This is a genomic window from Paraglaciecola sp. G1-13 (genome assembly GCF_055809255.1).
The window spans coordinates 1498032-1613374 of the sequence record NZ_CM147903.1 but is presented as its reverse complement, the minus strand read 5'-3'; the positions used below and the strand labels follow the sequence as shown (position 1 = coordinate 1613374).

At 44.4% G+C, this 115343-nt stretch carries 91 protein-coding genes, 1 tRNA gene and 1 other RNA gene (2 of these 93 cut by a window edge); 40 read left to right on the top strand and 53 right to left on the bottom strand.

What is annotated here, in order from left to right; translation table 11 throughout:
• From AC0L6N_RS06820 to AC0L6N_RS06810, 3 genes are all read right to left on the bottom strand, one after another.
• On the bottom strand, positions 1 to 262 hold the 5' end (the start) of the coding sequence (locus AC0L6N_RS06820) for a SufS family cysteine desulfurase (RefSeq protein WP_473480041.1). The gene continues 1442 nt to the left of window position 1, outside the view; 262 of the gene's 1704 nt are visible here — the first part of the coding sequence; its start codon is at positions 260 to 262; its stop codon lies beyond the left edge, outside the window.
• A gap of 132 nt (positions 263 to 394) precedes the next feature.
• Positions 395 to 1009: a DUF6942 family protein gene (locus tag AC0L6N_RS06815; protein WP_473480039.1), complete on the bottom strand. Its 615-nt coding sequence runs from the start codon at positions 1007 to 1009 to the stop codon at positions 395 to 397.
• Complete coding sequence (locus AC0L6N_RS06810) at positions 1009 to 1401, bottom strand: DUF2750 domain-containing protein (RefSeq protein ID WP_011574582.1); 393 nt, start codon at positions 1399 to 1401, stop codon at positions 1009 to 1011. Before AC0L6N_RS06810 ends, AC0L6N_RS06815 begins: the two co-directional genes overlap by 1 nt.
• A 164-nt stretch (positions 1402 to 1565) precedes the next feature.
• Between AC0L6N_RS06810 and AC0L6N_RS06805 the strand changes: the two genes are divergently transcribed.
• The gene (locus AC0L6N_RS06805; RefSeq protein ID WP_473480036.1) at positions 1566 to 6371 is read left to right on the top strand and encodes a PDC sensor domain-containing protein; all 4806 of its coding nucleotides are present in this window, start codon (positions 1566 to 1568) and stop codon (positions 6369 to 6371) included.
• On the opposite strand, the gene recD is transcribed toward AC0L6N_RS06805, so the two are convergent.
• The 6 genes from recD to AC0L6N_RS06775 form a co-directional block, all read right to left on the bottom strand.
• The gene (gene recD / locus AC0L6N_RS06800; protein ID WP_473480035.1) at positions 6360 to 8543 is read right to left on the bottom strand and encodes an exodeoxyribonuclease V subunit alpha; all 2184 of its coding nucleotides are present in this window, start codon (positions 8541 to 8543) and stop codon (positions 6360 to 6362) included. The two genes, AC0L6N_RS06805 and recD, sit on opposite strands and share 12 nt — an antisense overlap.
• On the bottom strand, positions 8537 to 12499 hold the full coding sequence (locus AC0L6N_RS06795; RefSeq protein ID WP_473480033.1) for a UvrD-helicase domain-containing protein: 3963 nt from the start codon (positions 12497 to 12499) through the stop codon (positions 8537 to 8539). The genes recD and AC0L6N_RS06795 overlap by 7 nt, the downstream gene beginning before the upstream one ends.
• Entirely contained in the window at positions 12496 to 15996 is a 3501-nt protein-coding gene (gene recC, locus AC0L6N_RS06790) for an exodeoxyribonuclease V subunit gamma (protein WP_473480031.1), read from the bottom strand. The genes AC0L6N_RS06795 and recC overlap by 4 nt, the downstream gene beginning before the upstream one ends.
• Positions 15997 to 16227: 231 nt before the next feature.
• A complete protein-coding gene (locus AC0L6N_RS06785; RefSeq protein WP_473480029.1) occupies positions 16228 to 16884 on the bottom strand; it encodes a peroxiredoxin-like family protein in 657 nt (218 codons plus the stop codon).
• A gap of 271 nt (positions 16885 to 17155) precedes the next feature.
• Positions 17156 to 18316 carry an L-dopachrome tautomerase-related protein gene (locus tag AC0L6N_RS06780; RefSeq protein ID WP_473480028.1) on the bottom strand — a complete coding sequence of 387 codons (1161 nt, stop codon included), beginning with the start codon at positions 18314 to 18316 and terminating at the stop codon, positions 17156 to 17158.
• A gap of 258 nt (positions 18317 to 18574) precedes the next feature.
• Complete coding sequence (locus AC0L6N_RS06775; protein WP_473480027.1) at positions 18575 to 19576, bottom strand: zinc-binding alcohol dehydrogenase family protein; 1002 nt, start codon at positions 19574 to 19576, stop codon at positions 18575 to 18577.
• Between the two features lie 245 nt (positions 19577 to 19821).
• On the opposite strand from AC0L6N_RS06775, the gene AC0L6N_RS06770 reads away from it, so the two are divergent.
• A complete protein-coding gene (locus tag AC0L6N_RS06770; protein ID WP_011574574.1) occupies positions 19822 to 19998 on the top strand; it encodes a hypothetical protein in 177 nt (58 codons plus the stop codon).
• A gap of 290 nt (positions 19999 to 20288) precedes the next feature.
• Here the strand turns inward: AC0L6N_RS06770 and AC0L6N_RS06765 are convergent, their stop codons facing one another.
• Positions 20289 to 20747 (bottom strand): DUF6789 family protein, encoded by a 459-nt coding sequence (locus AC0L6N_RS06765; protein WP_232283309.1) that lies wholly within the window; start codon positions 20745 to 20747, stop codon positions 20289 to 20291.
• Between the two features lie 391 nt (positions 20748 to 21138).
• Between AC0L6N_RS06765 and AC0L6N_RS06760 the strand changes: the two genes are divergently transcribed.
• Positions 21139 to 23121, top strand: coding sequence for a PAS domain-containing hybrid sensor histidine kinase/response regulator (locus AC0L6N_RS06760; protein ID WP_473480025.1), 1983 nt, complete (start codon positions 21139 to 21141; stop codon positions 23119 to 23121).
• A gap of 127 nt (positions 23122 to 23248) precedes the next feature.
• On the opposite strand, the gene AC0L6N_RS06755 is transcribed toward AC0L6N_RS06760, so the two are convergent.
• Together AC0L6N_RS06755 and AC0L6N_RS06750 are read right to left on the bottom strand one after the other, a co-directional pair.
• The gene (locus tag AC0L6N_RS06755) at positions 23249 to 24166 is read right to left on the bottom strand and encodes a histone deacetylase family protein (protein ID WP_473480024.1); all 918 of its coding nucleotides are present in this window, start codon (positions 24164 to 24166) and stop codon (positions 23249 to 23251) included.
• A 2-nt stretch (positions 24167 to 24168) separates the two neighbouring features.
• A complete protein-coding gene (locus AC0L6N_RS06750) occupies positions 24169 to 26004 on the bottom strand; it encodes a GNAT family N-acetyltransferase (RefSeq protein ID WP_473480022.1) in 1836 nt (611 codons plus the stop codon).
• Between the two features lie 261 nt (positions 26005 to 26265).
• Between AC0L6N_RS06750 and AC0L6N_RS06745 the strand changes: the two genes are divergently transcribed.
• Positions 26266 to 27669, top strand: coding sequence for an MBL fold metallo-hydrolase RNA specificity domain-containing protein (locus AC0L6N_RS06745; protein ID WP_473480020.1), 1404 nt, complete (start codon positions 26266 to 26268; stop codon positions 27667 to 27669).
• A 209-nt stretch (positions 27670 to 27878) separates the two neighbouring features.
• On the opposite strand, the gene ydiJ is transcribed toward AC0L6N_RS06745, so the two are convergent.
• Positions 27879 to 30920 (bottom strand): D-2-hydroxyglutarate dehydrogenase YdiJ, encoded by a 3042-nt coding sequence (gene ydiJ, locus AC0L6N_RS06740; RefSeq protein WP_473480018.1) that lies wholly within the window; start codon positions 30918 to 30920, stop codon positions 27879 to 27881.
• Positions 30921 to 31184: 264 nt separating this feature from the next.
• On the opposite strand from ydiJ, the gene AC0L6N_RS06735 reads away from it, so the two are divergent.
• Positions 31185 to 31403: a PGPGW domain-containing protein gene (locus tag AC0L6N_RS06735; protein WP_041713582.1), complete on the top strand. Its 219-nt coding sequence runs from the start codon at positions 31185 to 31187 to the stop codon at positions 31401 to 31403.
• A gap of 166 nt (positions 31404 to 31569) precedes the next feature.
• Here AC0L6N_RS06735 and ppsA read toward each other — a convergent pair whose 3' ends face one another.
• Positions 31570 to 33945: a phosphoenolpyruvate synthase gene (gene ppsA / locus AC0L6N_RS06730; protein WP_473480017.1), complete on the bottom strand. Its 2376-nt coding sequence runs from the start codon at positions 33943 to 33945 to the stop codon at positions 31570 to 31572.
• A gap of 211 nt (positions 33946 to 34156) precedes the next feature.
• On the opposite strand from ppsA, the gene ppsR reads away from it, so the two are divergent.
• From ppsR to AC0L6N_RS06715, 3 genes are read left to right on the top strand one after another with little or no spacing between them, the layout of a single operon-like run.
• Entirely contained in the window at positions 34157 to 34969 is an 813-nt protein-coding gene (gene ppsR / locus AC0L6N_RS06725) for a posphoenolpyruvate synthetase regulatory kinase/phosphorylase PpsR (RefSeq protein ID WP_011574565.1), read from the top strand.
• Positions 34969 to 35139 carry a hypothetical protein gene (locus AC0L6N_RS06720; RefSeq protein ID WP_473480015.1) on the top strand — a complete coding sequence of 57 codons (171 nt, stop codon included), beginning with the start codon at positions 34969 to 34971 and terminating at the stop codon, positions 35137 to 35139. The genes ppsR and AC0L6N_RS06720 overlap by 1 nt, the downstream gene beginning before the upstream one ends.
• 42 nt (positions 35140 to 35181) lie before the next feature.
• Complete coding sequence (locus AC0L6N_RS06715) at positions 35182 to 35865, top strand: DUF2461 domain-containing protein (protein WP_473480013.1); 684 nt, start codon at positions 35182 to 35184, stop codon at positions 35863 to 35865.
• A 40-nt stretch (positions 35866 to 35905) separates the two neighbouring features.
• Here the strand turns inward: AC0L6N_RS06715 and AC0L6N_RS06710 are convergent, their stop codons facing one another.
• Positions 35906 to 36232, bottom strand: coding sequence for an RnfH family protein (locus AC0L6N_RS06710; protein WP_011574563.1), 327 nt, complete (start codon positions 36230 to 36232; stop codon positions 35906 to 35908).
• Entirely contained in the window at positions 36229 to 36660 is a 432-nt protein-coding gene (locus AC0L6N_RS06705; RefSeq protein WP_011574562.1) for a type II toxin-antitoxin system RatA family toxin, read from the bottom strand. The genes AC0L6N_RS06710 and AC0L6N_RS06705 overlap by 4 nt, the downstream gene beginning before the upstream one ends.
• 125 nt (positions 36661 to 36785) lie before the next feature.
• Here AC0L6N_RS06705 and smpB point away from each other — a divergent pair, with 125 nt between their 5' ends.
• Positions 36786 to 37262, top strand: coding sequence for an SsrA-binding protein SmpB (smpB, locus tag AC0L6N_RS06700; RefSeq protein WP_006992410.1), 477 nt, complete (start codon positions 36786 to 36788; stop codon positions 37260 to 37262).
• A gap of 91 nt (positions 37263 to 37353) precedes the next feature.
• Here smpB and AC0L6N_RS06695 read toward each other — a convergent pair whose 3' ends face one another.
• On the bottom strand, positions 37354 to 37584 hold the full coding sequence (locus tag AC0L6N_RS06695) for a hypothetical protein (RefSeq protein ID WP_473480012.1): 231 nt from the start codon (positions 37582 to 37584) through the stop codon (positions 37354 to 37356).
• Positions 37585 to 37643: 59 nt separating this feature from the next.
• Positions 37644 to 37817: a hypothetical protein gene (locus tag AC0L6N_RS06690; RefSeq protein WP_473480010.1), complete on the bottom strand. Its 174-nt coding sequence runs from the start codon at positions 37815 to 37817 to the stop codon at positions 37644 to 37646.
• Between the two features lie 321 nt (positions 37818 to 38138).
• Between AC0L6N_RS06690 and ssrA the strand changes: the two genes are divergently transcribed.
• Positions 38139 to 38495, top strand: a transfer-messenger RNA (tmRNA) gene (gene ssrA, locus AC0L6N_RS06685).
• A gap of 543 nt (positions 38496 to 39038) precedes the next feature.
• Here ssrA and AC0L6N_RS06680 read toward each other — a convergent pair.
• Entirely contained in the window at positions 39039 to 40370 is a 1332-nt protein-coding gene (locus tag AC0L6N_RS06680) for a hypothetical protein (RefSeq protein ID WP_473480008.1), read from the bottom strand.
• 217 nt (positions 40371 to 40587) lie between these two features.
• On the opposite strand from AC0L6N_RS06680, the gene AC0L6N_RS06675 reads away from it, so the two are divergent.
• The 5 genes from AC0L6N_RS06675 (at position 40588) to AC0L6N_RS06655 (ending at position 44550) form a co-directional block, all read left to right on the top strand.
• Positions 40588 to 40755, top strand: a complete 168-nt coding sequence (locus tag AC0L6N_RS06675; RefSeq protein WP_473480006.1) for a transposase — start codon at positions 40588 to 40590, stop codon at positions 40753 to 40755.
• A gap of 38 nt (positions 40756 to 40793) precedes the next feature.
• Positions 40794 to 41777, top strand: coding sequence for a transposase (locus tag AC0L6N_RS06670; RefSeq protein ID WP_473480004.1), 984 nt, complete (start codon positions 40794 to 40796; stop codon positions 41775 to 41777).
• A gap of 192 nt (positions 41778 to 41969) precedes the next feature.
• Entirely contained in the window at positions 41970 to 42896 is a 927-nt protein-coding gene (locus AC0L6N_RS06665) for a tyrosine-type recombinase/integrase (RefSeq protein ID WP_473480002.1), read from the top strand.
• 27 nt (positions 42897 to 42923) lie between these two features.
• Positions 42924 to 44042, top strand: a complete 1119-nt coding sequence (locus AC0L6N_RS06660) for a hypothetical protein (RefSeq protein WP_473480000.1) — start codon at positions 42924 to 42926, stop codon at positions 44040 to 44042.
• A gap of 7 nt (positions 44043 to 44049) precedes the next feature.
• A complete protein-coding gene (locus AC0L6N_RS06655) occupies positions 44050 to 44550 on the top strand; it encodes a hypothetical protein (protein ID WP_473479998.1) in 501 nt (166 codons plus the stop codon).
• A gap of 306 nt (positions 44551 to 44856) precedes the next feature.
• Here AC0L6N_RS06655 and AC0L6N_RS06650 read toward each other — a convergent pair whose 3' ends face one another.
• From AC0L6N_RS06650 to AC0L6N_RS06635, 4 genes are all read right to left on the bottom strand, one after another.
• On the bottom strand, positions 44857 to 45648 hold the full coding sequence (locus tag AC0L6N_RS06650) for a hypothetical protein (RefSeq protein ID WP_473479997.1): 792 nt from the start codon (positions 45646 to 45648) through the stop codon (positions 44857 to 44859).
• Between the two features lie 334 nt (positions 45649 to 45982).
• Positions 45983 to 46144, bottom strand: a complete 162-nt coding sequence (locus AC0L6N_RS06645; RefSeq protein WP_006994792.1) for a DUF1328 domain-containing protein — start codon at positions 46142 to 46144, stop codon at positions 45983 to 45985.
• Positions 46145 to 46494: 350 nt separating this feature from the next.
• Positions 46495 to 46692 carry a CsbD family protein gene (locus AC0L6N_RS06640; protein ID WP_011574555.1) on the bottom strand — a complete coding sequence of 66 codons (198 nt, stop codon included), beginning with the start codon at positions 46690 to 46692 and terminating at the stop codon, positions 46495 to 46497.
• Positions 46693 to 46970: 278 nt separating this feature from the next.
• The gene (locus tag AC0L6N_RS06635; RefSeq protein WP_473481275.1) at positions 46971 to 47465 is read right to left on the bottom strand and encodes an MmcQ/YjbR family DNA-binding protein; all 495 of its coding nucleotides are present in this window, start codon (positions 47463 to 47465) and stop codon (positions 46971 to 46973) included.
• A gap of 364 nt (positions 47466 to 47829) precedes the next feature.
• Here AC0L6N_RS06635 and AC0L6N_RS06630 point away from each other — a divergent pair, with 364 nt between their 5' ends.
• The gene (locus tag AC0L6N_RS06630; RefSeq protein ID WP_473479995.1) at positions 47830 to 48363 is read left to right on the top strand and encodes a YHS domain-containing (seleno)protein; all 534 of its coding nucleotides are present in this window, start codon (positions 47830 to 47832) and stop codon (positions 48361 to 48363) included.
• Between the two features lie 224 nt (positions 48364 to 48587).
• On the opposite strand, the gene AC0L6N_RS06625 is transcribed toward AC0L6N_RS06630, so the two are convergent.
• On the bottom strand, positions 48588 to 49145 hold the full coding sequence (locus AC0L6N_RS06625; protein WP_006994798.1) for a phosphoribosyltransferase: 558 nt from the start codon (positions 49143 to 49145) through the stop codon (positions 48588 to 48590).
• A gap of 155 nt (positions 49146 to 49300) precedes the next feature.
• A complete protein-coding gene (locus AC0L6N_RS06620; RefSeq protein ID WP_473479994.1) occupies positions 49301 to 50512 on the bottom strand; it encodes a lipoprotein-releasing ABC transporter permease subunit in 1212 nt (403 codons plus the stop codon).
• 362 nt (positions 50513 to 50874) lie between these two features.
• On the opposite strand from AC0L6N_RS06620, the gene AC0L6N_RS06615 reads away from it, so the two are divergent.
• The 3 genes from AC0L6N_RS06615 to AC0L6N_RS06605 are packed head-to-tail and all read left to right on the top strand — an operon-like array spanning position 50875 to position 56392.
• Positions 50875 to 51471: a PilZ domain-containing protein gene (locus AC0L6N_RS06615; protein ID WP_473479993.1), complete on the top strand. Its 597-nt coding sequence runs from the start codon at positions 50875 to 50877 to the stop codon at positions 51469 to 51471.
• 5 nt (positions 51472 to 51476) lie between these two features.
• The gene (mfd, locus tag AC0L6N_RS06610) at positions 51477 to 54959 is read left to right on the top strand and encodes a transcription-repair coupling factor (RefSeq protein WP_473479991.1); all 3483 of its coding nucleotides are present in this window, start codon (positions 51477 to 51479) and stop codon (positions 54957 to 54959) included.
• Positions 54959 to 56392: a CsiV family protein gene (locus AC0L6N_RS06605; protein ID WP_473479989.1), complete on the top strand. Its 1434-nt coding sequence runs from the start codon at positions 54959 to 54961 to the stop codon at positions 56390 to 56392. The genes mfd and AC0L6N_RS06605 overlap by 1 nt, the downstream gene beginning before the upstream one ends.
• A 94-nt stretch (positions 56393 to 56486) precedes the next feature.
• Here the strand turns inward: AC0L6N_RS06605 and AC0L6N_RS06600 are convergent, their stop codons facing one another.
• The 4 genes from AC0L6N_RS06600 to AC0L6N_RS06585 form a co-directional block, all read right to left on the bottom strand.
• The gene (locus AC0L6N_RS06600) at positions 56487 to 59117 is read right to left on the bottom strand and encodes a TonB-dependent receptor plug domain-containing protein (RefSeq protein ID WP_473479987.1); all 2631 of its coding nucleotides are present in this window, start codon (positions 59115 to 59117) and stop codon (positions 56487 to 56489) included.
• Positions 59118 to 59218: 101 nt separating this feature from the next.
• Complete coding sequence (locus AC0L6N_RS06595; RefSeq protein ID WP_473479986.1) at positions 59219 to 59728, bottom strand: RidA family protein; 510 nt, start codon at positions 59726 to 59728, stop codon at positions 59219 to 59221.
• 18 nt (positions 59729 to 59746) lie between these two features.
• The gene (locus AC0L6N_RS06590; protein WP_473479984.1) at positions 59747 to 60361 is read right to left on the bottom strand and encodes a c-type cytochrome; all 615 of its coding nucleotides are present in this window, start codon (positions 60359 to 60361) and stop codon (positions 59747 to 59749) included.
• Complete coding sequence (locus AC0L6N_RS06585) at positions 60351 to 61940, bottom strand: flavin monoamine oxidase family protein (protein ID WP_011574545.1); 1590 nt, start codon at positions 61938 to 61940, stop codon at positions 60351 to 60353. The genes AC0L6N_RS06590 and AC0L6N_RS06585 overlap by 11 nt, the downstream gene beginning before the upstream one ends.
• Before the next feature lie 414 nt (positions 61941 to 62354).
• Between AC0L6N_RS06585 and AC0L6N_RS06580 the strand changes: the two genes are divergently transcribed.
• Positions 62355 to 63353, top strand: a complete 999-nt coding sequence (locus AC0L6N_RS06580) for a LysR family transcriptional regulator (protein WP_473479983.1) — start codon at positions 62355 to 62357, stop codon at positions 63351 to 63353.
• 46 nt (positions 63354 to 63399) lie between these two features.
• Here AC0L6N_RS06580 and AC0L6N_RS06575 read toward each other — a convergent pair whose 3' ends face one another.
• The 3 genes from AC0L6N_RS06575 to nagZ form a co-directional block, all read right to left on the bottom strand.
• On the bottom strand, positions 63400 to 63726 hold the full coding sequence (locus AC0L6N_RS06575; protein WP_473479981.1) for a YunC family protein: 327 nt from the start codon (positions 63724 to 63726) through the stop codon (positions 63400 to 63402).
• A gap of 267 nt (positions 63727 to 63993) precedes the next feature.
• Positions 63994 to 65370 (bottom strand): SLC13 family permease, encoded by a 1377-nt coding sequence (locus tag AC0L6N_RS06570; RefSeq protein WP_473479979.1) that lies wholly within the window; start codon positions 65368 to 65370, stop codon positions 63994 to 63996.
• A 107-nt stretch (positions 65371 to 65477) separates the two neighbouring features.
• On the bottom strand, positions 65478 to 66497 hold the full coding sequence (gene nagZ / locus AC0L6N_RS06565) for a beta-N-acetylhexosaminidase (RefSeq protein WP_473479977.1): 1020 nt from the start codon (positions 66495 to 66497) through the stop codon (positions 65478 to 65480).
• Positions 66498 to 66749: 252 nt separating this feature from the next.
• Between nagZ and nadK the strand changes: the two genes are divergently transcribed.
• From nadK to AC0L6N_RS06545, 4 genes are all read left to right on the top strand, one after another.
• On the top strand, positions 66750 to 67625 hold the full coding sequence (gene nadK / locus AC0L6N_RS06560) for an NAD(+) kinase (protein ID WP_011574540.1): 876 nt from the start codon (positions 66750 to 66752) through the stop codon (positions 67623 to 67625).
• Positions 67626 to 67717: 92 nt separating this feature from the next.
• Positions 67718 to 69391, top strand: coding sequence for a DNA repair protein RecN (recN, locus tag AC0L6N_RS06555; RefSeq protein WP_473479975.1), 1674 nt, complete (start codon positions 67718 to 67720; stop codon positions 69389 to 69391).
• Positions 69392 to 69504: 113 nt separating this feature from the next.
• Complete coding sequence (locus AC0L6N_RS06550) at positions 69505 to 69861, top strand: outer membrane protein assembly factor BamE (protein ID WP_011574538.1); 357 nt, start codon at positions 69505 to 69507, stop codon at positions 69859 to 69861.
• A 442-nt stretch (positions 69862 to 70303) separates the two neighbouring features.
• The gene (locus AC0L6N_RS06545) at positions 70304 to 71890 is read left to right on the top strand and encodes an ABC-F family ATPase (protein ID WP_041713575.1); all 1587 of its coding nucleotides are present in this window, start codon (positions 70304 to 70306) and stop codon (positions 71888 to 71890) included.
• Between the two features lie 115 nt (positions 71891 to 72005).
• On the opposite strand, the gene AC0L6N_RS06540 is transcribed toward AC0L6N_RS06545, so the two are convergent.
• Positions 72006 to 72173, bottom strand: coding sequence for a hypothetical protein (locus AC0L6N_RS06540; protein ID WP_006994188.1), 168 nt, complete (start codon positions 72171 to 72173; stop codon positions 72006 to 72008).
• Between the two features lie 368 nt (positions 72174 to 72541).
• Here AC0L6N_RS06540 and AC0L6N_RS06535 point away from each other — a divergent pair, with 368 nt between their 5' ends.
• A complete protein-coding gene (locus AC0L6N_RS06535) occupies positions 72542 to 73018 on the top strand; it encodes an NYN domain-containing protein (protein ID WP_473479972.1) in 477 nt (158 codons plus the stop codon).
• A gap of 71 nt (positions 73019 to 73089) precedes the next feature.
• Here AC0L6N_RS06535 and feoB read toward each other — a convergent pair whose 3' ends face one another.
• From feoB to AC0L6N_RS06515, 4 genes are all read right to left on the bottom strand, one after another.
• On the bottom strand, positions 73090 to 74907 hold the full coding sequence (feoB, locus tag AC0L6N_RS06530; protein ID WP_473479970.1) for a ferrous iron transporter B: 1818 nt from the start codon (positions 74905 to 74907) through the stop codon (positions 73090 to 73092).
• A 114-nt stretch (positions 74908 to 75021) separates the two neighbouring features.
• Complete coding sequence (locus tag AC0L6N_RS06525; RefSeq protein ID WP_006994185.1) at positions 75022 to 75255, bottom strand: FeoA family protein; 234 nt, start codon at positions 75253 to 75255, stop codon at positions 75022 to 75024.
• An 83-nt stretch (positions 75256 to 75338) separates the two neighbouring features.
• Positions 75339 to 76682 (bottom strand): class II 3-deoxy-7-phosphoheptulonate synthase, encoded by a 1344-nt coding sequence (locus AC0L6N_RS06520; protein ID WP_011574532.1) that lies wholly within the window; start codon positions 76680 to 76682, stop codon positions 75339 to 75341.
• A 300-nt stretch (positions 76683 to 76982) separates the two neighbouring features.
• Complete coding sequence (locus tag AC0L6N_RS06515) at positions 76983 to 77474, bottom strand: low molecular weight protein-tyrosine-phosphatase (RefSeq protein ID WP_473479968.1); 492 nt, start codon at positions 77472 to 77474, stop codon at positions 76983 to 76985.
• A 70-nt stretch (positions 77475 to 77544) separates the two neighbouring features.
• Between AC0L6N_RS06515 and AC0L6N_RS06510 the strand changes: the two genes are divergently transcribed.
• The 7 genes from AC0L6N_RS06510 to AC0L6N_RS06480 all read left to right on the top strand — a co-directional run bounded on the left by AC0L6N_RS06510 (position 77545) and on the right by AC0L6N_RS06480 (position 84561).
• A complete protein-coding gene (locus AC0L6N_RS06510; RefSeq protein WP_473479966.1) occupies positions 77545 to 78753 on the top strand; it encodes a paraquat-inducible protein A in 1209 nt (402 codons plus the stop codon).
• A 2-nt stretch (positions 78754 to 78755) separates the two neighbouring features.
• Positions 78756 to 80420 (top strand): intermembrane transport protein PqiB, encoded by a 1665-nt coding sequence (gene pqiB, locus AC0L6N_RS06505; RefSeq protein ID WP_473479965.1) that lies wholly within the window; start codon positions 78756 to 78758, stop codon positions 80418 to 80420.
• A gap of 85 nt (positions 80421 to 80505) precedes the next feature.
• Complete coding sequence (locus AC0L6N_RS06500; RefSeq protein WP_473479963.1) at positions 80506 to 81015, top strand: PqiC family protein; 510 nt, start codon at positions 80506 to 80508, stop codon at positions 81013 to 81015.
• Positions 81016 to 81037: 22 nt separating this feature from the next.
• Positions 81038 to 82150: a GGDEF domain-containing protein gene (locus AC0L6N_RS06495; RefSeq protein ID WP_011574527.1), complete on the top strand. Its 1113-nt coding sequence runs from the start codon at positions 81038 to 81040 to the stop codon at positions 82148 to 82150.
• A 23-nt stretch (positions 82151 to 82173) separates the two neighbouring features.
• Entirely contained in the window at positions 82174 to 83970 is a 1797-nt protein-coding gene (locus AC0L6N_RS06490) for an ABCB family ABC transporter ATP-binding protein/permease (protein ID WP_473479961.1), read from the top strand.
• Positions 83963 to 84181 (top strand): DUF3820 family protein, encoded by a 219-nt coding sequence (locus AC0L6N_RS06485; RefSeq protein ID WP_473479959.1) that lies wholly within the window; start codon positions 83963 to 83965, stop codon positions 84179 to 84181. The genes AC0L6N_RS06490 and AC0L6N_RS06485 overlap by 8 nt, the downstream gene beginning before the upstream one ends.
• On the top strand, positions 84181 to 84561 hold the full coding sequence (locus AC0L6N_RS06480) for a hypothetical protein (protein ID WP_011574524.1): 381 nt from the start codon (positions 84181 to 84183) through the stop codon (positions 84559 to 84561). The genes AC0L6N_RS06485 and AC0L6N_RS06480 overlap by 1 nt, the downstream gene beginning before the upstream one ends.
• Before the next feature lie 188 nt (positions 84562 to 84749).
• Here AC0L6N_RS06480 and rpsO read toward each other — a convergent pair whose 3' ends face one another.
• The 10 genes from rpsO to AC0L6N_RS06430 form a co-directional block, all read right to left on the bottom strand.
• On the bottom strand, positions 84750 to 85019 hold the full coding sequence (gene rpsO / locus AC0L6N_RS06475) for a 30S ribosomal protein S15 (protein ID WP_006994175.1): 270 nt from the start codon (positions 85017 to 85019) through the stop codon (positions 84750 to 84752).
• Between the two features lie 109 nt (positions 85020 to 85128).
• The gene (gene truB / locus AC0L6N_RS06470) at positions 85129 to 86082 is read right to left on the bottom strand and encodes a tRNA pseudouridine(55) synthase TruB (protein WP_473479958.1); all 954 of its coding nucleotides are present in this window, start codon (positions 86080 to 86082) and stop codon (positions 85129 to 85131) included.
• A 3-nt stretch (positions 86083 to 86085) separates the two neighbouring features.
• The gene (gene rbfA, locus AC0L6N_RS06465) at positions 86086 to 86502 is read right to left on the bottom strand and encodes a 30S ribosome-binding factor RbfA (RefSeq protein ID WP_011574522.1); all 417 of its coding nucleotides are present in this window, start codon (positions 86500 to 86502) and stop codon (positions 86086 to 86088) included.
• Between the two features lie 107 nt (positions 86503 to 86609).
• The gene (gene infB / locus AC0L6N_RS06460) at positions 86610 to 89219 is read right to left on the bottom strand and encodes a translation initiation factor IF-2 (RefSeq protein ID WP_011574521.1); all 2610 of its coding nucleotides are present in this window, start codon (positions 89217 to 89219) and stop codon (positions 86610 to 86612) included.
• Between the two features lie 23 nt (positions 89220 to 89242).
• Positions 89243 to 90736 carry a transcription termination factor NusA gene (gene nusA / locus AC0L6N_RS06455; RefSeq protein ID WP_011574520.1) on the bottom strand — a complete coding sequence of 498 codons (1494 nt, stop codon included), beginning with the start codon at positions 90734 to 90736 and terminating at the stop codon, positions 89243 to 89245.
• Positions 90737 to 90784: 48 nt separating this feature from the next.
• A complete protein-coding gene (rimP, locus tag AC0L6N_RS06450) occupies positions 90785 to 91243 on the bottom strand; it encodes a ribosome maturation factor RimP (RefSeq protein ID WP_011574519.1) in 459 nt (152 codons plus the stop codon).
• A gap of 160 nt (positions 91244 to 91403) precedes the next feature.
• A tRNA-Met gene (locus tag AC0L6N_RS06445) sits at positions 91404 to 91480 on the bottom strand.
• A 195-nt stretch (positions 91481 to 91675) separates the two neighbouring features.
• Positions 91676 to 91981, bottom strand: a complete 306-nt coding sequence (locus tag AC0L6N_RS06440) for a 4a-hydroxytetrahydrobiopterin dehydratase (protein WP_473479955.1) — start codon at positions 91979 to 91981, stop codon at positions 91676 to 91678.
• A 175-nt stretch (positions 91982 to 92156) separates the two neighbouring features.
• Positions 92157 to 94841, bottom strand: coding sequence for a TonB-dependent receptor plug domain-containing protein (locus AC0L6N_RS06435; RefSeq protein WP_473479953.1), 2685 nt, complete (start codon positions 94839 to 94841; stop codon positions 92157 to 92159).
• A 281-nt stretch (positions 94842 to 95122) separates the two neighbouring features.
• Complete coding sequence (locus AC0L6N_RS06430; RefSeq protein WP_473481273.1) at positions 95123 to 95569, bottom strand: MaoC family dehydratase; 447 nt, start codon at positions 95567 to 95569, stop codon at positions 95123 to 95125.
• A 298-nt stretch (positions 95570 to 95867) separates the two neighbouring features.
• Here AC0L6N_RS06430 and AC0L6N_RS06425 point away from each other — a divergent pair, with 298 nt between their 5' ends.
• Together AC0L6N_RS06425 and AC0L6N_RS06420 are read left to right on the top strand one after the other, a co-directional pair.
• Positions 95868 to 96653: a M23 family metallopeptidase gene (locus AC0L6N_RS06425; RefSeq protein WP_473479951.1), complete on the top strand. Its 786-nt coding sequence runs from the start codon at positions 95868 to 95870 to the stop codon at positions 96651 to 96653.
• A gap of 280 nt (positions 96654 to 96933) precedes the next feature.
• Positions 96934 to 99189, top strand: a complete 2256-nt coding sequence (locus tag AC0L6N_RS06420) for an acyl-CoA dehydrogenase (RefSeq protein ID WP_473479949.1) — start codon at positions 96934 to 96936, stop codon at positions 99187 to 99189.
• 104 nt (positions 99190 to 99293) lie between these two features.
• Here the strand turns inward: AC0L6N_RS06420 and AC0L6N_RS06415 are convergent, their stop codons facing one another.
• The 3 genes from AC0L6N_RS06415 to AC0L6N_RS06405 form a co-directional block, all read right to left on the bottom strand.
• A complete protein-coding gene (locus AC0L6N_RS06415; protein ID WP_473479948.1) occupies positions 99294 to 100616 on the bottom strand; it encodes an aminotransferase class V-fold PLP-dependent enzyme in 1323 nt (440 codons plus the stop codon).
• 300 nt (positions 100617 to 100916) lie between these two features.
• Entirely contained in the window at positions 100917 to 102092 is a 1176-nt protein-coding gene (locus tag AC0L6N_RS06410; RefSeq protein WP_011574512.1) for a mandelate racemase/muconate lactonizing enzyme family protein, read from the bottom strand.
• A gap of 48 nt (positions 102093 to 102140) precedes the next feature.
• Positions 102141 to 102908 carry a class II aldolase/adducin family protein gene (locus AC0L6N_RS06405; protein ID WP_473479946.1) on the bottom strand — a complete coding sequence of 256 codons (768 nt, stop codon included), beginning with the start codon at positions 102906 to 102908 and terminating at the stop codon, positions 102141 to 102143.
• A gap of 346 nt (positions 102909 to 103254) precedes the next feature.
• Between AC0L6N_RS06405 and AC0L6N_RS06400 the strand changes: the two genes are divergently transcribed.
• On the top strand, positions 103255 to 103530 hold the full coding sequence (locus tag AC0L6N_RS06400) for a peptidylprolyl isomerase (protein WP_011574510.1): 276 nt from the start codon (positions 103255 to 103257) through the stop codon (positions 103528 to 103530).
• An 8-nt stretch (positions 103531 to 103538) separates the two neighbouring features.
• Here AC0L6N_RS06400 and AC0L6N_RS06395 read toward each other — a convergent pair whose 3' ends face one another.
• Both AC0L6N_RS06395 and AC0L6N_RS06390 read right to left on the bottom strand, forming a co-directional pair.
• Positions 103539 to 104366, bottom strand: a complete 828-nt coding sequence (locus AC0L6N_RS06395) for a phytanoyl-CoA dioxygenase family protein (protein ID WP_473479944.1) — start codon at positions 104364 to 104366, stop codon at positions 103539 to 103541.
• Positions 104367 to 104426: 60 nt separating this feature from the next.
• Complete coding sequence (locus tag AC0L6N_RS06390) at positions 104427 to 106109, bottom strand: sensor domain-containing diguanylate cyclase (RefSeq protein WP_473479942.1); 1683 nt, start codon at positions 106107 to 106109, stop codon at positions 104427 to 104429.
• Between the two features lie 231 nt (positions 106110 to 106340).
• Between AC0L6N_RS06390 and AC0L6N_RS06385 the strand changes: the two genes are divergently transcribed.
• Positions 106341 to 106961, top strand: coding sequence for a hypothetical protein (locus AC0L6N_RS06385; RefSeq protein WP_473479940.1), 621 nt, complete (start codon positions 106341 to 106343; stop codon positions 106959 to 106961).
• A 92-nt stretch (positions 106962 to 107053) separates the two neighbouring features.
• On the opposite strand, the gene AC0L6N_RS06380 is transcribed toward AC0L6N_RS06385, so the two are convergent.
• Positions 107054 to 111628 (bottom strand): EAL domain-containing protein, encoded by a 4575-nt coding sequence (locus AC0L6N_RS06380; protein ID WP_473479939.1) that lies wholly within the window; start codon positions 111626 to 111628, stop codon positions 107054 to 107056.
• Between the two features lie 264 nt (positions 111629 to 111892).
• Here AC0L6N_RS06380 and AC0L6N_RS06375 point away from each other — a divergent pair, with 264 nt between their 5' ends.
• From AC0L6N_RS06375 to AC0L6N_RS06360, 4 genes are all read left to right on the top strand, one after another.
• A complete protein-coding gene (locus AC0L6N_RS06375; RefSeq protein WP_473481271.1) occupies positions 111893 to 113236 on the top strand; it encodes a M28 family metallopeptidase in 1344 nt (447 codons plus the stop codon).
• A 735-nt stretch (positions 113237 to 113971) separates the two neighbouring features.
• On the top strand, positions 113972 to 114421 hold the full coding sequence (locus tag AC0L6N_RS06370) for a DoxX family protein (protein WP_011574504.1): 450 nt from the start codon (positions 113972 to 113974) through the stop codon (positions 114419 to 114421).
• A 23-nt stretch (positions 114422 to 114444) separates the two neighbouring features.
• Positions 114445 to 115140 (top strand): pirin family protein, encoded by a 696-nt coding sequence (locus AC0L6N_RS06365; protein WP_473479937.1) that lies wholly within the window; start codon positions 114445 to 114447, stop codon positions 115138 to 115140.
• A 102-nt stretch (positions 115141 to 115242) separates the two neighbouring features.
• A protein-coding gene (locus AC0L6N_RS06360) for a LysR substrate-binding domain-containing protein (protein ID WP_473479935.1) crosses the window boundary here: on the top strand, positions 115243 to 115343 show its 5' portion. 802 nt of this gene lie beyond the right edge of the window; the window shows 101 of its 903 coding nt (coding positions 1-101); the start codon lies at positions 115243 to 115245; the stop codon falls past the right edge of the window.

Here is a 115343-nt window from a genome sequence, read left to right as displayed (position 1 = left end):
AAATGATTTCTTTTTCACTGCTGGCATTGATCAATGCAGCGACATCTTTACGCACTTGCTCAAAGGCGTTTGTGGTGTCAGCAGATACTCGGTGGCTAGCACGGTGTACATTCGCATTTTGCTGGGAGTAAAAGCGACTTATGGTATCAATAACTGGCTGCGGCTTTTGTGTGGTGGCACCATTATCGAAATATAGCCAAGGCGATCCGTCATTTTGTTGGTGAAAAATGGGAAATTGCTGACGTAAAAACAACTCAGACATAACACGCTCAAACATAATCAATAAAGGCTGCGAATTGTTGTTAATATCAGCGGCTTTATCAAGTCAATTTGGCTATTTACGCCCACTAATAAAAAATAACTGCGCGCTTTTCTAAAAGTAGAAATCAAATGGCTATTGATTAAGCGATTTTAACAATTCAACTAAGCGGATAATTTTAATATTGGATAACTGGCGGTAATCAAAGTATGGGCAAACCACTGTGCGGGCAATCTGATCAATAGCAAACTCTTCACCGTGCCATGTTAAGTTCAAACCTGCAGTCTGAACTAAAGATTTTGCATAAGTACGGCCCATTATAATGTGATACGCATTATGAATTGTGCCCGTTATAGCGTTATCAGCGCAGCCGTTGCCGTAATTAGGCAAGCCTTGCTGTGGTAAGGGCGGGCTAAAAAGCAAAGCGGTCTGACTGTCTTTTTGCAGCAAGACTTTATCCCTATAGACTTGCCAGCTTGCACAGCCCGCACCGGGCAAACATGTATCTAATACGGGATCAGCACTTCGCCAAGCAAACACTAATTTTGCATAAACATTAAAGACTTTACGCCAGCCATTACCACACTGTCGATTGAGCGCTTCAATGTCCCCCGTGCAAAAAGGGCGCATTGTATTTAGTAGAGATAAATCTTGGTAATTTGGCCGATTGGCGATATAGACGTTGATGCGGGCGTGGTTAACCCCTAGGCCCGCATCATCACTAGCCTCAGCATAAAGACAAGACGTCACTAGGATTCTGTTTGCAGTTCCTCATTAATACATTCAAGCATTTCCTGGGCTTCAAGCATGATCCCTTCTTCGTCTTCACTCAATGGGAACACCAACACCAAGGTACCATTTTGTTGCATACCGGGTAACCACACCTGATGCCACTGGGCAAAGTCAATTTGCTTCGGCTCACAATCTGGGAAGTCATTTTTAACCCAAGCTTGCGCAAATTCAGCGTAAGGCCATACGGGTATACAAGCATCATCTTCAGCTTTAAGCATTAGCCAGCCATTGTCGCCGAATAATCCCCACAAATGTTGACGCTCAATCATACGAGTAATAGCGTAATCAAAACGCTCTTCTGGTAATAACTTGCTAAGGGCAATAAATTCTTCCGCTGAAATTTCCGTCATGTTGAGTTCCTGAATTTTGAATGAAAGTAATGAGTTACTACGCACCAATGCGCGCTATTTTAGTGTGGCGCACGTAGCAGACTTGCGCAAATTTTAAGCCTAAAACTTGATTTTTCCTTAGTTTTGACCTGTTGTTTAACAACACAAGGAAGAGGTGCAAGTCAATGTCGGAAAAATCGGTGGCGCAGAATACCCCATCCCCGTCTAAAACGCCAAAAAGACGCCTATTTTTGTTGTTTATTATTCTGCTTTGTGCGGCGGGGTTATATACCTATTTGTACTACAGCAATATCGAAGAAGGCTCAAGTAACAACAATCTGTACCGGATCCTGTACGAAGCATCCAATACGCTAAACGAAAATCTAGATAAAATTAAACGCGCTCATGATTATAGCGAAAGTGAAACCTCGATACGCTCCCTTATGCCGAGCTATCAACGCACATCTGACAACTTAACCAGAGAAACGGCAACAACGCTGCTTTACCAATTATCGGCGCAGCAAATTCACATTAAAGATGTTAGTGAAACAGCCACCGCAAGTACACTAGAAGCGAAAGCCCTCGAAGAAACCTCCCCTTCAAGCAACAGTGAGTTTGATGCGAGCGACGCCTCCCCAGCGACTAAAATCGAACCAGGAATACAAGCTCAAGGGAAAATTACAGACTCAAACGCCTTGGGCGATAGCGCAAACGTGAGTGATAACACCATATCTGCAACTGGCACTGATAGCGAACAACTTCCAGAAACGACACCAAAATTACAAAAAAAGTTTAGCGCAACATTAGATGTAGAGGACATTCTGCCGACCCCGCAAGCAGGTTTTAGCCAATATTTATTTGCCAGTAAAGAAGGGGAAGTACTCGCCTCGGTGGGTCATGAAAAAACCATATCCATTGTTGATTTAACCAGCATTAACCGTGCCTTCTTACGCCAAGAGTCGCGCTCTTTGTTGTCCATGGCTGAAGAGGCTGATATTAAAGGCAAAGTCCCTTTGCCAAGTTACAGTAGCCATATCGATATCACTCTGTCTTATGGAAAATATCGCGTATTTGCTTTCCCTTTCGCACTAGACATTCCTTTGCAGTATGAGCACGAGGGTGAAACCAACACCTTAAATCATCTGTATCTCATTGGGCTAATGCCCAGATCCAAACTAATCCAACAAAGCACAACCAGTTGGAATGCGTCATTATTGGTCGTCAGCATTGTGAGTCTGCTATTTATGTTGGCCCTCGTGCGTTTGTTTCTGTTGCCGGTTACCCATTCGATCACCCCAGCCACACGTAATCTCACCCACCTCATCAGTTACGCTTTCTTTATCGTGGTTTTGTCTTTGCTTTTAGCTTATTTGCAAAAGTACGTTGTACGCTACGACAAAGACCTGCGGGCCATGGATTATGGCTCAACAATCGCTCAAGAAATGGAGCACGACGTCTACGAAGTATTCAACAAACTCGCCCAGTACCGTACTTTTTACCAAATCCTGCAAAAAAGCACAGATACATATAAAAATGACGGCCAAACGCGAGCACGTGATAAGCGACAAACTCAGCTCGACTTATTAGACAATTTCCATCAGGGGTTGCTGAGTATCACAGATAACCCGTGCCTCAACGTTGAAGTTCACAAACTTGCGCCAAATGAGCTTAAACGTGCTCAAGCCGAGCATGGTGCAAGCAATAAAGCGCCGCCCAATTTCAGCAATTTACCCAACGCAGCCGTCAACGCAAAAAATAAATTCTTTATTCGTTACGCCTGCGAAGGTACACAGCTTACAATTGAAAGCGATCTTCACAAGGCTAACTTGTTCGACTATTTAAACGATGATGACACCTTGCCTGACGACGCGCAGATCATCGACTTTTTCGCACAAAATTTAGCTCTGGAACACTCTCCCGATGAAAGTCTAGACACATACGTTGCCTCATCACCGCAAGCAAATCCCCCGCTAAAAATACTCAATATTTTTCTGCTCAACAAAGATGGCTTTATTTTGACACCGTCCTTTTACTTTGTTGAAAACAATGTATTACCTGCAGGATTTGAGTTATCTAACCGAGACTATTTCAAAAAAATTCGCGACCAAAAAGGCTGGCGATTACCCCCTAAAAATGACGATACTCTTCAATCTAATGGATACAACCAAGTCTTCATTCAGCGCCTGCTCAACGTCAATAATGCGACCCGTGGCACCACCATCTCGATGCCGCTTCACGATGGCAGCAATGCAGGCATTCACAGTCACGCCAGTGGGTATAACGTCCAAAGCGAGCCCAGCAATAAACGCTATGCCGATGTGATTGCCGCCGATGTATTGCTACCCAGTATTAGCCTAGCCAAACCGGCCCCAATGGACATGACGTTCATGGTCGTCGACAGAGATAACGGTGACGTATTATTTCACAGTGACGCTAGCCGCTCCTTAGTGGAAAACCTTTATTATTCAGGTAATCACAGCCCTGTACTCAGCCAACGGATCCGCGCAGCACTGGACAATACGGATGCTGAAAATTCAACGGTTAACCAAGCAATCGACGGGTTTTATCACGGCCAAGCAGGCCGCTTTTTTGTACGACCCAGTGTGATTGATCAGTGGGCGGTGGTGGTGTTTTATCCCAACGACAGTCTAGATGCGCTGATGACAAGTCAGTTTATGTTTCTGTGCATTAGTTTTGCCGTATTTGTGACCTTCTTAGCATGCACGAGTTGGTTGCTTGGCCGACTATTCGATACCGATAGACTCAAGCAAGTAGTGAATTTACCCGCCACCTTTGATACCAAAGAAATGCTGCATATAAGCTCCACGCTCATTGGCATCATGTACTGCCTTTTCACGTTTACCCACCTCGCTATTTATCCGCAAGAGAGTGCTGGATATTGGGTGACATTTATCGCCATTGGTACCCTACTGGTCATATTTTATTTTGGTTACCGTGGGTACAAGTTACTTTTCGAATCCGCAGGAGAAAGTTTCTCTATTCATGGTAAGGGAACAAAAGGTGCTGTCTTTTTAGCGTTAGGGTTAGGCGCTCTCGCTCTAGTACAAGCACTATACCTTAAGTCCGTCATGACGATCCCGTTGAAAAATTTAGCGCATTATTATCAATATCAAGATTGCAATAAGCTGAATCGAGAGCGAGCAGAAATTGCCGCTTTAGGTCTCACGCGTTTTCCAAATTCTATCACCAAGCATCGTATGAAAGCCGCGGCTTTATTGAAAGGTAGTGGCGAGACCAACAAGCCAATGACACAGCAAACAAACATGCGCAGTTTAAAGAAACAGTGTGAGCACTACTCCACTGCTGTAACCCCAAACGACTTCCCTAATGCGCTGGATTTGATAAGCGCGACTCAAGATTGGCCTTGGTTAGACTCCTTTATTGCTTTTTCGCACACACCTGAGATGAACGAACCTCACGAGCAGATTGATGAAGGAAAATCCAACGAAACGCAATATACCGAAGGCGACGTTGCTACAACAGGTGGCGAAACCATTAAAAGCGCTTATGATCGTTTAGCGAATTACGATCTCACTATGCCCGTTTGGGCAATGATATTAGGGGTCATTGCGATTACGCTGATGCTGATCGCTTGGCTTCACTTTAATCGAGTGACGTTGTGGCAAAGATTGTATTACTCGTCGTTTTTTTTACGGCACATCCGTGGCCTAAATTTACCCATGCGCAATGAGGACTGTGAGCAAATTTCACCGCATTTAACGCTCAAGGTAGACTCAGCCAAGCCTAACGGTATTGATCTAACCACGTTGCTTCACTTAACACCGCTAGCTGAAGAAGGCGCAGTGTCTAAGCCGCATATAATACTTCAAGAAACACAACAGAAGGTGGAACAAAAAAACCAAGGTAAAGAGACAACAGGAGCACAGTCATTGGCCTGCTTTGCTTTATTACTGCAAAACAGCCCATGTTTGCAACATTTTAAGCAAGAAAAAGTCGATTTACCCAATGTGAAAATGGTGCTGCATATCGGCCCTGAAATGACGGGGTTCGCTATCGAAATGTGGGATATTGAGGTGTGTTTAGAAGTCCCCAAACTCAGGAATGAGCTACTGGGTTTACTCATGGAGCTTAAATCACTGGTGCTGCTCGGTAAAATTGAATGCTTAACCCTGTACGCTGGTTTCTATAGTTTGCAACGAGTTAAAATGAAAGATCCCCTAGGTCAGGTAAACGATACAGCCAAATTAGCCCACGCTGATTACTTATCTTGGGCTGACTGTTTGCTGGATTTCAATGTCATCTTACCGGCGAAAATCACTCAGCAAATCGACCAAGACGTACTACACGACGAAATAGACATGTTCAGAGATTTAGCCTGCTTGTTCGCTATAACAGAGCCGCGTGATGTGCCCACTGATGAACTGGTACTTCCTCTTAAAGGGCCCAGTTTTAGCTCGTTTTCCAGAGCACTCAACTGGTTCGCTAAAGAGAACCTGCATCGGGTATACGACAACGTAAAACAACCGCCTAGCAAGCTCTACAGTACCCGATATTGGGCCACCATTAATTACATATTGTTAAAAGCAGGGGCATTGTATCGCTACAAGTGGGAGTTATGCTCCAACGCTGAAAAACTCGCTTTATACAATCTTGCAAAAGGGCAATATATCAACCCTAAAAATAGCGAAATGATAGAGCACCTCGCGCTAGCGGGCTTAATAAAAGTTGAACGCCGACATGTGGCTATTATCAATCAAAGCTTTGCGCATTTTGTGTTACATGCCGAAAGCCCAGAATCCATGAGTCAGTTAGTGAATGACGGAGAAGCAGGCACATGGAAAAGCTATAGAGTACCGCTAGGCTTGCTGTTGGTCTTAGTCATAGGTGCTGTCGCTCTTACCTCTGGTCAGTCGCTGTACATCATCGCCGCTTCATTAGCGGGGGTGATTGGTACCATTGCCAGTTTAACCACCAGCGCCAATATGCTGCGGGGGCACTTACGGGAGTAAACGCTTAGCTAGCCCACTCCCTCGCTGACAACGCCTTGCCACACTGATCGACAAGGCCTGCTCGTCACTATACAAGTTGAACGATTTCTTCGCCCGCGTAAGGCCTGTGTACAGCAGCTCTCGGCTGAGCAATCTCGCTTGAGAGCGCGTTTCAATGCGTGGCAAGCACAAATAAACATGATCAAACTCAGACCCTTGGCTTTTGTGTATCGTCATGGCGTAAACCGTATCATGGGGAGGTAACCGACTGGGCAACACCCCGCGCAAGGTGTTTTGCTCAGTAACGAACCACACTTTCATCAGACCTTCGTTTTCCTCGTCAGGCATGGCAATACCAATATCACCATTAAACAAGCCTAAACTATGGTCGTTTTGCTTAAGCATAACGGGCCGGCCAATATAGAAATCTCGACCTAGTTCAATGGCTCCGTGTTTATTCAGCTCAGACTCAATCAAGACATTCATTTGTTTTACGCCCCAACTCGCCTCTTTTTGCGCGCACAAGACTTGTTGTTGCTGTAATAACGCAAAGACCTCAATACCCTGCGTGCTAAGGGTTCCTTGGGCGCAGATCTGCCTTACGCGCTCGAAATATCGTTGGTAATCCGGCAGCAGTCTATTCACCAAGGCTTTTGGATCATCACTGGTTTGCCATACTACATCTTGGTAAACATCATCTGAAAATAATGCTTTGGCATTCGCCAATCTCCCCATGTTAATAGCCCGCGCTAAGCGGCCAATACCACTTTTCTCACTGAAACGATAACTCTTGTGCAGCAGGGCAAGGCTATTGCTAATCGGCGCCTTATTTAGGGTATTGATGTTTAACTCAATCTGGCACAGGTCTTTTACCACACCAAGTGCTTGATCACTGTATGGCGGGGATTGATTGTAGACAGTAGGCGAAAAATTCAATGCCGCAGAGCAGATATCAGACAGCACACTGCCCGCCTCTACCGAAGCGAGTTGGTCTTTATCACCTAATAAAACAATCTTTGCATGCCTAGGCAAAGCCGCAAATAGCTTACTCATTAAGGGTAAATCAACCATGGACGCTTCATCCACTATCAGCACATCGACGTGCAAGGGGTGTTGCTGGTTAAAGCGAAAATAAGGGCTATTCGGGATACTGCCCAATAACCTATGAATAGTGCTGCACTGACTAGGTAAATCAGGCTTTAAGGCGTCCGGTAGTTTGTCCATGGCGGCACTGATAGACTGGCTCAAACGCGCAGCGGCTTTTCCTGTTGGCGCAGCCAGTTTAATTTGCAGTTTTTTGCCTTTATGTCGCGCCAAGCCCTGTAAAAGAGCCATCAACCGGATCACAGTGGTTGTTTTCCCTGTCCCTGGTCCTCCGGTGATCACACTCACGCTTTGGCTCGCCGCAAGACACACCGCCACTTTTTGCCAATCTATTTCAGGCTCTCGTTGGGCGTGGCCATGACCACTTTGACGGTTTACATCATTAAGGTCTCTTTCATCACCTACATCATCGGGTGCTGAAACAAACAATTGCCCTAGCAATGCTCTGCCCTGTTCAATATCTAAGGTACTCGTGCGCCCTGTCATGCTGTTTATTTTTTCTGCCAGTTGCACTTCGTACTGCCAATAACGCTGCATGTAAAGTTCATGCCCCTGTAAAATCAAAGGCTTACTTTGAGACTGATGTTCCTGCGCCTGATGAGTGTGTAACTGCTGGGCCGAAGAATAACGATCATGCGATGAAGTATTGTTACCTGTATCAGAGCGGGTATCTGAACCGGCCACAACATCAGATGCTTGATTAGAGCGAGGCTCTTCAACTACCGAAACGCAGCTAGATGCCTCTAAAGTAGACATAAGCACAGGCGCAGAATCGAAACGATAAAAGGGTAAAAATGGCTGATAAAATCCATCGAGATTGAGGCAGCTATCTTGCTCGCCTAATCGACTGCTGAGATAAGCAGCGAGTAAACCCAGTACGTGAATGCCAGCGGTGTTTACCGCCGATTTATCACGCTCGTGAAGCATAATAAACTCAGCAAACGCCACGTCTAATGGGCGAATACGACCTACACTCAACAAGCTTTGTAGAATACTGGCTGTCGTGGGCGGCTCCGGTGATGCCTGAACTTGTGTTTGCTGACTCTGTGGGCTTGATACATCATTTTTTATCATCAATTTGCTTACCATAAGTCTAACTGTCCTTGCGCAGCGGGCGCATCATCGCCGTTATCCTTGCTGTTTTTAGCTGCCGTTGACGATGCAAGTGGAGGCTCACTGTTAACCTGATATTCGCCATTAAACAGTGCATCTAAATCTACTATCAAGGCTTGCGCTGGCATCAAATAAAATACTCCATTTCCAGGCTTTTCACTGTGCATTCCACGCAAGAAGGTGTAATAGGCACCGCCTATGTCATCAGCGTAGGCATAATCCGATTTTTTACTTTTAAGCCAACGATGCAGCGCTAAGGTATAGAGAATGGCTTGCAAATAGTAATCATGCTCTTCCATGGCATTGGCCATGGCTTCACCGTGATAATCAGCAAATTCTGCACCCAAATAGTTCGATTTGTAATCCAGCACGTAAAATTTGCCTTGGTACTGCAGCGTTAAATCAATAAAGCCTTTCAACATGCCGTTGAGTTGCTCAAATTGATAATGATGTTGACGCTGTGGAATATGCTGATTAAGGATGTGATTAAACGTCTGCGCTTTTACCTCTAAAAGCGGCAGGTAAAATTCCATTTCAATCAGCACTTGGTTTTTAGCAAGCGCTGATAAACTAAGATGTTCTCCGTTTTGCTGGATACTTGAGGACACGGCGGTCAACTTGGTCTGCAGCACATCGCGCAGCCACTTATCAACCACAGCAAACCACTTTTGTTCAATGCCATACCAAGTGCCTTTTTCAATGATCACGTCCATTAAATTAATCGGGTTGGTGAAATCGATAGACTCAAGCACGCCGTGCAAAAATGAACCCGCTTGGGCGCCCTTCACAAACGTAAACTGATCCAGCACCTCTTGCTCTGCGCCTTCTTCATCAATATCGCTAATACCATCTATATCATCGAGAACACGATTAGGCTCATTTGCTTGTGGCAAGGCAGTCTCATCGTCTGACAGCATCTGCTCGCTGTCGTTATGTGCTTCAACGCCTGGGTTGTCTTGTGTTGCTTCAGCCGCCATTTGCGGCGCAATATATTCACCAGCCTCTGGTTCAGTTTTAGACTGTGTATTGGCGCTAGCGTAGGCACTGATTACATCCAACTTATCTGCGCCCTCATCTTGACCTGGGGCAACGAATTCATGATGCTGCTGGCTACTGATGGCTGAATAACTGGTTAAACGCCAGCGCCGAGTAACAGGCTTAGGCAATACCGCAGCGCGCAGCATGGCGTTACTGTTAGTTTGAAGACTTTCTTTGCTATCTTGCGACAGTAAGAACTGTTTAAACTCAGTCGCTTTTCGCTCGGCGTCTTGCGCGGTAAACCCGAGGTAGTCCACATCAATCGTCTGGCTTAAATCGACTAATCGCTGAGTAATCACAGCATCACTCACCTGTGTGCCTTGATTAAACAGTACTCGGCCCAGCGCAGTTTGCATCAACTGTGACTCTTTCTTACGCTGTGGATGACTGTTATTCCACAAGCCGATAAAACAATAATGTACCGCGCGGGTCAGCGCTACATACAACAGACGTATGTCTTCAGCGAGACGTTCGTGATCGGCCAAAGCAAGGTTTTCGTCTGCGCCTAAAAAGTCGATCACCAAACCGTCTTTTTCATTGTGATAAATCGCTTCTTTCATCTCTCGGCAGCGGCTGGCAAAAGGAATAAATACCAAGGGATATTCCAATCCTTTGCTGGTATGTTGGGTGATGATTTGCACCAAATTCTGTTCAGTTTCCAAGCGAATTTGTTGGCCTTCGTTGTCATTATCTGGCTCGGCCAAATGCGCTTGAAACCAATGTAAAATCTGACTTTCACCTGACATCAACTGGCTTTGTACTTGTAATAGCTCCACTAAGTGACGCAGGTCGGTCAAGCGGCGCTGGCCATCATGATATTGGCCGACAAGGCGCTCAGCGATTTTAAAATGGCGCATTAAAATATTCAGCGCCATCATTAAACCTTGTCGCTGCCATAACTGATGCCAATAAGCGAATTGTTCTACCAACTTTTGCCACTGCCATTCATCGCTGAATAGCGCATCTAAGGTGGTGGCGTCGTAGCAAAATAACTCACTGGCGATTGCGCCCCGTAAATAACGGTCATTACTGGGATTTGCCAACGCTTGAATAATCGCAAATAAATCCACTGCGGTTTGACTCGCAAACACACTTTTACGCGCTAAAAACATACTATCGACACCCAGCGCAGCAAGGGCCTGTTTGATGGTGTCCGCTTCGTTTCTGTCTCGTACTAAAACGCAGCAATCCCCTGGTCTCACTGGGCGCTGCCTAATTTGGGCTTCACCAGAGGCGCCTTGGTGAATAAACTGAGCAATACTCAACGCACACTGTTGAGCAAGAGCACGTTGTGCCTCCCCCCAACCAATCGGGAGTCCATCATCACTGGTCAAGTGATGAAAGGTTAAGCTTTTATGAGCTTGACCATTAACCTGTAAACCGCTTTGTTGCTCAACGCTTGCCACCGCTTGAAACGGAATGCTGTCTTTAAATAAGAAACCCGCTTCGCTTTGGGTAAAGAGTGTATTAACCCCCTCCACTAAGCTCGGCTGTGAACGCCAATTGGTGCCCAGCGTAAATTGTCGCGAGGTATCCACCAACTCTTTCGCTGCAATGTAGGTATGAATATCAGCCCCGCGAAAGGCGTAAATCGCTTGTTTAGGATCGCCAATCGCCACCCAACACGGCGTAATATCGCCAAACTGCTGGGTGTAAATAATGCGGAAAATATCGAACTGCACTGGGTCAGTATCTTGAAACTCATCAATCAATGCCGCTGGGTAACTAAGTTGTATCGCTTGAGCCAGTGACTGGTGAGCGGTGTCGAGCTTATCACGGTGACTTAGCCCGCTGTCTGGCTCGATAACCTGCCCACCGTTCGACTCGACTTGGGCTAGCAAAGCGCGGTGCAAGCTACTCAGTAAGTCATCTGGCGAGAGCAACTGTAGGCGTTGCTTATTGGAGGCTAGGTTAGTACTGATATGCTTAAGTGCATCTAAACTGTACGCTAACAAGAGCTGGTCGTGGCACTGCTTTTGTAAATGAGCAAGTGTTTCAAAACGGGAAAAGTCTAAGTGCGCTAAGCTCTTAGACGTCTTCTTCATCGCGCTGAGTACTTTTGCTGGGCTAAAGGTGGTCCATAAGTCTTTATCAAAATCAGCACGACTGTCATCGCTTAAGCAAAAAGCCTGCATTTTGGCAATAAAATCCGCTTTGCCTAGCTTGGTATTCGCTTTGAGGTCAGCATCGATAATTTGCTGAGCAACCTCGTTCTCTCGCCACCAGCGTTTGGTGTCTTGCAGCGCTTTAATGTATTTATCAACGCTTTCGTGACCCGTCTTAACATCCACTGTTTGCAAAGGAGTCACGTGGCGATATAGCAACGAACGCAAGGCAGATTGCAACGCCTGGGGGCTGTGCCATATATCCAGCAACTCGTTCAGTACCTGACTCGGTAGATGCACAATATGCCCGCGCCAGTAATCTTCAACCGCCAGTTTTAACCACTGTGACTCATCCAATACGAGACTCTGCTCATACATTGCGCCGCTTTCAAACGCATGCAAACTCAGCATACGCTGACAGAAGCCATGTATGGTATATACAGCCGCATCATCCATCTGCTTAATGGCCAATAACAGTCGATGACAGTCGAGCTCAATATTGTCACTTCGCTCAATGAGATATTGAGTGAAATCATCACTGCTGACCCCAGCATAAAAATCTAAATAAGCACGTTGTAATCGCTGGCGAATGCGCTGTTTTAGTTCCGCCGTCGCGGCGTTGGTAAAGGTCACGACTAGAATTTTATCGACGCTTAAGGGTGCGCACTCGTCCCCTAGCAACAAGCGCAAATACAAGTTTACTATGGTATAGGTTTTACCGGTACCTGCACTGGCCTCAATCAATGATGCCCCAGTGAGCGGAAAGGTTTTGGTGTTTAACGGGATCATGAGGTCTCTCCCAATGCGTCAAACAGCGGGTCAAATAAAGCATGGCTGACTTCACTGAATGCACAGAAGTGCTGGTTTAGATCTGGGCAAACCCGGCGAATATGTGGCTCCTCCCCTTCTCCTTTGGCGAAATAGCTGCCATAAAAGGCGTTTTTCGCCTTCATCAGTGCTTTTGCTTCATCACCGACACTCAGCCATTCGTAAGCGGTTTTAGGATAAAAGTGTAAAACCTGCAGCTGGCCTAATCGCCAATAACGTATGAATATCGCCAGTTGGGTTTTCGCTTCATCTTTATCGACAGCACCAATGCTAAAGGGCTCTTTATCCTCCACGCCAATGTAATAGGCGCGTTGGTGTTTTGCCACACTGCCATTAGCACACAGGGCTAACCAGGTTAGCCATAATTGCAATACGTTATTGCCTTTGACTTTGCCCGGTCGCCATAGCACCAAATTACCACCGTATAGATTGTCTACCCAGCCGGTTATCTGAATACGTTGAGTACTTGTTGCTGACACCGAATTTTGTGTGGATGAGTTCGTGTTGGCATTTAGTTCACTTGCCGGGACGGGTGAAATATCCAACAAGTAGCTCAACTCAAAGTTAACTTCTGCTCGCGTGGGCGGCACCTCATCCAGCGGCCCGCCAATCAATGCCACCAACGCATCAATTAACGCTCGGGATTGTTTACGAATGGGCTGCAAACTTATGTCGGCAATATTTCCTGTGGGCAATTTACCCTCTGCCCGTAAACGCGTTGTCCAATCCTGTTGCTGCGTGGTGACAAAACGCTCGTTCAACACATAGCGCGACAACGCATCAAGCTCAAACGGCTCATCGTCACTTTGAACGTCATAAACACGGGTCAAACGGGTTTGCCAGCGCTGGCTGAAAAACGCCTTCGCGGGATTGCTAAAGAACATCAACAATTCGTCTAGTTCGACCTCTGTCACTTGGGCAAGCTCAGGCAAGGCAAATAACGGCGCAGGACAAAAATCCACTTCTTTATCACTGTGCACACTGCCATCCGTCAGCTGCTGCGCTAATGCCAGCCAAGGAGTTTGAAAACTAGCCATCGCGCTTGGCAACGGTTCCTCTTCGTGAGCATCGCGTTTACTCGCAAAATACACAGGATTAAATGGCTGCAATGCATGCTCATGATAAATATGCTTTGCTAAATTATCGGCGCATGTTTTGGTTTCTAAGCTCTCATCACCTGCCAAGCAGAAGGTTTGTTGTGTGTACTCAAGTAACTCGCTGAGCAAAATTGATGGGCTACGCGGCGAGTTATCTTTAGCGCTAAAGCCCTGAAAACTTAAATACAGTCGCTTACGCGCAGATAAAATGGCCTCTAAAAACAGGTATCTGTCATCTAGCCTGCGAGAGCGGTCTCCCCTACGCCCTTTGCCGATGCGCATTAAATCGAAACCAACCGGCACCACTTGCCTTGGGTAATCACCATCATTTAACCCAAGCAAGCACACCACTTTAAACGGCACACTGCGCATGGGCATTAAGGTACAAAAATTCACATAACCGGCTAAAAAGCGCTGGCCTACGCCTTTGCTGGATAAACTTTGCTCTAGCTCAGCGAGGAAAACATCATGCACAATTTCACCACTGAATTGATGCTCGTGTACTGTCATTTGCTCCAGTGATTGGCGCAGTTGTAGCACATACGTTTGGTCATCATCGTCAGGCAAATACAGCTGTTCAATGAGTGACAGAGCACCTTTGATTTTCGCATGCAAACTGGCCGCACTTTGGCAAAAGGCTAACGCGTTGCCAAGCTCGCGACTGAACAAATAAAACTTACCTAAAGCCACAACGTGCTGGCCTTCGATGTGTTCATTAGGTGCAATTGGCTCATGAGCACCATCAAACATGCTTTCACCGCCCATGGCATATCCGGCCAACAAACGTTGTAAACCAAACAACCAGGTATTTTGCGGCTCGTTGGGCAATGCCCAGCGTGTTTTATCTTGGCCATCCCAGCCCCAACGCACACCTGCATCAGCTAGCCATACACTTAATAAGTCAAATTCTTCCGGGGTGATATCAAATTTTCGCTGTACTGCTGGCACTTCACACAAGGCCAGTACATCGGATAAACCGATACGGCTTTGATGTAGCGACATCAGTTGAATAAAGCTATTGAGTAGAGGCGACTCTTGCTGGGCGTTGCGATCGGAAATAGCATAAGGAATATGCAGCGCTTTGTCTGTGCCGCCAAATACACCATCAATGATCGGCGCATAGCTTGCCACGTCCGGCATCATTACAATCACATCCCCCGGGTGTAGCTCAGGATGATCAGCAAAAAGGTGCAATAGCTGGTCATGTAAGACTTCGAGCTCACGTACTGCTGAATGACACGCATGTACTTGCAAGGTCATGTCGTCTTCAGCCAGAGGTATCTTAGGGTATTCTTCACCGTTTGTTAGCAGCTCTTGTGCGGGTAGTGGCTCTATCGCCCCGCGATGAGTTAACGCCAATACTTCGTGCTGCATATGTTCAAGCAAGCTTTCGGGCTCTTGCTCGATAAACGCATCATGCAATTCAACCTCTAAGCCCAAGATCATGTCTTGGTAGTCTCGCCCTTGCTTGCCCCAAGAGGCGAGCAACGGGTTGCCAACCAATAGGTAATCATCCATACCGCTTAAGCCACTTTGGGCATCTTCACTTGCTTGGGCGAGTAAGCTTTGCAATTTGGCTTGCAGTACTTGTTTGTTGTCTACTATATCGCCCCAGTAATGGGCGCTGGGGTTAAACCAAAAAATGATCACGTCGCGACTCTTCGCTAACGCGGTGAAGATTTCAAGTTGTTGCACAGGCATCGCTGACAGGCCAAACACAAACAAGGGTTTCAGCTCATCTTTGCTGCTTTTAGTGTCCTCAAGCTCGGCCATTAAGCGTGTATGCAAATTCGCCCTATGATAAGGAGACTCATCCAGTTCTTTGGCATATTCAACCAAAGCTCGCCATAAAATGGGTTGCCAAGGTTGGGCGGACACGTCGGTATCGGCTACGTTATTTTCGCCTTGTTCCCAAGCCAGGATCCACTCTGGGCGATAGACCAAATATTGATCGTAAATATCGGCTATTTTTTGGCATAACTGATAAAGCTTAAGCGGCTGTTGATCATCTAAATACTGGGCAATGCTGGCAAATTCAGTTTTATCACTCATTTCAGGCAAGATGCTCATGAGCTTCCACGTCATGTTGTCTTTAGTAAAGGCAGACTGCTCAGGTAAATCGTTTACGTGGCCTTTGTATAATTGCCAGATATAGCTTGAGGGTAACGGGAAATCGATATTGGCAGAAATACCCAGTGCTTGGGCAATTTCTATTTTTAACCACTGTGCCATACCGGGGCTTTGCACTAACACCACGTCGGGGGAAAAGATATCATCTAGGCTGCTTTTACTCTCGCCTAACCACCCGATGAGATAAGCGGCGAGACTTTCCATTTTATTAGACTGAACCAGATGCAACATAGCTAACTACACTCGGGAAATTGATGCCCAAGTGTAGCAAAAATACTGTTTATAAAACCACTATTGATTACTGAATTAGCATTCGTTGCACAGTGAGAAAAACGAACGAGGTCAATAGGTTGAACACGCCTTAACTGGCTATTCAAAGGACAGAAAGTCGAGACCCACTGTTCGTTCGCACCGTGCTGGCTCTTGGCGTTTTAACAACGGGTCATTTAGGAAATTATCGGCTTAGGTAATTTGATTTGCCTTCAATGCCGCAATAATGTCTGCTGGCTCTGCTCGGGTGCGGTAATCTACATCCACAAAGCGCCAAATCACTTTAGCGTCGGCATTTAATACGAATGTGGCAGGAATAGGTAGCATGCTGCCATTACCATTATTGATGCTGGCTAAGTCTAAACCGCGATCTTTACGCATATGCTGTAATATTAGCTCGGGTACTTCCCAGGCCACACCATAGGACGCAGCTACGCGGGCATCCTGATCTGATAACACCTGAAACCCTAATTCACTTATCTCACTTTTACTTAAGCTGTCGTCGGGCACTTGCGGGCTTATAGCGACTAATTCAGCGCCTAATTCGTGAATATCACCCAATATCGACTGAAGGGCTCTTAGCTGTAAATTACAATAAGGGCACCAGTCGCCGCGATAAAACGTGACCACTACTGGGCCTTTCGTGCGCAAATAGGATAACGCCACGTCTTGACCTTGGGCATTTGGCAACGTGAATGTTGGCGCCTGCTGGCCGATTTCGATAGCCTCGCTGCCTTGTTCAAACTCATGAGCTTTGGCCATTAACTCATCCATTGCTTGCATAAATTCAGGTTTGGCTTGTCGTGATTTAGCGACTTGCGCCTCGGTTTGTTCTTTTAAAGTGGACATTTTTCTCCTTATCGTGCTGTCGTAATCATGCTGTCGTTCTGGGCATTGCGGTATTCGGTAAGTGACTAGCCCAATTTGATATGCGGTAATCGATATTTGATATGCGATATGCGATACACATAGATTTCCGCGCCACACAGATAAATCGCTTAGGTGTATTTACCACATAAATAAAAGGCGCGAGCAATAAAAAAGCGCCATGTTCACACTGTCAGAGTGAGCATGGCGCTATTTGTTCCGCACTGGCTAACATTCAAATAAAATAATAATCCTAGCGACCTGTTTTTCCTTTCACTAATGCAGGAAAGCGCATGATCTTGAACTCTCCTTTACTGGCATTTTCACCACCGTTTAGCACCGCAGAGCGATGCAATTCATTAACTGTAAAGTAGATATAATCATCCGGTCCATAAGCAAAGCCATCGGGCCAAACGATGCGCTGATCTTTATACAAGGTGCGGCTGTTACCTGCGCTATCCGTTACTTCAATGGCACCTTGGGTCACAGAGGTGACATACACATTACCACCACCATCAATGGTAATACCGTCAGACAATGATTTATCACCGTAACGCTGTATTTTGTCTTCAAGTGCATCCATATCAAGACTTAAATCCACTAAATCATCGGTTTTCACGCGATAGATAGACGTACCTGACATGGCACCGAAATACAGCCAATTAGAATCAACATCAATAGTGATCGGGTTGACGCCTAGTCTTGCAGGCTGACCAACTAAGGTAATCACTCTGCCTTCCACTATCATGTCCACATCTTCGGCTTGAGTAAACTCACTGCCTTCTAGAACACGTCTGGCTTGCCCCGTTTTGATATCGACTATCACCATGGCGGCGCGGTTATCTGACGCGGTATCTGCAAGGTATATTTTGCCGTGTTTGTTGTCTATCGCCAAATCATTCAAAAAAGAGCCCGGCGTGATCATGGGCTTGGCAATATAAATAACTTTTTCAAGGGTTTCGGAGCGTGTGTTCCAGCCCACTAAACGACCTGCGTGGTCATCTGATGATGTATCTAGCATCCACAACACGCCGTTTTGATCCACATTCAAACCCAGCACATCGTACAAACCGATTTGGTTCTCATCCGGTTTAGATGCCCACGCTGCGCTTGGGTAAGGTTTCACCGAACCATCATTAAACAGTTCGACAATCTTCACCGGCTGACCATAAAAACCGTGCACACTTAAGAATTTACGTCCATCTGGACCAATGGCAATATTCCCAGGAGGAGTCGTTCCATCAAGCGATGCATATGTTTCCAACTCGTGGCTGATTTCTTGTTGGGCATGGGACTCTGTGGGTGCTTGGCTTTGTGCCAAGGCAACGTGTGAATTCAGTGCAGCCACGCTTAGCAAGGTAAGCGCTGTGATAGTGGAGCGGAATTCGCGGAATGAACTAACCGTTAATGTCATATAAGTTCTCAATGAGTGTTTTTAAATTAGTGTGTTCAAATTAGTGTATTTAAATGAGTGCGTTTAAATTAGTGCGTTAGCGTACATGTATTGATATGTGTAGCTTACTTATACTCATGGCGTTTTTGCACATGGCGTACCAGACCTTATTAAGGCCAAACGAATTTCATTGGATGTTATTAATGATGTTATTAATAAAAGCGTTACTTGAGGTGAATCAAAACCTTGCTGGTCGCAAAGCTAAAACCGGCAGTCGCTCTAGAAGCCCGCTAACACCAGTTTACCTACCATCGTTTGAGACTCGAGCAATTGATGCGCTTTCACTAAATTTTCAACGTTGATTATGCCTAACTCCCTACCCAATGTGGTCATCAAAGTACCGTTATCAACCAACAGAGCAATTTGATTTAATATGTCGTGCTGGGTTTGCATATCGGTTGTTTCAAATAACGAGCGAGTAAACATGAACTCCCAATGCAGTGATACGCTTTTACGTTTTAATGCCACCACATTTAATGACGCGGGGTCATCTATCAAAGCAAACTTACCTTGCGGGGTAATGCACTGGACTATTTGTTCAAAATGCTGGTCGGTATTGGTCAAACTAACAATGTTATCGACAGAGTCAAAACCCAGCGCTGTGAGCTGTTCCGCCAACGGTTGATGGTGATTTATCACATGGTCGGCACCTAATTTACGTACCCAATTTGCGCTATTTTCACGAGATGCGGTGGCAATGATGGTCACACTCGTCAGCTGTTTCGCCAACTGCAGCATGATCGATCCCACACCGCCTGCTGCGCCAATGATCAACAAGCTTTGCTTGCTGTCTCGGTTGAGTTGCAAACGATCAAATAGCAATTCCCATGCAGTTATCGCAGTCAGCGGCAAGGCCGCAGCTTGTGCATCGGAGATTGAGGTGGGTGCTAAGCCAACAATACGTTCGTCAACAAGTTGAAATTCAGCGTTACTGCCTTGACGTGACATATCACCTGCATAAAAAACCCGGTCGCCCACATTAAAGAGTGTCACGTTCTCACCCACGGCTTTTACAATACCGACACCGTCATAACCCAATACTTTTGCATCTGGCGATGGGTTAATTCTGCCGCGCAATTTTGTATCCACTGGGTTAACGGACACGGCTTTGACTTCAATTAACAAGTCTCTCGCTGATGGGACGGGCATGTCGAGGGTATATTCTTGCAACGACTCAGCAGTCGCGATTTCACTTGGTTTTTTATAACCGATGGCTTTCATCACACTCTCCAATCATTCACTCAGTTATTGGCTATAGTTGCATGGCATTGTAAATCACTTTCATTGGATAAAAAGGACGTCTTGCACGAAACATTTTCAAAAAATTATTGTAAGTGCAGCATGAGTCCTCTGGCATTAGTAGTAGGTAAAAACAGTAGGTAAATTTACTTCCAAAAAAAACTATAAATGTATATACATTTGCTATACATTAAAAGCTGATAAATCACGATTCGGATGACAACCCTTTGAGCGTTAAAAAGGCGAAGAAGAAAAATAGTCAGTTAATTGTCCGCATTAATGACCAAGAGCGCGCTGAGTTTGTAAACTTATGTGAAGAGCTTGATACCAGTGCGGCCCGTGAAGTGCGTAGATTTATCCGTCAGTTCATCAATGAGCAGAATCGCCCTTCGATCGACACATAAAATCAAGAAGCGACTGCTTACATGACACCTTTCTCGTATATAAAAAAGGAATACTCTAATGGCTAAATCAAATACCAAAGCGCTTAAGAAAGAAATTAAAAACCGCAAAGCTAAAATTGCTAAGCAAGAAAGCAAAGTGAAGAAGTTAAAAAAACAACTTAAGAAAGCAAAATAGGCGCACTGCGCATACTAGCCAGAAGGGCCTCTCCCTCTGGCTTTTTATATTAGTTAATGAACTGAACCGATTCTCCCTCTTCGATTAAGCCAGTTTACTTTTTCCTACAGTAAGATTAATCAGAGGTTCCGAGTAATTTAGCGAATGTAAATCCCATTGCCGCGCCAAACACAAGGTGCAAAATAAGGGTCATGACAGGCGCCATTATACCCATGCTCAACCCGAATAGACCTGCACCACTCATAGGCATAGGACCTATCATCATTAATAACCATGCCAAGATACCAAATGTCATTCCTTTAGCTACTTGAGAGCCTCCGGGAAGGATACCGTTAAAAACAGCAAATGCCCCGCCCCAAGCAACCGAGCCAAGCACAAAATGCATTATCCACCCAGTAGTAAGACTAATCTGTGTACCCATTTTCTCAGCTGCCATGGTTGACATCATATGAATCGGATCTAACTCTGGCATCACGCCCATGTTCTTTTTCACCATCATCAATCCCGTTAGCACCAATGTACCGACGAAACCTGCAATAATCCCTTTAACAAAGACTGATATATTAAACGACATGTACTTGACCTCTTTAATTTGTAATGTATGTAGTGACAATAGCATTGACGACCAAGCCTTAGGTTGATGTTTATAACCTTCTTCTAGATAAGAACGTGAAGTTGCTAACTATCTTACAAATAAATCATTCGCTTAAAAGCACGAACCGAGCTCACTCATTACCCAAAACATCCTTAAGACAGCGTGAGACATCGAACCAAAGCGTGTTGATTATTCGTTTGTAGCGACATTTTAGTGGTTATTTTTGGTAGTTATATAATATGCTATTACACAAAATTAAAAACCTCTGTTGAGTGGGTAGCATTTGAGTGTATTACGTAATGAATACAATGTATGTTAAGCGTTGAAAGGGGATAACAACGTCAATAACTGTAAGCAGGAAATAACGTAAATGACTTATACGCCTCAATCCAAATCCGCTTTAAATTTTATCGCCGGCGGCGGGGAAATGGGCGCTAGAATACGCGCATACGATTGGCAGTCCTCCCCGATTGGACAGCCCGAAGATTGGCCGCAATCTTTAAAAACCAGCGTAAGACTGCTGTTATCCAGTGGCCATCCCATGTTTATTTGGTGGGGTGAACATCTTATTCAATTTTACAATGACGCTTACGCCAGTACGCTAGGCCCAGAACGCCATCCCAGTGCGTTAGGCCAACAAGGCCGAGACTGTTGGGCCGAAATTTGGCCTGAAATCGCCCCGCAAATGGAGCAGGTTTTAACTGGAAAGGGCCACACTTGGCACGAGAACCAACGTTTGTTCATTACACGTAATGGTGTGCGTGAAGAAATGTATTGGACCTATAGTTACAGCCCAATTGACGATCCAAATTCGGCAAACGGCATCGGTGGTGTTTTAGTCGTGTGTAACGAGACAACCGAGCAGGTGTTAGCAGAGCACGCCATGAAAACGGCCGAAGCTCGTTGGCGCTCATTGTTCGACCAAGCTCCCAGTTTTATGTGCATAGTGCAAGGGCCTGAACACCGCTTTGAATACGCCAATCTCAACTACTTCAAACTACTAGGCAAACAAGATTTTCTAGGCGAAAAGGTAATTGACGTGGTTCCTGAGGTCGACGCTCAAGGGTTTATCGCCCTACTAGACAAGGTCTTTGAGAGCGGTGAAAGCCACCACGGTATTGAAATGCCCCTCGTTGTGGGCAATGGCGCCCCTATCTATATCGACTTTATTTATCAGCCAATAATGAACGCGAGCGGTCACGTCAGCGGAATATTAGTAGAGGGCAATAATGTCACCGAGCGCGTTATGGCGAATCGCTCACTGCAGGAACAAGACAAGCTTAAAGACGAATTTCTCGCCATGCTAGCCCACGAGTTACGTAATCCATTAGCCCCTATTCGCAATGTGAGCGAAATATTGCTCAACATGGAGCAACGGGATCCAAAGCTAAAAAACATCGGTGATATTCTGGCCCGCCAAGTACGTCACATGACTCACCTCATGGATGACTTACTGGATGTGTCTCGTATCAGTCAAAACCTAATCAATTTGCAGCTTGAACCTACCAACTTCTCTGATATCGTCGATTTAACCATAGAATCTCAGCAAAGTGCGCTGGATACCAAACAACATACCCTTGAGGTAGTCGATACCCCGCAAGATTTATATGTTAACGGCGACAGCACTCGCTTGGTTCAATCTTTAAGCAACGTGTTAAACAACGCCATTAAATACACACCTGAAGGTGGCCACATTACACTTGAGTGTGTGGCAGACATTGAAACTGTGCAGGTAATTATTAGTGACAATGGCTACGGAATTTGCCCTTCGATGCAAGGTAAAGTGTTTGAACTTTTTGCCCAAGTACAGCAAACGTTAGATCGCTCCCAAGGGGGCTTGGGTATTGGTCTAAATATCGTTCAGCGTTTAGTGCAAATGCATAGCGGGTCTATCTCGGTGAGTAGCCAAGGTCTGGGTCATGGTTCATGCTTTACCATTACCTTGCCTAGAATAACCGCCCCTCAACAAACGGCTGCCGAGGCCGCATTTGCCCTAAAAGCAGAGAAACGAATTTTGATAGTCGATGACAACAAAGATTCTGCGGATACTCTATCAGAGTTATTAGCGATGCAAGGGCACAAAGTGACTGCCGTTTACACCGCTCATGATGCACTCAGTGATATTGAAAAAATAGAACCTGATGTTGTCTTACTCGATATAGGTTTACCCGATATGAATGGCTATGAAGTTGCCCAGCAAATCCTTGCCAAAAAGTTGAAGCCTCTGTTGGTTGCTCTTACAGGATACGGTCAAGCCGAGGATGTACGCAAAGCCAAGGAAGCAGGGTTTGATTACCATTTCACTAAACCCGTGAATTTCAGCGAGCTGAATCACATTTTTGCGCAAAAATAATCCGCATCAACACAGATTAAACAGGCACTCGTCATCAAGAGAGATTACCCCAAGAACACAATATTTAAGTAATGTGTTGCGCATATAAACGCCCAGCCTGGTGGCTCCGTCTTAATCTAGCGTTGAGTCAATCCATCATCCCTTTTATATGCGCCGCTACGCTGCGCCCCAGCGCATTCAGCACATAGCCGCCCTCCAAGGTAGACACCATCTTGGCATTGCAATGCTTAACGGCCAGTTTTTTAAGCTCCGCAGTTAACCAGTAAAAGTCCGTTTCGACCAAATTAAAGTGCCCCATATCATCTTCATAGTGGCTGTCAAAACCGGCAGAGATTAAGATAAGTTGCGGAGCAAAGGCATCTATTTTAGGCAACCACTGCTCGCTAATGGCTTGCATAAATTCATCACCATAAGTCCCCGCGGGCAAAGGCAGGTTTAAAATATGCTCGTTCCCTGGCCCCATGTTATAAGGGAAAAAAGGCGACTCAAATGATGAGCAAAACAGCACGCGTTTATCGTTGAAAAAAATGTCTTCAGTACCGTTACCGTGGTGTACGTCAAAATCAATAATGGCGACACGCTCTAGACCATATTGCGCCATAGCGTAAGCCGCAGCTACCGCAATATTATTAAAAAAGCAGAAGCCCATGGCTTTGGCATGCTCGGCGTGGTGACCCGGCGGGCGCACTGCGCAAAACGCCTGTTCGGCCTTGCCTTGCATCACTAAGTCCACGGCCATCACATTCGCTCCAGCTGCATATAACGCCGCGTGTAAACTGTGCTGCCCTAATTGGGTGTCGGGTGCTAACTCTATAACGCCTTCTTTGGGGGCACTGGCGAAGACATGATCCACATAGGCTTTGTCGTGTGCTAAATACAACTGCTCTTTTGTGGCTTGAATTGCCTGTTGTTTATCAATAATAAAATCGAGCCTTGACGCAATAAGCTGATCGTTAATCGCATGTAATCGATCTGGGCTATCTGGGTGATCTGTGCCTGCCTCATGCAAACCGCAACCCGGGTGGCTTATAAAAACAAAACTCATTATTACTTGTCCAAATTCAAGGTTAGATTAACTTCGCCCATCTCTTGTGAAGGTTGGCGCTCGAAATGCGCACTTTCGAAAACTCTAATCATATTGCGGTTATCCGCCCTGACCACCGCTAACATTCTTGTTAACCCCCTTTGCTTTGCAATAAGGATCATTTCTGCCAGTAGTTGTTTAGCCATGCCCTTTCCGTGAAACGATTCTCGGGTGACAAATGCCGCTTCACAACTTTTATTGTCAGCACACAAGTAGTAACGCCCCACGGCCTGAATTTCTGACGCCGAACCTTGCTGCCTAACAATGCACAAGGCTAAGTCGTGACTCTGATCAACACTGACCAAATTACACGACTTTTCACGGGTCATTTGTGTGGGGTAATGGTTATACCGGTAAAACAGGGTTTCTTTGGTATGGGAATAGAAGAACTCTTGCAGACGACGTTCGTCTGCGGGGTTGAGTGGCCGTAGGTCAAACGATTGATTATCAATCTTCATCGTCTTAAACCCTAGTGGACCGAGTTCAGGCACATCTCGGGGATAATTCTTTTGATAGTTCGGCACCCAATAATGCTCACGCACTTTGGCCAACAGTTGTTCACGAAATTTAGGGTGCGCTACACGAATTAGCTCCAGCGCTCGCTCTCGAATACTGCGCCCCTTAAGAGATGCGACACCAAATTCGGTAACTACATAATGCACATGGCCGCGGCTCGTCACCACCCCACTTCCCTCTGTGATAAAAGGCACAATACGCGAAATAGTGCCTCCCTTTGCAGTAGAAGGCATGGCAATAATCGGTTTACCTCCAGGCGACATAGCAGCACCACGAATAAAATCCACCTGCCCGCCAATGCCACTATAAAACTGATAACCAATGGAATCGGCCACCACTTGGCCCGTTAAGTCCACTTCCAGTGCGCTGTTTATCGCCACCATTTTATGATTACGCGCAATATTCGCCGGCGAGTTCAGATAATCACTGGGGTAGAACTCCACGTGGGGATTGTTATCAACAAAGTCATATAGCTTTTTGCTGCCTAAACAAAAACTCGCCACTGTTTTACCGGGGTGAAAGGTTTTTTTACGGTTGTTGATTACGCCCTTAGCAATTAAATCGATAATACCGTCTGTAATTAACTCACTGTGCACGCCTAAGTCTTTGTGGTTCTGCAAGTAATACAGCACCGCATTGGGTATTTTCCCCACTCCTAGTTGCAGCGTGGCGCCATCGTCAACCAACATGGCAACGTATTGGCCGATACGCTCTGTGATTTTATCTGGTTCGTAAATAGGCAGCTCTGGGAGCGCCTGCTCCACCTCGATGCATGCCGCTATGTCGTCAATTCGAATAAACGTATGGCCGCTGGTACGTGGCATCGACGTATTAATTTGAGCAATCACGTACTTGGCTTTTTTAACTGCCGCCAGATTCACATCAACGGCCACACCTAACGAACAATATCCGTATTTGTCAGGCGGGCTGACCATGATAAAGGCGGCATCTAAAGGCAAGATATCCTGCTCAAACAGTGAAGGGACTTCAGATAAAAAACACGGCGTGTAATCGACCCGCCCCTCAGCTACCGCTTGACGGACTTTTTCGCCGCCAATAAACAAGGCGTTTACTTTGAATAAATCACTGAACTGCGGGTCAACCCAACGACTGTCTGACAATGCATTAAATTGCACCAGCTCTATGTCTTTTAAATCTCCGCTATTGGCGATTAGATCATCAATGAGTGCGTTAGGAACGGCAGCATTCGAGCCAATAAAAATACGATTGCCAGACTTAAGTAATGCTTGCCAGTCAGGCCTATTAGGTAAGGCGGTTTTCATAATCACTCCTTAGATATACTCACATCGACTATGCCACAGAGTATCGGTGTCGGCATTAAGACGTTGGTCTGTCGTCTGTGGCAAGGCCACAAATGTTGATGACGTATTATTCGATAGAACACCGAGGTAAGTCACGCATTTAAGCAGCACAAACTTGATGTGAAACAAAGTCTGCCGCCTAAAATGCGCTACATTAAAATGACGTTTTAATTACATTTCATTTTCAATACGTCCGATGTATTGAACTGAAAAAGGATTGTCATGGCTATTATCTATTTTTGGGGTGCAGCGCAGGAAGTGACTGGCTCGTGTCATCTAATTGAGTCTGCAAGCTTCGGTAAAATCCTGCTTGATTGCGGTATGCATCAAGGGGGGAACTCAATTGATCGCATTGGTGACGAAGGCTTTCCGTTCAATCCTGCATCCATTGACGCAGTGCTGTTATCCCATGCCCATCTCGACCATAGCGGCATGTTACCCAAACTCGTCCATGATGGGTTTACCGGCCCCATATACTGCACCTCAGAAACGGCGGATTTACTGGTGGTAATGTTGCAAGACTCGGTCAGCATTTACATGGGTGACTTAGCCCGTGAAAACCGCCGGCTAGCCCGTAAAGGTAAGCCTCTCCTTGAGCCTGAATACTCAGAAGAAGATGTCATGCAAGTCATCGCTCAGTGCGAGTCGCAAAGCTACAATCAGGCGCTTAAGCTTGCAGAGCAAACCACAGCGTGCTTTCACGATGCTGGACATATTCTCGGCTCAGCGATTATCGAACTTAGCTTCGAAGAAAGAGGCGAGCAGAAAAAATTGGTCTTCTCTGGGGATTTAGGCAACAAAAGCGCCGTATTAATGAACGACCCAAGCATACTGACCAAAGCCGATATTGTATTAATGGAAAGCACCTATGGCGATCGCAATCACAAGTCTATCGATAATACGGTATCTGAGCTTAAAACCATTTTAAAGGATACCGAAAACCGAGGCGGCAATATTATGATCCCTGCGTTCGCAGTAGGACGTACCCAAGAAATACTGTTCTACCTTGGTCAATTACACCAACAAGGTTTATTAGACAATTGGCAGGTTATTCTCGACAGTCCCATGGCAATTGAAGTGACGCGCGTTTACGACAAATGGTTTAGTGCGCTCGATAGTGACGAAATTGAACAAGCCAGCCCTAACGCACACTCCATATTAAAAGACTTCATTCCGCGCTTGTTTTTGTCCGTGTCACCGGATGAGTCCATGATGATCAATAAAATTAAAAAAGGGGCGCTAATTATTGCCGGCAGCGGCATGTGTACCGGAGGACGGATACGCCACCATTTCAAACAGCGCATTTGGGATTCACGCAACGCCATTATCTTTTGTGGATACCAAGCAAATGGCACCCTCGGTAGGTTGCTGGTTGACGGCCTACAGCATTTAAAATTGTTTGGTGATGATTACGTGGTCAAAGCACAAATAGAAACGCTGGGAGGCTTTTCAGCTCATGCAGGGCAAAATGAACTCGTAGAATGGGTGAGTCATTTTGAGAACAACCCGAAAGTTGTGTTAGTGCATGGTGAGCCTAAAGCCCAAGAAGCGTTAGCGCAGAAATTATGGGAAGATAAAAACATCAGAGCCGTGATCCCCAGTCTGGGCCAAAGCTTAGTGTTTTAAAGTCGTACTGCTTTTGCGCTTCGTGCAGTCTTTCAAGCAGGTCGCGAAAGGAATTTGCCGACAAAAAAGCAGTCAATACTGAGTATTCACTGCTTATTTTAACGTCATATTTTTAGCACTTAGCTGTTACCAAGTCTCTTTAATCCAGCCTTTTTAAAACATTCATTCTAGTGCGCACATGTTAAGGCGTGCGCGTTAGAACAAGCGTGTTAAGAGAGGTGCGCGAGCATCGCTTGCAATGGATGTTTAGGTTTTTCACCTTCTATACGCGCAACCTGGCTGCGACATGAATACCCAGTGGCTAAGATTTGAGAAGTCTTAAATTTCGCCACAGCCTTTTCCCAGCTCAGAGCATAAATGCCTTTTGATTGTTCTAGGTGGCTTGCTTCATGACCAAACGTGCCAGCCATGCCGCAGCATCCCACTGAAATCGGCGTAAGTGACATGCCCATACGCTGGAACAGTTGCTGCCAATGTTTCTCACTTTCAGGCAGAGCCGTTTTCTCTGTACAGTGACCGAAGAATGCATACTCGGTATCAGGCGTGTTGCCGTGTTCGGGCAAGGTAATTGTCGCTAACCATTCGTGAACTAACTTCACCTCAAAGTTGCCTCTGGTATCACCTAACACTTTTTTGTATTCATCTCGATAGCACAGCACTAATGACGGGTCGACACCCACCATAGGTATGCCCAGCGGTGCTAGCTTGTTTAAAAAGTCTGCACTGTCTTTTGCCGTCGCGGCAAATTCTTTCAAGAAACCTTTCACATGTTGGGGTTTACCATTGGGCATAAAGGGCAACAGAATAGGCTCGAATCCTAGGCACTCAACGAGTTTAACCAAATCATGCAGCAAACCTGCTTCATAAAAGCTGGTGAAAGGGTCCTGTACAATCAACACTTTCTTGGCCCGCTCGTTCGCGCTCAAGGCTTGCAACGTCCCTAAATTAAAATGACTGGCTTCGTGACCTGCGAGTTGCTTTTTCAATGACGGGGAAGACAATAACGGCGTGTCTACATAACCCACCGTTTTCTTAATAAGCTTGTTCATCCACGCCTGTTTTAAAAAAGCATTTACCAGTTTTGGCGCTTTGGCCATCAGCGGCGCCATGGCTTCAATATTACCCACCAAATAATCTTTTGCGGGGCGCATATAACGTTGATAGTAGATAGATAAAAAACGCGCTCGGAACGTGGGTACATCCACGCTCACAGGGCATTGGCTAGAACAAGCCTTACATGCTAAGCAGCCATCCATCACTTCTAACACTTCATGGGAAAAGTCCTTAGATTGGGCTTTTCCCATAGAATTATTCAAGCGCTTTAAGAGGTTCTGACTCTTGCCTTGTAATTCAAGGGCATTCACGTCTACCTGATTACTGGCTAACAAACGCAACCATTCACGCATTGCCCCTGCTCGTCCTTTGGGGCTGTGGCGACGGTCAGAGGTGATTTTACTCGATGGGCACATAGTGGATGTGGTGTCATAATTGAAGCATAAACCATTGCCGTTACAGTTCATCGCTGGCTCAAATGCATCGCGCACGCTAATAGGTATCTGGCGGTCAAACTCACCGCGTTTCACGCCACCAACACTGACTAAAGATGCATTGCTTTCAATCGGTGTGCAGATTTTTCCTGGGTTCATTTTGTTGTGAGGGTCAAACGCCGCTTTTATTTTTCGTAGCTCTGCATATAACTCTTCACCGAAAAATGCCGGCGCATATTCACTGCGATAGCCTTTGCCATGTTCGCCCCATAATAATCCGCCATATTTAGCGACCAAGGCCGAAACCTCATTAGATATATCTGGGATTGTCGCTTCTTGCTCAGGGTCGCACATATCAAGCGCAGGGCGCACATGTAACACCCCAGCATCAACGTGACCAAACATGCCGTAATGTAAATTACGGGCATCAAGTAACGCCCTAAACTCCATAATAAAATCAGCCAAATTCTCTGGCGGTACGCCTGTATCTTCGACAAACGCCAAGGGCTTTTTACGGCCCTTCGTTTTACCCAATAACCCCACAGATTTTTTACGCATCGCATAAATTTTGCCAATATCGGCGTTGTCATAAGTGATTTGATAACCAATTACGCCGCCTTCATTGCCTTCAAGCGCTGCATCTAATTTAGCGCTCAGCAAGGTGATTTTTTCTCGCAACGCTTCTTCTGAATCGCCATTGTACTCAACCATGTTTAGGCCCAGCACTTCCTTGTTTTCCACCTCATTAATGAGCTCTTTGACTTGATGCCAAATGATATCTTGCTTCGCTAGGTTTAAAACGTTGCTATCAACTGTTTCTACAGATGTTGCGTTTGCCGCCACCATATGCGGCGCATGGCGCAGCGCTGACTCGAAAGAATCGTACTTAATATTCACCAAGGCTTTGTGTTTAGAAATAGGAGTGACGTTCAGTTTGGCTTCTGCCACAAACACCAAGGAGCCTTCAGAGCCAGTGATAACGCGACTAATATCGACTTTGGTTAAATCGTCATTTAACGCATGCTCTAAATCGTAACCGGTTAAGAAGCGGTTCATACGAGGAAATTTAGCTAAGATCTGTTCGCGCTTGTCCACACAGGTTGTCAAAATTTGTTTAACTAACCTACCCGTAATGTTCTGTTGCTGTGCAACCTGCTTGGCCTGCTCCATGTCCATTGGGGCGGTCTCTAGCAATGTGCCGTCAGCCAATACAGAGGTTAAGCCTAAAACGTGATCGCTGGTTTTACCGTACACCAATGAGCCCTGCCCTGAAGCGTCAGTGCTGATCATACCGCCAATGGTCGCACGGTTGCTGGTCGATAAATCTGGCGCGAAAAACAAACCATAAGGGCGAAGCGCGTCGTTTAACTGATCTTTCACCACACCTGCTTGTACTTTTACCCAGCGTTCTTGCGGATTAATTTCAAGAATGTTGTTCATATACCGTGACACGTCAACAATAACGCCTGACGTCAAAGACTGCCCGTTGGTACCCGTACCGCCGCCTCTCGCGCTAAAAGCAACATCGATATATTGACTAGCAAGCTCACCAATTACTTGTAAATCAGCCACTGACTTGGGTAGCACCACCCCTTGAGGCAACGCTTGATAAATAGAATTATCGGTCGCCACGGCAAGACGGCTGGCATAGCTAAACTCTATGTCGCCACTAAATTCACTGCGCCTCAAAGCCGAGAAAAAAGCGTGATAATTGGATTGCGGGCCGGATTCAACGTCTAAAGCGGGTAATTCGTGCTGGGGCATAATGTTCTTTTTTCTCACGGTTTAACAATTGCGCGCCATTGTACAACCTAAGCGCCTCTAACATCTAATACGCGAAAGGAATTATTTAGTTTTTATCTAGGTTAATTATTCCGTACAGCCCAATTTTTTGCGCAAATTGTGCCCTTATCCCATACTCTTGTAACGCCTGCTACTTGCTTACGTCATACTCGGTAACAAGTATGCAGTTGCAACTTTCCTATTCGTGTCGTAAAAGTGAACCCTGAAAAAAGGAATATATGCAAAATGAAAAATCTACGTATTGGGTTAGGCGCACTATTGGTTATTGCAGGCATTGTGCTGTTTATCATCCCAGGCTCAATGTTGCTAGTATTAGCAGGTTTATTGTTGCTCAGTGTTGACGTACCTGTTGCCAGAACTTGGCTAAAACGTTGCCAAACGAGTATGGCTCGCTCATCCGCTAAGCTTGACCGCGTATTGCTTAATCGAAAATTACGAGATTAAGCTTCTTTTCGTCGACTTGGTTATCTTTCTTAAGCCTTTCTCCCCTCCATTAGCACAATATTTTTTAATAAAAAGTCCAAAAAAAAAGCTGTCTCATGACAGCCTTTTTACCTGTAGGGCACTGATTTTATTATTATTGTTATTCAGCGGTGTATTTTAGCGCCTGTTACTTCTTGTGCTTTTCCCCTAAGTACAACCAGGTTTCAACGACTGTATCTGGATTTAATGATACGCTGTCGATACCTTGCTCAACTAACCATGCGGCTAAGTCTTCATGATCCGATGGGCCTTGGCCACAAATGCCCACGTACTTACCGCGTTTTTTCGCTGCTTGAATCGCCATTGCGAGCAACGCTTTAACCGCAGGGTCACGCTCGTCAAACAAATGAGCAATCACACCTGAATCTCGGTCAAGACCAAGGGCTAACTGGGTCATATCGTTTGAACCAATTGAGAAACCATCAAAGATATCCAAGAACTGATCAGCCAATAATGCATTCGACGGTAATTCACACATCATAATGACGCGTAAACCGTTTTCACCTTGCACTAAACCTTGCTCTTTAAGCAATTCGATAACGCTGCGACCTTCTTCAAGCGTACGCACGAATGGGATCATGATCTCGACATTCGTCAAACCCATTTTATTACGTACCCGCTTAATGGCTTCACATTCAAGTGCGAAACAGTCACGGAAGCTTTCAGAAATATAACGGCTCGCACCACGGAAACCCAACATAGGGTTTTCTTCATCTGGCTCGTACTGATACCCGCCCACCAAGTTGTAGTACTCGTTGGATTTAAAGTCAGACATACGCACAATGACTTTCTTAGGTGAGAAAGCAGCACCGATTGTGGCGATCCCTTCTACCAATTTCTCAATATAAAACTCAACTGGCGATGCGTAACCCGCGATCATTTCGCTGATTTCTTCTTTAAGTTCAGAAGGCTGGGCATCAAAGTTAAGCAAGGCTTTTGGATGCACGCCAATCATACGGTTTATGATGAACTCTAAACGTGCAAGGCCAACGCCTTCATTCGGCAAGCGAGCGAAATCGAACGCTCTGTCAGGGTTACCCACGTTCATCATCACTTTAAGAGGGATTTCAGGCATAGAATCGATGCGAGACGTCACCACGTCGAAATCGAGCACGTCACCATAGATAAAGCCTGTGTCGCCTTCGGCACATGAAACGGTAATATTGTCACCGTTGTTAATCAGGTCTGTGGCGTTGCCACAGCCGACAACAGCCGGAATACCCAACTCACGAGCGATAATAGCTGCGTGACAAGTACGCCCGCCACGATTGGTAACAATCGCTGAGGCTTTTTTCATGATGGGCTCCCAATCAGGGTCGGTCATATCAGTTACCAACACATCACCGGCTTGAATTTTGTCCATCTCTTCAATGGAACCAAGCACTTTTGCCACGCCAGCACCAATTTTATGACCGATAGAGCGACCTTCACATACAACACTCGCTTTGCCGTTTAAGCGGAAGCGCTCAATCACTTGAATGTCTTCTCGGCTGCGAACTGTTTCTGGGCGTGCTTGTACGATATAAAGTTTACCGTCGATGCCGTCTTTAGCCCATTCGATATCCATCGCGCGTTTGTAGTGTTTCTCGATGATTTGCGCTTGTTTGGCTAACTCTTGAACTTCGTCATCTGTCAGTGAGAAAACCACACTGTCGGCTTTGTCGATATCAACAATTTCCACTTGCTTGCCATGGCTCAAATCATCAGAGTAAATCATCTTGGTTAATTTACTGCCGAGATTACGACGTACCACTGCTGGCAAGCCTTTGTCTAATGTTGGCTTGTGCACATAAAATTCATCTGGGTTAACGGCACCCTGCACCACCATTTCACCCAAACCGTATGATGACGTGATAAATACCACATCTTCAAAACCTGATTCAGTGTCAATGGTGAACATCACGCCTGACGCGGCGCAGTCACTGCGTACCATGCGTTGAATACCTGCAGATAATGCCACGCCTTTGTGGTCATAACCTTGGTGTACGCGATAAGAAATGGCACGATCGTTAAATAAAGAGGCATAAACGTGCTTGATGGCAACCATCACGGCATCAATGCCCTTTACGTTTAGAAATGTTTCTTGTTGTCCGGCGAATGAAGCATCAGGCATGTCTTCAGCCGTTGCAGATGAACGTACGGCAAATGACGCTTCGTCTCCTGCATCACCCTGCAAGGTTTTGAATGCAGATGTAATGTCTGCTTCTAGTTCAGGCAAAAATGGGGTGTCGATGATCCACTGGCGGATCGTTTTACCCGCTTCGCCCAAGGCAGGAATGTCATTCACGTCCAACGTATCAAGCAAATCGTGAATGCGGGCCTCAAGGCCACTTTGTTCTAAGAAAAGATTAAACGCTGACGCAGTCGTAGCAAAACCACCGGGTACTTGTACACCAGCATTTGAAAGATTCGAAATCATTTCGCCAAGGGATGCATTTTTACCACCGACAACGCCCACGTCGTCCATTCCCAATTGCTGATACCAAAGCACATTTTCTTGCATTTAATTCGTCTCCAAGATGAACTCAATTGTAAAAGCTGCCAACGATGACAACCCCAGATAGTTAGTCAAAATGACGCCTGCTAAACGTCGAAAAAAATTATATTTCTCAAGTGCCTAGCTTTTTACGTGAGGGATTTTAGAATGCAGTTCAGAAGAAAGTAAAATTTAATTTATTTATGTAATTATATTACTACATTGTTAAGGAAATGTTATGCGAACGGCTTACTATATTTCAGACGGAACAGCGATAACTTCGGAGGTATTTGGCCATGCATTGCTGTCATTATTCACGATCGAGTTCGAACATATCACGGTTCCTTTTGTTGAAACTGAAGAACAAGCGAAACAAGTTGTTAAAAAAATATCTGAAAGTTTTCAAGATGATGGTCAGCGCCCTTTGGTGTTTTACACGATAGTGAATACCGAAGTGCGCAAAATAATCTCTAAATCGGTGGGCATTAACTACAATTTTCTCGACCAATTTGTTGCCCCATTAGAAATCGTTTTGGGCGTGCCTTCAAAACCGGAAAAACATCGAACTCATAGCATTCATGAAAAAACCTATGACATCAGAATAGAAGCAGTTAACTACGCCTTGGCGAACGATGATGGATCAAATTTACAAGAGTATGACGAAGCCGATATTATTTTGGTTGGCGTATCACGCTCAGGTAAAACCCCCACCAGCTTATATTTAGCGCTGCAATACGGCATCAAGGCGGCAAACTACCCTTTCACCGAAGAAGACATGGGAGATATTTTAAAAATGCCCCCTGCCCTTAAACGCTACAAAGACAAAATGTTTGGCTTAACCATTGAAGCTCAGCGCCTGCATCAAATACGTTCTGAGCGCCGTGCCAACAGCCGTTATGCGTCGCTGCAACAGTGCCGCATGGAATTGCGCGAAGTAGAAAACCTTTACCGCAAGGAAAAAATTCCTTTTCTAAATAGTACTCGTTATTCCATAGAGGAAATTTCAGCGAAAATCTTGGCTACCACAGGCCTACAACGTAAGAAGTACTAGTGAATAACGCACCGTTTACTCATAAGGCACTCAAAGGTACTGGAAGAGTTACGGTAAGAGGCACTCAAAAGTTACTTTACGAAGCTCAAGCAAAGTATGTTGCTGACATTTATTACCGTACAAAAGAATCTGTAACAATTGTCACAACCACTGTTATTGATTTGCCATAACCAATGAGTAAGCTGGTCGCAAACATTCTATAAGGCCAGCTTATGTTTACCCACTTCGACCCATCCCTATTTACGTTTTTACAGCAACTAGAAAAAAACAACGACAGGGAGTGGTTCAATGCGAATAAACAGCGTTACGAAGACTTAGTGCGCGGGCCTGCGCTTGAATTTATTACCGAGATGCAGAACTGGATCCCGATGATTTCTCCCCATTATGAAGCCACGCCCAAGAAAATGGGAGGCTCATTAATGCGGGTATATCGAGACGTGCGCTTCTCAAAAGATAAGTCCCCTTATAAAACCAATGTGGGCATACAATTTCGCCACGAAATAGGCAAAGACGTGCAATCGCCTGGGTTTTATATGCATATTGCCAGTGAAGAATGTTTCCTTGCTGTGGGCACATGGCACCCGCAACCCGATGCACTGCGCGCTATTCGAGAGCATATTCAGCGTAAACCTTCGGTCTATCAAGATGCTATCGAGCACGCCCCGTTTACTGAGTATTACCATATGGCAGGCGATTCCCTTATCCGCCCACCAAAAGGCTACGACACTGAATCGCCAATGATTGAAGAAATTAAACGCAAAGATTTTATTGCTATTTGCCCGCTGGATAAAAAGCAGTTATTAGAAGGTAATGTGTGCGAGTTGGCCGCGACCCGTTATGGCCGAGCGCAGCCTTTACAGAAGTTTTTATGTGATGCACTAGGGCTAAGGTTTTAGGCTAGCTAACTACATTTAAGCCCTAAGCGCGTAAAGATGACTACGCGCGCCCACCAGTGACTTTATTGGCGCGCCCTTCCTCTTTGGCTTTTTCTGCTCGGCGGCGACGCGCTTCTTTAGGGTCGGCAATTAGCGGGCGATAAATCTCGATTCGGTCACCATCTTGGGGTACATCACTTAACTTACAGGTACGATTCCAAATACCGACTTTGCTTTTTGACAGGTCAATATCGTCAAAGCGCTGCAATATACCTGATGCCTTTATCGCCTCTTCAACGGTGTGGCCCATTTCAACCACCACTTCTAACAAGGCTTGGCGATCCGGCAACGCATAGGCTACTTCTAGATTAATTTGTTTGTCAGTCATGTATAAATCTCTTTAGCTCGCTGTGTAAAAGCGACCACCATATTCGCTGCAATCGCATTAAAAACACGGCCAAAGGCCATTTCCACTAAGCGACTCGAAAAAGCAAAATCTAGATTTAATTCAATTTTACACGCGCTGTCAGAAAGTGCCTTGAAGGTCCAACCGCCACGCAGTTCTGAGAAAGGCCCGTCGACCAAGTTCATTCTAATGTACTCACCGCGAGATAACTCGTTACGTGTACTAAACCATTGTTTGATACCCGCTTTTGAAATCAGCAAAGAGGCTTCCATGCTGTGTTCATCTGCATGGGTTACTTTTGTCTGAGCACAACCAGGTAAAAATTCTGGATAACGTTGCACGTCATTTATCAAATCAAACATTGATTCAGCACTAAACGCTACCAGAGCGCTGCGGGTCACATTAGGCATCAATTCCCCTTGAAATGGGTCAGTCGGTTTTTATAGGCGCAAAATACTAGCATAAAATCAGATATCTATTTCAATATCAGTGATTTTTGTTGTACCCCGTTAGACAACCATTATAATACGGCGCCATGAAATCAAAGAAGTCAAAATCAACTAACAACACCATCGCATTGAATAAAAAGGCGCGGCACGACTATATCTTGCAAGATAAAATCGAAGCCGGCATTGAATTACAAGGATGGGAAGTTAAAAGCATTCGTTCAGGCAAAGTCAATTTGTCTGACAGCTACGTTACCTTACACAAAGGCGAAGCCTTTTTAGTGGGTAGTACTATTCAACCTCTTAACCAAGCATCAAGCCACGTAGTATGTGAGCCTTTGCGTCAGCGCAAACTCTTACTCAACAAACGTGAGCTCGACAAATTGATAGGCTCAGTCGAGCGCCAAGGCTACTCAATTTTAGCCACCGCCATGTACTGGAAGAAAAACTGGGTAAAAGTCGAAATTTACTTAGGTAAAGGTAAGCACGAGCATGATAAACGTGATGCCGTGAAAGACCGAGATTGGGCGAGAGACAAAGAACGCATGATGAAGCATAAAGTCTAGGCTTTATGCCCCATGCGGTGAACTATATACATTCATTGTCACAAAAGCCGCAAAAAAAGGCGCAACAGCGCCTTTTTAACCCAGCCCATCACTAAATCGTTTGCCATGCCGCTTCGTTAGCTTGGCCGCGAATTTGATCCAATATCAGGCTGATTAACGTTGATAACTTCCCTTTGGGTTTCCACTCGCCTACTCTGCGATTTGTCTGTTCACCAATGCCATGGCTGCCAATCCTGACAGGGATTGTCTTTCCATGTGACCTTGGGTAACGCCCTCGTAACAGCAGGGTTATCTTGCCACTGATTGAGTAAATGAGGCCCAATCCACTTCAGTCCATTTACGATACTGGGTGAGTAAGGTGCTAGTACGATACCCGGTGAGTTAGGTTTGAGAAAACACCTGCTCAGTGATCCCAAGGTTTTCTTTCGTTGCAGCTTTGACTAGGCGATTTTTTACCTTTAAGCCACTTGGTAAACGAAAAGCAAAAAATACACCAAAGCTAGCGTGCGCCAAATACAGCTGATGAGATACTCTCTCAACGTCTGAGTTTTCCATTAGCTGAAATACCCTCAGCTGCCACAACAGAAGATGGCTTTGGTCATGGCTTAATCCTTAAGCGATTTAACGCTAAACGCCAAGAAGCACAGCCGTTACTGGCTGAAATACAACGTCAATCAGATCGCGTCGATAAGCTCATCAACCTATTGAACAAAAAATAGGTAAATGGCTAATATTTGTCTGAACAAACTTTAAGCAAGATTTGAGTAAACTGTGCAATGAAGCGAATTATTAGCTGCTTTCGCTACGCATATTAGTGATTTCCCCCGCGTCTATGGTACAATGCTCCCCGTTGGTAGTTTGCAACCAACAACATTTGGGGCTGATTTTGGATTCGACAAGATTCTTGAGGCTTTAGGTGCATGCAGAGGAGCGGTTTGCCTCTTAAAAAGCCGCATTTAAATAGTCGCAAACGACGAAAACTACGCTCTAGCCGCTTAATAACCGGCTAAGCCCTTCCACTCATACTCTTTCTGCTAGTAGAGGTTCGGAAGGTCATCCCAGCAGAATAGCGAGGGAACCTTGTCTAAGGGTGAACCGCGAAATAGTATTAGGCCCGCTATGAGAAATCCTGTCTGCCGGAGTTCGAAATAGTTAAATAAAAGACAGAATAAGCATGTAGTACCGACGGTTAACGTTTTTTGGACGCGGGTTCAACTCCCGCCAGCTCCACCAAACATCGCGATGAAAAGGCTCTTCAGAAATGAAGAGCCTTTTTTGTTTTTAGAGTACTGAGATACCTTGTCAGAGTGATTCTAATAACGCGCCCTTCTCTATTTCAAAATCTCAGCGTCAGGCATCTGACCGATAATCCTCTGAGATTTATTGCGGTTAACTTTTAAAATCAGTTTACTTTCTTATCTTGGGTGTCTCTGTAATTAAAAATTAAGGCTTTGGAATCGGATAAGCAGAGACTTTTGCTTGAAACGCAAAAAGCGCTAGAAGTTGCTGAGCAAAAAGAGACACAAAACCAAGAATTACTAGAACAATTGGAAGATTTGCAGGCAAAAATCTCTATGTTAGAACAGTAGAACTTAAGCTGATCTTCCCCTAACTTTATCTTCCATAAAACCTCCTTCTAGTAAATGCCCAACTAAAACGCACAGAGAATTAGTGTTCAGGCAGTTTTATGTCATTGTTTGGACTAATAGAACGTTTCATCTAGCCGTATAAATGATAAAGATTCTGTCTTTCTAGTATTAGTATGTTGTGTTTAGACTAATAATAGTCATTACAGTCATCTAACCTGTTATTTTGATCTCTACTAAGAGAGTAAGTTGAATTGGGCATATCTTTTGGTATTCCATATTCTTCAGCCAATAAATACTTGTCACTAAGCGTTTCTGCGTAATGTTTTCGAAAACATGCCCTCCGGACCTCCAAATGTCCTTTTTTAGACCAAAAATGATTATTGACTGATAGAAGGATATTTCTAAGCCGTGAGAGTAAAATAGTAGCTTCTGTATATTTGTTACCCGCTTGAGATTCTGAGGTAACCAATCTTCGAATTTCCTCGTTCTTCTCTTCTATCTGTGACCTTAAACTTTTTTCCGTTGCTGATTGCGAATCTCTCGAAGCAATTTCTCGGTCTAAGTTTGTTTGTGCGCTTGTTAATTTTGTTTTCAAACTATTGATTTCACTTTCTAAAGAACCAATTTTCTTTAATTGTTCTTCTTCGCGTTTAAGAAATCCTGTATTGGCATCAGTTTGAAAGGTAAGAAGTTGTTCTGAAAACTCTTTTTCGCGTTTTTTTAGTTCTTCTTTACTAGATTCTCTTAGTTCTCGGAGTTCAACCGTAAGCTCTCCAAGTCTACTTTCAGAAGCATCTAGAGATGTTTCCAAACTTTTCTTATCTAGTGATAAGTTCTGATAGTCATTCTTATAGGGTAATAGGGCTTGATAATCCTGCTCCGATTTCTTTAATTTTTTTAATAATTGAGCTGATGTTTCTTTTTCACTATCGTAATTTCCTTTCCAAGTTGTTCTAGCATAAGCCCCATAAGCTATAGATCCAGAAACTATACTGATGATGATAATGGCTGCTGCAAGAGGAGTCATTTCGCCAAATATTTTTGCCAATACAATAGTTGGATATCTCAAAAACCAAGGCGCTGAGCTAATGCTTTCATTAACTACTTCTTTCGTGTAAGTTCTATCGATAGAGCCTGTCGGTACACTTGTATCTGTATAATCATTGTCTATTTTTTCAACGTCAACTACTTTGGCATTGTCACTTTTATTCTCTAAAAAGTTAGCAGTTCCCCAGTTGGAGATTGGTTCGACCCAAAAATGGCCAAATTTCTTAAGGTTTTCCGCATTAATCAATCCGGCAGCTATAGTCTTTGTTTTTTCATGCGCTATTTCTGTATTTTTCTTTTCTACATTAACTCTCAAGTCTGCGACTTTATTTTTCGCCTTGTCTAACTCAAGTAGATAAATTCCGTGAGCTGCGTTAATCGCGTTTCGCTGGGCGCTAGTTAGTTCTACTCTATTGAGTGCCGTTAGCACCATTTTTTCAAACTTTTCCAATTTCAGTGGATTAACAGCCATGTTGTTTTTCCTCACTTTTATAGCATGAATTTGGGGGGAGCGTAGCTAATACTCGCAAACATATTTTCTATTTACGGGACTTGATACTTCTCCTTAAAAGTGGCCCGTAAATTATAATTCAGAAGTCTAGCTCGTATTTAGTCGGACTGACAAATTGATCTTCCCCTAACTTTGTAGACACTTTTTACTTAGAAATCGAAGTAAGGTAAAAAGCGTTATGAATAAAAAATATCCAGACGAATTCAAACAAGAGGCCGTGCGCCAAGTAATCGAAAAAAGTCATTCAGTGCCTGATGTTGCTAAGCGATTAGGCATATCGGATAAGTCACTTGATTTATATGAAGACACCCATGATAAAAATGGTCAATTTTCAGGGCTGAACTAGACTTGGTTTGTGTCTCATTTTTATCAGGTCGATGGATTATGCCTCAACCTCGAAAAAGCCAAATTAGTTTAATCGATACGCCTTATTACCATTGTGTTTCCCGCTGCGTAAGGCAGTCGTTCTTGTGCGGAGTCGATACGCATTCTGGGCAAAGTTACGAGCATCGCCGAGGCTGGGTTGAAGAGCGTTTGTTGTTTTTGTCTACGGTATTCGCCATAGATATTTGTGCCTATTCGGTCATGAATAATCACACGCACGTGGTGCTATGTGTGAATAAAACAATGGCTGACAATTGGAATAGCGATGAAGTGTTGAGGCGCTATCACAAGCTACACAGAGGCACTTTGCTGACTCAGAAATTTATGAACGGCGATACGCTGAGCCAAGGAGAGCTAATCACCTTTGATGAAACCGTTGAAACCTATCGGCAACGTTTGTACGATATAAGCTGGTTTATGCGTGACTTGAATGAATATATTGCTCGCGAAGCCAATAAAGAGGATGGCTGCACCGGTCGTTTCTGGGAGGGGCGATTTAAATCACAAGCGCTGTTAGATGAAAGTGCGGTGCTAGCGTGCATGGCCTATGTAGATTTAAACCCCATTCGCGCAAAAATAGCAGAAACACCTGAAACGTCAAAGCACACCAGTATCAAAAAGCGCATTCATGCCGCTAAGAATCAACAATCACAACCGTGCATTTTAATGCCCTTTGTAGGTAATCCTCGTGAAAACATGCCCAGAGGTATCGCATATTCACTCAAAGACTATTGTGAATTGGTAGACACAACAGGCCGATGCATTCGAGATGATAAGGCCGGTCATATTGATAACACTCACAGTCCTATGCTTCAAAGGTTAGGCTTAGATGCTGCTCAGTGGCTAACGTTAACGACCGAGTTTGAAAAACACTTCTGCTACGCAGCAGGTGCGGAGCAAATGATGAATGCATTCAAGCGCCATACCCACCATCAACGGCTGCGAGGAATGACCAAAGCGAGAGAGTTGTTAAGGCGCGCCTAAATCAATTTCGAACACTACATATCATGCATATCTTGTAGCCTACTCCCTTGCCCGAAAATTGACCTTGCGCTCCGCTTCTTTACTCAACGCTCAATATTTCAAGAAAAAATTCAATCTGCCGGGCCAAAAATCAATCTAATTATTTTAGGAGAGTTCCATCTTGGATATGGGAGTAATTGTTGCCTGCAAATTATGATGGGTGTCTATGTAATTGGTTTTGCCGCTCGATTCCCTAACAGCAAAATAATTCAAAAAGCGTTTGGCAAAGAGAGCGACAGTTTCACCATAGATCAATATTGCGGTATCTGGTTCAAACAAAAGCAACGAAACTGGTCACACACTACGATTCGAGGTTACACGCAGAAATATAATTCATATATCCAACCAAATTTTGGACACATGCGCCTAATAGACTTTAAAGCGAGCATGTTCGACGAATGGGCTTCAAAACAAACACTTTCAGGTAAATCAATCAATGAAGCGAGAAACGTGCTAAATCAAATTTTTAAGCGGGCATTCTTCGATGGTGTGATTGATTCAAACCCAGTTGAACGTGTTGAGCGTTATAAACAGGATCACAAAGAACCTGAGCCATTTAACAAAGACGAAATCCAAAAAATTCTGTCTGCATTAGAGACCCCTTATCGGGAGTTCTTTCAATTTGCTATATGGACTGGGCTAAGAACTGGCGAGCTTTTAGGCATACGTTGGCAAGATATAGACCTAGATAAAGGGCAAGCCCATATACGTACCAACATTACCCAAGGTCGAGAAAAAGTTCCTAAAACCAAGGGAAGTATTAGAACGATTGAAATGCTGCCAGAAGCAATTAACGCATTGATTCAGGTGAAAAATTCTGAATATTTCGACAATTACAGAGTATTTATTGACCCAAACACGAAAAAAACGTACAAATACGCTGACGGGTTACGCAAATATGTTTGGATGCCCACGCTAAAACGAATTAATGTGAAGTACCGTTACCCGTATCAATGTCGCCACACCTTTGCTTCCATGATGCTCTCATCAGGAAGAAATCCTATGTGGGTAGCCTCTCAAATGGGCCATGCCGATTGGGGGATGATTAGAAAAACTTATGGCCGCTGGATTACCGATTAAATTATATAATAAGGAATTTTTACTAAAATGGAAAAAGCTTTAATCACTTACTTCGATATAAAAAAATCAGGATTCTATAAACCCCAAAAAGGTAAACAACCTAAAAAAATTGAAGGTACATATTCAGATATACTCCAGAGTGTATATGAGTGGATAAATAATGAAGACGATTTCGTAAACTGTATTCCTTGGTCCTCAGATGTGCATAAAAATCGAACGGAAATTTACTCACGGTCAACACATTTCGACAAAGATACCGGAGATTACATCTTTGTTTTTTGGAGAAAAACTACAAATAAATCAGGACGGTTGGGCGGTATCTCTGAGGATGCAAAAAATAAAGAAACAAATGGGGATGCTTTTTCGGTAAACACAGGTAAAAAAAATGGTAAGAATTTAATTGTCGGCCAACCCATGTATTACTGGTTCATTCCCGAATTTGACATTCTAGCCACAATAAAATTTCCAGACTCACTAATTGAAACTCAAGCTATTTGCTCCTACATCAAGAGGGCAGTTGATAATCGTGTGGCTCACCCTTGCAAGGTTACAACACATTCAACCAGACCACATCCCACCAAAGGGGATGATATTGTTGTTAACACTACTAGATATCAAAGTACCGACGGGCAGCATAAAAACTTAATGTTCAGCTTCGAAGCCAGTGAAAAAAGAATTAACATTTACAGCGCAGACATAGATAAATTGGCAAAAAAAATTACACATATAGTTGTTAGAGATGTCATTGCGACGAAAGTAATTGAAGATGAGCGGCATCCTATTTTAAAACTTTTCGAAAGAGTTCTTGAAAACAAGGGGGATAACATTTTCAACAGACATGTGGAAGTTGAAACAGAGATTAATCTTACTGGTGACGAGTTACAGAACCTCGTTGAATTATACGGTGAAGAATATGATCCCGTAAATACATGGGTAAATATAGGATTCAAGGAAGAAGGGGAAGATTCGCCGCGCTTTTTTAATAATTATTTGGAAAGAACTTCTATCTTAGCTGACCCAAACAAAAAGCACGATGATATACACTATACTGCCGTGTACTTATCCAATATATTAAAAGCTGAAAGGGCTAGCCTTCTAGCCTCATTTGAAGACGATGCTAGAAAGTTGATCAAGGACAACAGGTAAAATCCAGATGCATTTTATTTTAAGACTAATAGTTACCTTGGTTATCAGCGGCAGTCTTGGCTATCTCTATAGCACATTTCTAACAGCAGATAATTTCAAGAATATAGCTTCTGTTTTAATCAACTCATCTGCGGCCACTCTAGCGATTGCGGGGCTTTGGATATCCCAAATTTATCCTGAAGCGATAAAAGCATTTAGCTTACCGAATGTATCAATTATGGAAGCTGGTGAAAAAGCCAAAAGAATTGAGGCTTTGATATTAGTTATTGTTACTTCAACAGTTATTATATCGGTATTATTGATATTTCAATATATATATCCATTAGAAGCCTTGGCTCTCGGGACAATTTATGCGGGATATTATGACTGGATAAAAGCGTCAAGTTTTATTTTCCTGACACTACTTCAATTATTCGCATTATTGAAACTCACATATGCTATGTTTGTTTTCGCTAATCAAATTCATCGAAAAGTTAAAGAGTTTAAAGCCCAAAAGCGATTGAACTGACAAAACAATCATAACATACAGGTTAGTTATTGATATGCATGAAGAATTTCCGGGTTCAACTCCCGCCAGCTTCATCAAACGTCAAGATGAAAAGGCTCTTCAGAAATGAAGAGCCTTTTTTGTGACTTGTAACAGATTCTGTGGAACTGCCATTTAGGTAATGTGCTTTTCGTGTCGCCCCAGTTAATCATTACTGGTGCACTTATTATCTGAATTCGGACGTATTTCGCCTGAAGAAATCTGAACCAATATTAAGTCTATTTTTCGACGTTTTGGTTTTGAAAATGAATAGCTAGCCATTTTTGACTATAAATGGTCTATATCAATTTTTATTTCGCCACATTGTTTGCGTATTTCAGTCTTCCATTGACTTATAGCTTGAGAAATACTGTCTTTTTTAGTTTCACTGTCAAGAATATCTGCACTTCCAGATATAGACTTTATCGTTGGGAATGCTTTAATGATTTGCTCTATATTCACCCCAGTTCCTTTCGCAACGGCCTCAAAATGCGGAATTGCTCCAAAATGCCATATAAACAAATAACTACTAGTTCCCGCGATCAATGCGACACACTGTGTTTTTTTTCCAGTCCCTAGCTCAATATTGTATAACGGAGTACGGCCCTCAATAATTGCAGACGAAAGCCTCTTAGGAGAATGCGAGATCTCATTTACGCCTGCATAAACAAAAGATGCCATAATGCTAATTATTAAAAAACCGACGATTAGTTTAGTAATTCTTTTAAACTTAGTCGTTTGTTTTTCCGACGGAATGAAAGCAATTACACTGATAACTAGGTATACAAAAAGAAATAATAATGCCGCGTACATTCTGCCGGAGTTTAACCCCCATGCAACTTGATAAATATCAATGAAACTTCCATAGTGGAATAGGTTAACTCCATTGAATTGCTTTATATAATTATCAGCAAGAAAATAGCTGTGAACTGTGAATACAAATGCAAGTCCTGATAGTACAAATAACTTTTGTTCGTATATGAACGTTGCATATGCATTAAACCTCTTACTTGCCCGATTCTGGGAAGTTACTTCTTGTTTTTTTTCATCATTGTGGCTTTGAGCAGAATTTTGCGGCATGAGTTTAAAATCCATTCACGTATTATTAAACTTAGTATGACCTAGAAAGGCACTATATTACGATTTAAATGAGAGCATGACAGTTCAGCTAAATAGGATCATGTTGCAGGCTTAATTGATTTGAGGTTAGACAAACATATATTTTTCTTAAAGCTAATTTTAAATTATTGTGTTGAAGAATGGGTAATCAACTCAATAAGTGACTTATTCATAACGCGCTTTCTTTATTCATATGTCTAAACACATCGGCTAGAGGACTCTCTGATACCTGATTATCAATAAAAAAACCAAAAAAAAGGCTGCGCATTGGCAGCCTGATCATGAATTAAGGTAGCTAGACTTTCCTTCTGCCCATCACCACTGAAATAACCAGTAGGACTAAAAATACGAAGAAAATGATTTTTGCGATACCGGCTGCAGAGCCTGCAATTCCGCCGAATCCCAACACTGCAGCAACCAGTGCGATAACTAAAAATATAACAGCCCAACGTAACATAACTATTCCTTTTAACAATGAGTGGACTTTAACTAATGCTTCAAACGTGCCAACGGACCCTATAGGTAGAAAAACGCATATAAAACGTGGGGTTGAGCCTAGGCTCGTTTATCAAAAATCGCTTCACTCGGTATTGATTTCATGAATAATTTTATTACCTCGTTGTAAGATTTTCACGTGTTGAACATCGATGATTCCGTGTCGGTGTGCATCACCAAAGCGGCCAGAGGGGGTTGAATTGAAAACCAGTAAACGTAAAAAAGAAGGGTGAGTGAAAAAGAAAAAGCGCGTGAAGAAACAGTTCTTCACGCGCTTTCAATGGTAATTTTAATGGTGCGAATGGCCGATGATTAATGACTATCGAAGAAGTCGTCTACCTCGCGCTCTGCTTCTTCCTTAGACTTGCCGTACTTCTCTTGGATTTTGCCCACCAGTTCGGTGCGGCTGCCTTTCATTTTGTCTACGTCGTCATCTGTAAGATCGCCCCACTTCTGCTGGGCTTTACCTTTTAATTGTTTCCAATTTCCTTCAGCTTGATCTTGATTCATCATTATCTCCTTTGTTGAGAAAATATTGCGAAAATCGCCTGAACACCCGTTGCGCACAGACGTGCTTCAATAAGTAAGCAGCAATGACTATGCCAGCGTGAATACGACAGCGTGAATATGACAGCGCTTTTACCTACATCAGTGTTTCGTTGGGGCGCACCGAGCAAAGCTGGATCAAGTGAGTCCCCACCGCTAACGAAATTTTCAGCTAGACATTTTCAAGTGGGTACATTTAAGCTAGGCACTTTCGAGCTGGGCGCTTTCAAGCTGGGCACTAACTATAGGTGAAGCAGAATAGATACCTGTGCTTTCTTCGGCAGCTTATTCACCACCAGCATAAAGGACTGTTTAATCATTCGTTGAAGTTCGCCGGCTGGCAGGCTGCCGTCCAAAATAACGGTATTCCAATGTTGTTTATTCATGTGATACCCGGGGATGACTGCGCTAAAAACGTCTCGCAGCATAATTGCCTCGTGAGGATCGCACTTTAGGTTCATCCAATACACCTTACTGCATTCTTTACTACCCTCTTTACTGCATCTGTTAGTGCTCTCATCACTGTCCTGCGCTTGCTCATCGTTAATGCTAGCAGTGTGAGAATTTGCACGGGGAGCCGCTTTGCCCAAAGAGAGCGTAGCGAACATTTTACCTTTGACTTTGAAAACCGCTACCTCAGGCCCAAACGGAAAGTCTTCGACTGTATCGGGGAAGTCTAATAGCCACTGACGCGCTTGAGCATAGATTTGGCTGTATGCTTTTTCATGACTGTGCATGTGTTCTTGCCCTTGTTGTTTTTCTTGCTCCTGTGCTTGCTTCTGTTCTGGCGCTGTCTTTGAAGTTATTTTAGAAGCATTTTGTGAGGCCGTTATTTTCATCGTAAACCTAGCGTAAAAGCAAACAGAGGTAAGGCCTAATATAGCGCTATTTTCATTTAGGCTACCACCTGTTTGACGGCATGTTGCTAAACCTTAGAAGCCACTAGCGGAAGTATTTGCCATTGGCGTGCAATATTATTGGCGCTGACCTTGTCTTTACTTATACAAATATCTGGTTCGTAACAAAAACGCTCCAAGAAAAAGCTGAATAGAACGCTATATAAAGCGTTAGATAAAGCGCAGTTCAAAAAGGAATACACACATGCTAGGCAAGAAAATAATGAAAATCACAGGGTTACTTTTTGGGTTTTACCTTTTAACAATGAATACCGCGTTCGCCGAATCGATCGACAGGGCCACTGTTGAAAAACAAGCGACATTAGCACTACAAGGGTTTGACCCCACAACCTACTTTAATCTAAGCGGCGCTAAACAGGGCAACGATGCGTTTCAAGCCGTGTATATGGGTCAGCGCTATTTATTCGCCAATGAAGAGAATCAGCAAAAATTCGCTAATAACCCCGCACAGTACTTGCCGCAATTTGGCGCGCTTTGCGCCCACTCTTTAGTAATGGAAAAAGACGTCATCGCAGACCCTTCAATTTACACCATTGAGGCAGGTAAGTTGTATATGTTCGTTTCACAAGAAGCGAAAAGTGAATGGATTAAAGACAGTAGCAAAAACCTTATTGCCGCCACCAAGCATTGGCAGTACAAATCAGAAAAACGTTTCGAGCAGATCGCGGCCAAAAAACGCTGGAAAAAAGACAATAACGTTGAGTTGTTTACTTTTTAGCAGCCCTGGCTAAAGCTTGCTTGACTAAGAAGAGCTAGCGAAAGCTTGCTTGATTTAGAATGCCTAGCGAAAGCTTGCTTTATTGATTCGAAGGTTTTGCATTTGCGCTAGCAAGCGAGTCAAAGTGGCTTGAACAATACCTGTAAAAAGCTTAAAAAATCACAAAAAAAAGGAGCAACTAGGCTCCTTTTTCAATCCCCTTTACACAGACAAACGCGGCGTTATTACACCAATATGTCGCGTACGTTGGCTAAATCTGTTTTGCCATTGATGATTTCGTCTGGGGTTAAGCCTGAAATCTCATGAGGGAATACCAACCACTCGGCACTTTCGTGTACAAAGTAGTCTGGCACTATGTCCGTTTTATTGTTTTGCGGCTTATAGTAAGGGCAAGCAATACGAATGTTTTTCGGCATATTCGCGCGAGACAACTTCTTAATTTGCTTAATCAGCGCATCAACACTGCGGCCTGAATCAAACACGTCATCAACAATAAGCAAGTCATCTTCGGCATTGGCGTTTTCAATCAAATAATGCAAACCGTGCACTTTGATGGTTTTTGATTGTTGATCGATACCGTAATAAGACGATGTACGCACGGCAATGTGGTCTGTCTCTACTTTTTTAAAATCGAAGTATTCTTGAACCGCGATACCAATTGGCGCACCGCCGCGCCAGATGCCAATAATAAAATGCGGACGAAAACCATCTTCGTACACTTTTGATGCTAAGCGAAATGAATCTTCTAGTAATTGCTGAGCGGTAATAAATGTTTTTTCCATCGAAAAACCCTTTAAAGCGTGGAGTGCCACTGACTGCCTAAGCTAACAAATCAGCGTGCTAATTTTAAATCATCGCTCATTATACACTGAAATCTTATGATAAGAGATGGCGATTATGGCAAATTTGTGACGAGTTACCTGACTCGGCAATAAAACTATTCATATTTAAGCGCACTGGCTGGGTCAACCTTCACCGCTCGATAAGCAGGATAAATACTGGCAGCAAAGCACAGCAGCAAGGAAAACAGAATGAGCATCAACACCTGATGCCAATGCATGACTATGGGCAACCCTGCCCCGCCGGTAGCCGCCATAATCGGCACATTAAATAAGCTCAACAAATTGTTTAGTTGGCTGACAAGTAATAAACCGCCCGCGGCGCCAAACAGCGTTCCTTTGATACCGTTATATAAGCCATTAACCAAAAAGACCTGCATAATGCGCCCGCGCGACAACCCTTGGGTCAGTAAAATAGCAATATCGCCTTTTTTCTCAGTCACCACCATCACCAGCGCCGACACAATATTAAACGCCGCCACCGCGATGATAAGCAGAAGCATTAAGGCCATCATGTTCTTTTCCATCTTAACGGCATCAAACAACGGGCCTTGGCGCGTGCGCCAGTCGTCGCTTTCAAGGCCAAGCTCAGTAACCTTGTCGACCACCGTTTTATATTCAAACGGATCTTGTAAAAATAACCGCGTTTGAGCAATACGGCTGACCTTATTGCGCATCAGCTTAGCGCTGTCATTGATGTTCATTAAAATCACTTTGGCATCAAGCTCTGAGCCCACATCAAACACACCTACCACAGTAAACAAGCGCTGGCTCGGCATTTGCCCAAACGGCCCAAATACACTGCCCTGGGCAGATAAAATACGTGTTTGCTCACCTACCCTTAACCCTAAACGGGTTGATAATGCTCGACCGACGATAATGCCATAACTGCCAGGGGTTAAATCTGCGATCTGCCCGACCAACATATTCTGGGCTATAATAGAGTGTTCATGGGTGGTTTGTGGCTCAACGCCTTGTATCATCACGCCTTCTAAGCTGCGCGGTGACTGCACCACGCCTTCAGACTCAATAAAGTCACTGGTGGCGGTAACGCCCGGTAATTGTGACAAGCTCGAAATGATCTGCTCGTTTTCACCCCGCGTATCTACCACTACGTGCGGCGCAATACCGAGAATGCGATCTTTCAGGTCCCCCTCGAATCCGTTCATTACAGACAAAACCGTAATCAAAGACATTAAACCAAGGGCGATGCCAATAGCAGAGAAGGCGTTAATAAAGGCGATAAATTGATTACCTTTGGACGATTTTGCATAACGCAAACCGATAAATGCAGAAACAGAGTGAAACATGCTAGCAATGGACTCTTAGCAAAGGGTTAGAGATAATTCGACGTGCAAGTTACATCACGCGGTGGCTCATTTGACTGTGTTTATTAACGTTTGTTTGGGTAAACTGAATTTATTTAACCTGACTTTGTTTTAACTGACTTTATTTAAACAAAATGCACAGCATAAATGACTACAGTCATAATCGTTTAACTCATGGTAAAGTAAAACGTTTTTTGAATAATACGCTCTGGTCATAGCGCAAACAAGGTTACAATAGGCCAAACTATGTTTTGCCGCCTAAAATGCTAAATTAACCGTTAGCCGGCCGATAAAGACAGGCCCTTGAGCCACAGTGAATAACGATACTCATTTTCGGAGAATACATGCACGGCATTAGCCTCGAAGAAAAACAGCAACAATTCAATGAATTTTTCACCATAGAGCATGCCATACGGGTTAACTTTAAAGCCGTTGCGGCTGGCTTTACTTTGCCCCATGTCGATGACTTAGGGGAGCACATGCCCTACGCGTTTCGAGTGGCTAGTGAAGCAACCGCCATTGATGCCCAAGCCTTACGCCCACTGCGTAACATGGGGGAACATGCTGTCGAGCTGGCCAACTTTTTAAATGCGCAATCTCGCAAAATTGATTTGTTAATGTCCTTGGTACTACAGCAACAAGACGACCCAAGCTTAGCTTACGAGTCAGTAAAGTTCGGCGGTGGCGGCATTATCGTTAAGTGCGATGAAGCCTACGAGCCCGAGCAAATCGTTGAATTAAAACTGTTCCTAAAGGAAGAGGCCTCCGCCATTTTTTGCTATGGCGAAGTCATTGAGTGCCAGCAGGCAGGCGAGCAATATCATGTGTCACTTATTTATAACTGCATTCGTGAAGAAGATCAGGATCTTCTGGTACGTGCCAGTTTACATCTTCAAACAGCGCAATTACGCAAACGCGCCAAGCAACAAAAGAACGACTAATTTAGATGACAGCAAGTATTTTTAATCCGACCTTGGCCAAAGGCCAACGAGATGCAATTCACTGGGGCAATTTACACGGCAGTAGTTTGGCAATGTCTATTGCCAACGCTGCGGGCAAGACCAAAGGCCCTATTTTGCTGGTAACGGCAGATACCCCAAGCGCCATGAAATTAGAAAAAGAACTCAGCTTTTTCTTACAAGGTAAAAACGTCCAGGTGCAGCTTTTCCCCGATTGGGAAACCCTGCCCTACGACAACTTTTCCCCTCATCAAGATATTATTTCACAGCGCTTAGAAACCTTATACCGCCTCACTCAGGCGGAGAACTGCGTCTTCATCGTGCCGGTTAATACCTTGATGCTGCGCATGGCACCAACAGATTACCTCAGCAAGTATTTGTTATTTTTAAAGGTCAATCAAACCTTAGACATAGACGCGTTCCGTTTAGGGTTAGAGCGCGCTGGCTACCAACATGTCAATCAGGTGATGGGCCACAGTGAGTTTTCGATTCGCGGTAGCATTATCGATTTATTCCCCATGGGCAGTCAGCAGCCGTTTCGTATCGACTTATTCGATAATGACGTCGACAGCATTCGTTATTTCGACCCCGACAGCCAGCGCTCAGGGGATAAAATTGACGAAATTAAGCTGCTACCGGCGCGTGAGTTTCCTACTGATCAAGACGGCATAAAACTGTTTCGCCAGCAGTACTTAGAAAAATTCGACGCCAATAATTCTAAAGAGTCTATCTATTACCAAGTCGGTAAAGGCATGATGCCTGGCGGCATTGAATATTACTTACCGCTGTTTTTTGAGCAAAGCGCCACCCTGTTTGATTATCTGCACCCAGACACCTTGCTCATGATGCACGGCGATTTAGCCAAGGCCTGTGACTTCTTCTGGAATGATGTGAACGAGCGCTACGAGCAACTGCGCTACAACCTCAGTCGCCCGCTTATGGCACCCGCAGATTTATTTTTACGCAATGAAGAACTCTTCGGCGCGTTAAAGCAGTGGCCGCGGATCACCATAGAGCAAAATGCCAAAGAGCAAAAAGCCGGCGTCACCAATTACGACACCCGCACGATTGGTGATATCGCGATAAAATCACAAAACAAAGTGCCCTGGGCAACGCTTAAGCAACGGGTTGCTGATTGGCAAAAAAGCGGCAGTAAAGTGCTGTTTAGCGCGGAATCTCAGGGTCGCCGTGAAAGCCTGCTCGATTTATTAGGTAAAGCGGGCATCAAACCCAAAGCGTTTGAACACCTAGATGCATTTCAAAAAAGCAAAGAGCTAGTAGGTATTACCATTGGCTTGGCCGAACACAGTTTCGTGCTCTTTGAAGACAACAAAGAACTGGCGTTTATTACCGAAACCGAATTGCTCGGTCATAAGATCAGTCAGCGCCGACTGCGTGACAAACGCCAAGCCACTGACGAAAACGCCGTCATTCGTAACTTGGCTGAACTGGCCATTGGCCAGCCTGTGGTGCATTTAGATCACGGCGTGGGTCGCTACCTCGGCTTGCAAACATTAGATGCTGGCGGGATCACCACAGAATACCTCACCATTGAATACGCCAAAGAAGCCAAGTTATATGTGCCGGTATCCGCGCTGCATTTGATCAGCCGCTACAGTGGTGGTGATTTAGAAAAAGCCCCTCTGCACAATCTAGGCACCGAAACTTGGAGTAAAGCCAAGCAAAAAGCCGCCGAGCGCGTGCGAGACGTGGCCGCACAATTACTTGACGTATACGCTAGGCGCGCAGCCAAGCCCGGTTACTCTTATAAAATTGCCTGGGACGAATACCAAGCTTTCAGCGACAGTTTCCCCTTTGAAGAAACCTTAGATCAGCAACAAGCCATCAACGCTGTTATTCAAGACATGGGTAGCAGTAACGCCATGGACAGACTCGTTTGTGGTGATGTGGGCTTTGGTAAAACCGAAGTCGCTATGCGCGCTGCCTTTATCGCAGCGAATCAAGGTAAACAAGTGGCCATCTTGGTCCCCACCACTTTGCTTGCTCAGCAACATTATGAAAACTTCAAAGACAGATTCGCTGATTGGCCGTTTAAGATAGAAGTAATGTCACGTTTTGGCAGTGCCAAAGACCAAAAAGGTGTCATGGCCGGACTCGACGATGGCAAAGTGGATATTGTAGTGGGCACCCATAAACTGCTGCAAAGTGATGTGAAATTTGATGACTTGGGCTTAGTTATTATCGATGAAGAGCACCGATTTGGCGTACGCCAAAAAGAGAAATTTAAAGCTCTGCGCTCAGACGTAGACATTTTGACCTTAACCGCCACGCCCATACCGAGAACGCTTAACATGGCGCTTTCCGGCATGCGCGACTTGTCAATTATTGCGACGCCGCCAGCCAAACGTTTGGCGATCAAGACCTTTGTGAACCAACGTAGCAAAGAGCTTATCCGCGAAGCCATCATGCGGGAAATTCTACGCGGTGGTCAGGTGTACTTTCTGCACAACGAAGTAGAAAGTATCGAGCGTACCGCTGACGAGATTGCCGAAATGGTGCCCGAAGCACGTATTGCCATAGGCCATGGCCAAATGCGCGAGCGGGAACTTGAAAAGGTCATGGGGGATTTCTACCACCAACGACACAATGTGTTGGTGTGTACCACCATCATTGAAACCGGTATCGATGTGCCCTCAGCGAATACCATTATCATGGACAGAGCGGATCATCTTGGTCTTGCACAGTTACACCAATTGCGTGGCCGTGTGGGTCGTTCTCATCACCAAGCTTACGCCTATTTATTAACGCCGCACCCTAAACGCATGACCAAAGACGCCAAAAAACGTCTGGATGCCATATCCTCACTGGAAGATTTAGGCGCAGGTTTTGCCCTTGCTACTCACGATTTAGAAATACGCGGTGCCGGTGAATTGCTCGGGGACGACCAAACCGGTCAAATCACCACGGTCGGCTTTACCTTGTACATGGAAATGTTAGAGCAAGCGGTTGAAGCGTTAAAAGAAGGCAAAGAGCCATCACTTGACACCGCCCTTGCTAATCAAACGGAAATCGAATTGCGCTTGCCTGCACTATTCCCAGAAGATTACATCAGTGATGTGAACACCCGTTTGTCTTTGTATAAAAAGCTCGCTAGCTGCAAAAACGAGAGACAAATCAATGAAGTGCAAATTGAATTGATCGACCGCTTTGGCTTACTGCCTGATGCCGCTAAGAATTTAGTGCAAATCAGCCAGATGAAATTAGTAGCCAAGAAAGTCGGTATTAATAAGGTTGAAGCCAACAATGCAGGGGGAGCGATTGAGTTTTCAGATAAAACCCAAATCGACCCAAGCTTTATCATTAAACTGATACAATCACAGCCGCGCATTTATCGACTTGAAGGCGCCAACAAATTGAAATTTAATGTACCAACACAATCCGCCAGCGATAGGCTGCAACTTATCCTGGATATGTTAAATGAGTTTAGCCAGCAATTAAGAGCCGCTTAATGCCAAATATGTTTAGTTTTGTTAACACCAAAAACCAATCTACCACAGCGCGAAAGCCAAAGCTTGGCATGACACTGCTCGCCTTAAGCTGCACGTTAGGCCTGCACAATACCGCGCACGCTAACGACTGGTGGTTTGATGTTGAAGTGATTGTGTTTAAGCGAGATATTGCGGCACAAAGTATCGCTGAAAGCTTTGCCCATAAAGCACCAGAATTTGCTTCGCCAACGGCATTCGATTTACTCAGTGATTATATTACGCCGGATCTGACCTACATGAGTGCTGGCTTACCTTCGTGTGATGCCAGTGTTGAAGTAAATCAAAAAGAACAACATGAGCGCCAATTCACCTTAGCAAACACGGTATTTACAGAAACGGATTATTCTTATCTCGATGTACAAGATGAGCCGGCAGCAGACGAAACCACGGCCTTGATTGATCAGCTACGGGGCGCACAAAGCAGCTCGGTAGCAAATAACCCAACAAGCCCCATTGATACCCGGGTCTACACTGGTAGCGATGATGTCAGTCAAAGCGGCGCACAAGTTACGCCTAGCACGAGTCCTACTTTAACGGAGCCAACCTGGGTTAAATGGCAAATTCCTCAATCGCTTCCTTGCGCGTTCGAACAAGACCGCGTGTTACTGGCAGGCCCTTATGACAAGCCTATTGATGTCAGTCAACCTGAGCGAATACCCCGCAATATTGATGGCGTGGAATGGCCTAATCGCCAAAGCCCATACCTGTTGCCTAAATCTGCTCAACAGCTAGAAAAACTTGAAGAACATATCCGCTGGCAAAAAGATCTCACCCCGATTTTGCATTTAACATGGCGCCAGCCTGTGGTATTTGGCAAGGACAACGCCCAGCCGTTTAGATTAATTGCCGGTGAAAATTACGCGCAAGCGTATGACCAAGATGGTCAACGCAAAGAAGAAACGCCGTTAAACGAAGTGTTAGATCCACGTTTTATGAACACGCAGCAAAACGAAGATAACACGGAGAAAGGATTATCTAATCAGGCCTTATTTGCGCAAATCAATGCAGCGCTCGCTTCGCCAGAGCCTGCAAAGGTCATTGATTTCAGCCAGAGCACTACTGCTGATGCTGAGGCCAGTATCGACGCAGAAGATTTTATTCAAGTAGCGGAGAAACCGCTTTGGCAGTTAGAGGGTGACTTTAAGGTGTACCTAGAAAATTTAGGTCGCACGCCCTACTTGCACATTGACAGCAATCTAGACTACCGAGCGCCTATTACCCTGCGCTTACCCGGTGATACCGATGTGCAACCGAATAACTTTTTACAAAGCTTTCACTTTGATCAGTTACGTAGAGTAATTTCTAAACAGTTACACTATTTTGATCACCCTTTATTTGGCATGGTGGTGCAAATACGCCGTTATGACCCAACAAAAGAAACTGACACTGATTAAGTGATAACAACAACACAGAAAAGCGGCTCAATTGAGCCGCTTTTTTTATGAACGAATAGTAAGGTCGTTCGTTAACTGCTATGCATAGGTATACCTAGAAAACAGTATTCAAACGCATGTAGTAGTAACCACCTTGCCAATCAACGATGTTGCTTGACCAGTACACTGCGCCACAACATTCATCACGACTAAAGTTACCGTCAACCGTTACGCCATCGCTGTCTGGGTATTCGTCAAAGATGTTACGTGCACCGGCTGCAATCGTTACATTCTCGCTGATTTGATAGCTCGCTTCGAGGTCGAAGAATACGGTTGGATCATATTCTTGCTTAATCGTTGCGTCTGAATCAATAGCGTTAGTATATGATCCGTAGACGTTGGCACGTACCAATAACGTAAGGTCTTCAAAACTGTGTTTCGCTGACGCTACACCGCGCCACTCTGGAATGGCATTTTCTAAGTCAAATTGATCTTCAGCGTTTAAGAACGCAGAGGCATCAGAGTCAATTTCTGTCTTGTTGAAGTTAACAGACGTACTCAGTACCGTGTCACCCATGGTGTAGGTCATCACGAAATCCATACCGTTGGTCACTGTATCAAACGCATTTTGGAAGTAGTTAACACCACCAATGGTGTTTGCACCTGCGACACCGGCCGCTTCTAGCTTCAAGAAGTTAGCATAGGCATCTGCATCTGTTTCATCCGTGGATACATCCAAGGTCGATACCGCATAGAAGCGATCTTCAAGCTCAATGCGATAGAAATCCAAAGTCACGTTCAAGTCATCAATATTGCCAGTTACACCAAGGCTGTAGTTCAATGATTTCTCAGGTTTCAGCGCTTCAGCACCCAAGGCTTGGCCTACTGCACTTAACGCAGGGAATAAACCTGTGGCTACTGGTAGCCCGTCAGGTAAACGGGTGGATACGTTGGTAGTACCTTGTTGACCAGGTGTTGGCGCTCTAAAGCCCGTACCCACTGAACCGCGCATATTAAAGTCGTCACTCAAGGTGTACTTAAACGCGACCTTACCGACGAGTTCAGAACCGAAGTCCGAGTAATCTTCGTAACGCATAGCGGCTTGTAGGAATAACGCTTCACTTACGTCACTGCTTAAATCGGCATAAATACCATGCATATCGCGCTCGTATTTACCTGAATATTCTGGAGAATAACCAGGGAAACCGTTAGAGCCGACACCCACGACTTGATAAACTGGATCATCACTGTTCGAGCAATCTAGGGTAGAACCACCACCGATGACCGCTAAACCTGCTGCTGTCGTGCCGCCTGCATCATCACAGAATCCCCATGGATCAGATGTGGCGTAAGGGCCCGCTGAGTATGACTCTTCTTCCCCACCGGTGAGCTCGTAGCTTTCTTCCATGTAGGTGGCACCAAATGCCAATAACACATCGGAATACAGGCCAAAATCAAGGTACTTAGTAAAGTCAGCAGAGAACTGAGTTTCTTCGTTGGTTAAGTCACCTGGGCGGAATGACGTAGGTGAATCAGCTCCTAAAGAGGGGTTAATAGTATTTTTTAAAGTGTACTGGATTTCGTTAGAGCCAAAACGACCACTGAAATCATAGGTGATACCATTTGCGAACTCGCCTTCTAAGCCTCCAACAAGTGAGAAATCAGTAATATCACCAAAGAAGCGCGGTGTAAAACCACCTGGGAATTTCTCTAGTGGGTTATAAATAGAACCATCTTCTTGGCGCAAATCTTCAATGGTGCCATTACCTGGGTAACGATAATAAAACGTCGCATCCCCTTCACTTTCAGAGTAATTACCAAAGGCATAAAATTTCATGTCATCGTTAAATTCATACCCTGAGTTAAAGAATACCCGCGTTGCGGAGGTATTGGGTTGTCCCCAAGGCTGTACCACGTCTTCGCCGCCTAGGTTGGCGTTATCTAAACCGGCAACAAAATCAGGGTCGCTTAAATAAGGGTTTGCTGCGCCCCGTGGATCGCTTGCATCAGCACAGAACCAATCTTCACAATATTGCTCGCCGCGATCAGTTGAGTCCGAATCCGCATACTCTCCTGACAAACTAAAGAAGCCGTTGTCACCTAATGCGAAACCAATGTTACCGGTAATAGTAACTTGGTCACCATCGCCTTCAAAATATTGACCACCCTCAACAGAGAATGAGCCCCCTTCATCATTGTCTTTCAAAACGAAGTTGATAACCCCTGCGATAGCATCAGAACCATATTGTGCTGCAGCACCATCACGCAATACTTCAACGCCTTTAAGGGCTGAGGCAGGAATAGTAGCAACATCAGGGCCTTGCGTACCAGAACCACCGATTTGTACAAGTGCAGAGCGATGACGGCGTTTCGAGTTTACCAAGACTAAAGTTTTATCCGTTGGCATACCGCGTAAGGTGGCAGGGCGAATAAAAGATGCACCGTCCGATATGGGCTGGCGTTGCAATGAATATGACGGCACCAATGTTTTTAATATGTCGTTGGTATCCGAAAAAGGCACTGCTGCTAAATCGTCTTCACTAAGTACGTCAACTGGTACCGGCGAATCCGCTAGCGAGCGAGGAGCGCCGCGAGAGCCGGTAATCACCACTTTCTCATACGTAGCAGCCGCCTCATCTGGCGTCTGTGTTTCTTGTGCCATTGCTGATGATACTGCCACAGAACTGATTGCGCAGGTCATCAACCCGGTTTTTATTGCTTTGCTAAGTTTATTTTGCTTGAGCATGTGTGTTCACCTTTTTTATTTTTAATCTTTGCGAGCTAATTAACTTGGCTATTTCCGTTATTGCACAGCCTGCTCTTCCCGAGCAGGACTCGTATTGACGTTTACTCTGGCTTGGCCAGTACCACTTCAATTTCTATCAACATGTTCGGGCCACCGGCCAAACCTGCTATTTGAAAAGCCGAACGTGATGGTTTGTTTGGCTGCTCCTTCGTACCAAAGTACTTGGTGTATGCTTTCATAAAACCGCCAAAGTCCATCTTTCCGTCCATGGCTGGGTCACCGACCATGAACACTTGCATCTTGACGACATCACCAAAATCAACGCCTAAGTCTTTAAACGAGCCTTCTAGACGTTTAAACACACTCAAGGCTTGGGTTTCGGTATCGCCGTAATATTCGCGGCTGCCCTTTTCAGCGTCAGGATTCACAGGGCCTGGTGTCATACCCGCATGGAAAATTAACGTGGTGTCAGGCGTGACCTCCACTGCGCGAGAAATGGGAAACGGATTGTTGTTTGGTAAGGCGTGACGCGTCACTTCTGCCAAGCTGTTGGCACTGAATAAAGCGGCAGCAGCAGTAAGTAAAATGCGTTTGTTCATGCGTTTGATCATGTAAAGGTAACTCCTGGTTTATTTAAGTTGGCTGATATAGGCGGCGAGATTCACCGCATCAGGATCTGATTGCACCATCGAAACAGCGGCTTTCATTTGTTGTCCGTAAATGTCTTTTTGGTCATTACCGCGAATACCTTCACGGAAATGATTGATTTGGGTGAGTACATACCAATCGTTAATGCCACTTAAGCGCGGCGCACCTATGGCTTTATTACCGCCACCATCCGCTCCGTGACAAGCGGCGCAGGCTTGATACAAGGTTTTACCCGCATCAATATCGCCATGAAGGGTTGCGGCTGGCTTAGGCGATTCGGTTTGACCAATCCAACTGGCAATGGCAGAGATATCACTTGGCGTTAAGTGACGTGCCATGGCTTGCATTTCACTGCCTGTCACATCACTGGTGTGGGCTCCACGAATGCCTTGTTTGAAATTATTGAGTTGGCGCTCGATATACCACTTTGATAACCCACCTAATCTTGGGGCTTGAATATTGGCATTCCCCTTCAGTTGGCTACCGTGGCAGACAGTGCAATATTCGAGGCCTTCAGGCGTAATAGCTTCAGAGGCATGCAATGCACTGGCGTTACCCGCCAGCAATAAAGCAAAAAGTGTTGATTTAAGCGACATGACTGGCACCTCCACTTTTGGAGTGAGAACTAACAAGGTGATTGAACTGTTGCAAGGCTTGCTCGCTTGATGCCAGTGCCCCTTCTTGCCAACCACTGTGATGACTGATTTGATCGCCAATCATGAAGTGACGACCTTCGGGCTTTTGCAGTAAGTGATAATATTTATCAAAATTTTCAGGACTCATGCGCATACCACAGCCCATTTGATGGTTCATTCGAGCCCATGGAATACTGATACCGTTTTCGATGTACTTGCTGCAGCCGGGGTGGATTTTTTCAGCGGACAACGCCCCAGCGGTGAGTCGCTCTTGCGGTGTCATTTTTTCAAACACGCCACTGACTTTCGCATCCCACGTATAAGCACCTAACAAAATGCCTTTTTGCGCATGAATGTCATGAGACGGATACCACAGCTGGTTAATAGGGTCAGTGGTATAGCTGATACCGCCGTAAATACCGTCTCGCTCCCAAAAACGCTCGCTCATTTGATAAGCAATTTTAAACAAGTGCCCACGCTTAACGCTGTCTAAACCTGCTTGGTATGTATCTGAGAAGTTGTTATCGATACCTGCCATAAAGTAAGCAGGAATATTGTTAAAGCAGTAGTCTGCTTGCACCGTATGTAACTTGCCACCTTGCTCGTAAGTGACCTCAACTCCGTTATCACGGTTGTAGATTTTCTTCACTTGCGCATTGAGCACAGGCTGGGTTTTGAGATTACGCAAGAAGCCTTTAATCACGCCATCCATGCCACCTACTGGTTCCATTAACGGCTCACACCAGTCATACAGCTCAGCGCCCAATAAACCGCCGTACCAAAATTGGCTGTCGAGCATGGCTTTTAATTCGATAGGCGCATGAGGCTTCGGAAACTCCAACATGCGATCGGTTGTTGAGCCAGCGCGCTCACTGCCTATGTATTTACCGTTTTCGGTTAAATCACCATAGGTCTGAGAAAACTTCATTAACGTGGCCACATCTTCTTCTGACATCATTTGGTCAAAATTATGCGAATCTGCTGACTTCCAGAGCAATTCGGACATTAAACCGCGTACATCTGTGTGGTATTCAATGATGCGTTTTGGTTTACCGTCTAAAGAATTATCATCATGAAAATATGCCATCTTGCTGCTATTGGCTTTGATCTGTAATGGCACATTCAATGCTCTGCAATAGTGCAACAAGCGTCTATGGTGACCAGGAATTCGCGCAGGACCACAGTTGAAAAACAAATTTTCTTGTTTATCAAATTGACAAATTTGGGTGTTGCCCATTTCATCAATCTTGTCACCGTTGCGAACGGTTAAGTTACGGCCCCCAGGCCTAAAAGAAGCCTCTAAAATTGTACATTGAATGCCGGCTTTTTCGAGCTCAAGGGCTGTTGCCAACCCTGCTACACCAGCGCCTAGGATGAGTGCGGTAGGCTGTTCACCTTTCGCTGCGGGCTTGATTTGAACGGGTCCTGAATAACTATCATCAGGCATTAAACCTAAAGCTAAACTTGTTTTAAGTAATGCTGATGAACCACCCGCTGCCCCTACATAACTGAGAAATTGTCTTCGCGTAATATTTAGCATAATCGTTCTAACGTACTTCCTAATTTATCGTTCGATGAGGTTGGAAAATCAGGTTTATATGCTAGCGACACGAAACAAATGACAGAACGCACAATAGTATTGTGCGGCCCCATATTTTTTTTATAACCCTTTAATGATAAGGCTTTCAAGGAGGAATGCGGTCAATTAAAGGGGCCTACATCACGATTTTCAAACAAAAAAGAATAAGTTATACGGCATTAAAATTGCTTTTTGAGGGAAGGCGAGATGAAACAAGTATGCGCATACGCGATTTAGTCTGCGCTGGGCACGTCGTTTTTTGGTTGTCGAGCAAGCGCTCTAACTAAGAGCAAATGCTATTTAGGCATTTAATTTGCTAATTCCTCCATAACAAGCGGTTTATTTGAGCAAAATAAGTATAAATTTGGGTAGCGAATGAATACAAAACAACTAGAGTACTTTTTGGCCACTGTAGAGCAAGGCAGTATATCGGGCGCCTCAAAAGTGCTTGATGTCGCACAGCCTGCTATTAGTTTGCAACTGGCGAACTTAGAACATGAATTAAAAATAAAACTCTTTGAGCGAAATTTTCGTGGTGTGTCACTCACTCATGCAGGCTCTCAATTTGAAGAGCACGCTCGGCTCATTTTAAACCAAATCAATACCGCAAAATTAGACTTAATTGGGCAGCAAACCCAGTGCAAAGGCAAGGTGATCGTTGGCCTTAGTCAATCATTGTGTAATGTGCTGTCGGTGCAGTTACAGACAGAGCTAGAGCACCGATTTCCTAATGTAGAATTAGCCTTTAGAGTTGGGCCTTCGTATATGGTCGAAAGTTGGTTCGCCGAACAGCAAATTGATATTGCTCTGTGTTACAACTCAGATTTACGTAAACATGCTGCTAGTTCATTGCCTCTTATTAACGAAAATTTGTATTTGTATATTTCACCACGGCCCAAAAACCCCAGCTACAGTGAACTTTCATTGTTTGGCTCAATCCCTTTTGAGTCGTTACAAGATTACGAACTTTTTATGCCTGACAGACGGGACGCCCTACCTAAATTGCTTGAGGAGCAAGCCCGAAAAAACAATATTAAATTAAAGACACGTAACGCCTTTGGACAATTGATGACCACTTTGCATTATGTTTCTCAGGGGTTTGGTTTAGCCATTTACCCTTCATCAGCGACGTGCCACTTGGAAGCGAGTCATCAAATTCGAGCCATTAATATCACGGAGCCAGAGCTGAAACGTGAGGTTTATTTGCGCTTAGCCGAGCATCAGCACAAAAACCCCGCCGTTGCTGCCGTGTTTGAGCTTATTCGTGAAACAGCCGCAAACTTGCATGCTGATAATAGCTGGCGAGGCGAGTTACTTGACAATAAATACCAGCAACCTTCGGTCATTAACATCGAATCAGCTGTGGCTGGTTAACGCTACTTAGCCACAACTGAGATAGAGGTAGACGTAAAGATTTGCCCTAGCGCATTAATTCAAGTGCTTGGGTGCCTGTCATACCCGGTTCAACGCCTAATTCCCGTGCGGCTTTTGAAACCAATAACACTGGTTTTTGCAGCATATCTTCATGGGTTTTTACCCCTGATACAATTGCGCACGCTTCACCTGTTTTATTACATGTGTTTACATCCACGTAACCACACGCTAATAGACCTTGTTCACCTTGAACTGTGAGTAAGGGTAATTTCAATTCGATACGCTCGCGTTTAAGCTCACCCCAATCGAAGGTTTCCCCTTGCGCTGTAGCAGTAAACATTAAGCCTAACGCGACACCCAACAACTTACCCATATTACTACTCCTGTCTTGTCTTTTTTATCATTTTAAAACGCAGGCTTGTGCAGTATTGATGCCATTCGGGCAAGGCGGGAAATTTCATGAAAATGCGTATGTGAAGAGTATTTATGCACCAATGTAGAGTGTGATTACCCCTTAGCTGCACTTAAATGCAGCTATTTGGTTTTATTCATTTGTTATGCAGGGGCACCTTAGTGAAATAAAGGTTGGCGTAAGTGCTTTAATAAACGATGACCTAAATCTGAGCGAATATCTCATGTGTCATCGCAGCAATGCATAACACATTAACCCCACTATGCTGGAGATCAAGAAGCTTAAAATAGCCCCTTCTTTGACCATGTCTTTTATGGTGATTTCCCCCGTACCGTAGGCAATTGCATTGGGAGCGGTCGCTACGGGAAGCATAAAGGCACAACTAGCAGCCATAGCGGCGGGGATCATAAATAAAGCAGGGTCGTTACCTGAAGAAACCGCGGCAACAGCGAGAATAGGCATCAGCAAAGTCGCGGTTGCTGTGTTACTGGTGATCTCCGTTAGGTAAGTCACGATTAAGCAAATAGCTAAAATAACCATCACCAGCGGTAAATTCGTCAAGCTAAGTAGCCACTCTCCTAAGATTTGGCTCAACCCTGATGCGCTAAAGCCCTTAGCCAAAGCAATACCACCTGCAAATAACAGCAGTATGCCCCAAGGGATCCTTTTTGCTGTTTCCCAGTCGAGCAATCTGGTTCCTTTCCCATTTGGCACAATGAACATCACTACTGCAGCGGTCAATGCGATGGTGCTGTCACCCGCGTATGGAATATCAAACCAACCGCTCCAGCCGCCGAAAGGCTCATTGCGCGTTATCCATGCTAAGGCCGTTAAACCAAACACCCACAAGGTACGGGATTCTTCTTTTCGCCAAGCACCCAAGGTAGGCAATTCAATATCATGCTCTAGGGTCACATTGCGGGTTAGCCACAGGGCGATAATCGGAAGGCTAACAATAACAACGGGAACGCCTACTTTCATCCACGCCAAAAAGCCAAATTCTTGCCCTGTTTGCTCTTGATAAATACCGGCAAATATCACGTTGGGCGGTGTGCCGATGAGCGTCCCTAAGCCGCCGACACTGGCAGAGTATGCAATCCCTAAAATCAACGCCACTTTCAGTTTTGGGTTATCTACGTGTGACAGCACAGCTAATGCCATGGGCAGAATGATCAGTACGGTGGCCGTATTGGATATCCACATACTTAGGAACCCAGTCGCCAATACAAACCCCATCACTAATCGCCGGCCGCTACTCACGCCTACCAAACGCACCATATACACAGCGAGACGCTCATGGGCGCCGCTGCGCTCTAGTGCGGTTGATAACATAAAAGCCCCCATCAGCAGTAAAATAACGTGACTGCCCAACGCTGATGCCGCTATGCCATGATCAAGCACACCAAACATGGGTAACAGTGCGAAAGGGACGATAGAGGTAGCGGGAATAGGAATGGCTTCACTGACCCACCAAATAACCGTTAATGCAGTAATAGCGGCAGTCACTGCCGGTAAGTATTCGACCTGTGAGTACCGTAAAAATCCGTAAAACAGTATCGCCAGTAAAGGACCTATTAAAATAAAGTGCTGACGGTTTAATCGCATAACATTCGCTATCCTAATGCATCGCCTAAAGCAGGCATTTATGAATCATCGCCCCCGTTTTATACATCAAGAGGGACATACGGGCATTGTCCCTCGGGCTCGACTCCTCATCTACACTCATTGTTATATGCTTCGAGAGTGCGCTGGGCCGCTGTGTAAGCATCTGTTTTAACCAGTGCGTTAAAGTCAGCACAGGGCGCTTTGGCAAGCTTTGCTAAACGCGGATTTGTGGGTAAATCACTGGGTAAGCTATCGATGACCTGCGCAGCAGCGTCGGGGTTATTACATACCAGCACCATATCGCAGCCAGCGTTTAGTGCCGCATTTGCTCTGGCGGCAAAGTCGCCAATAAACGCGGCTCCCTGCATCGACAAATCATCGGAAAATACCACACCGTCGAATTGCATTTTTTGGCGCAAGTAGGTTTGTAACCAGACTTTAGAGAAACCTGCTGGCATATCATCCACTTGAGAGTACACCACATGCGCTGGCATCACCCCATCAAGTAAGCCCATGTCGTTTAAGCGGCTAAAAATCTGCATATCTAGCTGAGTGATTTGTTCAAGACTTCGATTATCTACCGGCATCGCAACATGCGAGTCTTCTTTGACATTACCATGCCCAGGAAAATGTTTACCTGTGGCTTTCATCCCTGCTCGGTGCATGCCTTTAATAAACTCACTGGCAAGTTGAATTAAGGGTTCTGGCTGGGTATGAAAAGAGCGATCACCAATAACATCCGATACGCCGTTTAAATCGAGCACGGGCGCAAAACTTAAGTCGATATCAAATGCGAGGCATTCAGCCGCCATGAGCCATCCAAAAGTATTGCAGTATTGCTGTGCCTGGCTCAAATCCTCATCACTACGGGCGTATATAGCACCCATTGCAGGAATAGCACTGAATCCGTCGCGAAAACGCTGGACCCGGCCGCCTTCATGATCCACCCCAATTAATATCTTGTTGCGTGCAGCCAATCGAATTTGAGCAATGAGCTCTTTTAGTTGTTTTTGATCGTAGTAGTTACGACTGAAAAGGATAACGCCACCCACTAAAGGATGATCGAGCAACTCTCTGTCTTCAGGTGTTAACTCGTAACCTGAGACATCTAACATTATTGGACCCATGAATAATCTTATAACTTGTTGAATTAAACGCACTATAAGAGAACATCAACATAAAACAAAGCCTCAACAAGCACCTTACTTGATTAAACCTCAAATAAAATGTCAGATGCCGCCCTAGCATCTCGCCCATTTTTCCGTTCGCGCACAAATTGAGCGTTAGAACTGTTAGAGAAATCATAGACATAAAAATGTATGACATTCCGTGCTACGGATGATTATACTAACCCAAATCGGTTATTCTAATGAGTTGTTATGGGTTTTCACACCGTCGGATTGATAGGCAAGCAAGGGCATCAAGGAGCGAATTTAAGCTTACAAGCGTTGATTGTTTATCTTAAGCAAAAGGACTGTCGAATGATTGTAGAGCAAAGTTGTGCTTCGCAATTAAAAGGTAACGGATTTGAAATTGCCGATCTAAATACCATAGGAACTCAAGCTGATTTAGCCATAGTGGTTGGTGGTGACGGTAATATGTTGGGCGCCGCTCGTGTTTTGGCCAAACACAATGTAGCTGTGGTAGGCATTAACCGTGGTAACTTAGGTTTTTTAACCGACATCAACCCAGATGACTTTGAACGCCAGCTCGATTCCATCTTTGCGGGCGAATGCCAAATCGAGCAGCGCTTTTTACTTGAACTTGAAGTGTATCGAGGCGGAGAATTACAAAGCACTAATTCAGCCGTAAACGAAGTGGTAATGCATCACGGTAAAGTCGCTCATATGATGGAGTTTGAAGTCTACTTAGATGAAAACTTCGTGTTTAGTCAACGCTCAGATGGCCTTATCGTTGCAACGCCTACAGGCTCAACGGCCTATTCGTTATCAGGCGGCGGCCCCATTCTAACCCCCAATCTAGACGCCCTGAGCTTAGTGCCCATGTTCCCGCATACCCTCAGCGCTCGCCCAATTGTTGTGGATGCAAATAGCACGGTGCGCATCAAAGTATCACCAGAAAATAAGGACAATTTACAAGTCAGCTGCGACAGCCATATCGTGCTAGCCGTATTACCGGGGGATGAAATCATTATCCGTAAAAACCCCGCCAAATTATCCTTAATTCACCCCAAAGATTACAATTACTTCAACGTGTTACGCACAAAACTCGGCTGGGGAAGTAAACTTTACTAGAGGCATCAGCAGAATAAATTTTAGTCAACTACTAGACAGCCTTGAAAATATGTATATATTTACAGTTACTGTATATTTGAACAGGTAAATATATGTTACTTCATCTCTCAATTCGAAATTTTGCTGTGGTTAAATCTCTGGACATCGATTTATCCCAAGGTATGACAGCGGTCACAGGTGAAACTGGCGCTGGTAAGTCCATTTCAGTGGATGCATTAGGGTTGTGTTTAGGCGATAGGGCCGAAGCGGGTTTCGTGCGCAGCGGTGCTGACAAGGCCGAAATCTGTGCATCTTTTGATGTGAGTAAATTGTCACTTGCCGCAAAATGGTTAAAAGAGCACGAATTAGACGATGGAAATGATTGCTTAATCAGACGAGTCATCTCTAGCGAGGGCCGCTCGAAAGCATTCGTGAATGGCACACCTGTCCCCTTAGGCCAGCTGAAATGTTTAGGGCAATACTTGTTAAGTATTCATGGTCAGCATGCCCACCAACAGATATTGAAAGCGGATACACAGCGCGAATTGCTGGACAACTTTGCCGAGCATCCTTCTCTTCTAAATAATGTGGCCCAGTACTACCAAAGCCTTCAACATAAACAGAAAATTTATCGTGAGTTATTGGCGGGTCAGCAACAGCGTGCAGATCGTTTTCAGCTTTTGTCGTATCAAGTCTCTGAGTTAGATGAATTTGCCATCGGCGAGGGTGAGTTTTCTGAACTGGAAAGTGAGCATAAAAGACTCAGTAATAGTCAAGCCTTGCTGGAGCAGACTCAGTTGAGTTTTTATCAACTATACGAAGCCGATGACTTTAATGCCCTATCTGCGGTGCAAAATAGTATTGATAGATTGACGGAATTGCAGGATCACGACCCGACCCTTTCTCCGATTTTAGCATTGTTGAATGAAGCGAGTATTCAAATTGATGAAGCTGCTCAAGAGCTTAGAGATTACACTGATCAGCTAGAAATAGACCCAATGAAAATGCAGCAGGTTGAAGCGCGCTACTCTCAAGCGTTAGATTTAGCCAGAAAGCATCACGTTAAAGCGGAAGAGTTATATACCTACCACCAAACATTGACCCAAGAATTGTCTCAGCTTTCTGAAGATGACCAAATGTTGGATAGCATGCAGGACGAACTCTCAGTCCTAGAGAAGCTTTATTTCAAAAGCTGCGAACAACTTAGCCTGTCGCGTACTAAAGCCGCAAGCAAATTAGCCAAGCAGGTGGAAAGCCAAATTCACAAAATGAATATGGGCGACACGATATTTAAAATTGAAGTTGAGCCGCAGGTCAGTGCCTCTCCTAGCAAGCATGGTTTGGACAACATTCAATTCAAAGTGTCGACCAATAAAGGACAAGCCCTTGATAAAATTGAAAAGGTTGTCTCTGGTGGCGAGTTGTCGCGGATTGGTCTTGCAATTCAAGTGATCAGCTCTCATAACAGTCAGGTAGCAACCATGATTTTTGACGAAGTTGATACCGGTATTAGTGGTTCCACCGCTTCAGTGGTGGGGCATTTACTGCGTAAATTAGGTGAAACCTGTCAGGTAATTTGCGTAACGCATTTACCCCAAGTGGCAGCACGCGCGCACAACCAAATGTTCGTTACCAAGTTCAGTGACAAGAAAACCACAGAAACTCATATGATTTCTTTACAAGAAAATGAACGAATTGAGGAGTTGGCACGTCTACTAGCTGGAGACAAATTGACGGATTCTGCCCTCGCCAACGCCAAAGAGTTACTACAAATCAGTAATTCTTAACAATTATGCATTGATTAGGCTGTCTTGGCTGAGTTAGGATGCTTCGCCTATGGACCTTTAGCGAAGTACTTGTAGGGTCTTTATTTACCTAATAGCTGAGAAATTAAATAAGAATGAAGTTTAGAAATATATTGGCGGTGATTGCCGCCTCATTGATGTTGTCTGCTTGTGCTGATTGGATTTATCGAATTGATGTACCACAAGGTAACTTTTTAGATGAGCGTGATGTTAGTAAATTACGCATTAACATGACTAAAGAGCAAGTGGAGTACGTGTTAGGAAAGCCCGTAGTAGAGGACTCGTTTGATCATGATACGTGGTACTACTTGTATCAAATGAAGCGCGGGATGGCTAAGCGTGGTAAAGATTTCCGTAAAGAATTAACCCTACACTTTGTCGATAATCGCGTAAGCGAAGTGACAGGTGACTTTGAATTATCCGAAGACTTTAATACTCCCCTTGATGAGTAACGCCTGCTCACGATAACTCAGCAGTATCGGTTAGTTTGTATTTTTACTTTATGTAAAAGAACAGATTAATCGATATCAGCTCACTGCCCCGCCACACGTTCCAATTTCCCATAGACTTACTCGCATGCGTATTTAACACATATATAAACGCTCTGATTTAAGTTGTTTTTTTAGATATCAAGCTACTTGAGTTGTCTGCATCTATCACCTTTGTCATAAAACTGTCCGTAATTCAGGCTAAAATTAGCCGAGTCATACATGCTTGTGGCATAATACGCGCCGAATTATTTTCCTCAAACAGTCGCGCCAAATTAAAGTTAACGTTTAATCACAGGGCGCTGTTTTCTAATCTGTCAGCTTAAGCACAAATCGCTAGCGTAATTGATTAGTGGCGAGGAATAACACCTTCAACACATTCACCTAAATTACTCGGAAGAAAACATTGTTAACGACCGCAAACATCACTATGCAATTTGGCGAAAAGCCATTATTTGAAAATGTATCAGTTAAATTTGGTAACGGAAATCGTTACGGCTTAATCGGCGCAAATGGCTGTGGTAAATCAACCTTTATGAAGATACTTGGGGGAGACTTAGAGCAATCTGCCGGGAACGTTTCCACCGACCCAGGTGAGCGTATCGGTAAATTGAAGCAAGACCAGTTCGCATACGAAGAGTACAGTGTTATTGATACTGTAGTGATGGGACACAATGAACTGTGGAAAGTCAAAGCAGAGCGTGATGCTATTTATGCTAACCCTGAAATGACGGAAGAAGACGGTATTCGCGTTGCCGATTTAGAATCAGAGTTCGCTGAAATGGATGGCTACACCGCAGAAGCACGTGCCGGCGAGTTATTAATCGGTGTGGGTATTCCGGTAGAGCAACACTATGGCCCTATGAGTGAGATAGCACCAGGTTGGAAACTTCGCGTACTGCTTGCTCAAGTAATCTTTTCAGATCCTGATATCATGCTACTTGATGAGCCTACCAACAACTTGGACATTAACACCATTCGTTGGCTAGAAGGCGTGCTAAACGAGCGTAATTGCTCCATGATCATCATCTCGCACGATCGCCATTTTTTAAACAGTGTGTGCACCCATATGGCCGATTTGGATTATGGCGAAATTCGCTTATTCCCTGGTAACTATGATGAGTATATGACCGCCTCTACTCAAGCCAGAGAACGCTTAGTATCAGATAACGCAAAGAAAAAAGCGCAGATCGCTGAACTGCGTACCTTTGTTAGCCGCTTCTCGGCGAATGCATCTAAGTCTAAGCAAGCCACGTCTCGCGCTAAGCAGATAGACAAGATCAAACTGGATGACATTAAACCTTCAAGTCGTCAGACTCCTTTCATTCGCTTCGAGCAAACGAAAAAGTTACACCGTAACGCATTAGAGTTAACGGGATTGAAAAAATCCTATGAAAAGGAGTTGTTCAACGGTTTAGACTTGATGGTTGAAGTTGGCGAACGTATCGCAGTTATCGGCGAAAATGGTTTGGGTAAAACCACCCTGTTGAAGTGTTTAGTCGGAGACACTGATTTAACAGCAGGCGAAGTCAAATGGTCCGAGAACTCGAATATCGGTTATTACGCCCAAGATCATGCTCATGAGTTCGAAAAAGAAATGACGCTCATGGAATGGATGTATCAGTGGGCTCAAGAGGGTGATGACGAGCAAGTCATGCGCGGTACATTAGGTCGCTTGCTTTTCTCTCAAAATGAGATCACCAAATCGGTGAAAGTCATATCCGGCGGTGAACAAGGCCGTATGATGTTTGGCAAATTGATGCTTCAGCGGCCTAATATTTTGGTGATGGATGAGCCGACCAACCATATGGACATGGAATCGATTGAATCATTAAACTTAGCGTTAGAAAACTACGCGGGCACGCTGATATTCGTCAGTCATGACCGAGAGTTTGTATCTTCAGTTGCTACCCGCATCATTGAAATAACACCAAATGGAATTGTTGATTTCCGTGGTAACTATGAAAGTTATTTAGAAAGCTTAGGCGCTTAACCTCCGGTTTGGGGTGACGCTCTAGCCACAAAAAAAGCCTGAATCATATAACATGATTCAGGCTTTTTTTTGGATTCAAGTAGCTTATACAGACAGCTGTATAAGCAAACGTTGATTAGGTATTAACTAACCATTTAACAAACTGCTTTGCTTCATTTGCATTAGCAAATTTAGTGTTTTGACGACCTTGCTTGTCGGCAAATGCTACGCTTTGTTTGTTTACAGAAATTGAATGCACTGGGTGCATCACACGGATCTGAGAACCGTTGTATAAATAAGACATAATAAAACTCTCTTTCAATTAGCGCGATAATGTTGACGCGCGAAATTCAACGAAGCTTCACTATAGATTTGACGATAACTTTACGACTTTATATGAGTCTAGGAGTGATAAACAGCAAGCACATGCTCGCTTATTCGCCGTTCAATAATTCAGCTTAATATTTTTGTTTTTTTAAATGCTGGCTGACTGGATCAAGGTAAGACAAGACATTAACAACGTTACCGAAATGGTAACCTTGCTTATAAATGCGGAGGATAATTCATAAGCAAGGCCGCACGTTACAGCACTTATTGCGTAAACGCAATAGCTATTTCAATAATATTTAGTGCTATCATGCCCTATTGGTTATTACTCAATTAGAATTCATTATGCCCGCTAGAATTGCAGTATTCGTTGATGTGCAAAACATTTATTACACCACCCGTGACACCTACCAAAAACAATTTAACTATCGACAGTTTTGGCAGCATTTAAGTGAGCAAGGCGACATCGTTATCGCTAATGCTTATGCCACCGAACGTCATGACTCCCAACAACAAAAGTTTCAGTCAGCTTTGAAGCACATTGGCTTTAACGTTAAGTTAAAGCCTTTTATTCAGCGCAGTGACGGCTCAGCAAAGGGCGACTGGGATGTGGGGATCACCATTGATGTATTAGATGCTGCACAGCAAGTAGACACAGTCGTGTTGCTCTCAGGAGATGGAGATTTTGACTTATTACTCAAGGCAGTGAAAAAGAAGCATGAGGTAAAAACGAAGGTGTACGGCGTGCCAGCGCTTACCGCGAATGCTTTAGCTAGCGCCTGTGATGAGTTTGTTGAGATTACGCCAGCAATGTTGCAGTGATGCTACATTCTCAGTCGGAAGCCTCAGGCGTTATTTCATACACCTGAGGCTACTAAATTTTTGACGCTGAATTAAAAAATATGCGAAACAAAAAAAGCCGAAGCATAGGCTAGCAAACCATAGCCAGCGAACAATCCCCAAGCAATTTTTTTGCTACCCGTTTCACCTTTTAAGGTTGCTACCGTGGCAACGCATTGCAAGGCGATAACATAGAATATCAGTAAGCCGAGTCCTGCGCCTAAGGTTAGGCCGTCGGCTTGAATATTTGTCGCGAGGCCAGCAATGTTCTCATCGGCCCCTTCAATACCGAACAAGGTCCCGAGTGCCCCAACGAACACTTCTCTTGCCAGGAAGGAGACCAAAATGGCTACCCCGTAGCGCCAATCTAAGCCTAAAGGCGCAAAAATAGGCTCTATCCACTGGCCTATCATGGCTAGATAAGAATCCTCTAACGCATGCTCTGAACTTGGGAAATACCCTAAGCACCAGATAACCACAGACACCATGAAAATGACCGGCCCTGCCCTGCGAATAAATTGCTTCGCACTGGTGACCACCCGAAATAAAAGTGGCTTCCAGTGCGGTAAACGATAATTGGGCAGCTCCAATATAAAGGGCATTTCGGCTTTGTCAGCATCCTTGTTGGTAAACTTGTTCAATAGCACGCTTACTAACAGTGCGGTGACAATTCCAAGAAAGTAGAGTACAAAAAATGCCGTTCCCTGTAGGCTTAAAAGCCCACCTAAGTATGTCGTGTCTGGAATCAGAACCGCGATAAGCAAGGCGTACACGGGTAAGCGCGCTGAACAAGACATCAGTGGAATGGTCATCATGGTGATCAAGCGCTTACGAGGAGATTCAATGGTGCGAGCCGCCATAATAGCAGGGATAGCGCAGGCGTGACCCGATAAATACGGTATGAAGCTACGCCCTGATAGACCAAAATAACTCAACGGTTTATGGCAAATTAGCGCTGCGCGAGCAAGGTAGCCACTGTCCTCTAATAACCCGATAATAAAAGTGAGTACCATTATTTGCGGCACAAAAACAAGGAATGAGCCTAAGCCACCAAAAATGGCGTCTTGCAGAAAATCGTTGATAAGGCCAGGACCAATTGCAGAAGTAACGGCAACCGCTAACCAGCCAATAATTTCTTCGACGCCGTCCATTAGTGGAGTAGCCCAAGTAAATATACTTTGAAACAACAAGAACATTATGCCGAAAAACGCCACGCCCCCCAGCACGCTATTAAGTAGGAAGCTATCAATTGTGTTTTGCTGTTTTAATACGATATCAGCGTGAATGCCGTAATGTTTGGCGATTTGACGACTGATACTAAACACGGTATCGCCTTCACCTACGCTTTTGGTTGGCACAAAGTTTTCGGGCCGGGCGACCACGTCCTGTAATGCTAATTTAAATTCATGTAATCCACTCAACGTTTTCGCCGACACAGGAAATACAGGGGCACCCAAGTCTTGCGCTAACCTCTCACAATCAACGCTGTGGCTAAAGCGCTCAACCTCATCAATCATGTTCAAGGCAAACACCAACGCTTTATTATGCTGTTTAGCTAGGTCGCGCACTTGTAACCCAAATACCAAGCTTCGCTCTAATCGAGTGGCGTCAAGGTTACACACAATGACGCCTGTATTGGCGTCGTGCATGGCTTCGTGGATTTTTTCCACGGCGATTTCTTCATCTCGAGAAAGCGTGCTTAGGGAGTAAGCGCCTGGAAAATCAATTAACCTATGTTCACCAAATTGACCACTTTTGAGCTCAACGGTTACACCTGGGAAATTAGCCACTTTCTGACGTAACCCAGTTAATTGGTTGAACAACAGACTTTTCCCAGAGTTGGGCTTACCCACTAAAATAATATTTTTCATGACACAACTTGATTGAACGAGCGTTAGGTTAACGCCCATATAGTAAAGGTTACCCTTGAGTATTTATCCCTGGAAAATGAATAATTTAATCGGGGTAAAAACGAAATAAGAAAATTAAGAAAGGCTACTGATAGCAACCTTATCAGCAATACTCTGCTCTAAGGTATAAACACAGTCGCCAATTTGAACCACAAGTGGCCCGCGCATAGGACTGCGCCTCAAACAACGAACTGACTGACCGTCTGTTAGGCCCATTTCTAACAATCGGTTTGTTACCGCTGGCAGTAAAGAGGCGTCTAAACCACTGATCAATGCAGATTTTTTTGCAGGGACATCCCAAAGTGTCATCGCACCCTCACCAAACAATTAATACAAATGAAAACTATTTTCATTAATACCACATATTTGGCTATGGGTGCAATGCGATTTGCTTACCCGACTTTTAAATGGTCAGCCACCAAGAACGCCATTTCTAGCACTTGGTCTGCATTCAACCTCGGATCACATTGGGTTTTATAGGCTTGTGCTAAGTCATCATCACCAATTTGATATGCGCCACCTGTGCATTCGGTTACATGCTGACCAGTCATTTCTAAATGAATTCCGCCGGCATGAGTGCCCTCGGCACGGTGTGCTGCGAAGAACTGCTGAATTTCACGCAAAATAGCGTCGAAGTTACGCGTTTTGTAACCGCTTGATGCCTTGAAGGTATTGCCGTGCATAGGATCAGAGCTCCACACAACATTTCGCCCTTCTTGTTTCACTCGGCGCAGTAGCGCAGGTAAGTTTTGCTCGAGATTATCTGCTCCCATGCGAGTAATTAAGGTCAAACGACCAGACGTATTCTCTGGGTTTAGCGCATCGATGAGCTTAATTAATTCATCGCCTTGCATGGTCGGTCCTACTTTTACCCCGATTGGGTTATGAATACCCCGGAAGAACTCAATGTGTGCATGGTCAAGTTGACGGGTACGTTCACCTATCCACAACATGTGCGCTGAGCAGTTGTACCACTTGTCAGTCAGAGTATCTACGCGCGTCAGTGCTTGCTCATAGTTAAGCAATAAGGCCTCGTGAGAGGTATACAAACTTGTTTCGTGCAAGGTCGGCGTATTGCTGGTATTGATCCCCATCACGTCCATAAACTCTAACGAGTCTTGTATACGACGCGCCACATCTTGGTAACGCTCTTTTAGAGGGTTATTCTCAACGAACGCCATGTTCCAGCGGTTTACTTGATGTAAGTCTGCCAAGCCGCCCTGAGCGAACGCACGTAATAAGTTTAAGGTGGATGCGCTTTGATGATACGCATCGAGCATGCGCTGAGGATCTGGCGTACGTGCCGCTTCAGTAAACTCAAAGTTGTTGATGATATCGCCGCGATAACTAGGTAGAGACACATCACCAATGGTCTCAAAATCGCCGGAGCGTGGCTTAGCATATTGCCCAGCCATGCGAGCAACTTTTGTCACTGGACAACGGCCTGCGAAGGTCAACACAATCGCCATTTGCAAAATAACTTTGAATGTATCGCGAATTTTCGGTGCGTTGAATTCATCAAAGGACTCTGCACAATCGCCACCTTGTAGCAAAAAGCCTTTACCGTCAGCAACTTGGCCTAACTCTTTAAACAACTGACGCGTTTCAGCGGCAAAAACAAGTGGCGGATAAGATTTAAGCTTTTGCTCTACATCTTTTAGGTGTTGCTGATCATGGTAAGTAGGTTGTTGCAGAATTGGCTTTTGACGCCAACTATCAGGTTGCCATTGGCTCACAATGTGTCCTTAAAAATTAGTAAAGTAGGAAATGAAAAATTAGTTCACAAACGGTTGGTAAGCAACATACAAATGTGACCCCTAATCATACCTGATCTCGGCCTTGATGAAATACGCTCAAGGTAAAGAATGACGATAAAAATCAATTATTCGCTGTTAAGTTATCTCAGTAAGCCATATGGATGCGCGATTCCCCAGATAACACCGCCATTCACAATCAAAAATACAAGGAAATGCGTTGTTAAATTCCAAAACCAAAAAACGCATTGTTAGTTACTCCAATACCGTCTTTCTTTTTCCCTAAGCAAAACGCTGCTTGATCTGTTCAAGCAGGCCATCCGATGCCTGTTCAATTAAATCCAATACGTATTCAAACCCGCGCTTGCCCCCGTAGTAGGGGTCCGGTACTTCATCTTCTTGTGAGGAACAAAAACTCATCATAAGAGCAATCTTGTGTTGATGTTCCTCTGGGCATATCTCTAGTAAGTTTCGTAGATTCTGTTTGTCCATGGCGACAATGTAATCGAAATGTTCAAAATCACTTAGGTCTACCTTACGGCATTTTATTTTCTTAAAACTATAGCCCCTCTCTTCGCCCACAGCCCGTGAACGCTTGTCCGGTGGCGAACCTATGTGTGCCCCAAGCGTGCCGGCGGAATCTATTTCAATACTCATGCCCGCATGTAGTGCTTTATGGCGAAATATCGCTTCTGCCGTAGGCGAGCGACAAATATTGCCCAAACATACGAAGAGGACTGATGTGATAGTTTTTTTTACTTTTTTGTCAAACACCTGAATAACACCCGTGAAATTGTGAATATTTAAAAGGACTGGATTCTAGCATTGGCTAAAAATACTTAGGATGCGTGATTATCTTTCCACACTTGAGCGCTTTTTGGTAACCTACAGATATTGTAAATCAAATGTGTCACGTATGGACGAATCGATAAAGATTACAACGGCTTGTCAACAAGTTCAGTGTCACGAATGTGGCTACTTGGTTGAAGTACCTCCCCTTGTACATCGCCAGCGCGCTCAATGTCCTAGATGCCATTATGTTATCACAACCTACTACCAGAATATGGTTCAAAAGTTGGTAGCATTCTCGTTAGCGGCCTTAGTCCTTATGGTTGCTGCGCTAAGTTTTAATTTTTTATCGTTTAGTGCAAACGGTCAATACCATGCAATCAATATCTTCAGTAGCATTGAAACTCTCACAGACAATGATTATGTGGCCTTAGCGATTTTGCAAAGTGCCGTTATTCTTGTGTTGCCGCTGACCATACTGTTTTGTTTACTGTATTTACTAATCCCTGTGCTGTTTGGTAAAAAACCGCAACATGCGGCCGTTTTACTCAAAATTATCTTTGCGCTTCGCGCTTGGACCATGGTGGAAATTTTTCTTGTCGCTGTGCTAGTAAGCTTGGTTAAAATAATGTCTATGGCAGATATTGGTATCGGCTTGTCTTTCTATGCGTACGCGTTATTTGCTATTTGTATGACCTACACATTGATGTATATGGACGAACATCAAATGTATCTCACCACATCATGTGCGTTACCCAAAATACATAAACGGCACTCCCCATCTCACAGCATTCAAGCGACGTGGGCATTACTATTGACGTCGATTTTACTCTACGTGCCTGCGAACACCTTGCCTATCATGCATACGGATATCTTAGGAGATGATGAGCCCAGTACTATTCTTGGGGGCGTTATAACGCTATGGAAAATGGGCTCATACCCGATAGCCGCCGTCATTTTCATAGCCAGCATAGTGGTGCCAGTGGCGAAACTGTGCATATTGTGTTGGTTGAATTTCAGTGTGCAAACCCAATTCGCAGGCCGTAAAAAAACCCGTATGATCAGTTATCGATTTACTGAGTTTATTGGTCGTTGGTCAATGATCGATGTCTTTGTTGTCGCGATTTTGGTTAGCCTGATCCAACTAGGAAATATCATGAGTATTTACCCTGGCTATGCCGCCCTCGCATTCTGCTCTGTGGTCATTTTGACCATGCTTGCGGCAATGTCATTCGATACGAAGTTAATTTGGAGCGATCACTAATCATGCAAGAAAACGGCGAACCTGCTGAGGTCACAAACGTAAAGAGTATATCTAAAATATGGTTGGTGCCGATTGTCGCAATCTGTATGGGAGCTTGGATGTTCTATCACCAATGGAGCAACCAAGGGCCACTCATTAATATTGTGTTCGAAAATGCATCTGGCCTCGAGGTCGGCAAAACTAAAATAAAAATGCATAACGTCGATGTCGGTGAAGTGAAAACCATTGCATTGACCGAAGACTTACAGAAAGTACTTGTTACCGCACGAATGTCAGCACATTCTGAAGGGCTGTTGCGTGAGAGCACCGAATTTTGGGCCGTCAACCCGCGCATATCACTTAATGGTATATCGGGTTTAAATACTTTGGTGTCGGGCACTTACATCAACATGTCGACCAATTTAGAAGGCCCATCAAGCCGCGATTTCGTGGCACTTTCAGCACCACCTATCACGCCCAGTGGCACCCCTGGACTGCACGTTACGCTCAACAGTGACGCTGAATTCGCCTTTAAAGAAGGCGACCCTGTTATTTATAAAGGGTTAAAGGTCGGAGAGTTTGAAAGTATCTATTTTAACTTCGAAGAACGTGTTGTGTACTACAACACGTTTATACAAGCGCCATATCACAAGTTAATTACCACGAATACCAAGTTTTGGAATACCAGTGGCGTAGAGATGGACATTGGCGCAAACGGTTTTAAAGTGAAAAGTAGCAGTATCGAAACACTAATCACAAACGGGGTTGCGTTTGGCGTGCCTGAAGGCATGCCACAAGGCAATAGAGTCAGTGAAAGATCATATTTCAATATTCATGACTCTTACGACTCAGCCGCTGAAGAGCGCTATAAAGAATCAGCCAAATTTGTGATTTTAGTGGAGGATACTGTGCGGGGCTTACACGTGGGTGCCCCCGTTGAGTATAGAGGCATTAAAGTGGGTAAAGTATTGGATATCAACCCACCGAATGCTAACCAACAAAAGTGGTTAGACGCTGGGGTAGCGATTCCTGTCGTCATTGGCATTCAACCTGGGCGTGTTGAGCAAACGGACGATGATATTGGTATTAAATTTATTAACCAACAGATAACTACATGGGTCGAAAACGGTTTTAGAGCGTCATTGCAAACAGGTAATTTACTCACTGGAGCGCTCTTTGTTAACTTGGAACAATATGCCAATCTGCCATCTGTTGAAATGGAAAAATTTCAAGACTATCCAGTGATCCCCAGTATCTCTAATGAGTTCTCACAAATCACCGAAAAAGTCGGGGCCATATTAGATAACATTAACGACATGGATCTCGTTCAGTTATCCGAAGCTGCAAACAAAATGATGGACGACATAAGTGCGAGTGCCAATAGTATGAACAGCACCGCTGATGATTTTTCCGGTACGTTGAAGCAGATGGAAGAACAACAAGTTAGCGTTAAACTAGCAAATGCCTTGGCGGGGATCGCAGAGTTAACAAAAGGCTTCTCTGCAGGCTCCAAAACCAATAATGAAATTAACCAGACGTTAGACTCACTCCAGCAGAGGCTAAGGGAGCTACAACCTTTGCTTCTGGAGCTTAATCAAGCACCTAATAGTCTAATTTTTGATAAAGCGCCTAAGCCTTATTTACAGCCCGGCATCAGCAATAATAACACTCAGCAAGAGCGAAAATAATATGAAGATGTTTAGCATTTTTCTAATGATAGGATTGATTTCTGGCTGCAGTTCATCCCCTGCCCCTAATAGACAGATATATTTATTGAACAGCGACGCGCCGTTGATCACGATAAACAATCCCGAGATTGAGAAGATCGTTATATTGGACAAAATACAGCTTGCCGATTATCTCAAACGGCCTAATTTAGTGATGCAAATTCAGGGCAACAAGCTGTATTATTCTGACGTGGATCTGTGGGCAGAAAGTTTGCAAAATGGGATTCATGATACGATGCTTGCGTGGTTAAACCAGCATGCTGAAGCGACACGTTTTGTCGCTTATGATTCACCTGAAGCAAACTTGGGTCAGGAGCATCTTATTTTGAGTGTTCAGTATTTTATGGCGACAGATCAGGGAACGGTCATTAGCAGTGGTCAGTTTTGGCGAACAGGGAATAGACGGACGGATGCGGGTAAAAACGGGAAAAGTGTATCAACTAACAGCTTTTCTTTTACCTCGCCCCTAACCCAGGAAGGCTACAGCCATAGCGTGGCGCTACTTGCAGAGCAATTATCGCAATTGAGTTCCCAGATCGTGAGCGATTTTGAGTAACACAAAGGGAAAGTGAACAAGTATGTTTATCGTAAAGCGTTTATTTAGCGCCTATTTAAATACCGGCACGAATAAGAGCAACACGCCAGCGGTGCGTCAGCAAATTCAAGTCACCAACTTATTTGGCTTGATTGGTTATTTCATCACATTGGTGCTCGGGGTAAGTGCCCTGATCCGTAGTGCTGGGGCGAAAAATGACGACTTCTATCTAGGCGTGACTTTATTGGTAGCAAGTGCTTTATTTTTCACTTCTCGCTTAATTCTCAAATTTTTTCAAAGTAAAAATGGCTATAAAGTTTCGGCTAATTTGGTCACAGGCGCATTAATGCTTCTGATGCTCTACCTAATAGTCACTGGTGGGGTTAAGAATACCGGCCCTCTGTGGATTTACATTGTTCCACCTGTAGTGCTCTTTTTTGGTGGCTTGAAGCGGGGCTTAATCCAATTAGGTTGCTTCGCTTTTGTGGCTATTGTGATATTAGAGTATCCAGGTAACCTGTTCTTAATGGCTCAATACAGTGACGAGTTTAGCTCACGGCTTATCTACTCGTTTATTACCGTCAGCTTGCTATTCGTGTTCTATGAATATTCTCGTCAGCGTTCGTTTAAAACACTTCAAGAGTTAAGCCGTGAATTTGAAAAGCAAGCGCGCTTAGACCCACTCTCAGGATTGCAAAATCGTCGGGGCATGCTTGAGAAGTTAGAATACGAGCACCAGCGTACGTTAAGGCACCATAAAAATTTGACGCTTATGATGTGTGATATCGACCATTTCAAGCGAGTAAATGACAAATTTGGTCACGATGTGGGAGACGGTGTCATCACACAAGTTGGTCAACTTTTTGACAAAGCACTTCGCAAACAAGATACCGTTGCGCGCTGGGGCGGAGAAGAGTTTTTGTTTCTTTTGCCAGAAACCACACAAGAGCAAGCCTTTACGTTAGCGGAAAAGCTACGCGCTCAAGTTTCTAAGCAGCAATATCAAGCAGGCTCAGATAGTTTCACCGTCACGGTCAGCTTAGGGATATATCAAATGCACCCTCAAGACAATCTAGATCATGCTATCAGCCGTGCCGATACAAATTTGTACCGCGCCAAGTCCAATGGTCGAAACTGCTCAATAAAATCCGATTGAGCACATACTGAATAACGAGACTCATGCGTTCTAAACAACACACTCAAATTGACGATATCCCCTTTAATTGGCGCGTAGTAAAACAACTATGGCCTTATTTATTGGAATTCAAGCGCCGCGTTTTCATCGCTATGCTCTGCCTTATCGCAGCAAAGATCGCCAGTATCGGCCTGCCTTTTGTCTTAAAACACGCCGTTGACACTCTAAACACGCCAGATGCAGAAAACGCCTTGGTGCTTGTTCCTTTTGCGCTCATTGCCGCCTATGGGCTGCTGCGCTTAGCCAATGTCTTGTTTGGGGAGATACGTGACACGCTTTTTGGACGTGTGACTGAACGCGCTATGCGCCGTATTAGCCTACAAGTATTTGAACATCTGCACAGACTAGATCTCGACTATCATTTAAATCGCCAAACGGGGGGATTGTCTCGCGACATTGAGCGTGGCACCAGTGGCATAAGTTTTCTGATGCGCTTCTTAGTCTTTAATATTGTCCCTACTCTGCTGGAAATACTGGCTGTTGTCGGTGTGCTTTTTTACAACTATGGCTGGAGCTTCGCGGCGATTATTTTGGTCTCAGTTATTGGTTACATCGGCTTCTCTGTAAGAGCAACGCACTGGAGAACCGAGTTTGTGCGAGCGGTCAATCAAGCCGATTCGCTAAGTAATACCAGAGCGATTGATAGCCTACTGAATTACGAAACAGTTAAATATTTCAATAACGAAGATTATGAGGCTAAGCGCTACGATGTTGCCTTAGCGGACTGGGAAACGGCACGGCGTAAAAACAGATTATCTCTTTTTGCCCTAAATGGCGGTCAAGCCACCATTATTGCTATTGCCATGACCAGCATGATGGCCGTTGCTGCATATTATGTTGCACAAGGCACCATGACCATCGGTGACTTTGTTTTGGTTAACGCCTTTACCATGCAAATTTTCATGCCTCTGAACTTCCTTGGTTTTGTATATCGCGAGATAAGAGGAGCATTAGCAAACATCGAGAATCTTTTTACCTTACTCAGTAAATCTCCAAAAGTAATCGACAATCAAGATGCCAAACCGTTAGTCGTCAGCAAAGGCAATGTACGTTTTGAGAACGTAAGTTTCGGCTACGGACCTGACAGACAAATTTTGCACGGTGTGAGCTTTCGCGTACCTGCGGGTAAAAAAGTAGCCATTGTTGGCCCAAGCGGCGCCGGTAAATCTACCATTATTAAGTTATTGTTTCGTTTTTATAATGCCAATAGCGGCGAAATTTATATTGATGAGCAGCCTGTCAGCCAATTGACACAAGCCTCGTTACGGCAAGCCATCGGTATAGTGCCGCAAGACACAGTGTTATTTAATGACAGTATTTTTGAGAATATCCGTTACGGTAACCCTTTGGCGAGTGATGAAGAGGTTTACCAAGCCATCGACCACGCACATCTATCTGCATTCATCAAATCCCTACCCCTAGGGAAAGACACCAAAGTAGGCGAGCGGGGTCTGAAGTTATCGGGGGGCGAAAAACAGCGCGTCGCCATTGCTCGCACTATATTAAAAGGTGCTCCGATCCTATTGTTTGATGAAGCAACTTCGTCTCTGGACAGTCAATCTGAACATGCGATTTTGAGTGCATTTAGAGAGATTGCAATCGGGCATACCAGTATTGTTATTGCCCATAGGCTCTCGACCATAGTCGATGCTGACAGCATCATAGTGATCCAAGATGGCCGCGTGGTAGAACAAGGTAGTCATACACTGCTTTTAGCCAATAATGGTCCGTATTACCATCTGTGGAATACACAACAAAAAGTGAACTCAAAAGATGCCTGAACAGCAACATCAACAACTCGTTGATGCCATCAATCAAACCATGCCTTTTGGTAAGTACGCCGGTCGCAAGCTGCTGGAATTACCCGAGCCTTACCTTGTTTGGTTTAGCCAAAAAGGCTTTCCCGAGGGTAAACTTGGACAACAACTGGCCCTAATGCACGAAGTAAAAGTCAATGGTTTAGAAACCATGCTTCAACCACTACTGAGATAATGAATAGACCACATCTTCGCGCCGACCGGGCGCATCGAAATACCCGTCGAAATCCTCTTCGAAAAGGTAATAGCGCGCAATATGAAAATATTGATAAGCAGATATTAGCGTTGCATCAGGCTATGGTTGAAAAACTTATTGCACAACCTGAACTTCGTCAACATGTCATAGACACTATTGAATCAAGATACGCCAATGGCCAATTACGCCACGGTGGCTACCTAGTGTGGAGTTGTTTGATGGAGTGTATTGATGACACTCCGGATAGCTTCATCGAAGGGGTACTAGCTGACACGCCTCAAATGCGCAAACTTAGGCGCAGAACTCCCTTCGTCAACGTATTGACAGAGAAAGAGCGCGAACAGGCATTACTCGGTTAACGACTGGCACAAAGTAGCATAGCCACCTAAATAGATTCGCCGTTTTTACAAAGCCACGGTTGAAGGGCTAAAAGCGTTTGAGCAATGACTTCAATACTAATACCGACATCATTATCTGACCGAAATTTTCTCCTTAAACGAAAAAAGCACCCGAAGGTGCTTTCTTTCAAACGCAATAAGCTGTCGAATTAACGACGTAGGCCTAAACGCTTGATTAGATCTTGATAACGCTCAACATTTTTACCTTTAAGGTAATCAAGAAGTTTACGACGCTGGCTAACCATGCGTAATAAACCACGACGTGAGTGGTGATCTTTTTTATGGTCAGCAAAGTGGCCTTGAAGCTTGTTGATGTTAGACGTCAACAATGCAACTTGAACTTCAGGTGAACCAGTATCACCTTCTTTTACGCCATAATCAGCAATGATTGCTGCAGTTTCTTGAGTAGTTAGTGACATAACTTTCTCCAATATAAGAGCTAAAATACAGCAGGCCGATCACTAATTCAGCCATGCCAAGGAGCGCGTATTATAGTGACTACCAACGAATTAGCAAGGGCAAATACGACTAACCTTGCTCGGTGAACACCACAACACGTTTAGGGGCCGCTTTGTTATCGCTATCGAGCTCTGACACACCCAAGAATACGTTTCCTTCAGTGCAATATGTGCGCACCAGAGTGCCCTGGTCAATAGTGGCCTCACTAACATAGGGCACTGGCTGACCATGCAGAAATGAGTCTCTTGAAGCGGGTGTGAGTTTAACACTAGGCAGTGCTTTTACGGCGCTGTCCATGGGGATTAACAATGGGTCGAGAATATCCGTTAGGGGTATTTGCTCCGCTTGGGCTTTTTCGAGCAAAGACTCAAGCATTTCAAAGGTCACCATTTTGTCGCTCGGGTAGTCAGCAACAGCAGTACGATGCAATTTACTCACATAGGCACAGCAGCCTAAAAGCTGTCCTAGGTCATCAACCAAAGAGCGTATGTAAGTGCCTTTACTGCAGTGCACTTCCATGTCGACTTCATCATCTTCAAAGCGAGTGATCTTAAGTGAGAAAATAGTGATATCGCGCGCTTCTCGCTCGATGACTATTCCTTGACGTGCATAGTGGTACAGAGGTTTGCCCTGATGCTTTAACGCTGAGAACATTGACGGAACTTGTTTGATTGGCCCTTTAAACGTCTCGCATGCATCAATTAATTGCTGCTCAGTGACATTCACTTGACGGGTATCAACAACCTCACCATCAGCGTCTGACGTCGTTGTTCTTACGCCTAACTTAGCCGTAACAATATAGGTTTTATCGGCATCTAATAAAAACTGGGAAAACTTAGTGGCTTCACCTAAACACACTGGCAACATCCCGGTAGCCAGTGGATCCAGTGCGCCAGTATGACCGGCCTTGGCGGCTAAAAATGCGCGTTTCACTTTTTGCAGCGCCTGATTTGACGAAATTTCCAATGGTTTGTCTAACAACAAAATTCCGTCTATTGCGCGACCTTTACGACGTCTAGCCAAGCCTTAATCCTCTTGTTCGTCTTCATCTAAAGAGCGGCCTGCATTGCGCGCGCGCTCTTTATCTTTGTTTAGCGTTTCATCCACTAAATTGCTGATACGAATACCTTCACTTAATGAACCATCGCGAACAAATTTAATCGCAGGTACAGCACGCATACGCATGCGATTCGCCAGTAAAGTGCGGATGTAACCTTTGTTTTCTTCTAGGATCGACAAGTAGTTGTCCATGACTTCTTCGTCGTTCTCAAAAAAGGTCACGTAAATTTTTGTGTATGCTAAATCGCGAGATACTTCAACAGCAGACACAGTCACCATGCCCAAACGCGGGTCACGATTCTTGAACTCATTCTGTAAAATACTGGCGATCTCTTTATGGATTTGCTGACCTACGCGGTCGGTGCGAGAGAATTCTCTTGCCATTTTAATCTCCTAAAGCATTAAATGATGCTTTTGTTAAGACAAAACGGAGGCCTAAGCCTCCGTTTTAATTCAATACTAATAACGCGCTAATATTTTATATTGGCGAATTATAGTTCACGCTCAACTTGAACGATTTCAAATACTTCGATTTGGTCGCCCACTTTAACGTCGTTGTAGTTCTTCACGCCGATACCACACTCAACACCGTTACGTACTTCTTGTACGTCATCTTTGAAGCGTCTTAGTGATTCAAGCTCACCTTCGTAGATAACGACGTTTTCACGTAACACGCGGATTGGGTTACTACGTTTAATCGTACCTTCAACCACCATACAACCGGCAATTGCACCAAGTTTAGGTGATTTAAACACGTCACGTACTTCAGCCAAACCAATGATTTCTTGTTTGAATTCAGGGGCTAGCATACCGGTCATCGCCATCTTGACTTCATCAATCAAGCTATAGATAACACTGTAGTAGCGCAAATCGATTTCTTCGGCTTCAATCACGCGTCTTGCACTTGCATCGGCACGTACGTTGAAACCCACCACGATCGCACTAGATGCAGCCGCTAAGCTGGCGTCAGTCTCAGTAATACCACCAACACCACTGCCTACTATGTTCACTTTCACTTCAGAAGTAGACAATTTGGTCAATGAATCAGAAATTGCTTCAACAGAGCCTTGAACGTCGGCTTTAAGCACGATGTTAAGTTCGCTAACATCACCTGCTTCCATGTTCGCGAACATGTTTTCAAGTTTCGCTTTTTGCTGCTTAGCCAGTTTAATTTCACGCTGCTTAGCATTACGTTTAGTCGCTACTTCACGCGCTTTACGCTCATCTTGTACCACTAGCGCGTCTTCACCAGCCACGGGAACACCCGACAAACCTAGTACTTCTACTGGTGTTGAAGGCCCTGCGATGGCAACGTCTTTACCGTTTTCATCACGCATAGCACGTACACGACCGTACTCAATACCACACAGTAAGATATCGCCGGCCTTAAGTTGACCTTCTTGCACCAAGACAGAAGCCACTGGGCCGCGTCCTTTGTCCAAGCGAGACTCGATAACAATACCTTTAGCAGAGCCTGTAGGCGGCGCTTTCAAGTCTAGTAATTCAGCTTGTAGGCTAATCGCTTCAAGCAACGCGTCGATACCTTCACCTGTTTTAGCTGAAACGTTAACGAACTGGTGTTCTCCGCCCCACTCTTCTGAAATCACTTCTAGTTGTGACAATTCAGTCTTAACACGATCTGGATCGGCGCTTTCTTTATCCATTTTGTTAACAGCAACAATCAAAGGGACACCAGCTGCTTTGGAGTGCTGAACCGCTTCTTTTGTTTGTGGCATTACACCATCATCTGCTGCAACAACCAAAATAACGATATCGGTTGCTGTGGCACCACGTGCACGCATAGCAGTAAACGCGGCGTGACCTGGAGTATCTAGGAAAGCAATTCGGCCGTTGTCAGTTTCAACACTGTAAGCACCGATATGCTGAGTAATACCACCTGCTTCACCCGCAGCGACTTTCGCGCGACGAATGTAATCTAGCAATGATGTTTTACCATGGTCAACGTGACCCATAATCGTTACAACTGGTGCACGCGACGCAAGCTCAGACGATATTTTGTCAGCCAACAATTCGTCTTCTAAGGCGTTGTCGTTCACTAATTCGTATTTGTGACCCATTTCTTCCACTACGAGAACCGCTGTTTCTTGGTCTAGTACTTGGTTAATGGTCGCCATCTCGCCCATTTTCATCATCGCTTTGATGACTTCAGTCGCTTTAATGGCTAACTTGCTAGCTAAGTCACTCACCGTGATCGTTTCGCCTAGACGAACGATACGCTCAACTGGCTGCGCTGGCTTGTTAAACGCATGCTTAAGGTCTGAACCTGCATTGCGTTTTGACTTTTTACGACGACGTCCGCCACGCTCGATTTTAATATCATCAGCATCTTCAGCTTCTTGTGCGTAGCGATTACTGTGCACATGCACTTCTTCCGCTTCTTGCTTCTTACGACGCTCTTCTTCTTCTTTCCAGCGACGTGAGTTTTCTTCAGCAAGTTTGCGCGCTTCATCAGCGGCTTTTTTCGCATCTTCTTCAAGCTTACGTTGAGACTCTTGTTCTTGCTTCTTACGGATATTTTCCGCTTCAGTGCGAACACGCTCTTGTTCTGCTTTTTCTTCAGGGCTTAACGCTGATTCTTCGGCTTGACGCGCTTCTGCTTCTTTTTTCGCTTTTTCAGCACGGGCAAGACGTTCAGCTTCCGCTTTCGCTTTAGATTCAGCGGCTTTCTTCGCTTTCTCTTCAGCAGCTTTTTTCGCTTCTTCTGCGGCCGCTTTTTCAGCTTCGAGTTGCGCTTGTTGCTCTGCTAGCGCGCGCGCTGTTTCTTCTTCTGCCAAACGTGCTTCTTCTACATCAGTACGTTTAACATAAGTACGCTTTTTACGTACTTCAACTGTGACCGCTTTCGACTTACCCATATTCAGAGTACTGGTCGTTTTACGTTGTAATGTCATTCGCTTAGGCGCTTCAGAGCCCGTACCGCCATGTTGTTTGCTTAAATAATCCAACAACTGACGTTTTTCATCTTCAGTCACGTTTTCATTTGCCGCTTTAACAATATCAGCATCTTTAAACTGCTTAACTAAGCGGTCAACCGAAGTGCCGATATCGGCGGCGAGTTTTTCAATGGATACTTCTGCCATATTCGTAATTCCTCTTGGTGACCCTATTCTTCGTTAAACCAGACAATGTTACGTGCAGCCATAATTAACTGGCCCGCTTTTTCTTCGTCTAGTTCTTCAATATCGCTGATCTCATCTACGCCTTGCTCCGCAAGTGCTTCAAGATCGGTAATGCCGCGACTTGCCAATGTGTAGGCAACATGGCGTTCCATACCGGCTAAACTTAATAGCTCTTCTTTTGGTTCAGAGGCTTCCAATGTCTCTTCGTTCGCTAACGCTTGCGTGGTGAGTGCTGCGCGCGCTCTGCTACGTAAATCATCAACAATGTCTTCATCAAGACCGTCTATTTCAAGTAGCTCATTAATGGGTACATAAGCGATTTCTTCAAGCGTAGAGAAACCTTCATCAACCAATACCGCTGCAAACTCTTCGTCAATATCAAGACCATTAACGAACACAGCTAACACTTTTGAATTTTCTTCATCGTGCTTGTTGTTTAAGTCTTCAACCGTCATCACGTTTAATTCCCAGCCAGTAAGCTGAGCGGCCAAACGGACGTTTTGACCACTACGACCAATCGCCTGAGCTAGATTGTCAGATTCAACCGCAACATCCATGGTGTGGTTATCTTCATCAACAACGATGGATGCAACCTCAGCCGGTGCCATTGCATTGATAACGAATTGTGCTGGATTGTCATCCCACAATACGATGTCTACACGCTCGCCACTTAATTCGCTGCTGACTGCTTGTACGCGTGAACCACGCATACCTACGCAAGCACCTACTGGGTCAAGACGTTTATCGTTGGTTTTAACCGCGATTTTAGCGCGAGAACCAGGATCGCGAGCAGCGGCCTTAATTTCTAAGGTTTCTTCTGCGATTTCAGGCACTTCCAATCTAAACAACTCAACCAGCATGTCTGGGTGCGTACGGCTCACAAACAATTGAGCACCACGTGCTTCAGGGCGAATGACGTACAATAATCCACGTACTCGGTCACCTGGGCGGAACGTTTCACGAGGTAACATATCGTCACGGTAAATTACGCCTTCCGCGTTGTTACCCAAGTCTATGATGATGTTGTCGCGATTGACCTTTTTAACGGTACCAGTGACTAAGTCACCCACACGCTCTTCGTATTCAGCCATCACTTGGGCGCGCTCAGCTTCACGTACTTTTTGTACGATAACTTGCTTAGCCGTTTGTGTGGTTATACGGTCAAATTTTATTGATTCGATTTGATCTTCAACATAGTCACCTAGTTGAATGTCAGGCTCATCAATTTGAGCCGCAGAAATAGTCATTTCTGCAAAAGGATTCTCTTGCTTTTGATCATCAGCGATAACCATCCAACGACGGAACGTATCAAAGTCGCCAGTAATACGGTCAATAGCAACACGTACTTCAATTTCGCCTTCAGTTTTCTTTTTAGTAGCACTTGCAATGGCAAACTCTAACGCTTCAAAGATTTTTTCTCTTGGAACTTGTTTTTCATTTGAAACGGCTTCCGCCACTAACAAAATTTCTTTATTCATGATTGCCTCACTGATTATTCTTTAGCAAAAGCCTTAATGGCCATCTACTCAATCAAACGTTGGAACAACATTGCCTTTTTCAATATTGGCAAAGGCCAATACAAATTCTTGGTTATCCACTTCTATGGTTAACATGCCATCGGCTTCGGACAATAACTTACCTTTGAAGTTACGTCTGTCTCCCATTGGCATCTTTAATCGTAATGTGACGACTTCACCCACTGATTCGATGTAATGTTGTAACTTAAATAAGGGACGTTCCATGCCCGGCGAGGACACTTCTAAGTTGTATTCGGTATTAATCGGATCTTCTACATCAAGTACGGCACTCACTTGATGACTCACTTCTGCACAATGATCGACTGAAATACCGTCAGGGTGATCAATGTAAACGCGCATGGTTGAATGTTTTCCAGCGCGAACAAATTCAATCCCCACCATTTCAAAGCCAAGCGCTTCAACAGGTGCGGTCAACATTTCAGTTAATTTCTGTTCTAGTTGTGACAAAACTCACGCTCCAAAAACGAAAAAAGGGCCATAAGCCCAGAATAAATTAAAAACAGGATAAAAAGGATAACAAAAAGCCCCGTACAAGCGGGGCTTTTTGTTTCTGGACCCTAGTCCACTATTCTCACTGAAAATTGGCTGAATGCCAAGTTTCAAAAAGTGGTTGCGGGAGCAGGATTTGAACCTACGACCTTCGGGTTATGAGCCCGACGAGCTACCAGACTGCTCCATCCCGCGCTTGAAATCTTTTTCGATAAGGACACTATGCATTGCGTGTCGCGTCTCGAGTGGGGCGTATTATACATAGCTAACTGAAACGCGCAAGTCTTGTGAAGCATAAAACTTAAATAAATCCAGAAGGTTTATTAGATTGTATGCAATTCGTACAAAACCACTGATTACGCAATGCGCTAAGCCAAATTATACAGCTAACTAGACCTGCAAAAGGTCCATCTTAGACGCCAGTTTAAAATCCAATTCACTTAAACCATCAACGTCATGCGTAGTGAGTTTAACCTCCACTTTATTATATACATTGAACCATTCAGGATGATGATTGAGTTTTTCCGCCCAAATGGCGATTTGAGTCATCCAGCCGAACGCACGAATAAAGCTCTTAAACTTGAAGTTCTTGGCAAGTTTACCGTCGTTAATATGCCAATGTTGTTCTGCTCGCAAGCCTTGGTTGAGCGCAATCAACTTAGTTTGCGTTTCACTTTCTGATAATTTATCTACCATGTAATCCTCCTTTTTGCGATTCATTGAATTTTTTCACACTGTCTATCATGCCGTTAGCCAATCAAAATGAAAGCAAAGGCATGATTTACCTAGATGACATTCGGTCACTTAAGTTTACAAAGCGGTAAAACAAAAAAAACCTGCCGAAGCAGGTTTTTTATATAAATTACTGAGTTTAGAATTCGACGGCGAAGCGCGCGTATATTTGACGCCCTCTTGGGTCATGCACCTTACTGTCAAAGCCACTGTTAGTGAATAACTGTGGTGGCTCTTCATCTGTGATGTTGATACCACCCACAGACAATACATAGTTGTTCTGGGTATCGAACAAAGTACCCAAATTAACGTTGTACTGAACATCGTAGGTCACTTGGCTATCAACTCCTTTAAACCCTCCTAATCCTTCACATGAACCTGTATTGACGCTGCCATCAGCACAGTTTTGGTCGTCATCATAACTGTCAATATAACGCGCAAAGATATTGGCAGAATGAGCACCTGAGGACCAATTTAGCCCAAGGTTTAAACGTAGCTCAGGAGAAGAAGTACCTATATTGGTAAAGTTTCTGCGCCCTGCCCCATCGACTTTACCTGCTTGCGGGTCGTTTAGTTCATATTCCAGAATGTAAGTAGCATTGATTGACGGCACAAACATACCAGCGTCCGTATCAATCTTATAACTGGTCACAAAGTCTAGACCAGAGGTTTCAAGAGAGCTTGCATTAACATAAGTATTGTTAACTTGTGTTAACGGGCCGGTTAGTGGGTCACCTGCACGAACAACACGCTCAGGATCGCTTGGGTCTAAGTTTAATACAGCCTGCGGATTTTCTTGAATAATCAAATCCTCAAACTCGAAGTTCCAGTAATCAACTTCAATAGAAAAATCGCTAATCGGCTCGAATGACACACCAAGGTTGTATGCGGTAGATTCTTCAGGTTTTAAGTCTTCATTACCTACAGTACGCACTGCAGCGAATGCATTTGCACCGATAAGCGGGTCAACGAGTTGTTGTAGCGAGGTCCCGCCACCATTTCTTAAAAATACCGTTGGCGCTCTGAACGATGTTGATATTGAACCTCGTAAAGACAATTGTTCACTGGCGCGATATGAAAAAGCCACTTTAGGATCAATCGTATCACCAATGGTGCCGCCGTAATCTTCGTAACGCACAGCAAGCTGAATATCTAGATCGTCAGTTACCGGTAGTGCCATCTCAGCAAACGCAGCCCACACATCTAATGAGCCGTCAAAGTCAGGGTTACCAATTACAAACGTAAAGCTGTCTTGATTAGCCAGTGCATCGTAATCTTGGCTCAATGACTCTTCACGGTATTGCATACCAAATGCGAGACCTGCCGCTCCGCCATCCATATCAAACACATCGAATGACATAAAGCCTTCAAATACTTGTAAATCAGCTTTTGAATCGATGGTTTCAAGACCCGTAAATGAATCAATTACGTACTGAGAGTTGGGTGCAGTTGTGTACGATGTCGCGAAAGGATTGAAGTATTCGCAATCCCCTTCCCCGGGAGTACCCGTTAACGGATTACATTGTCCACCGCCCAAACCGTTCAACGCTAAGTTAAACTCTGTGTTCAACACATCCGGTACACTGAAGAAAAAGTCGTTGGTAGCATTGGTGTAACTGACTTCCCAAAAACCATGCTCTAGCTCACCTTGCAGCGCAGTGTTAAAACGAAATGTATCGGATTCAGTATTAGCGAAATCAGGTGCTTTACCGTTACCTTCAGCACGGCCGAAAAAGGTCACAGCTTGTCCAAATGGATTTTCAGGATGATCAGCAGGCACAACGGGCCCAGTAAGAATTGGGAAACTTGGTGCGCCACCACGAGATGCACGGTTACGCGCAAAGCTAACTTCTGTGGTCCAACTCATTTCGTCCGTCAATTCATATTCTGCTTTCACATAAGCGTTGAGACGAGATTCATCTGGTACGTATGAATAATCTTTACCGAAATCAAACATACAAAGGCCTACATCTAGGCCAGGCACAGTGCCAGGAGGCGCTAACACATTGGATGCACCACCAAACTCTTCACACCCATAGGGGTCAATAAAGGGTGTAGCACCAATAAAGTACGAGCCTGGATTACCTAACGCACTGCTGTCATCTTGGGGGCGGCTCAAACGACGGTCTTTTATAAATAAAGGGGAACGATTGGTGTAACTTACCGCAGCGATAATGCTGCTATCCTCACTACTGGTGCCCCACAACCCTTGCAGTACATATTCTTTGTTATTGCCGTGCGCACCGTCTTGATAGTCCGCGCTAAGTTTCACGCCGTCATAATTGCGTTTTGTTATAAAGTTAACTACCCCGGCCACAGCATCCGAACCATATAAAGCAGATGCACCATCTTTAATGATCTCCACACGGTCAATCGCAATCATAGGAACGAGTGAGCTAGTATCAACGAAATTTAATCCATTGTTGGTCGGTTGAGCGTTAACCACTTGACGTTTATTGTTTAGCAAAACCAACGTCGATGCCACACCTAGACCACGAAGGTTAATATTTGACGTACCGGCTGTCGCATTTTGCGTAAATGCGTCGGGGTTATTTTCAGCCCCAGTGTTAATGGTTAGCGTTTGGGTAATATCAGCGATATTTTTCGCGCCAAGGGCGTCAATTGCAACGCTGTCCACGACGGACAATGGCGACGGCGATTCAAAGTTTTCACTGCGGCGAACGAAACTACCGGTCACCATGATCATTTCGATGTCTTCTTTTTTCTCTACATCAGCTTCTTGGGCTAATACTGTAGGCGTAGCAAATAAAAACTGTGCGGAAATGGCCGCGGCTAAAGCACTGACTCGTGTATTTATCTTCATTGTGTGTTCTCGAGGTAATTATTAGATTCAAATCGAGCGTGTTAACAACGGACCTTTCCAACCACTCAGACCGCGCGTCAATATTGTCTAATAGTTCTAATTCCAACCAGTAAGTGACTGATTCTCGGGCGCTAAAATAACGCGTCACAATGATAGTAGGGGGGGATTCGCTCGATGTAAACGCAATGTTACTTATATGTAAACATTCGTTTAACTCATGGTCGGACCAGTATGAAAAAGGAGAGCAATCTAACAGGTAAAAAGATTGCTCATACTAAAGTTTAAGCCAGTAACATCATTAAAAAAGTGCCTACTGCTGCGGGCTTGTCTCTGCCTTTAATTTCTATCTGGGTGTCAAAGCTAAATAAAGTGCCTAACGGCTTCTTTTCTTTCCTAGCAAGAGAAGAGACAAAGCGAATCTCATCGTTGACACGCACAGGCTCCAAAAAGCGTATTTTATCTATCCCGTAGTTCAATACAGTTTGGCTGGCAGAATCGAGCTGAACCATGTGGTAAAAGGACTCAGGCATGAGTGTCACACTCAAATAACCGTGGGCAATAGTGGTTTTAAACGGACTTTCTTTTTCACAGCGCTTAGGATCAATATGTATCCATTGATGGTCACCTGTGGCATCAGCGAATAAGTTTATTCGCGCTTGATCTATTTTTAACCAAGCGCTTGGCACTAACTCTTCACCGACTTCAATTTGTAATAAACCCTTGGCCATCATTGGCTCCTTTAGATTGTAGTTTGGTCATGCTTACGCTAGCACCCAGTCTCTGGAGAAGACAACTCACCTGAATTTATTTAGATGTATAAACTAAGTATGAGGAAAAAACTCGCGCATTAAATGAAATACATTGTTGATATATAGTAAACATTCACGCTCGTGATGACTCTGGTACTAGTCTGATGGGTAGGTTCTGTGTTCCATAGGATATTTTTCTAACAAAAGAAATTTATTCCTACTTTTAGGGTCTGCATATAGACGCAATTAGACGTCAATAATCACCAAGAGGATCCAAATGGTTAGACATTGGTTAGTTATCGCACTTTTATCTTGTGTCTCACGTGTCACTCAAGCCTACTGCATAGATGATTGGGCATGTTTTGAAAAGGTTAAGCACGGCGAGGTAATAGAATACTGGTTAAGCAATAACAAACCCTACCCCATCACCTCCACGCTCGATGTAAGAACCCGAAACCTTAAAACTGAGAATGCAGCCAAAGAGCGATACATCAAAACATTGGTGTTAAGGCCCCTAGAGCGCGTTAATATTTTGACATTGCAGCCGATTGATAGCGCTCGTCCATTGCACAGCAAAGAAGATTTTTACTGGACCCCAGGTATCGAAGACGCCCAACACGATGATAGTTACCAATATGCGTTACCTTATGCAAAGGGCCAGACATTTAGGGTCGTGCAAGGATTTGACGGCGGCTATAGCCACCAAGGGGCATCGCGATACGCTGTGGATTTTGCAATGCCAATAGGAACGCCTATCCATGCGGCACGTGGTGGTCAGGTGATCGACTTACAGCAAAAACATGACAGAGGTGGTGCCGCTAGGAGTTTCGCCAGATACGCTAATTTCATCACTGTACTGCACGACGACGGCACGACAGGTGAATACTATCATTTACGCCTAAATGGTGTAGTGCCTACCCTTGGACAAGATATTAAACGAGGACAACTTATTGGTTATTCAGGTAATACCGGCTTCTCCTCCCTGCCCCATTTGCATTTCGCTGTCTATCAAGCCAAAAGTTTTGGTAAGTACCAATCAATAAAAATAACGTTTGAGAAGTGACCCGCCAGTTCCCTGTAGGATCATCCTGTAATTTACCTACCAGTAAAAGCTAGAGCGTTTTTTATTTTATCCACGTTTAATCATCCCTTCTATTTTCAAAAACAAACCTTATCCAATTGATTTGACTCGTCCTTTGTATGCTAAAACGGAACTTTTGTGTAAAAAAGTTTACATGTCACTGAGCGTTCTAAGCACCTATATCCTGAAGATAAATTTGATCTATTTTAGAAATTGCGTAGTATTAATTACAACTGGTCAGATGAGCGGATGAGTAATTATCATGAGTATTAGAACAAACCTTAAAAAAGTATTACCTGCAATTTCTTTAACAGAGCAAGAAGCGTTAGACGCGGGTGATGTATGGATTGAATCATCCATCTATCGTGGTACCCCTGATATGCAAGCCTTGCGTGCCATTCCTAAAGCGACTTTGAGTGCAGATGAGCAAGCTTTCTTAGACGGTCCGGTACAAGAGCTACTGGAAATGGTAGATGATCACGAACTGCAAAACGGTCATCATTTACCGCAGAATGTGTTGGACTTTTTATCAGCAAATAAGTTTTTCGCTTTGATTATTCCCAAGAGATTTGGTGGATTAGAGTTTTCTCCTTATGCTAATTCAACCATAGTCGCGACAATTGCAGTAAAAAGCAGCGCGGTTGCGGTAACTGTCATGGTGCCTAACTCATTAGGACCGGGCGAATTGCTAATGCATTACGGTACTACAGAGCAACAAGACCACTGGTTGCCCAATTTAGCTGTAGGTAAAGACATTCCATGTTTTGCACTGACCAGCCCTGAGGCAGGCTCAGATGCGGGTGCTATCCCTGATACAGGGATTGTGACCAAAGAAATGTACGAGGGCAAAGAAGTAATTGGCTTATCGGTGACTTGGGATAAGCGTTACATCACGCTTGCGCCTATCGCTACGGTACTTGGATTAGCCTTTAAAGTATTCGACCCCGACCATTTATTGGGTGACAAAGTGGAGCTGGGTATCACGTGCGCGCTTATCCCTAAGTCACACCCTGGTGTTGAGCTAGGTAATCGTCACGATCCTATGGGTATTCGTTTCTATAACGGCACCACGCGAGGTAACAAAGTATTCATCCCAATGGACTTCATTATTGGGGGTCAGAAAAACATTGGTCGTGGATGGCAAATGCTTGTCAGTTGTTTGGGTGCGGGACGCGGTATCTCACTTCCTGCAATGGGCGTGGCATCAGCACAATCTGCTCTGAAGTCTACCGCAGAATATTCGTTTGTTCGTGAACAATTCGGCGTGCCAATTGGGCGTTTCGAAGGAATTCAGGAAAAACTTGCTGATATAGCGGGTAAAACGTTTGTTTTAGAAGCCATGCGTGTATTGACCACAGAAGGCCTAGGTTTAGGCCTTAAGCCTTCAGTTGTAACGGCAATGGCTAAATACCACATGACTGAATTAGGTCGTGATGTGTGTAACACCGCGATGGATATCCAAGCCGGTAAAGCGATTCAACGAGGGCCGCAAAATACCTTAGCGAATGGTTATGCAGCGCAACCCATTGCCATTACGGTTGAAGGTGCAAACATTTTAACCAGAAGCTTAATGATATTTGGTCAAGGCGCAATGCGCTGTCATCCACATATGAAAGAAATGGTTGATCTTATTCACAGCGATGAAGCCTCAGCAGACAAAGAGTTTAATAAAGTGTTGGGTAAAACCATCAGCTTCAGTGTTAAGAATTCGTTGCGCAGCTTCAGTAAAAGCTATTTAACCTTTACGCGCGGCGCGCAATCTAGCTTGCCTGAAGTGAAGCCATACGAAAAACGCATGAACGCTTTATCAGCCAAACTAGCACCTCTTGCTGATTTATCGCTACTTGTTCTTGGCGGTGATTTGAAGAAAGCCGAAATGCTATCGGCACGTTTGGGTGATGTGATGAGTTACTTGTATGCCTCCATGGCGGTGGTTCGTTTTTACGAGCAACGGGTAACAAACCGAGTTGAAGCCAAGCCTTATTTCGAATACGCCATTCAGTGGTGTTTATTGCAGGGTGAGCAGGCTTTGAATGAATTCGTCAGTAACTTCCCGAACACAGCCACTCGTGGTTTGATGCGTGTATTAACTAACACTTATACGCGCTCAGTTCCGGCCATATCTGACAAACTAAAACGACAGCTTTCTGATGCCACTATGGCGCAAAGCTCGATCATGGCAGATTTAACCCATTTGGTTAAGGTTATTCCTGGTGATGGTAATCACATCAACCAAGAAGCATTTGCTGCAAAGCACGATGTCATGCCTATCCTTAAAGTTGTGCAAAAAGCACTCCGTAAGGATCCAGTGGTCCCGTTTGTTTCCTTTGAAAATGCAGTGACTAAGCTGCATGAAAACGGTGAACTAAGCGCAAACGAATACGCTCGCGTAATCGATTATAATAATAAGCGACAACTAGCCGTGCGTGTTGATGAGTACACCTTTGATATGGAACTGCTTGATGCAAATCAACAGCTCGTCAAAGGTGAACCAGAAGCGCACACAGACGCCGCGTAAAGCAGGCAAGGGAAGCGAAAAGGGGATGATATTTATATCATCCCCTTTTTTTTGCTTTTAGCCCGCAAAGGTTCTAGCGATCTTTACCCGCTCTATTTCTAGCGCTACGCCAGTGCACGAATTTCAGCCAGCGCCAATTCTATTTCCTGTTCGTTGTTCAGCAAGGATGGTGCGAAGCGCGCATAGCTTTGCCGATAAGGCGTACTACTCATAATAATACCTTTAGCATGCATCTTTTCTACTACGGCTTGCGGCGCTAGTCCCTTCACGTCGAAACACACTAGGCCAGATGAAAGCGCACTGTCATGGGGTGTATACAATGTCACATGCGACATTTCTGCTAACCCTTTCTTGGTTTGTGCATTAAGTTGATGAATGCGCTTTTGAACGTTCGCTTTGCCCAACTGAAGGTGTAATTTGAATGCTTCTGGCAAAGCCCAGCGATGCTCGAAGGAGTGAAAACCCCCAGGGGACATATGATCGCCAATCGGCACGTTATCTTGCGTCGTTGACCCTAGCCAAACATTGTAAGACTCACTGAAACTAGGAATAACCGGCTCGCTTTGAGCCCACGCCCGTTCATTTCCCCACACAACACCTGTGCCCCTTGGGCCAAATATCCATTTGTGAGTGCCAGCGACGAAAAAGTCACACCCTAACTGGCTAATATCTTGATCCTCAATACCAAACCCGTGAACGCCATCAATGCAAAACAGTATCTGTTGATCGCCTTTACGCTGCTGATTAATCTTGATGATGGTATCTGCCATAGCCCGAATAGGCAGCTTTACACCAGTGGATGAATGCACCCACGTAGCCGCAACCACTTTTGTTTGCCTGCCAATAGCATCGCGCAATCGCTTTAACACCTGATCCACGTTGACTTGCGCTGGCTCGTCATACAGAGCGATGCGCTTAACCGTGGCCCCAGTGCGTTTAGCCCGGTGCACCAACGACATATCAGTGGAGTAATGGTCGTGCACGGTTTGCAGAATTTCGTCCCCTTGCTGCAATTTTAATCCACTATAAATCAAGCCTAACCCCATAGTGGTGCTGTCGGTTAACGCGATGTGTCGAGCTTCTCCTCCCATATAATCAGCCGCGGCTTGGGTTATTTCACCGTCAATAGTGAGAAAGTGCTCATGCCAGTAATCCGAAGGGTTCTCATCAAATGCTTGTCTGTGCTTTTCGATGGCTTGAGAAACTGGTGCGGGATGCGACGCTAACAAGAATGTTGATAGCTGAATGTAGTCCCGAGTCAATGGAAACAAATTACGTAAGGCTTGCCAATCACTCGGTGCAGGAAAACTACTTGTGTTTGCTATCTTAGGTACTGTATTTGGTCCTGCTTTTAATAAAGACGATATGCTCACCAAACCTGCTCCGGCGCTCAGCCCCAATGCATGTAAAAACTGACGTCTTAACATATAAATCCTCCTTTCTTATCTCGCCGCTCCTAAGGCTAAAAGAACACATTTACAACGCGTTAAGCCATGGAGTAATAGGCATAAGTGTAGGGCAATACTGGAACTTCGCTTTTTTAGAGCATCAATATAGTGCTCAAAAATACGTCAAAAAGATAAACAGGATGAAATGGGATTGGACAAAAATAATGTCACTAACAAGAAAAGATACGATCGGTAAAGCTGAAAACGAGAATACTGAATCACTCAGCACTGTGCCCCTCGAATGGTGGCACAGTGCTCATGTTATTATGCTTGCAAGATTTATTTCACTTCCATATGCGGCGAGCGGTAAACAATCTCATCGTTGAGATCGATACCAATGCCTGGGGTTTCACTGACTTCGAAAAAGCCATTAACGGGCTGAGGGTCTTGAATACACAATTCGCGATTCCAGTCTTTAATGGCGTAAGTATGATGCTCGTGAATCAAAAAGTTAGGGATAGCAGTTTCTAAATGTAAGCTCGCCGCCGTCGCCACGGGACCACCACACACATGGGCCTGAATGCGTACGTCATACACATCAGCGTAATCACAGACTTTTTTGGCTTCAGTGAAACCACCGCATAAGCCAATGTCGGGCTGCAATACGTCTAGGCTTTGATCTTCTAAATATGGTCTAACACCCCAACGATTATATAAACGCTCACCACCAGCAATGGGCACATTCACGCGCTTGGCGACTTTATCGTGTAATTTAGAATTCAAGTAGTTCACCGGCTCTTCGTAATACAAACAACCAATGTCTTCGACCATTTCACCTAACTGAATGGCCGTGGCAACACCGGGTAAACTGTGGCATTCAAAAATAATATCTACGTCGTCACCTACCGCATCACGGATGGCTTGCAACCGCGCTCTGAACAAGCGCATTTCTGGCTGAGTAAATAACTTGGTGCGATCAAAGTGCCCTGCCCCGTTTTTATCGTAAACAATCGGGTCAACTTTAACAGCGTCATAGCCTTCAGCCACGGCTTTTTCAGCTGCGCGTCCGTAATCAACAGGGTCGTTCAAGCGGGTAACCTCTTTATCCCAATCGAATTGTAATTGGCTGGCATAAGTACGTAATTTTTCGTTGGTTTTACCCCCCAATAATTGGTACAAAGGTACATTTAGCGCTCTGGCTTTAATGTCCCATAATGCCGTATCGATTGCGCTCATAGCCGCATAAAACACTGGGCCGCCACCTAGTCCCCAAAAACCTTCTCTGAGCATTTTGCTCCACAGCAGTTCAGTATTGACCGGATTGAAACCGATCAATAATGCTTCTGCAATTTCCTTAATCATATGCGCAGCAGCACTGTGTCCCCAGTCGTATGCAAGACCAGCCTCCCCTACGCCTGTGATCCCTTCATCTGTATGAATACGAATAAAAACGGGGTTCCACACTGTGCGTTTTGGGCACTCGATATCAAAAATTTCAACGCGGGTAATCTTCATTAATTCTATTCCTGAAAGTAATTATTCTTGTCTTTAACGTGTATTTTGTTATTCGCAAAAACTCGGATCGAGCTTGTAAGCTTTACGTAACATGGCTGGCCAGGCTTTTTGGCCGCCGGTTTGCCCACTGTGAACCACATTAGCTTGAGCATATATGCCATCAACTATGGCCTGTGGAATTTCAATAACCGATTGATTTGCTTGTAGTAAATCCATCTGAATCTCACATGCGCGCTGCAAATCATAAAAGCGCATAAAGGCATCCCCCACCGTTGGGCCTAATGTCAAACCGCCATGATTATGTAAAAGCATATGGTTGTTGTTAGCTAAATCATCTTGCAGGCGCCTTTTCTCCTCGGCATTCACCGCCAGACCTTCATATTCGTGGTAGCTCATGGACGACAAGGAGAACATCGCGTATTGGCTCCATGGTTGCAAACCATCTTTTAGGCTGGCAACGCTGATCGTCGCTTTGGTATGCAAATGAATGACGCATTGCGCATCATGTCTCACTTCATGAATAGCGCTATGAATGGTAAAACCAGCAGGATTAATAGTATACGGCGAACCATCTAAGATATTGCCTTCTAAGTCCACTTTCACTAGGTTCGAGGCGGTGACTTCTTCAAATGTTAACCCAAAAGGATTAATCAAATACTCATCTGTACCGGGAACACGCGCAGAAATATGGGTATAAATAAGGTCGCCCCAGCGAGCGTCTGCCACGAGTCTGTAACATGCAGCTAGATCAACGCGAGTTTGCCACTCAACATCGGACACTTGCCCTTTTAAGCTTCTATCTGATAACGCAAACACCTTATCTCCTTACTATTCAAATTAAGCGTCAAATCGCTCTAGCTATTGTTGTTTCGTTTTACTACGCCCTGAAAATTAGCCTCAAAAGACCGGCGCGCATATTATCAACATAAGCTCTGTTTTCACTAAGCTGAGTACTGCTGTCATAAAACAACTATGATAACTGAGTGACAAACAATATCCGAGACCTATGGGAATTACCTTATGGTTTTTAAATATAGATATTTGCCTTTGCTGCTAACGTCAGTCCCGTGGCACAATAACAGTATTAATGTTTACAAGATTACGCGTCCATTTGAGCCCTGTAAAAAGCCAGTGGGTACGTTAACAAAACAGGTGAATTATCATGAAAGCAGGCGCATGCCATATCTTGGTCAAAACTGAAAAAGAAGCGCAACAATTGAAAGCGCAATTAGACAAAGGCGCGAACTTCCAACAACTCGCTAAAAAGCATTCACTGTGTCCATCAGGCAAAAAAGGGGGTGATTTAGGTGAGTTCAGCCCGGGCACTATGGTTAAAGCCTTTGACAGCGTAGTGTTTAAAAAAGAGATTTTGACCGTACATGGACCAGTCAAAACTCAATTTGGTTACCACCTAATCAAAACCCTCTATCGCGGTTAATAGAAGAACTACAGATGACTGGGCGAGGCTTGTAACCAATTTAGCGGGTCATATTTTGTGGTAGCACACGTCATGTGCAGCGTAAAAGCATGGCGTGATTTCTCCGAGCGATTTGGCGCACTAAAATGCGGCAGTAACCCATCAAATACCACCAGCGAACCTTTCTTTACCTCTAAAGGTTTTGCATCTTCATCTTTTGGCCAAGGGGTGTCATCTAGCACTTTTAATTCTGTGCTGTCATCGGTAAAGCGCATAAATTGCTCGCGCAGAGGCGTATCACTGCCATCGGCCTTAACTTGTAAGCAGCCATTTTCAATTGTGGCATCTTCCACTGCAAACCAAAATGTCACTACGGACAAGGGGTCGCTTAGGAAATAGATGCCGTCTTGATGCCAGCGGATCACTCCTCCTATCTTCGGCTGTTTAAAAATATACATAGATTGATGAATTTGCGGTTTGAATAACCCTACATCTCTTGCTAATTGTCTGATCCTAGGATCGTGGCTGAATGCTTTAAATACGGGGTTTAGCGTGTGCAGGGCATGGCCAATTTTGTTAATGCTTACTGCCTTAGCTTGCTTCAAGTCGCCTTTCTCGTCGAAGGCTTCCTCTTCAAAAAAACAGCGGATTTTATCGCCTGATTGTAAGAAGTAATCATCTCTTGATTTGCTCTGATCTTGGGTAGAAAAAACAGCACGAGTTGAATTAGGGTCGAACAACTCAACAATAGATTCAGCTTCACTTTTTAAAGAGGCCATTTCTGCCGTGGAAAAAAGCTGGTTTAATACGATATACCCTTGGGCTCGAAATTCATTTTTCTGATCGACAGACAGCATAGAGACCTCACACTTTGTATCAAAATTTCTTGCAAAACAGTATATTATCTTGCGTTCAAGTCAAGAGCAGGTCTTGTCTTGATTCTCCCTTTTGCTCATATACATCGCTTGATCTGCTTTTTGCAGCATTTCACTAACGCTTATTTCGTTATCACTGAACACCACACACCCCACACTGGCGGTGACTCGGATCTGCGCGCTGTCGGTACTGATATTAATATTCTTTAAGCGTTTCGTAACACGTTCTCTTAATATTTCTGATTGACGTTCATCCTCGAATTGAGCAAGAGCGACAAATTCATCACCGCCTAGACGGCCAACTGCATCTTGATCTCGCATTTGTTTACGAATGATTTTAGCCATAATTCGCAGTACTTGGTCTCCTGCTTTATGACCAAAATTGTCATTAATCTCTTTGAAGTAATCTAAATCGATGTACAACAAACATAATATTCCCTGCTGTGTGTTGTGGGTCTTTACGATTTTTTCTGCGGCTTCTTCCCAGCCTCTTCGATTAAAAATTTCACATAGCGGATCCGTCATGGCTTGGGCTTGAGCCAAAATCTTCTCTTGGTTGATGCGCTTTATTCGTTCTGAGGTAGCGATAGCAAGAAGAAAACTCTCAATGGCAAATGAAAACAACAGGCCATAACGCTGTAAAAACGGACTTTGATCACCCAAAAATATCCGGAAAACCATCGCACAACACACAATCAATGAAGCGAGCAGTACAAGGCGAGCGGTGTGTACTCGAACGTAGGAGGCATATGCAATTAATCCAAACGTACACATCAATACGGCCATGGTGGTTCTTGCCATAATGATGGCAAGTAATGTAAACCACTCCCCTCTAGGTAAAAAACACAGCACAATTGAGACACCCAACACGAAAACAGCAGGATACATCACGACATAGCGAGTGAATCGCGACCAACGTCGCTGTAAGCCCAATAAGGTTACAACGAAAATCGTGCCGGTAAATACCGTTAAGCCAGCGAATAAAAGGTTTAACCTTATGTTGTTGGTTAGGTTTGCATCAAAGAATAGGTTTATGTTCCCTTCCTGTAACAAGAAAAAAATGCCCGCACAGAGAACGTAGTAGCAATAAAAGTGGAAGCGCTTATCTTTAAGGCTTCTCCCCATCACATACAAATAAAAAACCAGTGTAATGCACAGCCCATAAAACAGTCCCAATAACAAGTTATGTTGTTGCCCCGCTAATGCGTAATCTGGCCAGGTTTTGCGAACGAGTGTTAGGCTAAAGTCCCGCTCGGCGTCTAGTACTAAACTTGCGTTGTACTGCCCCTGGGGTAAAATAAAAACCAGTTTATTAGCGGCAATTTTCTGCTGCTCTTCATGCTCAATATGCAAACTTGCTTTGCGTATAGCATTGTTGTTGATAATTAATACACTCTGTTCTTTGACATGACACACTACTGATAGGTGGTTAGTAAATTGTTTAACAGGCACTCTTTTGATTTGATTTAGCGTAAGGGAAAGGGGTGTATGATCCTGCTGTTCGTGCAATACAAAGCAGGTGTCCTGTTCTTGTGCATAAAGACGATGACTGAATATACTGCATATCAATAGCGCCGCAGATAGATAACAGAGAGAACCAGTAGCAAACTGTCCTTTACTTCTGCCATTTACTAGTACACAGCTGAAAATAGGTTTAAGGATACGGCTACCCCAAAGATTTAGCGTCATGATTACAGACACGTGCACCGCATTAAAATACGTCATACCTAATCTATACACCCAAAAGTCAGATTCTTATGTGTTAAATAGCGCATCTAGGGAATTCTCATTTTGGCTAAATGTTAGCGAATTTGACTTACCCTCGGCACTGAAGTCTCAATCCACATGACTTAAAATCAAAAATACTCTTTATTAACAATAACTTAATTACTTGGCACAGGATCTGCCTTGCATTGCTCATTGAGAATTACGCCTAACAAATGATGAGAGATTACGATGAGTTTACCGATCATACTAGTTACAGTCATATTGGCTATTAGTCCAAGTATTCCACTGGCCAGTCAAAAAGAAGTTGAAGTTTTCTATTCTGAGAGTATTGCGCAAATGCGATATGAAAGTAGCCCATCGGCACTGACTGAAGCCAAGAAGAAGCTAATGCGCCACTTACCCTACAGTAACGATAGCCTATCGACACAAGAGGTTGAAAACCTAAGCCTTATTGGTAACGACGTTATAAGAAGCTTGCCCATGCAAATGATGTCAGATATTCGCACTGTTCGTACAGATGTTGAGTTGCCCGAGAGTAGCGTTGTGTTGGGTTCGATTAACACAAACTATGGCAACATAGTGTTAAACGGCGTAACCGTATTTGGTCACATTAAGTCCCTGCAAGGAGATATCAGTTTAACCGGTAATACCGTCGTTTTTGGTAACGTGTTTATTGGCCGGCAGATTAAACAGATTGGTGGAAACGAGATGGTGCCGCCCTCTGTGTTTATTGGCGAAGATGTTCGCATAACAGGCAAGTTAATCGCACATCCTTTGGTGCAGCTAGCGATTGAAAATGACCAGCCTAGCATAACCTACAATGGTGCGTCGTTGAGTTCATCTTTATAGCGGTTCCCCCCAGCGGCGCCAAGCAACTCTTAGCAACTAGCACTCTCATTTCGCCCCGTAGTACGTTGTATTAAAAAGGTGTCTATTCACCGTTAATAAACCAAAGGTTCATCTATTAATGCGAAGGTATCAGCCAAGGCAACAGGTCTCGAAAAGTAGAACCCTTGCAGAAATTGGCAATCGTGCTCTTTAAAAAACGCTACTTGCTCTTTAGTTTCTATCCCTTCTGCCACGCAATACATATCAAGGCTTTGTGCCATGCGTAAGATGGTCTCAATTAATGCCTCGTTATTCTTATTTATGCCTATGTCGTCGACGAAACTTTTATCTACTTTAATCACACTTAACGGAAATTCTTTAAGGTATTTTAAAGACGAATATCCAGTACCGAAGTCATCTAGGGCAATACTGAAGCCGGCTTCCCGTAGGTGTTTCATATAGATAATTGCTTTGTGATAATCTTTCATCAGCGCACTTTCGGTTATTTCAAATCTAACCATCTCTACCGGTAAGGCGTTCGATGCTAAAAAGGCGATCACATCCTTTATAGACTGAAGAGACTCAAAGTGACGGGCCGATAAATTAACGGATAAATACCCATCGAATCCATTGGCTTGCCAATGCTTAAACATAGGAAGCGCCCGTTCCATGGCTTGTAACGTCATGCTTTCAATCAAACCAAGCTCTTCCGCTACGGGGATAAAACGCCCGGGAGAAACTTTTCCAGTGTCGGTAAACCAGCGCATTAGTAGCTCAAAGCCGGCAATTTTATTGCGGCTAATATCAATAATGGGTTGATAATAATTTTCAAGCTGTTGATGGCTATGGGCGTACTTGAGGTCACTTTCTAACGCCAACCTTTGCTGGGCGAGGACGTTCATTTTGGCAGTGAAAAATTGAAAGTGACTGCGGCCATTTTCCTTCGCGTGATACATCGCAATATCCGCATTTTGCAAGAGCTCTTGTGCATCTTGCGCATCATCGGGATAGAGCGCGATACCAATACTCGAAGATACGCTCACTAGATGGTTTTCCAGCTGAACCGGGGTATCGATGATTTCAATAATTTGGCTAGCCAAGTGTGTGAGGTCATCAATGGTATGTACATTTTCAATCAGTACCACAAATTCGTCGCCGCCCAATCTGGCAATGGTGTCCTCTTTGCGTAACAAATTAAGTAAGCGGGCGGAAATTTCTTGTAGCAGTGTATCCCCTGCGTTATGTCCCAGACTGTCGTTTACTTGTTTGAATTTATCCAGATCAATAAAAAACAAACCTAACGTGCTTGCTGAACGCTGAGCTTGATAAATCGCATGATCAACACGGTCAAGCAATAGCGCTCTGTTGGGTAAACCAGTAAGTGCATCAAAATTTGCCAGTTTTATTAATGCTTGCTGAGCTTTCTTATGTTCGCTGATATCACTTAAAATAATCAGATAGGAGTCAATATCCGTGACATCGTTGATACAGGCGACGGCTTTGATGTATACCAATACATCTCGTACTTCCTCATTTTGTAACATGATTTGGTCTTCACCGCGCCAATCTTCACTTGCTTCTAAACTTTCGAGTTTGCTCCAGAAGCTTAGCAATCCGGCTTGTTGACCGTCATATACAAGCTTGAGTTGCGAGGCAATGTCCTGTTGCTCATCAATATTAAATGTGTTGCAAAAAGCTTGGTTTGCCGCCATTGGTACTGTGTGACGGTTGCACACTAACACCCAGTCGCGCGTGTGCTTGTATGCTTCACCAAACAGACGCAAATCTTCTTGCTCTGCAATGCTGTCCGTAATGTTGGTATAGGTCCCTACAACGCGCTGGTTGTGCTCGCTTGCAACTCCCCCTGTCACATTGCCTACATCACGAAACCACAACCAATGCCCGTTGTGGGAGCGCATTCTGTAAGTCACATCAAACACACGATCTTCTTGCTCTAAAAAGCTGTGCCAGCGCGCTAAATACATCTCTTTGTCACGATTATGAATAAGGGATAAGTGCTCTTCTCGTGAGACTGCGCCAGTCTTATTCTCGTAACCTAGCTCATCGTAGAAGCGAGAGGCTTGGACCGTGTCACTCTTTTCATCCCACTCCCAAACGTCACTGTTGCTTGCTTGTAGAGCAAGTGTCAGTCGGCCCTTACTTTGGACGGCTTCTTTATGCGCACTTAGCAACCTTTGAGCCTGCAAACTGCGCATTTTCCAAAAAATATAAGCAATTAGGCCGATCAGTAGAGCGTAGTTTAGATAGGCTAAAGGTGAGTTCCAAGGCGCATAATCTACCTTTATTTTGATTTGTGCACTGGGACTTTCCTTGCCGCCAGACATACCAATGGCAGAAACACTGAAAACATATGATCCCGGTTCAAGTTTGGGAAAATACACCTGAGGATCGGGTGTACTTGGATAGGTTATGTCTTGTGTCCCACTAAGCCGATATTGATACCGTGTGCTGTGTAAGTTAGCAAATTTCAACGTTGAGAATCTAATTCGCAACCCCACATCATCGTAAGCCATGTGTACTTCACTATCTGCTAAATCTATAAGTTTCGATGAGTAAGGCGAGGCTGAAACCTTTATGCCGGTAATTTTGGGCTTTTGCGACGTTTTCTGGCTGTTTGGCAATGTCCCAGGAGTAAACATCACTAGGCCTTTGGGCGAACCGAATACCAGTTTGCCATTAACAAGTTTTATATTGGCTCCCTGATTGAATTCTTCATTAGCTAAACCGTGAGCGTGGCCGTAGCGTTGCAGTGTCATGAATTTGGGATCGAATTTAAGTAACCCGTTATGAGAGCTTATCCAGATGGCGTTTTCACCATCTGATTGCAAGCTATAAATATTATTCGACGGCAGTAGATTCTCTTTATTAAAGAAATACCTTTGTTCAAAGGTGTCACCATCAAGCCCGACTAAGCCATAGCCTGGGTAGCTAACCCACAAAATATTTTGCTTATCCAGAACCCAGCTATCTGGCCATAAGTTAGCACTTAATTGCTTGTCCAGTTGATGAATAGGCGTTAATTGCTTTAGGTTGATGTCCCACTGAAACATGCCACCTAAGGTACTCAATAGAAGACTATTAGGAGCGCCTGGAAGCGGAGGCATAATACCTCGCAGTAACTTTGTGGTAGCAAGTGCATTAAGTTCTTTAAGCGCAGTGATGTCCTTTGTTTGCAGATTGTAGTAGTAAACACCTTGTTCATATACGAAAAATAAATCGCCGTCTTTCGTTGCGATAGCGCTTTGAATATATTCGTTGAGAATGCGGTCATCATCTGCTTTTTTGACCTGTATCGTTTCGAGCTTTCTTGATTGAATATGAAAACGGCGTACCCCCTCTCCTGTAAGCAACCATAAGTACCCAGGGTCGGCTGGTAAAATCTGATGAATACTTGATTCTGAATACTGTGCTAGCTCATTAGATGAAACTAAAAAGGTCTCAACAGTTGCCGTTTCAAAATCATAGTAGTTTAGCCCATTGTCGGTGCCTATCCAGTACCCGCTCGGGTCGACTTGCATTAAGGCCCATATATTATTATCGCTCAACGTTTTAGCAAATCGCCCACCGTTGAGATTGAGTAAATTTTGAAAGGATTGCGAAGTACTAACCCAATGCAAAACCCCATCTGAGCGGGTGCCTAGCCATAAATTGCTACTGTCATCGAATGCAATATCGTAAACAACGTCTTGTGACAGTAATAACCTACTGTCTGTGGGTAAAAGTAAATGCTGGGCTTGTCCGGATTGGGCGTCATAAGTGAAAACCCCTTGATCCGTCGGTAGGTAAAAAAGTGAATCATTCAAGGTGCGAATACGCCAAATGTTGCGACTTGCAATTAATGTAGCGAGTGGGTCGGGGGCAATATCTTGGGTAACATAATCAGATATCTGCGCTAAAGAGACACTGTATAACCCCTTTACCGTCCCTATCATCAATGTATCACGACTTTTATCTACGAAAAGAGACTTGACATCTTTTTGCCCTTCATTGCTAAATTCTGCAAATAAAAAGCCTAAATCGAAGCTTTCCTTAAGCTGAGGGGAATATACGAACAAGCGCTCATTGGTGCCAAAAAATAATAAATCGTTATGCCAAACCAAGGTGCGGATATAATAGCCTTTTTCTATCTTATTCGTGGCCATAGAAAAAATGCTTTTTAGAGTATTTGTGTGCGGCTCGTATCGCAGAATTTCCTCATCTGATGCGAGCCAAACTGCGCCGCCGTTATCTTCAGCGATGGCATTAAAACTCTGTTGCCAATCAGCTATGACTTGGGATTTTCGCTTGTCGATTAACCTTGCTTCGCCGCTTGATAAGTTGATCTTGAAAATACCCGCGCTAAATGTCGCGACCCATAAATTGCCTTGGCTATCTTGCATCAGGTCATTTATCGTTTTTGCGCCTAGGGCGACGTTACTCGGTTCGACGACGTCGACTTGATAACCATCGTAACGGTTCAATCCTGTGTCTGTGCCTAGCCATAAGAAACCTTGATCATCTGTGTGCATCACGTTGATCGTGTCTTGACTCAAGCCATTTTCAGTCGTTAATTGAGAGAAAACTGGGGACTTTAATAATGCATGTGAAACATCTGGGACCGCCTGCGCCTTCAAAGAATGAAGCAATATCCACAACCATCCCAACAAACAACAATATTTACCAAACATGCGACTCCGTCTTTCAACCTGCTCGTTACCTCCTCTATTGTAACGTGATGTAACAAGAATAATAAATTCAATAACATTGTTGATTCAAAAAAATGTCACTTTTGTGTTTTTATAGACGATATTCATCCTTATTACTGGCGCGCTTGTCGCATTACCTATATCTCGACGAGCAAATTTCAGTAACATGCATCAGACGACATTTCGATAACATAATAATAAGAGGCTCTCATGACACACATTCTTTCTGCAGGTATCACACTTGCAATGACGTTGACCACTGCTATCAGCTATGCCCAAAGCCCTCCTAGCTATCAGGACCAACAACGCCTGCACGACATAGCAAAAGCAGTTTCTGCAGAACATATCGAACAGGATATTAGAACCCTAGTAGGATTCGGCACCCGCCATACTTTATCTGATACGGCATCAGACACCCAAGGTATTGGTGCAGCTAGACGCTGGATAAAAAGCGAATTCGAACAAATATCGCAAGCGTGCGGCGGTTGTTTAGAGGTGTATTTTCAATCTAAAAGCATCAGCGGTGAACCCCGCATTCCTAACGCCACGGAAGTAGTGAGTGTTATCGCCGTACAGCGCGGCAGTCACGATCCTGACCGCTACGTGTTAATGTCAGGCGATATTGACTCCCGCGTTTCTGATGTGATGAACAGTACGTCTATATCTCCTGGCGCTAACGACAATGCATCGGGTGTCGCGGGCACATTAGAAGCCGCGCGAGTGTTATCAAAATATAAATTTAATGGCAGCATCGTTTACGCGGCATTAGCTGGGGAGGAACAAGGTTTATTTGGCGGTAAGATACTGGCTGAACAGGCTCAAAAAGACGGTTGGCGTATCAAAGCCGTGCTCAACAACGATATGATTGGCAATATCGAAGGCATAAATGGCGTTATTAATAACACCACAGCCCGTATATTTGCCGAAGGCACTCGCCAAACTGAAACCCCGGAGGAAGCGAAAACACGTCGCTTTACTGGTGGTGAGGTCGATTCTCCGAGTCGCAACTTAGCGCGTTACATCGACTGGATGGCAGACCGCTACATTCCTAACCTAGATACCATGGTCATTTACCGTCTAGACCGCTTCGGGCGCGGAGGGCATCATCGCCCGTTTAACGATTTGGGCTACCCAGGTGTACGCATTATGGAAACCAACGAAAATTACAACCGTCAACACCAAGATATACGCAGCGAAAACGGCATTGACTACGGTGATACCATCGAAGGTGTGAACTTTGATTATGCCGCAAAACTCACAGCGTTGAATGCTGTATCACTTGCAGGAATGGCATGGGCACCCTCCCCGCCGGCTAAGGTAAAAATTGCGGGGGCAGTAAAACCAAGCACCACCTTAAGCTGGCAGGCGCTGAATAAAGAGCAAAACCCGCAACTCAAAGGTTATAAAATTTATTGGCGCTATACAGATGCACCACAATGGCAATTCAGTCGTTTCGTGGGCAATGTGAATACATTTACCCTTGAGAACGTTGTGATTGATAACTACTTTTTTGGTGTTGCCAGCGTGAGTCAAGACGGTACAGAAAGTCCGGTTGTTTTCCCCGGCGCCGCAGGAGCGTTTGGCGAATAACCTAGGTGACTTTTTATAGAAAAACGCAGGCTATGGTGTACTTGAGTATTGAACCACTATCGCTTGCGTCCTTATAAATGTTATTTAGTTGGATGAATGTTGCCACTTGCAGAGGTTGCCCGCAGCGATAATAAAAATTGTGTGGCAATCAGGGCATTATAGCGCGTCCGATTTACCCTTTGTGCGGATACCACCCCAAGTATGCACGAGTTCTAGCGTATGCTTTTTTTGTCGTACTGCTGCAGTTCCATAACTCGGTATACTTGCCTCGAGTAAAGTACCAATTACCGATTTTTACACCTGTTAGCGTGGTAGAGAAGTTATGTCTGTTTACTGGTGACTGATCGAAACGGTTAAACAGGTATTGACCTGCTCGGCTTTGAGGGTGCTGGCAATATCATTTTCCCATCGCCCCCTTCTTTATTTAATTAAAAGTCGTTTATTTAATTATGTTTAATTAAGAGTCGGGTAGCACTGTGGCATTCAAGTGATTGCTAATCTCGAGCTGATGCTGCCCGCCATACCGCTGAGGAGCGTTCGTACTTAATTTTCTTTAAGTTCAAATTATTTGAACAATACAATCAAAATATTCTTATTTTCTTTCATTATCTGTCGAGTTACTTTAGCCACATCAACACGCATCGCTTACTTTAACTCTGATTGATTGTGGGTTAGCGAGCAGGGTAGAACTTGGAAAGTTGAATTAATTTGAATCAAATATATTGAGGGAAAACCATGAAAAGTACATTTTTAACAAAATTAACGACGTCACAAGCGGGTTTCTCAGCATTGTCGCTACGTATTCCCGTTGGCATTACCTTCATTGCTCACGGCGCACAGAAGCTTTTTGGTGCGTTCGGCGGATATGGTTTAGAGGGTACCGGACAATGGATGGCCTCCATCGGACTAGAGCCCGGCTATACTTTGGCCTTTTTAGCAGGTAGTGCAGAATTTTTCGGTGGCATCGCGATATTGCTCGGTTTACTGACTCGCCCTGCTGCTGCAGTTCTCGCTTTTACCATGTTGGTGGCTATTTTTGGTGTACACATAAGTAATGGTTTGTTTATGTCCAACAATGGTTATGAGTATGCACTGGCGTTATTAGCTGTGTCTGTCTCCTTGGTATTCTCGGGAGCGGGTAGATTATCGATAGACTCAATAATTTCTGCTCGTGGCATAAAATAAAATTCATTAGGTAGGTGACAGCTATGATAGATATTCGTTTAGCAGCAACACGGGGGCATGCCAACTTTGGATGGCTCGATAGCCGTCATACTTTTTCATTTGGCTCCTATCACGATCCAGAGCATATGGGATATTCGGCATTACGTGTGATCAACGATGATAAAGTCGAACCGGGTGCTGGGTTTGGCACCCATGGTCACAAAGATATGGAGATAATTAGCTTTGTAACTCAGGGCATTATTGCTCACAAAGACAGCATGGGTAATGTGAAGCACTTGCCCCCAGGTGAATTTCAGCTTATGTCTGCCGGTACTGGAGTGACTCACAGTGAGTATAATGCATCACAAAGTGAGTCCTTGCGCTTTTTACAGATTTGGATCATGCCTAGTCGTCATGGGGGAACGCCTGGCTACCAGCAAAAAGCCTTTGGTAGACGCCAAGGGCTGACGCCCATTATCACCCCAACAGGTAAAAATGGCACGCTGGCGATTAAGCAAGATGCCACACTGAGTCAATTGGTGCTTGCTCCTGAGACAAGCCTGAACATCGAATTGGATAAGGCGCGCAATACGTACGTGCACCAAGTCAGCGGGCAGCTTGATATTAACCAGCATCAACTTAATCCAGGTGATGGCGCGAAAATAAATGAACTCGACACTTTGGTTTTAGCTAACAAAGGCACACAGAGTGTCACTGCGTTGTTATTTGATTTGCCTTAATCAATTACTTAAACGCAACTTAAAGTGAAGCAATAAAGTGCTATTTATAACCACACCACCCTAAGATTGCTTAGGGTGGTGACTTTCGTTTATGGAGAAAAAATGCGCCACGCCGTTACCCTTGAAGCCCTTAGAGTGCTAAACGCCATTCATAGCAAGGGCAGCTTTGCTGCCGCTGCAGACGCGTTATTCAAAGTGCCCTC

Bases quoted from the DNA above. Each gene is read 5' to 3' on its own strand.
- AC0L6N_RS06620 (WP_473479994.1), bottom strand. From the start codon at position 50,512: ATGTTTCACTCTGTTTCTGCATTTATCGGTTTGCGTTATGCAAAATCG.
- AC0L6N_RS06635 (WP_473481275.1), bottom strand. From the start codon at position 47,465: ATGCACAGTCATGAAAAAGCATACAGCCAAATCTATGCTCAAGCGCGT.
- AC0L6N_RS06655 (WP_473479998.1), top strand. From the start codon at position 44,050: ATGCATTTTATTTTAAGACTAATAGTTACCTTGGTTATCAGCGGCAGT.
- AC0L6N_RS06705 (WP_011574562.1), bottom strand. From the start codon at position 36,660: ATGCCTAATGTGACCCGCAGCGCTCTGGTAGCGTTTAGTGCTGAATCA.
- AC0L6N_RS06480 (WP_011574524.1), top strand. From the start codon at position 84,181: ATGAATAGACCACATCTTCGCGCCGACCGGGCGCATCGAAATACCCGT.
- recC (WP_473480031.1), bottom strand. From the start codon at position 15,996: ATGTTGCATCTGGTTCAGTCTAATAAAATGGAAAGTCTCGCCGCTTAT.
- AC0L6N_RS06645 (WP_006994792.1), bottom strand. From the start codon at position 46,144: ATGTTACGTTGGGCTGTTATATTTTTAGTTATCGCACTGGTTGCTGCA.
- AC0L6N_RS06750 (WP_473480022.1), bottom strand. From the start codon at position 26,004: ATGAAAACCGCCTTACCTAATAGGCCTGACTGGCAAGCATTACTTAAG.
- AC0L6N_RS06745 (WP_473480020.1), top strand. From the start codon at position 26,266: ATGGCTATTATCTATTTTTGGGGTGCAGCGCAGGAAGTGACTGGCTCG.
- rpsO (WP_006994175.1), bottom strand. From the start codon at position 85,019: ATGTCACTAACTACTCAAGAAACTGCAGCAATCATTGCTGATTATGGC.
- recD (WP_473480035.1), bottom strand. From the start codon at position 8,543: ATGGTAAGCAAATTGATGATAAAAAATGATGTATCAAGCCCACAGAGT.
- AC0L6N_RS06490 (WP_473479961.1), top strand. From the start codon at position 82,174: ATGCGTTCTAAACAACACACTCAAATTGACGATATCCCCTTTAATTGG.
- AC0L6N_RS06615 (WP_473479993.1), top strand. From the start codon at position 50,875: ATGCACGGCATTAGCCTCGAAGAAAAACAGCAACAATTCAATGAATTT.
- AC0L6N_RS06370 (WP_011574504.1), top strand. From the start codon at position 113,972: ATGAAAAGTACATTTTTAACAAAATTAACGACGTCACAAGCGGGTTTC.
- AC0L6N_RS06400 (WP_011574510.1), top strand. From the start codon at position 103,255: ATGAAAGCAGGCGCATGCCATATCTTGGTCAAAACTGAAAAAGAAGCG.
- AC0L6N_RS06585 (WP_011574545.1), bottom strand. From the start codon at position 61,940: ATGCTAAATATTACGCGAAGACAATTTCTCAGTTATGTAGGGGCAGCG.
- AC0L6N_RS06715 (WP_473480013.1), top strand. From the start codon at position 35,182: ATGTTTACCCACTTCGACCCATCCCTATTTACGTTTTTACAGCAACTA.
- AC0L6N_RS06760 (WP_473480025.1), top strand. From the start codon at position 21,139: ATGACTTATACGCCTCAATCCAAATCCGCTTTAAATTTTATCGCCGGC.
- AC0L6N_RS06395 (WP_473479944.1), bottom strand. From the start codon at position 104,366: ATGCTGTCTGTCGATCAGAAAAATGAATTTCGAGCCCAAGGGTATATC.
- AC0L6N_RS06780 (WP_473480028.1), bottom strand. From the start codon at position 18,316: ATGACATTAACGGTTAGTTCATTCCGCGAATTCCGCTCCACTATCACA.
- AC0L6N_RS06570 (WP_473479979.1), bottom strand. From the start codon at position 65,370: ATGCGATTAAACCGTCAGCACTTTATTTTAATAGGTCCTTTACTGGCG.
- AC0L6N_RS06765 (WP_232283309.1), bottom strand. From the start codon at position 20,747: ATGTCGTTTAATATATCAGTCTTTGTTAAAGGGATTATTGCAGGTTTC.
- AC0L6N_RS06735 (WP_041713582.1), top strand. From the start codon at position 31,185: ATGAAAAATCTACGTATTGGGTTAGGCGCACTATTGGTTATTGCAGGC.
- AC0L6N_RS06550 (WP_011574538.1), top strand. From the start codon at position 69,505: ATGAAGTTTAGAAATATATTGGCGGTGATTGCCGCCTCATTGATGTTG.
- infB (WP_011574521.1), bottom strand. From the start codon at position 89,219: ATGGCAGAAGTATCCATTGAAAAACTCGCCGCCGATATCGGCACTTCG.
- AC0L6N_RS06365 (WP_473479937.1), top strand. From the start codon at position 114,445: ATGATAGATATTCGTTTAGCAGCAACACGGGGGCATGCCAACTTTGGA.
- mfd (WP_473479991.1), top strand. From the start codon at position 51,477: ATGACAGCAAGTATTTTTAATCCGACCTTGGCCAAAGGCCAACGAGAT.
- pqiB (WP_473479965.1), top strand. From the start codon at position 78,756: ATGCAAGAAAACGGCGAACCTGCTGAGGTCACAAACGTAAAGAGTATA.
- AC0L6N_RS06425 (WP_473479951.1), top strand. From the start codon at position 95,868: ATGGTTAGACATTGGTTAGTTATCGCACTTTTATCTTGTGTCTCACGT.
- AC0L6N_RS06795 (WP_473480033.1), bottom strand. From the start codon at position 12,499: ATGATCCCGTTAAACACCAAAACCTTTCCGCTCACTGGGGCATCATTG.
- ydiJ (WP_473480018.1), bottom strand. From the start codon at position 30,920: ATGCCCCAGCACGAATTACCCGCTTTAGACGTTGAATCCGGCCCGCAA.
- recN (WP_473479975.1), top strand. From the start codon at position 67,718: ATGTTACTTCATCTCTCAATTCGAAATTTTGCTGTGGTTAAATCTCTG.
- AC0L6N_RS06420 (WP_473479949.1), top strand. From the start codon at position 96,934: ATGAGTATTAGAACAAACCTTAAAAAAGTATTACCTGCAATTTCTTTA.
- AC0L6N_RS06590 (WP_473479984.1), bottom strand. From the start codon at position 60,361: ATGTCGCTTAAATCAACACTTTTTGCTTTATTGCTGGCGGGTAACGCC.
- AC0L6N_RS06670 (WP_473480004.1), top strand. From the start codon at position 40,794: ATGCCTCAACCTCGAAAAAGCCAAATTAGTTTAATCGATACGCCTTAT.
- AC0L6N_RS06385 (WP_473479940.1), top strand. From the start codon at position 106,341: ATGAGTTTACCGATCATACTAGTTACAGTCATATTGGCTATTAGTCCA.
- ppsA (WP_473480017.1), bottom strand. From the start codon at position 33,945: ATGCAAGAAAATGTGCTTTGGTATCAGCAATTGGGAATGGACGACGTG.
- AC0L6N_RS06440 (WP_473479955.1), bottom strand. From the start codon at position 91,981: ATGGTAGATAAATTATCAGAAAGTGAAACGCAAACTAAGTTGATTGCG.
- AC0L6N_RS06775 (WP_473480027.1), bottom strand. From the start codon at position 19,576: ATGAAAGCCATCGGTTATAAAAAACCAAGTGAAATCGCGACTGCTGAG.
- AC0L6N_RS06595 (WP_473479986.1), bottom strand. From the start codon at position 59,728: ATGATCAAACGCATGAACAAACGCATTTTACTTACTGCTGCTGCCGCT.
- AC0L6N_RS06415 (WP_473479948.1), bottom strand. From the start codon at position 100,616: ATGTTAAGACGTCAGTTTTTACATGCATTGGGGCTGAGCGCCGGAGCA.
- AC0L6N_RS06495 (WP_011574527.1), top strand. From the start codon at position 81,038: ATGTTTATCGTAAAGCGTTTATTTAGCGCCTATTTAAATACCGGCACG.
- AC0L6N_RS06535 (WP_473479972.1), top strand. From the start codon at position 72,542: ATGCCCGCTAGAATTGCAGTATTCGTTGATGTGCAAAACATTTATTAC.
- AC0L6N_RS06675 (WP_473480006.1), top strand. From the start codon at position 40,588: ATGAATAAAAAATATCCAGACGAATTCAAACAAGAGGCCGTGCGCCAA.
- AC0L6N_RS06810 (WP_011574582.1), bottom strand. From the start codon at position 1,401: ATGACGGAAATTTCAGCGGAAGAATTTATTGCCCTTAGCAAGTTATTA.
- AC0L6N_RS06580 (WP_473479983.1), top strand. From the start codon at position 62,355: ATGAATACAAAACAACTAGAGTACTTTTTGGCCACTGTAGAGCAAGGC.
- AC0L6N_RS06380 (WP_473479939.1), bottom strand. From the start codon at position 111,628: ATGTTTGGTAAATATTGTTGTTTGTTGGGATGGTTGTGGATATTGCTT.
- AC0L6N_RS06710 (WP_011574563.1), bottom strand. From the start codon at position 36,232: ATGACTGACAAACAAATTAATCTAGAAGTAGCCTATGCGTTGCCGGAT.
- AC0L6N_RS06540 (WP_006994188.1), bottom strand. From the start codon at position 72,173: ATGTCTTATTTATACAACGGTTCTCAGATCCGTGTGATGCACCCAGTG.
- AC0L6N_RS06625 (WP_006994798.1), bottom strand. From the start codon at position 49,145: ATGGAAAAAACATTTATTACCGCTCAGCAATTACTAGAAGATTCATTT.
- AC0L6N_RS06690 (WP_473480010.1), bottom strand. From the start codon at position 37,817: ATGGAAAACTCAGACGTTGAGAGAGTATCTCATCAGCTGTATTTGGCG.
- feoB (WP_473479970.1), bottom strand. From the start codon at position 74,907: ATGAAAAATATTATTTTAGTGGGTAAGCCCAACTCTGGGAAAAGTCTG.
- AC0L6N_RS06650 (WP_473479997.1), bottom strand. From the start codon at position 45,648: ATGCCGCAAAATTCTGCTCAAAGCCACAATGATGAAAAAAAACAAGAA.
- AC0L6N_RS06665 (WP_473480002.1), top strand. From the start codon at position 41,970: ATGATGGGTGTCTATGTAATTGGTTTTGCCGCTCGATTCCCTAACAGC.
- AC0L6N_RS06600 (WP_473479987.1), bottom strand. From the start codon at position 59,117: ATGCTCAAGCAAAATAAACTTAGCAAAGCAATAAAAACCGGGTTGATG.
- AC0L6N_RS06410 (WP_011574512.1), bottom strand. From the start codon at position 102,092: ATGAAGATTACCCGCGTTGAAATTTTTGATATCGAGTGCCCAAAACGC.
- AC0L6N_RS06605 (WP_473479989.1), top strand. From the start codon at position 54,959: ATGCCAAATATGTTTAGTTTTGTTAACACCAAAAACCAATCTACCACA.
- AC0L6N_RS06660 (WP_473480000.1), top strand. From the start codon at position 42,924: ATGGAAAAAGCTTTAATCACTTACTTCGATATAAAAAAATCAGGATTC.
- AC0L6N_RS06390 (WP_473479942.1), bottom strand. From the start codon at position 106,109: ATGACGTATTTTAATGCGGTGCACGTGTCTGTAATCATGACGCTAAAT.
- AC0L6N_RS06640 (WP_011574555.1), bottom strand. From the start codon at position 46,692: ATGAATCAAGATCAAGCTGAAGGAAATTGGAAACAATTAAAAGGTAAA.
- AC0L6N_RS06630 (WP_473479995.1), top strand. From the start codon at position 47,830: ATGCTAGGCAAGAAAATAATGAAAATCACAGGGTTACTTTTTGGGTTT.
- AC0L6N_RS06430 (WP_473481273.1), bottom strand. From the start codon at position 95,569: ATGGCCAAGGGTTTATTACAAATTGAAGTCGGTGAAGAGTTAGTGCCA.
- smpB (WP_006992410.1), top strand. From the start codon at position 36,786: ATGAAATCAAAGAAGTCAAAATCAACTAACAACACCATCGCATTGAAT.
- AC0L6N_RS06435 (WP_473479953.1), bottom strand. From the start codon at position 94,841: ATGAAGATAAATACACGAGTCAGTGCTTTAGCCGCGGCCATTTCCGCA.
- nagZ (WP_473479977.1), bottom strand. From the start codon at position 66,497: ATGGGTCCAATAATGTTAGATGTCTCAGGTTACGAGTTAACACCTGAA.
- ppsR (WP_011574565.1), top strand. From the start codon at position 34,157: ATGCGAACGGCTTACTATATTTCAGACGGAACAGCGATAACTTCGGAG.
- AC0L6N_RS06680 (WP_473480008.1), bottom strand. From the start codon at position 40,370: ATGGCTGTTAATCCACTGAAATTGGAAAAGTTTGAAAAAATGGTGCTA.
- AC0L6N_RS06785 (WP_473480029.1), bottom strand. From the start codon at position 16,884: ATGTCCACTTTAAAAGAACAAACCGAGGCGCAAGTCGCTAAATCACGA.
- AC0L6N_RS06805 (WP_473480036.1), top strand. From the start codon at position 1,566: ATGTCGGAAAAATCGGTGGCGCAGAATACCCCATCCCCGTCTAAAACG.
- AC0L6N_RS06375 (WP_473481271.1), top strand. From the start codon at position 111,893: ATGACGTTGACCACTGCTATCAGCTATGCCCAAAGCCCTCCTAGCTAT.
- AC0L6N_RS06525 (WP_006994185.1), bottom strand. From the start codon at position 75,255: ATGACACTTTGGGATGTCCCTGCAAAAAAATCTGCATTGATCAGTGGT.
- nadK (WP_011574540.1), top strand. From the start codon at position 66,750: ATGGGTTTTCACACCGTCGGATTGATAGGCAAGCAAGGGCATCAAGGA.
- AC0L6N_RS06755 (WP_473480024.1), bottom strand. From the start codon at position 24,166: ATGAGTTTTGTTTTTATAAGCCACCCGGGTTGCGGTTTGCATGAGGCA.
- AC0L6N_RS06510 (WP_473479966.1), top strand. From the start codon at position 77,545: ATGCGTGATTATCTTTCCACACTTGAGCGCTTTTTGGTAACCTACAGA.
- AC0L6N_RS06485 (WP_473479959.1), top strand. From the start codon at position 83,963: ATGCCTGAACAGCAACATCAACAACTCGTTGATGCCATCAATCAAACC.
- AC0L6N_RS06575 (WP_473479981.1), bottom strand. From the start codon at position 63,726: ATGGGTAAGTTGTTGGGTGTCGCGTTAGGCTTAATGTTTACTGCTACA.
- rbfA (WP_011574522.1), bottom strand. From the start codon at position 86,502: ATGGCAAGAGAATTCTCTCGCACCGACCGCGTAGGTCAGCAAATCCAT.
- nusA (WP_011574520.1), bottom strand. From the start codon at position 90,736: ATGAATAAAGAAATTTTGTTAGTGGCGGAAGCCGTTTCAAATGAAAAA.